The 115,343-nt window shown below is 39.3% G+C and carries 83 protein-coding genes, 1 tRNA gene and 1 pseudogene (2 of these 85 running past the window's edge); 49 read left to right on the top strand and 36 right to left on the bottom strand.

Annotated elements, in window-relative coordinates:
- A pseudogene (gene purL / locus RYH73_RS21425) lies at nucleotides 1–1,475 on the top strand (phosphoribosylformylglycinamidine synthase); it begins 2,185 nt to the left of the window's first position.
- A gap of 393 nt (nucleotides 1,476–1,868) precedes the next feature.
- Complete coding sequence (locus tag RYH73_RS21420; RefSeq protein WP_335315530.1) at nucleotides 1,869–4,367, top strand: TonB-dependent receptor; 2,499 nt, start codon at nucleotides 1,869–1,871, stop codon at nucleotides 4,365–4,367.
- 87 nt (nucleotides 4,368–4,454) lie between these two features.
- Here RYH73_RS21420 and RYH73_RS21415 read toward each other — a convergent pair whose 3' ends face one another.
- Nucleotides 4,455–4,628: a DUF6496 domain-containing protein gene (locus RYH73_RS21415; protein WP_335315529.1), complete on the bottom strand. Its 174-nt coding sequence runs from the start codon at nucleotides 4,626–4,628 to the stop codon at nucleotides 4,455–4,457.
- Nucleotides 4,629–4,877: 249 nt separating this feature from the next.
- Here RYH73_RS21415 and RYH73_RS21410 point away from each other — a divergent pair, with 249 nt between their 5' ends.
- The 3 genes from RYH73_RS21410 to RYH73_RS21400 all read left to right on the top strand — a co-directional run bounded on the left by RYH73_RS21410 (nucleotide 4,878) and on the right by RYH73_RS21400 (nucleotide 6,717).
- A complete protein-coding gene (locus RYH73_RS21410; protein WP_335315528.1) occupies nucleotides 4,878–6,062 on the top strand; it encodes a sensor histidine kinase in 1,185 nt (394 codons plus the stop codon).
- A 37-nt stretch (nucleotides 6,063–6,099) separates the two neighbouring features.
- The gene (locus RYH73_RS21405) at nucleotides 6,100–6,543 is read left to right on the top strand and encodes a hypothetical protein (RefSeq protein ID WP_335315527.1); all 444 of its coding nucleotides are present in this window, start codon (nucleotides 6,100–6,102) and stop codon (nucleotides 6,541–6,543) included.
- 98 nt (nucleotides 6,544–6,641) lie between these two features.
- Nucleotides 6,642–6,717: transfer RNA gene (locus RYH73_RS21400), tRNA-Gly, on the top strand.
- A gap of 33 nt (nucleotides 6,718–6,750) precedes the next feature.
- Here the strand turns inward: RYH73_RS21400 and RYH73_RS21395 are convergent.
- Both RYH73_RS21395 and RYH73_RS21390 read right to left on the bottom strand, forming a co-directional pair.
- The gene (locus tag RYH73_RS21395; RefSeq protein WP_335315526.1) at nucleotides 6,751–9,816 is read right to left on the bottom strand and encodes an SMC family ATPase; all 3,066 of its coding nucleotides are present in this window, start codon (nucleotides 9,814–9,816) and stop codon (nucleotides 6,751–6,753) included.
- Nucleotides 9,813–11,036 carry a metallophosphoesterase family protein gene (locus RYH73_RS21390; RefSeq protein ID WP_335315525.1) on the bottom strand — a complete coding sequence of 408 codons (1,224 nt, stop codon included), beginning with the start codon at nucleotides 11,034–11,036 and terminating at the stop codon, nucleotides 9,813–9,815. Before RYH73_RS21390 ends, RYH73_RS21395 begins: the two co-directional genes overlap by 4 nt.
- A 244-nt stretch (nucleotides 11,037–11,280) precedes the next feature.
- Between RYH73_RS21390 and RYH73_RS21385 the strand changes: the two genes are divergently transcribed.
- The 4 genes from RYH73_RS21385 to RYH73_RS21370 all read left to right on the top strand — a co-directional run bounded on the left by RYH73_RS21385 (nucleotide 11,281) and on the right by RYH73_RS21370 (nucleotide 15,511).
- Nucleotides 11,281–12,114 (top strand): sulfite exporter TauE/SafE family protein, encoded by an 834-nt coding sequence (locus tag RYH73_RS21385; protein WP_335315524.1) that lies wholly within the window; start codon nucleotides 11,281–11,283, stop codon nucleotides 12,112–12,114.
- A gap of 32 nt (nucleotides 12,115–12,146) precedes the next feature.
- Nucleotides 12,147–12,536 (top strand): DUF1634 domain-containing protein, encoded by a 390-nt coding sequence (locus RYH73_RS21380; protein ID WP_335315523.1) that lies wholly within the window; start codon nucleotides 12,147–12,149, stop codon nucleotides 12,534–12,536.
- Nucleotides 12,537–12,654: 118 nt separating this feature from the next.
- Nucleotides 12,655–13,635: a 2-hydroxyacid dehydrogenase gene (locus tag RYH73_RS21375; protein WP_335315522.1), complete on the top strand. Its 981-nt coding sequence runs from the start codon at nucleotides 12,655–12,657 to the stop codon at nucleotides 13,633–13,635.
- Between the two features lie 133 nt (nucleotides 13,636–13,768).
- Nucleotides 13,769–15,511, top strand: a complete 1,743-nt coding sequence (locus tag RYH73_RS21370; RefSeq protein WP_335315521.1) for an aromatic amino acid hydroxylase — start codon at nucleotides 13,769–13,771, stop codon at nucleotides 15,509–15,511.
- 31 nt (nucleotides 15,512–15,542) lie between these two features.
- On the opposite strand, the gene RYH73_RS21365 is transcribed toward RYH73_RS21370, so the two are convergent.
- Both RYH73_RS21365 and RYH73_RS21360 read right to left on the bottom strand, forming a co-directional pair.
- Nucleotides 15,543–16,421 carry a flavin reductase family protein gene (locus RYH73_RS21365; RefSeq protein ID WP_335315520.1) on the bottom strand — a complete coding sequence of 293 codons (879 nt, stop codon included), beginning with the start codon at nucleotides 16,419–16,421 and terminating at the stop codon, nucleotides 15,543–15,545.
- Between the two features lie 15 nt (nucleotides 16,422–16,436).
- Nucleotides 16,437–17,414, bottom strand: a complete 978-nt coding sequence (locus RYH73_RS21360; RefSeq protein WP_335315519.1) for a fumarylacetoacetate hydrolase family protein — start codon at nucleotides 17,412–17,414, stop codon at nucleotides 16,437–16,439.
- Nucleotides 17,415–17,734: 320 nt separating this feature from the next.
- Between RYH73_RS21360 and RYH73_RS21355 the strand changes: the two genes are divergently transcribed.
- The gene (locus RYH73_RS21355) at nucleotides 17,735–18,892 is read left to right on the top strand and encodes a homogentisate 1,2-dioxygenase (RefSeq protein WP_335315518.1); all 1,158 of its coding nucleotides are present in this window, start codon (nucleotides 17,735–17,737) and stop codon (nucleotides 18,890–18,892) included.
- 81 nt (nucleotides 18,893–18,973) lie between these two features.
- Nucleotides 18,974–20,098 carry a 4-hydroxyphenylpyruvate dioxygenase gene (gene hppD, locus RYH73_RS21350; RefSeq protein ID WP_335315517.1) on the top strand — a complete coding sequence of 375 codons (1,125 nt, stop codon included), beginning with the start codon at nucleotides 18,974–18,976 and terminating at the stop codon, nucleotides 20,096–20,098.
- An 81-nt stretch (nucleotides 20,099–20,179) separates the two neighbouring features.
- Here the strand turns inward: hppD and RYH73_RS21345 are convergent, their stop codons facing one another.
- Both RYH73_RS21345 and RYH73_RS21340 read right to left on the bottom strand, forming a co-directional pair.
- Complete coding sequence (locus RYH73_RS21345) at nucleotides 20,180–20,377, bottom strand: cold-shock protein (protein ID WP_013667121.1); 198 nt, start codon at nucleotides 20,375–20,377, stop codon at nucleotides 20,180–20,182.
- A 297-nt stretch (nucleotides 20,378–20,674) separates the two neighbouring features.
- Nucleotides 20,675–21,310: a peroxiredoxin gene (locus tag RYH73_RS21340; protein ID WP_335315516.1), complete on the bottom strand. Its 636-nt coding sequence runs from the start codon at nucleotides 21,308–21,310 to the stop codon at nucleotides 20,675–20,677.
- Nucleotides 21,311–21,549: 239 nt separating this feature from the next.
- On the opposite strand from RYH73_RS21340, the gene RYH73_RS21335 reads away from it, so the two are divergent.
- The gene (locus tag RYH73_RS21335) at nucleotides 21,550–22,362 is read left to right on the top strand and encodes a DUF3050 domain-containing protein (protein ID WP_335315515.1); all 813 of its coding nucleotides are present in this window, start codon (nucleotides 21,550–21,552) and stop codon (nucleotides 22,360–22,362) included.
- Here the strand turns inward: RYH73_RS21335 and RYH73_RS21330 are convergent.
- The 4 genes from RYH73_RS21330 to RYH73_RS21315 form a co-directional block, all read right to left on the bottom strand.
- Nucleotides 22,329–23,096 (bottom strand): MBL fold metallo-hydrolase, encoded by a 768-nt coding sequence (locus tag RYH73_RS21330; RefSeq protein WP_335315514.1) that lies wholly within the window; start codon nucleotides 23,094–23,096, stop codon nucleotides 22,329–22,331. The genes RYH73_RS21335 and RYH73_RS21330 overlap by 34 nt on opposite strands.
- Nucleotides 23,093–23,365: a hypothetical protein gene (locus tag RYH73_RS21325; protein WP_335315513.1), complete on the bottom strand. Its 273-nt coding sequence runs from the start codon at nucleotides 23,363–23,365 to the stop codon at nucleotides 23,093–23,095. Before RYH73_RS21325 ends, RYH73_RS21330 begins: the two co-directional genes overlap by 4 nt.
- A gap of 37 nt (nucleotides 23,366–23,402) precedes the next feature.
- Complete coding sequence (locus RYH73_RS21320; RefSeq protein ID WP_335315512.1) at nucleotides 23,403–24,053, bottom strand: LolA family protein; 651 nt, start codon at nucleotides 24,051–24,053, stop codon at nucleotides 23,403–23,405.
- A 108-nt stretch (nucleotides 24,054–24,161) separates the two neighbouring features.
- Nucleotides 24,162–26,768, bottom strand: a complete 2,607-nt coding sequence (locus RYH73_RS21315) for an FtsK/SpoIIIE family DNA translocase (protein WP_335315511.1) — start codon at nucleotides 26,766–26,768, stop codon at nucleotides 24,162–24,164.
- 150 nt (nucleotides 26,769–26,918) lie between these two features.
- On the opposite strand from RYH73_RS21315, the gene RYH73_RS21310 reads away from it, so the two are divergent.
- On the top strand, nucleotides 26,919–27,653 hold the full coding sequence (locus RYH73_RS21310; protein ID WP_335315510.1) for a DUF4397 domain-containing protein: 735 nt from the start codon (nucleotides 26,919–26,921) through the stop codon (nucleotides 27,651–27,653).
- A gap of 187 nt (nucleotides 27,654–27,840) precedes the next feature.
- Complete coding sequence (locus tag RYH73_RS21305; RefSeq protein WP_335315509.1) at nucleotides 27,841–29,625, top strand: DEAD/DEAH box helicase; 1,785 nt, start codon at nucleotides 27,841–27,843, stop codon at nucleotides 29,623–29,625.
- Between the two features lie 58 nt (nucleotides 29,626–29,683).
- Here RYH73_RS21305 and ggt read toward each other — a convergent pair whose 3' ends face one another.
- The 7 genes from ggt to RYH73_RS21270 form a co-directional block, all read right to left on the bottom strand.
- Nucleotides 29,684–31,390, bottom strand: a complete 1,707-nt coding sequence (ggt, locus tag RYH73_RS21300) for a gamma-glutamyltransferase (protein ID WP_335315508.1) — start codon at nucleotides 31,388–31,390, stop codon at nucleotides 29,684–29,686.
- 28 nt (nucleotides 31,391–31,418) lie between these two features.
- Entirely contained in the window at nucleotides 31,419–32,423 is a 1,005-nt protein-coding gene (locus tag RYH73_RS21295) for an NAD(P)H-dependent glycerol-3-phosphate dehydrogenase (protein WP_335315507.1), read from the bottom strand.
- Nucleotides 32,424–32,626: 203 nt separating this feature from the next.
- Entirely contained in the window at nucleotides 32,627–34,102 is a 1,476-nt protein-coding gene (locus tag RYH73_RS21290) for a RagB/SusD family nutrient uptake outer membrane protein (RefSeq protein ID WP_335315506.1), read from the bottom strand.
- A gap of 23 nt (nucleotides 34,103–34,125) precedes the next feature.
- Entirely contained in the window at nucleotides 34,126–37,212 is a 3,087-nt protein-coding gene (locus RYH73_RS21285; RefSeq protein ID WP_335315505.1) for a SusC/RagA family TonB-linked outer membrane protein, read from the bottom strand.
- Between the two features lie 307 nt (nucleotides 37,213–37,519).
- A complete protein-coding gene (gene gldC, locus RYH73_RS21280) occupies nucleotides 37,520–37,870 on the bottom strand; it encodes a gliding motility protein GldC (protein ID WP_335315504.1) in 351 nt (116 codons plus the stop codon).
- 51 nt (nucleotides 37,871–37,921) lie between these two features.
- Complete coding sequence (locus tag RYH73_RS21275; RefSeq protein ID WP_335315503.1) at nucleotides 37,922–38,167, bottom strand: hypothetical protein; 246 nt, start codon at nucleotides 38,165–38,167, stop codon at nucleotides 37,922–37,924.
- Nucleotides 38,164–39,492, bottom strand: a complete 1,329-nt coding sequence (locus RYH73_RS21270; RefSeq protein ID WP_335315502.1) for a DEAD/DEAH box helicase — start codon at nucleotides 39,490–39,492, stop codon at nucleotides 38,164–38,166. Before RYH73_RS21270 ends, RYH73_RS21275 begins: the two co-directional genes overlap by 4 nt.
- Before the next feature lie 92 nt (nucleotides 39,493–39,584).
- On the opposite strand from RYH73_RS21270, the gene RYH73_RS21265 reads away from it, so the two are divergent.
- Nucleotides 39,585–40,922 carry a dihydroorotase gene (locus RYH73_RS21265; protein WP_335315501.1) on the top strand — a complete coding sequence of 446 codons (1,338 nt, stop codon included), beginning with the start codon at nucleotides 39,585–39,587 and terminating at the stop codon, nucleotides 40,920–40,922.
- A gap of 173 nt (nucleotides 40,923–41,095) precedes the next feature.
- Nucleotides 41,096–42,583, top strand: coding sequence for a M14 family zinc carboxypeptidase (locus RYH73_RS21260; RefSeq protein WP_335315500.1), 1,488 nt, complete (start codon nucleotides 41,096–41,098; stop codon nucleotides 42,581–42,583).
- 173 nt (nucleotides 42,584–42,756) lie between these two features.
- Here RYH73_RS21260 and RYH73_RS21255 read toward each other — a convergent pair whose 3' ends face one another.
- A complete protein-coding gene (locus RYH73_RS21255) occupies nucleotides 42,757–43,947 on the bottom strand; it encodes a C40 family peptidase (RefSeq protein WP_335315499.1) in 1,191 nt (396 codons plus the stop codon).
- A gap of 183 nt (nucleotides 43,948–44,130) precedes the next feature.
- Between RYH73_RS21255 and RYH73_RS21250 the strand changes: the two genes are divergently transcribed.
- Entirely contained in the window at nucleotides 44,131–45,156 is a 1,026-nt protein-coding gene (locus RYH73_RS21250; protein ID WP_335315498.1) for a N(4)-(beta-N-acetylglucosaminyl)-L-asparaginase, read from the top strand.
- Nucleotides 45,157–45,248: 92 nt separating this feature from the next.
- Nucleotides 45,249–45,968: a copper homeostasis protein CutC gene (locus RYH73_RS21245; protein WP_335315497.1), complete on the top strand. Its 720-nt coding sequence runs from the start codon at nucleotides 45,249–45,251 to the stop codon at nucleotides 45,966–45,968.
- A 40-nt stretch (nucleotides 45,969–46,008) separates the two neighbouring features.
- Here the strand turns inward: RYH73_RS21245 and gap are convergent, their stop codons facing one another.
- Genes gap through pfkA form a run of 3 tightly spaced genes read right to left on the bottom strand, consistent with a single transcriptional unit; the run spans nucleotide 46,009 to nucleotide 48,854 of the window.
- A complete protein-coding gene (gene gap / locus RYH73_RS21240) occupies nucleotides 46,009–47,004 on the bottom strand; it encodes a type I glyceraldehyde-3-phosphate dehydrogenase (protein ID WP_335315496.1) in 996 nt (331 codons plus the stop codon).
- A 5-nt stretch (nucleotides 47,005–47,009) separates the two neighbouring features.
- Nucleotides 47,010–47,858 (bottom strand): hypothetical protein, encoded by an 849-nt coding sequence (locus RYH73_RS21235; protein ID WP_335315495.1) that lies wholly within the window; start codon nucleotides 47,856–47,858, stop codon nucleotides 47,010–47,012.
- A 9-nt stretch (nucleotides 47,859–47,867) separates the two neighbouring features.
- Nucleotides 47,868–48,854, bottom strand: a complete 987-nt coding sequence (gene pfkA, locus RYH73_RS21230) for a 6-phosphofructokinase (RefSeq protein WP_335315494.1) — start codon at nucleotides 48,852–48,854, stop codon at nucleotides 47,868–47,870.
- Between the two features lie 406 nt (nucleotides 48,855–49,260).
- Between pfkA and RYH73_RS21225 the strand changes: the two genes are divergently transcribed.
- The gene (locus RYH73_RS21225) at nucleotides 49,261–49,956 is read left to right on the top strand and encodes an NUDIX hydrolase (protein WP_335315493.1); all 696 of its coding nucleotides are present in this window, start codon (nucleotides 49,261–49,263) and stop codon (nucleotides 49,954–49,956) included.
- A 51-nt stretch (nucleotides 49,957–50,007) separates the two neighbouring features.
- Here the strand turns inward: RYH73_RS21225 and RYH73_RS21220 are convergent, their stop codons facing one another.
- A complete protein-coding gene (locus tag RYH73_RS21220) occupies nucleotides 50,008–50,862 on the bottom strand; it encodes an N-acetylglucosamine kinase (RefSeq protein ID WP_335315492.1) in 855 nt (284 codons plus the stop codon).
- A gap of 345 nt (nucleotides 50,863–51,207) precedes the next feature.
- On the opposite strand from RYH73_RS21220, the gene RYH73_RS21215 reads away from it, so the two are divergent.
- Nucleotides 51,208–51,801 (top strand): riboflavin synthase, encoded by a 594-nt coding sequence (locus tag RYH73_RS21215; RefSeq protein ID WP_335315491.1) that lies wholly within the window; start codon nucleotides 51,208–51,210, stop codon nucleotides 51,799–51,801.
- 95 nt (nucleotides 51,802–51,896) lie between these two features.
- Here RYH73_RS21215 and RYH73_RS21210 read toward each other — a convergent pair whose 3' ends face one another.
- Nucleotides 51,897–53,240 carry an MFS transporter gene (locus tag RYH73_RS21210; protein ID WP_335315490.1) on the bottom strand — a complete coding sequence of 448 codons (1,344 nt, stop codon included), beginning with the start codon at nucleotides 53,238–53,240 and terminating at the stop codon, nucleotides 51,897–51,899.
- 24 nt (nucleotides 53,241–53,264) lie between these two features.
- Complete coding sequence (locus tag RYH73_RS21205) at nucleotides 53,265–54,302, bottom strand: LacI family DNA-binding transcriptional regulator (protein ID WP_335315489.1); 1,038 nt, start codon at nucleotides 54,300–54,302, stop codon at nucleotides 53,265–53,267.
- Nucleotides 54,303–54,462: 160 nt separating this feature from the next.
- Between RYH73_RS21205 and RYH73_RS21200 the strand changes: the two genes are divergently transcribed.
- Nucleotides 54,463–54,756: a hypothetical protein gene (locus RYH73_RS21200; protein WP_335315488.1), complete on the top strand. Its 294-nt coding sequence runs from the start codon at nucleotides 54,463–54,465 to the stop codon at nucleotides 54,754–54,756.
- A gap of 43 nt (nucleotides 54,757–54,799) precedes the next feature.
- On the opposite strand, the gene RYH73_RS21195 is transcribed toward RYH73_RS21200, so the two are convergent.
- Together RYH73_RS21195 and RYH73_RS21190 are read right to left on the bottom strand one after the other, a co-directional pair.
- A complete protein-coding gene (locus tag RYH73_RS21195) occupies nucleotides 54,800–56,314 on the bottom strand; it encodes a RagB/SusD family nutrient uptake outer membrane protein (protein ID WP_335315487.1) in 1,515 nt (504 codons plus the stop codon).
- A gap of 16 nt (nucleotides 56,315–56,330) precedes the next feature.
- A complete protein-coding gene (locus RYH73_RS21190) occupies nucleotides 56,331–59,330 on the bottom strand; it encodes a SusC/RagA family TonB-linked outer membrane protein (protein WP_335315486.1) in 3,000 nt (999 codons plus the stop codon).
- 507 nt (nucleotides 59,331–59,837) lie between these two features.
- Between RYH73_RS21190 and RYH73_RS21185 the strand changes: the two genes are divergently transcribed.
- The 3 genes from RYH73_RS21185 (at nucleotide 59,838) to RYH73_RS21175 (ending at nucleotide 63,860) form a co-directional block, all read left to right on the top strand.
- Nucleotides 59,838–62,327 (top strand): penicillin acylase family protein, encoded by a 2,490-nt coding sequence (locus RYH73_RS21185; RefSeq protein ID WP_335315485.1) that lies wholly within the window; start codon nucleotides 59,838–59,840, stop codon nucleotides 62,325–62,327.
- Between the two features lie 174 nt (nucleotides 62,328–62,501).
- A complete protein-coding gene (locus tag RYH73_RS21180) occupies nucleotides 62,502–62,846 on the top strand; it encodes a hypothetical protein (protein WP_335315484.1) in 345 nt (114 codons plus the stop codon).
- A gap of 30 nt (nucleotides 62,847–62,876) precedes the next feature.
- Nucleotides 62,877–63,860, top strand: a complete 984-nt coding sequence (locus tag RYH73_RS21175) for a LuxE/PaaK family acyltransferase (protein ID WP_335315483.1) — start codon at nucleotides 62,877–62,879, stop codon at nucleotides 63,858–63,860.
- Nucleotides 63,861–63,931: 71 nt separating this feature from the next.
- Here RYH73_RS21175 and tyrS read toward each other — a convergent pair whose 3' ends face one another.
- Entirely contained in the window at nucleotides 63,932–65,224 is a 1,293-nt protein-coding gene (gene tyrS, locus RYH73_RS21170; protein WP_335315482.1) for a tyrosine--tRNA ligase, read from the bottom strand.
- 266 nt (nucleotides 65,225–65,490) lie between these two features.
- Here tyrS and RYH73_RS21165 point away from each other — a divergent pair, with 266 nt between their 5' ends.
- Together RYH73_RS21165 and RYH73_RS21160 are read left to right on the top strand one after the other, a co-directional pair.
- On the top strand, nucleotides 65,491–66,177 hold the full coding sequence (locus RYH73_RS21165) for a hypothetical protein (protein WP_335315481.1): 687 nt from the start codon (nucleotides 65,491–65,493) through the stop codon (nucleotides 66,175–66,177).
- A gap of 112 nt (nucleotides 66,178–66,289) precedes the next feature.
- On the top strand, nucleotides 66,290–67,984 hold the full coding sequence (locus RYH73_RS21160) for an amino acid permease (protein WP_335315480.1): 1,695 nt from the start codon (nucleotides 66,290–66,292) through the stop codon (nucleotides 67,982–67,984).
- An 87-nt stretch (nucleotides 67,985–68,071) separates the two neighbouring features.
- On the opposite strand, the gene RYH73_RS21155 is transcribed toward RYH73_RS21160, so the two are convergent.
- Nucleotides 68,072–70,018: a KUP/HAK/KT family potassium transporter gene (locus RYH73_RS21155; protein ID WP_335315479.1), complete on the bottom strand. Its 1,947-nt coding sequence runs from the start codon at nucleotides 70,016–70,018 to the stop codon at nucleotides 68,072–68,074.
- A 317-nt stretch (nucleotides 70,019–70,335) separates the two neighbouring features.
- Here RYH73_RS21155 and RYH73_RS21150 point away from each other — a divergent pair, with 317 nt between their 5' ends.
- The 10 genes from RYH73_RS21150 to RYH73_RS21105 all read left to right on the top strand — a co-directional run bounded on the left by RYH73_RS21150 (nucleotide 70,336) and on the right by RYH73_RS21105 (nucleotide 79,059).
- Nucleotides 70,336–70,791, top strand: coding sequence for a T9SS type A sorting domain-containing protein (locus RYH73_RS21150; RefSeq protein WP_335315478.1), 456 nt, complete (start codon nucleotides 70,336–70,338; stop codon nucleotides 70,789–70,791).
- A 300-nt stretch (nucleotides 70,792–71,091) separates the two neighbouring features.
- Nucleotides 71,092–71,703, top strand: a complete 612-nt coding sequence (locus RYH73_RS21145; RefSeq protein WP_335315477.1) for a fumarylacetoacetate hydrolase family protein — start codon at nucleotides 71,092–71,094, stop codon at nucleotides 71,701–71,703.
- Between the two features lie 8 nt (nucleotides 71,704–71,711).
- Nucleotides 71,712–73,427 (top strand): M23 family metallopeptidase, encoded by a 1,716-nt coding sequence (locus RYH73_RS21140; protein ID WP_335315476.1) that lies wholly within the window; start codon nucleotides 71,712–71,714, stop codon nucleotides 73,425–73,427.
- Between the two features lie 37 nt (nucleotides 73,428–73,464).
- Entirely contained in the window at nucleotides 73,465–73,932 is a 468-nt protein-coding gene (gene bcp, locus RYH73_RS21135) for a thioredoxin-dependent thiol peroxidase (RefSeq protein WP_335315475.1), read from the top strand.
- A gap of 164 nt (nucleotides 73,933–74,096) precedes the next feature.
- Nucleotides 74,097–74,942: a transketolase gene (locus RYH73_RS21130; protein WP_335315474.1), complete on the top strand. Its 846-nt coding sequence runs from the start codon at nucleotides 74,097–74,099 to the stop codon at nucleotides 74,940–74,942.
- 40 nt (nucleotides 74,943–74,982) lie between these two features.
- Nucleotides 74,983–75,936, top strand: a complete 954-nt coding sequence (locus tag RYH73_RS21125) for a transketolase family protein (RefSeq protein WP_335315473.1) — start codon at nucleotides 74,983–74,985, stop codon at nucleotides 75,934–75,936.
- Between the two features lie 66 nt (nucleotides 75,937–76,002).
- Complete coding sequence (locus RYH73_RS21120) at nucleotides 76,003–76,548, top strand: RNA polymerase sigma factor (protein WP_335315472.1); 546 nt, start codon at nucleotides 76,003–76,005, stop codon at nucleotides 76,546–76,548.
- A 42-nt stretch (nucleotides 76,549–76,590) separates the two neighbouring features.
- The gene (locus RYH73_RS21115; RefSeq protein WP_335315471.1) at nucleotides 76,591–77,283 is read left to right on the top strand and encodes a hypothetical protein; all 693 of its coding nucleotides are present in this window, start codon (nucleotides 76,591–76,593) and stop codon (nucleotides 77,281–77,283) included.
- 6 nt (nucleotides 77,284–77,289) lie between these two features.
- A complete protein-coding gene (locus tag RYH73_RS21110; protein WP_335315470.1) occupies nucleotides 77,290–77,691 on the top strand; it encodes a hypothetical protein in 402 nt (133 codons plus the stop codon).
- A gap of 183 nt (nucleotides 77,692–77,874) precedes the next feature.
- On the top strand, nucleotides 77,875–79,059 hold the full coding sequence (locus tag RYH73_RS21105; RefSeq protein WP_335315469.1) for an aspartate aminotransferase family protein: 1,185 nt from the start codon (nucleotides 77,875–77,877) through the stop codon (nucleotides 79,057–79,059).
- A 102-nt stretch (nucleotides 79,060–79,161) separates the two neighbouring features.
- Here RYH73_RS21105 and trxA read toward each other — a convergent pair whose 3' ends face one another.
- Together trxA and dnaE are read right to left on the bottom strand one after the other, a co-directional pair.
- A complete protein-coding gene (gene trxA, locus RYH73_RS21100) occupies nucleotides 79,162–79,482 on the bottom strand; it encodes a thioredoxin (RefSeq protein ID WP_335315468.1) in 321 nt (106 codons plus the stop codon).
- 104 nt (nucleotides 79,483–79,586) lie between these two features.
- Nucleotides 79,587–84,062: a DNA polymerase III subunit alpha gene (dnaE, locus tag RYH73_RS21095; protein ID WP_335315467.1), complete on the bottom strand. Its 4,476-nt coding sequence runs from the start codon at nucleotides 84,060–84,062 to the stop codon at nucleotides 79,587–79,589.
- 510 nt (nucleotides 84,063–84,572) lie between these two features.
- Between dnaE and RYH73_RS21090 the strand changes: the two genes are divergently transcribed.
- The 5 genes from RYH73_RS21090 to RYH73_RS21070 all read left to right on the top strand — a co-directional run bounded on the left by RYH73_RS21090 (nucleotide 84,573) and on the right by RYH73_RS21070 (nucleotide 97,267).
- Nucleotides 84,573–88,574 (top strand): hybrid sensor histidine kinase/response regulator transcription factor, encoded by a 4,002-nt coding sequence (locus RYH73_RS21090; RefSeq protein ID WP_335315466.1) that lies wholly within the window; start codon nucleotides 84,573–84,575, stop codon nucleotides 88,572–88,574.
- Nucleotides 88,575–88,776: 202 nt separating this feature from the next.
- Nucleotides 88,777–91,635 (top strand): TIM-barrel domain-containing protein, encoded by a 2,859-nt coding sequence (locus RYH73_RS21085; protein WP_335315465.1) that lies wholly within the window; start codon nucleotides 88,777–88,779, stop codon nucleotides 91,633–91,635.
- A 39-nt stretch (nucleotides 91,636–91,674) separates the two neighbouring features.
- A complete protein-coding gene (locus RYH73_RS21080) occupies nucleotides 91,675–94,770 on the top strand; it encodes a SusC/RagA family TonB-linked outer membrane protein (RefSeq protein WP_335315464.1) in 3,096 nt (1,031 codons plus the stop codon).
- Between the two features lie 18 nt (nucleotides 94,771–94,788).
- Entirely contained in the window at nucleotides 94,789–96,378 is a 1,590-nt protein-coding gene (locus RYH73_RS21075) for a RagB/SusD family nutrient uptake outer membrane protein (protein ID WP_335315463.1), read from the top strand.
- A 22-nt stretch (nucleotides 96,379–96,400) separates the two neighbouring features.
- Nucleotides 96,401–97,267: a hypothetical protein gene (locus RYH73_RS21070; protein WP_335315462.1), complete on the top strand. Its 867-nt coding sequence runs from the start codon at nucleotides 96,401–96,403 to the stop codon at nucleotides 97,265–97,267.
- Nucleotides 97,268–97,314: 47 nt separating this feature from the next.
- Here RYH73_RS21070 and RYH73_RS21065 read toward each other — a convergent pair whose 3' ends face one another.
- Both RYH73_RS21065 and RYH73_RS21060 read right to left on the bottom strand, forming a co-directional pair.
- Nucleotides 97,315–98,394, bottom strand: coding sequence for a Gfo/Idh/MocA family protein (locus tag RYH73_RS21065; RefSeq protein WP_335315461.1), 1,080 nt, complete (start codon nucleotides 98,392–98,394; stop codon nucleotides 97,315–97,317).
- Nucleotides 98,395–98,463: 69 nt separating this feature from the next.
- Nucleotides 98,464–98,685 carry a hypothetical protein gene (locus tag RYH73_RS21060; protein WP_335315460.1) on the bottom strand — a complete coding sequence of 74 codons (222 nt, stop codon included), beginning with the start codon at nucleotides 98,683–98,685 and terminating at the stop codon, nucleotides 98,464–98,466.
- A 158-nt stretch (nucleotides 98,686–98,843) separates the two neighbouring features.
- Here RYH73_RS21060 and RYH73_RS21055 point away from each other — a divergent pair, with 158 nt between their 5' ends.
- The 8 genes from RYH73_RS21055 (at nucleotide 98,844) to RYH73_RS21020 (ending at nucleotide 111,939) form a co-directional block, all read left to right on the top strand.
- Nucleotides 98,844–99,035 (top strand): hypothetical protein, encoded by a 192-nt coding sequence (locus tag RYH73_RS21055; RefSeq protein ID WP_335315459.1) that lies wholly within the window; start codon nucleotides 98,844–98,846, stop codon nucleotides 99,033–99,035.
- Between the two features lie 231 nt (nucleotides 99,036–99,266).
- Nucleotides 99,267–104,561: a translocation/assembly module TamB domain-containing protein gene (locus RYH73_RS21050; protein ID WP_335315458.1), complete on the top strand. Its 5,295-nt coding sequence runs from the start codon at nucleotides 99,267–99,269 to the stop codon at nucleotides 104,559–104,561.
- The gene (gene tamL, locus RYH73_RS21045; RefSeq protein ID WP_335315457.1) at nucleotides 104,551–106,851 is read left to right on the top strand and encodes a translocation and assembly module lipoprotein TamL; all 2,301 of its coding nucleotides are present in this window, start codon (nucleotides 104,551–104,553) and stop codon (nucleotides 106,849–106,851) included. Before RYH73_RS21050 ends, tamL begins: the two co-directional genes overlap by 11 nt.
- A gap of 103 nt (nucleotides 106,852–106,954) precedes the next feature.
- Nucleotides 106,955–107,893 carry a malate dehydrogenase gene (locus RYH73_RS21040; RefSeq protein ID WP_335315456.1) on the top strand — a complete coding sequence of 313 codons (939 nt, stop codon included), beginning with the start codon at nucleotides 106,955–106,957 and terminating at the stop codon, nucleotides 107,891–107,893.
- 13 nt (nucleotides 107,894–107,906) lie between these two features.
- Nucleotides 107,907–108,347, top strand: coding sequence for an aspartyl protease family protein (locus tag RYH73_RS21035; protein WP_335315455.1), 441 nt, complete (start codon nucleotides 107,907–107,909; stop codon nucleotides 108,345–108,347).
- Nucleotides 108,348–108,596: 249 nt separating this feature from the next.
- Nucleotides 108,597–109,772 carry a glycosyltransferase family 4 protein gene (locus RYH73_RS21030; RefSeq protein ID WP_335315454.1) on the top strand — a complete coding sequence of 392 codons (1,176 nt, stop codon included), beginning with the start codon at nucleotides 108,597–108,599 and terminating at the stop codon, nucleotides 109,770–109,772.
- Nucleotides 109,773–109,778: 6 nt separating this feature from the next.
- Nucleotides 109,779–110,765, top strand: coding sequence for a lysylphosphatidylglycerol synthase transmembrane domain-containing protein (locus RYH73_RS21025; RefSeq protein WP_335315453.1), 987 nt, complete (start codon nucleotides 109,779–109,781; stop codon nucleotides 110,763–110,765).
- A 7-nt stretch (nucleotides 110,766–110,772) separates the two neighbouring features.
- Nucleotides 110,773–111,939, top strand: a complete 1,167-nt coding sequence (locus RYH73_RS21020) for a glycosyltransferase family 4 protein (RefSeq protein ID WP_335315452.1) — start codon at nucleotides 110,773–110,775, stop codon at nucleotides 111,937–111,939.
- Nucleotides 111,940–112,067: 128 nt separating this feature from the next.
- Here the strand turns inward: RYH73_RS21020 and RYH73_RS21015 are convergent, their stop codons facing one another.
- The 3 genes from RYH73_RS21015 to RYH73_RS21005 all read right to left on the bottom strand — a co-directional run.
- Entirely contained in the window at nucleotides 112,068–113,051 is a 984-nt protein-coding gene (locus tag RYH73_RS21015; protein WP_335315451.1) for an endonuclease/exonuclease/phosphatase family protein, read from the bottom strand.
- A 298-nt stretch (nucleotides 113,052–113,349) separates the two neighbouring features.
- Complete coding sequence (locus RYH73_RS21010) at nucleotides 113,350–114,501, bottom strand: hypothetical protein (RefSeq protein ID WP_335315450.1); 1,152 nt, start codon at nucleotides 114,499–114,501, stop codon at nucleotides 113,350–113,352.
- Nucleotides 114,502–114,551: 50 nt separating this feature from the next.
- A protein-coding gene (locus tag RYH73_RS21005; protein ID WP_335315449.1) for a TonB-dependent receptor domain-containing protein crosses the window boundary here: on the bottom strand, nucleotides 114,552–115,343 show its 3' end. The gene runs 1,947 nt beyond the window's last position; the window shows 792 of its 2,739 coding nt (coding positions 1,948–2,739); the start codon falls outside the window, past its right edge; it ends in the stop codon at nucleotides 114,552–114,554.

Genomic DNA, 115,343 nt, shown 5'->3' with positions numbered 1-115,343 from the left:
AAAAGTATCCAGATGGCGAAGTCATCGCACCCGGAACAGTTATTATTTCTGCGGCTGCACATTGTACTGACATTACTGCCGTGGTAGAACCTGTACTGCAAAAAAAACGGGGTGAAATTTACTATATAAACCTCTCTGGTGATAAACCTAAATTGGGAGGATCATCCTTTGCACAGATTTTAAATTGCATAGGTACTGATACACCGGATATCATCGATCCAAAAGCCTTTAAAGCAACCTTTAATGCTATACAAGAGCTTATAAAGTCAGGAAAGATAATCGCCGGGCATGACATCGGTAGCGGGGGGTTAATTACTACTTTACTGGAAATGTGTTTTGCTGACCGTGATTTGGGAGCCAATATTGATTTATCTGCTTTGAAAGAACAAGACAGTATTAAGCTTTTGTTTGCGGAGAATATCGGTATCGTTTTTCAAGCAGATGAGTCTATTGAACAAGATTTAGAGGAAAAAGGAATTATCTTTTATAAAATCGGCCAGGTAAGTGAAAAAGCCACTTTGGAAATAACAAATAATGCTTCACAATGGTCATTCGACATAGATGAATTACGAGATATTTGGTTTAAAACCTCTTATTTGCTTGATCAAAAGCAAAGCGGTCAAGAAAAAGCAACAGAACGTTTCAGGAATTATAAAAACCATGTGCTCAACTATTCTTTTCCTGCACATTTTGACGGCAAAAAACCCCAGATTGACAATACAAAATATAGACCAAAGGCTGCGGTAATACGCGAGAAGGGAAGCAATTCTGTACGCGAATTGGCCAATGCCATGTATTTAGCAGGTTTCGATGTGTAGGATGTTCATATGACTGATTTAATTTCGGGAAGGGAGAATTTAGAAGATATTCAATTTATAGGAGCTGTGGGCGGGTTCTCTAATTCCGATGTTTTGGGTTCAGCAAAAGGCTGGGCAGGGGCGTTCATGTATAATGAAAAAGCTCGGATAGCGCTTGAAAACTTCTTTAACCGCCCCGACACATTGTCGGTTGGTATCTGTAATGGTTGTCAGCTATTTATTGAGCTAGGGCTTATCAATCCGGATCATAAAGATAAACCGAAAATGTTACATAACGACAGTCATAAACACGAAAGTGGTTTCACGGCTCTGACCATACAAAAAAATAATTCGATCATGCTTTCAAATCTCGCTGGATCCACCTTGGGCGTATGGATTTCACACGGTGAAGGTAAGTTTCAATTGCCCTACAATGAAGACCAATACCACATAGTGGCGAAATATCATTATGATAGCTACCCTGCTAATCCAAATGGTTCCGATTACAATACCGCTATGCTCTGTGATAAATCCGGCAGGCACCTAGTAATGATGCCTCATATAGAACGTTCTTTATTTCAATGGCATTGGGCCCATTATCCGAGTGAAAGAAACGATGAGGTTTCTCCATGGATAGAAGCATTTGTCAATGCAAGGAAATGGATAGAAAAACATTAGAAAAAGCCCGGTACATGTAACCGGGCTTTTTTTTGATATTGAGACTTCCCCTCCTCCCCTTTCTTCATTTTACATCATTTTTATATTTAATTCTTAGCTATTTACCCATGGTCAATCGCAAGTAAAAGCAATTTTATTATTAAAGTCTTGCCTTCCCTTGCAACGTTTTAAGATTTTTAGCGTCTAGGTAAATAAGAATGCGAAGTAATAACAAAAAATAAACCTTTCTGTCAATGAAACATACAAAACAGTCCTTCGTTAAGAACCAAATCAATCCTTTTCAGACATTATGATTATCAGCCCTCTATTATCTCTAAAAATTTCACCTAACAAAACAGGCTATTTACCGAGATTTTGAATGCTTTTACCTAATTCATCTTCAAGAACACATACATGATAGATACTTTTGGCAAAAAGAATAAAGCCATGAATATTCCCGACACACACAAAAAAACACACAAACCAATGCCTTTATTGAAAACTTCTTTATTATCGATATTTCTTTTCTTTTCTTTTATCATTTATACGCAAGCACAGGAAAAAGCAACCATTCAAGGGCTAGTAAAGGATGAAACAGGAGCACCTGTCGATTTAGCCACCGTGATTTTGTTAAACGCTGCTGATTCGTCTTATATACGTTCTGTATTCAGCGATGCGGAAGGCAAGTATAAGGTCCCCACTGTCAATAAAGGGTCATATATTCTATCAGCGTCTATGATAGGTTTTCGCAAAGCTTACTTGCCGATCAATGTAAAATCGCCGCAAATAATACAGGCCACACCTCTTATTTTAATGCCAGAAGCAAATGCTTTAAAAGAGGTAACGGTTACCGCTACCACGCCTACTGTTGAACGAAAAGACGGTGCTTTAGTCGTGAATGTTGCTAATACCGCTTTAGCCGCGGGTAACAGCGCAATGGATATATTAGAACGTTCGCCTGGCGTAAGTGTAGACAAAGATGGAAATATTAGCCTTATGGGCAGGCAGGGTGTAACAGTAATGATTGATGGTAAACAAACCTATCTTTCTGCTGAACAATTGGCTAATATGTTAAAATCGATGGACGGCAATAATGTTCAATCCATTGAACTGAATACCAATCCATCGGCAAAATATGACGCAGCAGGTACTGCCGGGATTATCAACATTAAGTTGAAGAAAAATAACATGGAAGGCACGAATGGAACATTAAGCCTGAGTGGAGGATATGGGCGTACCCACAAATCGAACAATTCTTTGCAAATTAATCATAAGGCAGGTAAAGTGAATCTTTTTGGAAACTATAGCTATGTTAACAGCAATTATAACAATACACTGGAGCTCTATCGTGTTGTGGGACAAAATACATCGGCAAAGGTATTCGATCAATTTGCAGACTTCCGAAACAGAAGAGCAAGTAACAGCGTAAGAGGGGGTATAGACTACAAAACATCTGAAAGAAATACTTTAAGTCTTTTATTTTCGGGCTTTTTCATGCAAGGGAACGATCATTCTACCAGTAATAACAGGATTTCGGATTTAAATGCCCCTTTGGATTCTACACTTACCACATTAAATCGAGGCAAAAATCGCTATAATAATATTTCTTTTAATGTTAACAATACATTTAATATCGATACGAATGGACGTAAGCTAGTTATTGAAGCAGATATTTCCAGATTCAGTGATAAGACGCTTAACTATTATGACAACTATTTTTATATGTCAAGTGGAGCGTATTTACGAGATCCTGAGTTCATTTTAAATGATATGCCATCCATAATAAACATACAAACTGCTAAAATTGATTATACACATCCTTTAAATGCTAAAAGTAAGATCGAATTAGGCATAAAATATAGTGGTGTCAAAAGTGATAACAATATGGGGTTTTATAACCAGGTGAATGATGAGTGGCAAAATAATGAAAATCGTTCCAATTACTTTATCTATAAGGAACGAGTCAGTGCCGCCTATGCAATTTACAGTCAAACCATCAACAAAACGGAGATCAAGGCAGGGTTACGGGCTGAACATACCTATTCGGATGGCAATTCAGTAACTATGAATGTGAGAAATAAACGAGATTACTTAAGTCTCTTCCCCAATGTTAGTCTGAATCAACAGTTATCAGATAAGCAGAGCGTAGGCTTATCGTACAGCAGAAGAATAAACCGACCAAATTATGGCAACCTTAATCCTTTTTTGTTTTACGTTGATCCTTACAGCTATCAGCAAGGAAATCCATTTCTAAATCCATCTTACACAAACTCCTATGAACTAAGCTATACGTTGTTAAAGAAATACACCTTAACAACCGGGTATCAAAAAACCAAAGATATGGTAGGTGAAATGATGTACCAAGATGATGAAACAAATATTGTATATGTAACGAATGAGAATATTGCAAGTGAGCATGTATACTTTGCTAATCTAAATATCCCCCTGGAAATCGGCAAAATATGGAGTAGCAATACGAATATAAATGCGATGCATCTTGGATATAAAGCAGATATTCCTGCTGCACCTATTGATTTTGGTCAGTTTGCCGTACAAGCAAATAGCAATCATACCTTTAATCTAACGCAAAGTTTGCGCTTTGAAACTACCTTACAGTACCGATCTCCTCTACGTTGGAGTATCTATCAGATTGGTACATCATGGGGTTTGGATTTGGGTGTGAACAAATCTTTTTGGAATAAAAAAGCGCAAATAAAATTTGCAGTTACTGATATATTTAATACAAAACCAAATACTGTTAAAACAGATTATTCTAACCTAAACGTCCGTATTTTCAACACCTGGGAAAGTCGTGTTGCCAGATTAACGTTCACCTATAACTTTGGTAATCAAAAATTAAAAATATCCGAACGAAGTCTAGATAGTTCAGAAAAAAACCGTGTTGGTAAATAAAAGAATATTTCATGTGTGTTTGTGCCGCTGCCGTCGTGAGATGACAGCGGCTTTTTGCTTACCATAAAATTATTCGAAAGATGAAGTTTAATTTTTCTTTGGTACTTTAGCACCTTCTTTTCTTGCCTCAGATAATCCAATAGCAATTGCCTGCTTTTTTGAAGTAACCTTTTTACCGCTTCCACTTTTTAATTTTCCCTCCTTCATTTCATGCATAGTTTCTTCCACTTTCTCGCTTGCCTTTTTTGAATACTTTGCCATAACATTCTATTTTTTATGCATTTAAAGAACAAAAGAAAGTCCAGGATGTTTCCTATTTGCAGGAAAGATTTTAATGTAAGCACGTATGTATTTAACAACGCATAGTGCGAAAATCCGAAAGTAGCATGATGAGAATGAAAATTCTGTCCTCAGAAAACACGGTTTCGTGTAATTTTTTTTATTGATAGCGTACATTTATCGATATTAGAAATGTCAGATCAGGCTACCTAACATTGTAAATCAGATTGTATGATACTGGTTTTTGATAACGTACCCGAGCATAGCAATTCTTTAATGAAATTTTTGAAGGCAAATAACCTGCTCAATCAGCATGTTACATCGCCAAATGAAATCATCAAGCATATTGTCAATTTCAAATATAAACTTCTGATACTGCGAACAGAATCCCTAGAAATTGAAACGAATGAAATCTTAGATGCAATAAATAATATTCCTGAAGGGAAAGAACTCCCAGTTCTATTAATTAGCTCGCGATCCAAGCCCCTCTGGCCTGAATTCGAAAAATATACAGGATTATACTTAGATTATTTGATCGGCAATTATAGTACGACTTCTCTCCTTTTCAAGATTAAATCCATTATTGATAAACAACGTCATTTTACACGGTTACAAATTGAGAACAATGCGTTGAAAGAAGAGCTCGAAAAAAGAAAAATGACAGGGGCTGCAAAAGATGAATTCATTAGTATTGCAGGGCATGAGCTTAGCACACCGATTACTTCTATAAACGCTTATCTGCAATTAGCGCTTCGCAGCGCTAACAATAAAGATATTGAACAAACGATACAGCTATTATCTAAAGGTCTGAATCAAACAAATAAATTGAATCGACTTGCAAAAGATCTTTTAGATTCTTCTAGATTGCAAACTGGAAAAATGGAATACAATTTCGTTGTTTTTAACTGTCGAGACTACCTAAAGCAAACCATCGAAAGTGTAAAACATAGTTATCCAGATAGGCAAATCAACGTCTATGATCATACCAAAGTGTGGCTAGAAGGCGACCATGAAAGGTTGGAGCAAGTTCTCAGCAATTATTTAACCAATGCACTCAAATATTCTCCTGAAGATACAGAAGTGCTCGTCTACACAGAAATAATAGATAACAAATGGTTAAAAGTTTGTGTAAAAGATCAAGGACAGGGTATTCCTAGAGAAAAGCAACCATATATTTTTCATAAATATTACCGCGTGAACAACAAAAAAAACAGACATCAAGGCCTGGGAATGGGCTTATTTATCTGTGCACAAATCATCACGCATCATAATGGTAAATTCGGACTGGAAAGCGAGCCTGGAAAAGGTTCGGTCTTCTATTTTATTCTACCGATCAAAACCACTAAAGAAAAATTGGCACAACCTACTGTAAGCTTTCTAAAGAGAAATGCTTTTTCTCCTTCCAGTTTAAAATAAAACCTTCCTTCTGTTTTCCTGTTTGATCATAAAAACCATGGTAGATAGAGTACTTCGTTATCATTCATTTACTGTACGCGTAGGCTATGAACCTGGAATTATACGTATTTCGAATGATATTGATCTATGGCATTTTTTTGACCACGATATAACACAAAAAACAGCCTGGTTAATTAACGCGATACAACAGGACCACGAGTCGCTATACGGCGCACCGCTAAAGATAAGGTCTAATTCTTTGGCTGTTGAGATCTGGGGTCACTTATATTTCGAATATTATCTACTAAGATTCGCTCGCTTTTTGGGCATTCATCATCAATCACAGAAGCTTCAATGTTTACTGGGCCGCACTGCAATTATTGATTGCGGAGAAAAAAACAAAGACAGCAATCGATTTTTATGGGATTGCTTCGCGTTATTTTCTAGCATATTACCGTATATACTTCCCAAAAATATTTCCTTAAAAGATCTAAAAAAATAATAGACTCGTAGGAGCTATTTGATGGGTTAAAAGATATCGGCTATTTTCAATTAGTGCTTGCAAAAAATATTTATCTCGCTTATATTTGTTATCCTAATGCGAAAATAGCTCAGTTGGTAGAGCGCAACCTTGCCAAGGTTGAGGTCGCGAGTTCGAACCTCGTTTTTCGCTCCAAAACACCATACTTCCCGTATGGTGTTTTTTTATTTAGTCGACTTCCCAACTTCCGCTTACCTGTGTACCTAAAAAAGGATCATTTTTAATCTTTAAATAGACATCTATTTCCTGTTGCAGCTCTTCTACATGAGAAATGACACCCACTATCCTATGCTCATTTCGCAATGTTTTTAGCGTATCAAAGGCGACAGCTAACGATTCCTTATCTAAAGACCCAAAACCTTCGTCTAAAAAGAAAAAGTTCTGTTTTGACTTATTTTGCTGCTGCACGGATTCAGCCAATGCTAACGCTAAGGATAATGATGCCTGAAATGTTTGTCCTCCCGATAGCGTTTTGGCCAATCTTGTTTTGCCATCGTTTAAATAATCTCTCACCTGAAATTCATTTTTATCTGTCACCTCCAGTTGTAATCGCTGTTGTGTAAGCTTATAAAAACGTTTGTTTGCGGCATCACATAATTGCTGTAAATAAACTGTTGATATATAACTAACAAAGCCACTTCCTTTGAATAAATTCTTTAACAAGCTTAGGTCATCGGCTCGTTGTTGTAATAATTGCAAATCGTTTTGTAATTGCTGTTTTTCTTGCAGTTGCTTTAAAAGTCTATTATAATTTGCCTTAGCTGCCGCATGCTTTTCTTGTTGCTCATTGAATTGATTCTTGAGTAATTCATAGGCGTCTACTGATTTTAAAAACAGCTTTTCATCGTACGTCTTATCTTTTGCATCCGAGGCTAAGGCGGCATACTGTTCTTTCACATTATATAATTGCTGGAAGAATAGGTCTATATTGCCTCGAACCTCTTCCACAGCAATTGCTAAATTTAAAAGACTTTTAACTTGTGTCAAGTTCGAATATTTTGACTTACTCAGTGAAGTTTGTAATTGATCATTTATAAAATCTAAACGCTCCTCTTCCGCAACCATACTTTCACTAATTGCCTGAGCTCTGGTCTCCAAAGATACTTTTAGCTGTTGTTGTTCATGTACTAGGCTTTGAAGTTGTTCATATTTGTCAACAATTATTTTATATTCGGAATCAATATTTAAAATACTATCTTCTAAATACTTGTAATCATAAGTATAAACTTCTTCTTTAGATATGTGACGAAGCTGATTTATGAGCATATCTAGTGACCCAACCTTTTCTCGTTCTTCTCCTACGATTTTTTTTATAGCTTCTTCATATTGATCTCTATCTGCCTCTGCTTTTTTCAATAACGCATCGTTTTCATTAATTGCAATATCAAGCTGTTCCAACTCCTTCTCTATAACCTTATGTTTCGCAAGCAATTGATCAATAACTTCGGCATCGTCCTTACTGCAGATCGACTCCCAAATAAATTTACGCAAATGTGCTTGTAATGCGTGCTCATCCGTATCGCTCTTTGAAGTCATAACTTCCTGACTCCTCACAACCGTAGCTTTTTTCACTTCCAATATCTCCAATTGACGCGAAAGTTTGCCAAGCCTGTCTTTTTCTTCTTTAATATACGCGAGTCGCTTTGTTAATTGTTGGAGCTGTTTTTCCACATCTGCCAATACTATAATCTGAGGGTGCTCTAATGCTCCACAAAGCGGACATGCTTCCCCCCTATGCAAGGCGGCTACAAAATCACCTAATTTAGCTTGCATCTGAATATGCGCAATTTCATTCAACAAGGTATCCAGTTCCGCTTCAATCGATTTGATACGAATGTCTAATGATTCTTTATAATTTTGCAATGGAATTTCTTCCTCATTAAGTAAGCTATTTATCGATTTTTCTATTTCCTTGAAAGTCGTTGTAATTTCATGGATGGCTCGTTCGGTTTCTTTTTTATTTTTCTCCAGATGCTCATGCGAGGTAAACCAATTCTTTATTTCCGATAAAACATTCAGGTCAGGTTTTTCATTCTTTTTTCTTTTTAATTTCTCCTTAAGCTCTATACTTATTTTATCCCGATGTATTTTCTCCTGCTGTGCTTTATGTACAAAGTCTTTCCCTCTGACAATCCGTTCACCTAAATGATTGATATCGTTTTTCAGCTTTAACATTTGCAAAGCCGTATGATAATCACTTCGTTTCTGATCCAGGAGTTCGAGTGATTGATATTTCAAGGTGATATTAGCAAACTCCTGCTGCTGTTCCATCAGCAGAGTCTCGCAATTTTTTAACTTATATTGATATTCTTTTAAATTTTCTTTTCGTTTTTCAATACCAGCAATCAGTTCTTCTGCGCGTTGTATATTCGCTTTAAAGTTCCGTTCGCAATATTCGTAGTCGCTTAATTGCTGTTTCAGTTGCTGATATTCTGTAGCCTTGGTCTGCAATTGGTTGTAAGCATCTTCAGCAACTTTTAAATTGTCAAATAATCGTTTTAGCTCTTCCTGTTGCTTCAGGCTATCTTCTCTATCTTGGAGTTCTGTTTTCAGCGTTGAATTCGCTGCCGCCATCGTTTCCAATTCTTGCAACGCAAGGTTAAGGTGCATTTCACTTAAATGTTCAAAAACAGATAGTCTTCCCTTCAAGCGTTGCATAACCTCATTATTCTTTCGCTCCAAAGAAGTAGTCTGTTGAAAAAACTCATATTTATCTAACTGAAAAATATCCTTGAGCATATCAGTACGAGCCTTGTCTGTTAATTGTAGAAACTCCTGAAATTTACCTTGTGGAATAATAATGGTGCGTCTAAAATTCTCATAGCTAAGCCCTAACAGAGATTCGGCTGTTGTTTCTTTCAAAGGCTCCCAGGCACCGCTTTTTAAAATATAAGCAGTCCGATCAAAGGTGTTTACTTTTTCGAATTTCTTCCCGTGACGTTTTCCTCTAACGACAAATCGATACTGCATTTCATCAAAGTTGCTAAAAACAAAGTCAATTAGTAATTCGTCAGATTTTAGGTTCATCATATTGTAATTTCGATCATCCCGCGTGCTTAGTCGTTCCGTTTCTCCGTAGAGTGAAAAAGCAATTGCCTCTAAAATGGAAGATTTACCCGATCCCACGGAACCAAATATGCCAAATAATTGTCCGTCAGTTAATCGATCGAAATTGATAATTTGCTCCTTTTGATAGGAAAAAAGTCCCTTTATAGTTAATGAAACTGGAATCATTCGTCTATTTGTTCTGCTCTTACTTCTTTAAACAATGTTATTAAATCCGCATTAGGTTGTTGTCCATTTCTAAAACTAAAATACTGGATAAACAGCTCTTCAACGGATTGGCTCAAATCAATAGTCCGACCTTCATCAGGCAAAGAACCTCTATTCTTTACTTCAGGAATGATGGTAACAATCCCCTCATGGGCCAGCAAAAGCCTCTTTCTGTCTTCGGCATTCATGAAATCTTCACTTACCATTGTGAGTTCAATCCAGGCAGGGCCGCAATTATTTAACCATTCAAGGGCCCCTGATATACCTTCAAAGCGCTTTCTATATAGCGGTTTTCCTGTTTTCAATGTCAGCTTCTGAAAATGTACTGCTTTAGCGGGTTCGGCTTCTATCAATACTACATTCTTACGCTGTTCGGCTTCAGCAAAGCTATAACTCAATAAGCTGCTACTATAAACAATCGGCATGCGGGCCTTATCTATTTCTTGATATCGATGTAAATGTCCCAATGCTACATATTGTAAGGTTTTAGGGATATTATCGCTGTAGATCGCTTGTGCACCACCTATATGTAGTATCGGTTTTTCATCGACCGGCTCTTCGGGGGGAACCTCTCCCCTTTTCATTACAAAAAGATGCGCCATTAATATATTTACCCCCAAATCATCACAATATTTTGTTGCCAATCGTTGCCAAAATGCGCCTAACATATTTCTCAATTCTTCTTCTCCGTTATCGACACCGAGAAATGTTTTCAAACGGTACTCGTTAGCATAAGGCGTCAACAACAAACGAAGGGGGTAATCGTATTTCGGAACTTGTAACTCGAGAAAGCCAGGTTCACTTCGGGTAATACGAAAACCACCACATAACTCACCTTCTATTATTTCAGCTTGTGGATAGCCAATAAACACAATTCCGCATTCACGAGCCAGTACATCCGGTGCGTCAATCCTATCTGGTGAATCGTGATTACCGGCAATAGCGATAATGGCTCTTTCACCGTTGTTTGCTAACCGTTTCAAGCTTTTGTACAACAGCTCTACCGCCTCAGCCGCCGGATTAAAAGCATCGAATAGGTCACCGGCGACCAATACTACATCGACTTCATTTTCATCAGCCAATACAATTAGTTCATCAAGTACGGCACGTTGCTCTTCCAATCGTGAATATCTATCTAATCTCTTACCTAAATGCCAATCAGCTGTATGAAGTATTTTCATAAGTTCATTTATAGTTAACATTAACAAAAAACGGAATTTTTTTATTAATAGCCTTAAAAAATAACGTTCATAAAAAGCCGATCTTATTTTTCCATTTAAAAATCGCCCATAACCAGTAAATATAACAAGGCAATCGTAACAAATTCTTGTCGTCGAATAGAGGTCACAAACGATCATCAGGTACCGGCAACTAATTGTATAATCCCTACAATTTAGCTAAGTTTGGGGCCAAACTCCACTTGAAATGACAGTTTTAGCTTTTACACTCATCTTATTGTTCGGAGCGTTCTGTGCAGGATTTATCGGATCGTTATCAGGACTCGGCGGTGGCGTTGTCATCATTCCATTGTTAACGGTAGTTTTGGGTGTTGATATACATTATGCTATTGGTGCAGCACTTGTTTCTGTTATTGCGACGTCATCTGGATCAGCAGCTGCGTATGTAAGAGAAGGAATCACGAATATGCGTTTGGGAATGTTTTTGGAAATCGCTACAACTGCCGGGGCAGTAGGTGGTGCCTTACTGGCCTCGATTGCCCCTACCAGCTTTATCGCTATTCTATTTGGTTGTACCCTTATATTTTCAGCGCTTAATTCTTTGCGCAAAAAAGAAGAGCATAATGTAAAATCCTCGAGTTCCTTAGCCTTAGCATTAAAGCTACCTTCAACCTATCCTACAGCCTCCGGAACCGTTTCTTATGGTACTAAAAATGTAATAGGTGGGTTTAGTATGATGGGACTTGCAGGTATGTTATCCGGCTTACTTGGAATCGGATCAGGTGCATTTAAAGTAATTGCTATGGACAATATAATGCGCATCCCATTCAAGGTATCAACAACTACCAGTAATTTTATGATGGGAGTTACCGCTACCGCCAGTGCCGTTATTTATCTGCAGAAAGGTTATATCGAGCCGGATATTTGCATGCCCGTAGTAATAGGTGTTTTGCTCGGCGCTATGACTGGTGCGAAAGTGCTCTTGAAGGCCAATCCTAAAAAATTAAGAAGGTTCTTTGCTGTTATTATCATTGCTTTGGCATTAAACATGATTTATAATGGTATTAAAGGAAATATATAAGTTGATGTTATTTGAGCTAAATTTAAGAAAGAATGCAAAATGAAAAAATAGGCGATCGAGATATTCAGCTTGTTATAGGAAATTTACTACGATATGGCGTTTGGACAGCGCTCGGTGTAGCTGCTTTAGGCGGATTGATTTACTTATTCAACCACGAACAGGAAATAGTGCATTACAGTATATTCGTAGAAAAAGATGTTAATATATTAACATTAACGAAAGAGACACTTGGGGGTGTCATACGTGGACGAGGTGACGATGTCATCTTATTAGGAATTCTGCTTTTATTTTTAACACCTATTTTGCGTATTGTATTCTCGTTAGTTGCCTTCTTTTTAGAGAAGGACTACCTTTATGTAGCAATTACACTACTTGTTATTGCTATCATTTGTTTTAGTGTTTTTTTTGGTTTTGCTCATTAGTATACGATTGGTTTTATGAAAGGACGCTATACACTGATAAGTCTTTTCGCTTCTTAATAAGTAGAATCAGATGCTATAACTATTTAGGGCCATTTATAATTTAAATAATATTTTACGTATGACTGTATTTATTGACCGTATAATTCCTCAAGTTGGTCTTGATCTTTTAAATGAGGCAGGTATTACTTATGAGCAACATATTGAAAGAAGAGAGTTAAGCACACGAGAGTTAATCAATCGTTGTAGTAAACACAATGCTTTGTTGACAGCCGGTTGGGGCCCACTGAATGACGACTTTATTGAGGCTTGTAAACATTTAAAGGTCATCTCCTTGCATTCGGTTGGTTACGACCGCGTGGATATAAAAGCCGCTACGAAATGGGGCATTCCTGTGGGTAATACCCCTGACGTTTTAAGTGAAGCCACAGCCGATACAGCTTTTCTTTTAATGTTAGCTGTATCTCGGAAGGCATTGTATCTTCATAAGAAAATCATTCAAGGTGAATGGGGCTTTAGTCAACCGATAGACGACCTCGGTTTTTCTATTCAAGGTAAAACATTGGGTATATTTGGCTTGGGAAATATTGGTTATGAGCTTGCAAAAAAGGCGTCGGCAGCTTTTAATATGCCGATCATATACCACAATCGTTCGCACAATGAAGAGGCAGAAAGAAGTCTTGGTGCTATCCGCGTATCTTTTGATGAACTGATACAGCAAAGCGACGTATTAGTAGCTTTCTCCGCACTTACACCAGATACAAAAAACAAGTTCAATAAAGAAGTATTCCGTAAGATGAAACCGTCTGCTATTTTCATAAATCCTTCACGGGGAGGAGTACATAATGAAACGGATCTTATTGAAGCGTTGCAAGAAGGCTTAATATGGGGAGCTGGATTGGATGTAACCAATCCGGAACCTATGCAAGCAGATAATCCCCTTCTTCATATGCCGAATGTTGCAGTTTTTCCTCATATAGGGTCCAATACCGTAGAAGCGAGGGATGGTATGGCGAGCATTGCGGCTAAAAATGTTATTGCTGCTTTCCATGGGCAACCTTTACCTCATATCGTTAACCCGGAGGTTTATGCACAACGGTAATCATCGCGAGGTGTAGAATATAAAGCTGAATTGATCTTAATTTTCAAAATTTAAATACAAAATAAAATATACCGACCGAATTAAATAAAAAATATAAAAGATTAGCTAACTTAGGCCGATAAACCTACCGGCTATGAATACGTATGGAAACCCTGTATTGGCAAAGCTACCAAATCATTTAAGGCAGTATATTATTGATCAACATTATGCACATTATACACCAATTGATCAGGCGGTTTGGCGGTACGTTATGCGCCAGAATTATAACTATCTCAAGGATATAGCCTATTATCCTTATATTCCAGGTTTAAAGAAAGCGGGGATTAGTATTGAGCATATTCCTGACCTCACGGAAATGAATGAGCATCTTCAAAAGATAGGATGGGGTGCAGTTACCGTTGACGGTTTTATTCCACTTGTGGCCTTTATGGAATTTCAAGCCTATCATGTATTGGTTATTGCCGCTGATATCCGTCAAATAGATCATATTGAATATACTCCGGCACCTGATATTATACACGAATCATCTGGACATGCCCCCATTATTGCTGAACCTGATTACGCTGCTTACCTAAGCTATTTTGGAGAAATCGGTTCAAAAGCGATGTTTTCATTTCAAGATTTTCAATTGTATGAGGTAATTCGCGAATTATCAATTTTAAAAGAAGATGGCACTGCTTCTGAAGAAAGAGTTCAACAAGTGGAGGATAAACTAATTTATGTTCAAAACAATATGGGAAAACCTTCCGAAATGGCACTTCTAAGCCGTCTCCATTGGTGGACCGTAGAGTATGGCTTGATTGGTACTCCCGACAACCCAAAAATTTACGGAGCCGGCTTACTATCATCCATTGGCGAAAGTGTCAGTTGCATGCGAACGAACGTAAAAAAAATTCCTTACACGATTGATGCTATTAATTATAATTACGATATCACAAAACCTCAACCGCAACTTTTTGTAACTCCCGATTTTGGTCAACTCTTAAAGGTTTTAAACCAATTTGCTGATGGTATGGCTTTCAGAGTTGGTGGCAAAGAGAGTGTTGAAAAAGCGATTGCCTGTAAAAACGTATGTACAGCAGTTTACAGTTCCGGCTTGCAGATCTCGGGAGTGTTTGTAGAAAGTGAACCATTTCAATCGTTAGCGTACCTTCAAACAGAAGGTCCATCCGCTCTTTCTTATAGTAATAAGGAACTTGTCGGACACAGTAAAGAGCACCATGCCGTGGGTTATGGTTCTCCAGTAGGACGCATAACAAATTGTAGCCTCCCCTTGGAAGATTGCGATGATATGCGATTGGCGTCTTTAGGTATTATTGAGGGTGATTCAACATCGCTTCTCTTCGAGTCGAATATAGAAGTAAAGGGCACCATAGAGCATATTACCCGTATCCGAAAAAAAGTGATCATGATTACTTGGTCAAATTGTGAAGTAAAAAATAGGAGTACGGGATATATATACTTTAAACCTACATGGGGGCCGTATAACATGGGTATAGGCGAGCGGGTTGTTTCTGTTTACTGTGGGGCAGCTGATAAAAATGCCTATGAACAAATCACTTTACACGCTAACAGCAAAAAAATTGCGCCACATTACGGAAAGAACATGCAACGTCTACATCGGTTGTATCAAGAAATCCGAAATATTCGCGAAGGTACTGGTTCCGTAAAAAACCTTGTTGATATATGGCTAAATATTCGCGCTAATTATCCGGAGGACTGGCTTTGCTCCTTGGAAATTCTTGAAATTTTATTAAACGTGAAATCCAACACAAAAACAGCTAATGAAATAAGACGTTATTTGCTGGATAAAGCAAAAAAAGAATCCAAATTATCGAAATTAATAGCAGATGGTTTAGCACTTCTTCCACATTGAACAGAGGGTATTATCTTCTTTTTTGCTTGTTCTAAAGCAAAAGTAATTTCCAAGCTTGGATAACCTCTCCCCTATCCAATAGCGCAGCGGCTCTTTGATGAAGATGAGTTTCCAAAGTTGTTCGATCACCAATAAATGTGTTCAATAACTCCTGTATCTCTGGCTCACACCTGAGCGCATCTATCGCCCTCTCATCGGGCAAGTGTTCCACATTGCCTAATAACCCTAAGTGATTACCCGTTAATATGTTCGAATACCTTATATGCCTGGGTAGCTGATCGACACCAATTCCCCGTCTCTTTAAAGGTTTTGGCACCTCAAATAAATTGACTCCCGTAACCCGACAATACCAATCACCACCGAGGCGGGCTACCAAATCGAGTTTTGCTTGATTAATCTGTCCATCAGTATCAAAAACATCATCCTTGATGTGCATCAGCAGAATCTCGGCCAAGACCATGTTTCCTGCACCGGGAGTATCACCCAATGATATAATTTCTTGCACTTTACACTCTAACTGTACTGGCGACTCTCTCACGCGTGGTGGTCTTACGACTAACGACGGTATAGCGGTAAAACCAGCTTTTACGAACTCGTTTATTCCTTTTTCATACTCTGTACTTGCCAGAGACTGTTGTTGCACCATATTATAATTCACAATATTTATAACAAGCTCCTTTACCTCTTCAAGATTCTGGAGCGTATGTTTCGTGGTACCATCCCGCATACGGCGCAGTGGCGAAAAAACACAGATTGCAGGATGTTGACTAACGATGTTGAAATAACTAAAAGGGCTTAAGTTCACATTCCCTTTCTGGTCAACGGTGCTCGCAAAACAAATGGGACGTGGCGCTATTGCATATTTTAAAATAGTGTCAAAATCGATCATCTCGGGCTTTAGTATTTTCATATTCGTTTATGCTATCTACTGTTCATCAACATCATTCCTTCTGATTCTATTTTTCAATACACCTAATCCGCTGACCTCCAATTCTACCACATCGCCAGACATTAGCCAGCGCTCCCGGAAATTTGGATTCTCCCTACGTGCCGTACCATTAAGTTCAAGTAAGCAACCTGTGCCTACCGTCCCGGAACCTATCACGTCTCCTGGAAACATATTCACACCATATGAGCAACGTTCAATAATTTCAGCGAAGGTCCAATGCATATCGGATAACATACCCTTTGAAAAAGCTTTGTTATTAACTGCAGCCGACATACGCAGGGCATAGACATTACCAACATGGCCACTGGGAGTTTCACAACGATAAGTCTCGAGTTCGTCGGGTGTCACCAGCCATGGTCCCAATGCGGTTGCAAAATCTTTACCTTTAGCGGGGCCCAAACTGAGCTGCATTTCGTCCATTTGTAAGGTACGCGCACTAAAGTCATTCATGATCATATAACCTGCAATATATTCGTCCGCTTTATGAGCCGCAATATTCTTTCCCTGCTTATTCAATACAACAGCCACTTCCAATTCGAAATCCAATCTATTGAAATGATCCCGTTCGCAAATAATATCACCCTCACCGAAAATTGCCTGATGATTGGAAAAATAAAACACCGGAAACTTATAAAAGGCGGGAATCATATCCAATCCTCTATTTTTACGAGCAGTCTCTACATGCTGAGGAAAAGCATAGGCATCGCGTAAGGACGTGGGGTTTGGTATAGGCGACTCAAGTGAAAAGTCAATGATTGGGTTTATGAAGTCAGCGCGGTTATTGATATAATTTTCAGCATCAAAAGCCAGCTCCATCGATCTCGCTCCCCCTTCAAGGAACGAACGCATCGTGCTCGGTAAACGCTTATCTAAATGCTGCAAATCGTAAAGGCCCGCTCTAGCAAGCAAACCCAGTCGAGCACTTTCTTCGTTACGGTAGGTTACAAGTTTCATTATTTTGACTAACGCTCTTCAAAGCTATGATTTTTATAATAGATTACCTTTTTTATCTTCATTTTTTAGTAAATTAGCAAAAAAAGCGAGCTAGGAAATGTTAACGGCAAGACAAATAGTTGCTATATACCTCCATCCGTGCACTGCCATCTTCTTATTGAGCCATGGTTTAATAAGAGCCATTATATTTGCACAACACTAGCTGTCATCCCATTACTTGCCTCGATCTACGTAATTCCGTCAACTATTTAAATGATATGAAGGATGAACCGGCATCGATAATTTAAAACTAGCGCATTAAGAAAAACAAACTAACTATTATGCCACTATATCATCAATTAGGTCAACTTCCACCTAAAAAACACACGATTTACCGGAAAAGCAACGGGGATCTATATGCGGAAGAACTCGTTTCCACCCATGGATTCTCCAGTATGTATTCATTGGTTTATCATTGCTACCCTCCTACGATTGTTCAGCAAATTGGTGAACCAATAGCGATGGCACCTAACATCGGCAAAAAAAAACATCTTAAACATACCAGTTTAAAAGGATTCGAAATCCAACCGGTCGATGATTACCTGAAAAGCAGGAAATATGTACTGGTAAATCAAGACCTCTATATAGCACTTGCGTCACCCAAAAAATCCATGCATGATTACTTTTATAAGAATAGTCAAGCAGATGAAATTATCTTCGTTCATAAGGGCTCAGGTGTACTCAGAACCGGATATGGAGAGATTCCCTTTTCATATGGTGATTACCTTGTTATTCCCCGGGGTATCATTTACCAGTTAACTTTTAACGATACAAAGAATCGTCTCTTTATTGTTGAATCATTTAGTCCTGTTCGTATACCAAAACGATATAGAAATGAATTTGGTCAATTAATGGAGCATGCCCCCTTTTGTGAGCGGGACATTCGACGGCCACAGAATCTCCAAACGATCGACCAGCGCGGAACCTTTGATATTTATATCAAAAAACAAGATAACCTATATCCTTATACTTACGGCTCACACCCCTTTGATTTTATAGGTTGGGATGGATTTCATTATCCATGGGCATTTTCGATTCACGATTTTCAGCCCATTACAGGACGCCTCCATCAACCCCCTCCGGTACATCAAACTTTTGAAACTGACCATTTCGTTCTGTGTAGTTTTTGTCCGCGTTTATACGACTATCATCCACAGTCCATTCCTGCCCCATATAATCATAGCAATATAGATTCAGACGAGGTATTGTATTATGTGGATGGTGATTTTATGAGTAGAAAAAATGTAGAACAAGGTCAGATAACGTTGCATCCTGCCGGTATTCCGCATGGTCCGCATCCAGGAACAGTAGAAAAAAGTATCGGACAAAAAGAAACAAACGAGCTAGCTGTAATGATCGATCCGTTTAATCCGCTCATGTTGACCGAGGAAGCTCTAGCAATAGAAGATAGTAACTACTATCGATCATGGACTGAATAGATAGGTTCGTCTACATTTTGGCCGAAAAATTAATTTTAAAAAAGTGATTTAAGCAGCAAGGTTTTGTAAATAAATAGAACAATGGAAACATTTGCAGAAAAAATAGCCAGAGCACAGGATTTTTTACCGATTAATGGTACCGATTTTATCGAATTTTACGTGGGCAATGCCAAGCAGGCGGCTCATTTTTATAAAACAGCTTTTGGTTTTCAGTCAGAAGCTTATGCAGGTCCTGAAACGGGTGTTAAAGATCGCGCTTCTTATGTGCTTCGTCAAAATAAGATACGAATTGTTTTAACCTCTGCGCTCCATTCCGACCATCCTATATCTACACATGTCAAAAAACACGGAGACGGCATTAAAATATTAGCCCTGTGGGTAGAAGATGTAGAAAAAGCCTATCATGAGACAACACAACGAGGTGCGCGGTCCTATCAAGCAGTCAGTATTCTTTCTGACAAAGATGGTGAAATAAAAACGGCCGGTATCTATACCTATGGAGAAACCGTGCATCTCTTTGTAGAACGAAGAAACTATACCGGTCCTTTCATGCCAGGCTATGTCACTTGGAAGAGTGATTATCAACCTACGGAGAGCGGTTTGTTATATATAGATCATTGCGTGGGCAATGTGGGTTGGAATCGTATGAATGAAACCGTTCAATGGTATGAGAAAGTGATGGGTTTTGTTAACATCCTTTCCTTTGATGACAAACAAATCAATACAGCCTATTCTGCGTTGATGAGCAAAGTAATGAGTAATGGAAATGGTTATGTAAAGTTTCCTATTAACGAACCTGCGGAAGGAAAGAAAAAATCGCAAATAGAAGAATATCTTGAATATTACGAAGGTGAAGGAGTACAACATGCAGCATTGGCAACGAATGATATTTTGCTTACCGTACGAAGATTAAAAGAAAACGGGGTCGAGTTCCTAACAGCACCTCCAGCCAGTTATTATGAAATGCTTTCGAAAAGAGTTGGAAAAATTGACGAAGACATCCAAATTTTACAAACATTAGGCATTTTAGTCGACCGTGATGAAGAGGGGTATCTCTTGCAGATCTTTACCAAGCCCTTACAAGATCGTCCAACGCTTTTTTTCGAAATAATTCAAAGAAAGGGAGCCCAAAGCTTTGGTGCCGGAAATTTTAAAGCGCTTTTTGAGGCCATTGAAAGAGAACAGGAAAAAAGAGGTAACCTTTGATATAAATAATTTACACATGGAACAGCCCGTAAATACGGGCTGTTAGAATTTCTTAATACAAACTTAAAAACTTATAGCGAATTAGATCTTTTTTACATTAACGGCTTGTTGACCTTTTCTTCCATCTGCTACTTCAAACTCTACACGATCATTATCTTTGATTGCATCTATTCCGCCCTTTACATCTTTAAAGTGAACAAAAATGTCGGTTCCATCTTCTTGAATAATAAATCCAAATCCTTTTTGCGCGTTGAACCATTTTACTTTTCCGGTTTTCATTAATAAAAAATTTGTTGTTGTACGATTGTTGTGACCCTACATCGAAATACTGACGTATCATAATTTAGGAAACACAGGGTTAATTCTCAGTAATTTCGCTTAAAAAAATAGTCCACATTACTACCGGCAGCGGTCAGAACTCGAACAGATTTAATTAAACTATATCAAACCTACTATAAAATTTTCAATTTTTCAATGATCACAAGAAAAAATTGAACAGTAATTATGATACACTCAGTTGACACAAACCAAACCGATTTGCGAATCCTTACAGGTCCCTCATGTGTTTATTCATGGTTATTTGTTCGGCTGCGGAGTTGTTCGCAGGTAAGGCTTGATCTCTGTATAGCCTTTCGGAAACTTCGAAGGTATATCTTCGGTTTTCACCGCAGGGACCACGATAACATCCTCTCCATCTTTCCAATCAGCAGGCGTTGCAACACTATAATTTTCGGTAAGCTGTAGGGAATCAATAACACGCAAAATCTCTTGAAAGTTTCTACCGGTAGAAGCAGGATAAGTTATTGTTAACCGTACCTTCTTATTCGGGTCTATGACATAAACTGAACGCACTGTAGCCGTAGCAGAAGCATTGGGATGAATCATTCCATATGCTTCGGCAACTTTCCGATCCTTATCTGCAATGATCGGAAAGTTTACTTCAACATTTTGCGTCTCGTTAATATCCTTCACCCAGCCATGATGATCCTCTACGCTATCCACGCTGAGAGCCAACACTTTTACGTTACGTTTATCAAACTCCTGTTTCAACGAAGCAGTACGTCCCAATTCTGTAGTACACACTGGCGTATAATCTGAGGGATGTGAGTAAAGAACTACCCAGCTATCACCGACATAATCATAAAAATTAATATTTCCTTCAGTTGTAATGGCATCAAAATTTGGTGCTACATCTCCTAGTTGTAAACTCATTGTTTTTTTCCTCCTTTAAATTTAACACAAAGTATATCAAATTAATCGACTTTTTTTGACAATAGCAAGCTTACCAATAAGAAATCCGATCAATAATCACCGCAAAAGTTCACTATTACATTTACATTACATATCAAAGTTTAAATAGTTTTTCAAGGTTTCTACGCTTACTAATTTTTGACATCAAAGTTATGCTACTTAACACATACATAACTATTTTTGCATAAAATTCATCAATAATGCAATTAGCCCATATTCAACAACTAGAACAAGCAGTCGCTCAACATAAAGCGGAAATCATTCATCATCCACTTTATAGGAATATTACAAATATTGATGATCTAAAAGTGTTCATGGAACATCATGTTTTTGCGGTATGGGACTTTATGTCCTTATTAAAAATACTACAGAAGAATTTAACTTGCGTTGAAATACCATGGTTTCCAACAGGTGACGCAAATACACGTTATTTAATAAACGAGATTGTTACTGGAGAAGAATCCGATGTCGACCATTTAGGTAACCGAAAAAGCCATTATGAGTTATACCTAGAAGCTATGGAGCAATGTGGAGCCAACACAACGGCGATACTCCAATTGACGAAAGCGCTTAAAGAAGGTAAGTCAATACAGGACGCGCTTGTTATAGCAAACGCACCCGAGGCAGCAAAACACTTTGTGAGTGATACATTTAACGTAATAAACCACGCAACTCCAGCGGTTCAGTCTGCCGTTTTTACTTTTAGTAGAGAAGGATTGATTCCAGATATGTTTATTTCCATCATAAAAGATTTAGACACTCAATTCCCGGAAAACATTTCCATTTTTAGATATTATTTAGAAAGGCATATTGAAGTAGACGGGGGACATCATAACAACTTGGCGCTCGAAATGACAAGTACTTTATGCGGAGACAGATTTGCTATTTGGCAAGAGGCAACACAAGCAGTAAACCGATCATTACAACTCCGGGTGAAATTATGGGATAGTGCACTAAAAACAATTATCCAACAGAAAAATCAATCACCTAAAGAGATTTCTAAACCGTCGTAAGCCAGATAGATCCCTTTGGGTAATTCTTTAGATACTTCTTCATGCAACCCTAAGCGATGACTAATATGAGTTAAATAGGTGCGTTCAGCACCTATTTCTCTTGCAAAATGAATAGCCTCTTCCAATGTAAAATGCGAAATATGAGCCTCTCGTTGTAGGGCGTTGACAACTAAAATTTTTGTGCCTTTTATTTTTGCCCTGGAACTTTGCGAAACAGATTTCACATCGGTAAGGTACGTAAAATCACCAAATCGATATCCTTTTATCGGCAACTTAAAATGCATAATTTCAATAGGCTGAACGTCAATATCACCTACTAAAAAGGATTGATCTGTTACATCTCTTAGATTAATCTTAGGAATACCCGGGTATTTGTGTTCGGCAAATATATAATAGAATTCGCGTTTCAGTGCATCTTGAACCAAATAATCGGCAAAAACATCAATTGCTGTACCCTGAAAATAGTTAAAGGCCCTTACATCATCTAATCCGGCGATGTGATCTTTATGTGCATGTGTGAAAAGTATAGCGTCCAAATGTTTTACTTCAGCTCGAAGCATTTGGTAGCGGAAATCGGGTCCCGTATCAACGACAAGATTTTTGCCCTTCGCAGTAAGCATAATGGATGAACGGAGACGTTTATCGCGATAATCTGAAGAGGTACAAACGCTGCAATTGCATGCAATAACGGGCACGCCCTGGGATGTTCCAGTACCTAAAAACTTAATCGTCAAAGCGTTAATTTGGTTTGTTTAATATTAAATAAGAATTGTTTTTGTTTATCGTCTAAGTGAGAAATATCGGGTTCAAGCTCCCGCAGAAGCTCCATCAGGGAATTGATCTTTACTTCGATATTAGAAAAACGGTTAACAACTATAACTTTGCTATTTTGTAAAAGACATGAACCCGTTTTAAAGTTTCCTTTCTCATAACGAACCTTATACCCCATCCCCTTAAAAAGGGCCTCTAACTTATCCAGACTATGTTGTGTGAACGGTAACATTTTTTATATATTCGAGAAATCAACCTGATCACAGAAATTACCGCAAATCTACAAGTTCCATTCCCGGGTAATCTGCTTTGTCAAATATAAAAGTTTTGGGAGTAACTTTAACGTTGGGTGTGAAATTTTGGATAGTGTAAGTATAAAGACTTCCACTTTTATCGAAAACAGTAACATCATAAATCTGATTTAGCGATTTATCTAAACGTAATCGCACTTTAAAATACGACTTGTTATTGTCCGTAGGGGTCAAGTCAATAACGCTTAACGATTTGCCCGCCACCTGTTCGCTTTTAGCAGCGGGATATTTGAAGCCTTGGTTGTAAAATGAAAAAATAGTAGCAGGTGTAATCGAACCTGACTGTGCTTCCTCTACGTGGTTAATCTGAACCTCTTGTTCATCTTTAAGTACGTTCCACTGTTGTTTACCATCGGAAATCATCACCTGATTCTCAAGAAGAATACGATACTTACTCGTACGAGGCTCGATTGTTAACTCCCCTTTTTCATTGATCGTTGTCTGATTTTGTTGATTAACTGCCTTTAGACCAAAATTAATCTTCGCGGTCCTATAAGATTGATATTTTTTACTAATATCGCTCAACAGCTTTTTTGTTGTAGGATCACTTTGGCCTAAAGCTGCCAGACCATAAGCAATAAAAATTATTAAAGAGAATATCTTTTTCATACTATAAACTTGTTTATAACCATTGTATACCAAAGGCAACATGATTACTTACAAGAACCATAGACACATCTTTTTGCTAAATGTTTAATTTGACAACAGATTTTTCTATCAGTCCTTTTTATCTAAGCTTTCCAAAAACTGTTCCAATGAGTATTCGTCGGGATATAGTACTTCCCTGGCTTTGCTTCCTTCAAATGGTCCAACAATACCGGCAGCCTCTAATTGATCGATAATACGTCCTGCGCGGTTGTATCCCAATTTAAGCTTTCGCTGAATCAGTGAAGTAGACCCTTGTTGATGTAAAACAATTAGTCTTGCTGCATCCTCAAATAATGCATCACGGTCATTTATTAAATCAATATCACCTAAACCGCTACCTTCTCCATTTTCATCTACATATTCAGGTAACAGAAAAGCCGAAGGATAGGCTCTTTGTGCACCAATAAATTCCGAAATTTCCTCGACCTCCGGGGTGTCCACAAAAGCACACTGAATCCGGATTAAATCACTTCCTGTTGCAAGCAACATATCACCTCGTCCAATAAGTTGGTCTGCACCCCCTGTGTCCAAAATCGTGCGCGAATCAACTTTGGAAAGAACCCGAAAGGCAAGGCGCGCCGGAAAGTTCGCTTTAATGGTTCCGGTAATGATGTTAACAGAAGGCCGTTGTGTAGCAATTACTAAATGGATACCCACTGCTCGAGCCAGTTGAGCTAAACGAGCAATAGGTGTTTCTACTTCCTTACCTGCTGTCATCATGAGATCAGCAAATTCATCAACAATAAGAACAATGAACGGCATGAACCGGTGCCCATCTTCCGGATTGAGTTTTCTATTAATAAATTTGTTATTGTACTCTCTTAGGTTCCTTACTTGCGCATTTTTCAGTAGATCGTAACGTTGATCCATTTCTATACACAATGAATTAAGTGTATTGATAACTTTCTTCGTATCGGTTATAATGGCCTCTTCCTCTCCTGGAAGTTTTGCCAAAAAATGACGTTCAATCGTTTTAAATAAAGACAGCTCAACCTTCTTAGGGTCCACCATGACAAACTTTAATTCGGCAGGGTGCTTCTTATATAATAAGGAGGTAATAATGGCGTTAATCCCGACAGATTTACCTTGACCAGTGGCTCCTGCAACTAAGAGGTGTGGCATTTTTGCTAGATCGGCTATGTATACCTCATTTGAAATGGTCTTACCTAAAGCGATTGGTAGATCCATTTCTGTATGTTGAAATTTCTCGGTTGCGATAACAGCTTTCATGGCTACCATTTCCGGTTTCTTATTCGGAACCTCGATCCCGATAGTCCCTTTTCCTGGCATGGGTGCAATAATCCGTATTCCGAGGGCGGCTAAGCTAAGTGCGATATCATCTTCTAAATTCTTAATCTTTGAAATACGCACACCTGGCTTCGGAATAATCTCATAAAGCGTAACCGTAGGACCAATAGTAGCCTTAATCTTGTCAATCTCTATATTATAATTACTAAGGGTTTCAACGATCTTATCTTTATTAGCTTCCAGTTCTTCATTGTTTACGACAATCTTTCCTGAGCCATAGTCCTTTAATAATTCCAGATGAGGATATTGATAACCAGACAAATCAAGTTTGGGATCATACTGACCAAACTGTTCTACCAAGGTATCAGCAGTTGTTAAAGGCTTCTCTTCCTTCACACGCTCGACCATTAAATCAGGACTCTCTTTAATTTCATTAAGCGGGACATTTTTTGTCGTCTCCGGCTCATTAACGATCAAAGGTTCCAACTCAAATGAAGGGCTATCTGAACGTACCTCAGTATCTAAATCTATTCTTTTAGGCTTGACTTCTAAGTTTTGTGACAAGCGGTTTTCCTTTTCACCAATTTCATTTTCACCCCGCTCATCCTTTATATGGTTGCGTTGAAAGGCGGGCGTTGTATACTCTTCCGGTGTTTCTTCTTCATCTTCTTCTACCTCATCGGACAATGAACCTTCATGATCGTCTAACCTTATTTTTTTCTTTTTCTCCGGCAACTTAAAATCAAGATTAAAAGCCACAATCAATGCCGTTAAACCTATAAATAGCAAAAAAGCACCAACCCCAGCTGTTCCGACTTGTGCTTCTAAAATTTTATTCGTCCAAAAGCCGAATTCTCCCTCCAGATAATGTGGATATTCCAAAATAAAGCCGTGAAAATAGGCGATAGTTATCGATATAAACAACAGGAGAAAAAAACCGTAGCCGAAAAGTTTGTCGAGTGCTATTAATCTAATTTTAAATAAAAGCCTATAGCCCATTACAAAAAAAGCGATCACAAATAAAAAGGACGCAATACCGAACCATTCATACATAAACTGATTGGCCAATAAGGCTCCCAACTTACCCAACCAATTTTCAACAAGCACCTCCTTAAAGCCTAAAGTCTCCAGTTCTTCCCTGGTTTTAAAAAGTGTGTTCCATCCGCCGTTAGCTGCGGATATATAACTCTGATCATTTTGCCAGGTAAAGAGGTAGGAGGTGAATGCGATAAAGAAATAAAGGGATAGCACCAAAAAGAACAAACCTGTAATCTTTACTACCTTACTATGTTGGAAATTTATTTTCTTGGAAAATTGAGTACCAATTACGGATCCCTCTTTGCGTGACGTTTTAGAGGTGCTGCCATTCCTTATCTTCCCCTCTCCTTTTACGGTATTAGACCTAAACTGATTTCCTTTTAAAGACATTAATTTCTACGATTCTTTGGTACAAACTTATGGATTTTTTTGGACGAAGACTTCGCCATAAATAAATTTTATAAATACTGTAGCGCTTGCATCTCCTAACCCGTTAAAGACAGCAGAAGACAAGCTATCAGTATACGTTTATTATTTTACATGAACTTACATACTTTATTGTTAAATAACAAGAAGAGATTAATCTATGGCTTTTTGGGCCTTTGGTTGCTGTTACCCTTAGGCGCATGCCTTAAAGATGATGACGGCGGGCGAGACGGAACAGTACCCGCAGCACTTGTTTCATTTATTCACACGTCACCGGATGCCGGTGATTTAATAGTAGGCATAAATGGGTATAGAGTTAACACACAACAATTCAAATATTTAGACCGAACAGTTTATCAATTGGTGTATCCAGGAGGCAACCAATTTCAGGTAAACACTTCCGTTGACAACAATAAATTAGATGTAAAAAACTGGAGTCTAGAAGGCGGAGTATGTTACTCCATTTTCGCAGTGGATCGCCTTGACTCATTGGAACTTTTGGGAATTCGGGATTTCTATGCCAGCGATGTTCCAGCCAACGGTATGGCAAGAGTTCGTTTTATTAATCTTTGTCCGGATTCAGTTAAGTTTGATTTAAAAACCAATAGTGTGGATACATTATTGGCATCTGATAAGAAATTTAAACAAAATAGTGCTTTTGGTGATATTAAAGCTACCGACAATATAGCTTATACGTTGGAACTCATCGACCATGACAGTCGAACGCCGATGGCCAGTACTACTTTTACACCGAAGCAAGGACAATATTACACTATACTAGCCACTGGCTTTATAGACACTGAAGAGGAAGCTGAAAAGTTGCGTGTTTCCATCTTCAAGCACGAATAGGTTGATTGATGTCCATCATTCCCATTTCGATGGACTGCCGCCCGATCCCCTTGGGCGGCTTTTTTAACGGTTAGCGGCTTTACAAAAAAATACTTTACAAAAAATAATCAAAAACTTGCACATATAACCAATTAGTCTTACCTTTGCACCTTCTTTAGACAATAAAGTCTAACGTTTTTTGAATTTCATGAACCCATTTAGTCAATTGGGAATCCGTCATGATATTGTTAATGCCGTATCGGCGCTAGGTTTTGAAAAACCTACACCAATCCAGGAACAGGCTATTCCAGCCCTCCTCACAGGCAGCAGCGATTTTGTCGGATTAGCCCAAACAGGAACCGGTAAAACCGCAGCATTTGGCCTGCCGTTATTAGAATTATTAGACTTCTCGCAAAACACACCTCAAGCATTAGTGTTATGTCCTACGCGTGAATTGTGTTTACAGATTACTAATGATCTAAAAAATTTCTCAAAGAATCTCAACAATGTACACGTTGTAGCTGTGTACGGTGGAGCGAGTATCAGTGATCAACTACGTCAGATACGACGTGGTGTTCAGATCGTTGTCGCTACACCTGGCCGTATGCTTGATATCATCGGCAGAAAGGCTATTGATTTTTCGGGAGTACGGTATGTAGTTTTGGATGAAGCAGATGAAATGCTCAACATGGGCTTTCAAGAGGACATTAACGATATTCTTTCAACTACTCCCGACGAGAAAAAAACCTGGCTATTTTCAGCCACTATGCCGGCTGAGGTCCGCCGGATTGCAAAAAATTACATGACTGATCCGTTTGAACTTACCGTAGGAACGAAAAATACCGGTAATGCAAATATCGATCATGAATATTACATTGTGAGACCTCGCGATAAATACGCGGCGTTCAAACGCATTGTAGATTTTAACCCTGAAATTTTCGGCATCGTTTTTTGTCGCACGAAAATTGAAACGCAGGAAATTGCTGAAGCATTGATAAAGGACGGTTATAATGCTGATTCTTTACACGGAGATCTTTCGCAACAACAGCGCGACAAGGTAATGAAACGCTATCGTGAACGCAGCTTGCAATTACTTATTGCAACAGATGTTGCTGCACGTGGTATTGATGTTAATGATGTAACACATGTTATTAACTTTTCTTTACCAGATGAGATTGAAAATTATACACACCGCAGTGGTCGTACTGCCCGTGCAGGTAAAACAGGGGTTTCTATTTCTCTGATTACCGCCAAGGAGCTGGGAAAAATACGTCAAATCGAGCGTGTAATTGGTAAACAATTTGTAAAAGCTGAAATCCCCAATGGCTTTGATGTTTGTGAAAAGCAACTATTTGCGCTTGTTCATAAAGTAAAAGCAGTGGAAGTTAACGACGATCAAATCGGTCAATATCTGCCACGCATTATGGATGAATTCAGCGAATTTTCTAAAGAAGATGTTATTAAGCATTTTGCTAGCTTAGAGTTCAATCGCTTCTTGGATTATTACGAGAATGCACCTGATCTAAATGTATCAGCAACCGACTCCCGATCAGAAAGAGGTGCGAAAGGAGATCGTTTCGGTCGAACCGGCTACAAATCTGATTTCACTAGGCTCTTTATTAACCTGGGATCGGTTGATGATTTTACCAGAGGTGATATGTTGGGTTATATCTGTAATAACGCGCAAATAAGTGGTAAAAGTATCGGTAAGATCGACTTGAAGGGTGTATATACTTTCTTCGAAGTGGAAAATGAGGTGGTTGATAAAATAATGAGTGGGTTTCAACGTGCTGATTTTAATGGACGTTCCGTACGTATTGAATTAGCAGGCGACCGCGATGCTGGATCTTCACGAGGTGGAAGCAGAGGTAATCGCTCTTCATCAAGAAGTGGTAGCGGACGTGGCCGCGATCGAGAAAGAGGAGATAGCCAAGGTTTCCGTGATTTTTCAGGGAAACGACGCGAGCGAAAAGGTGAACGAAGAAAATGGTAATAAATAGTAAAAGGCCCCTGTTTAAGGGGCCTTTTACTATTTATTACCTTAAAAATCTTTAATATCCAACGGCTTTATCATCTCCCCTCGAATCGGCACCTCCTGACAGCGAACCATCGGAGCTAACTAAAATAGCATCTACTCTACCAATACTACTTCGTGAAGTAAATTTATATTCTTTCTGCTCCAGTCTCGTGCGAACAGCATCTGGTATCGCATTTTCCTCTACAAAAACTTCATCTGGCAACCATTGATGATGAAAACGTGGGGCATCTACGGCCTGTTGCATTGTTTTATTAAATTCAATCACGTTTAAGATTGTCTGAAATACGGAAGTTATAATAGTTGATCCACCGGGCGTACCAACAACCATAAAGAGTTTATTATCTTTCGTTAGAATTGTTGGGCTCATCGCACTTAACATTCGCTTCCCCGGCTCAATTGCATTTGCCTTTCCACCTAGAAGGCCATATAAATTAGGTACACCGGGTTTAATCGAGAAATCGTCCATTTCGTCATTCAATAAAAAACCTGCATTCTGTACTACAACTTGTGAACCGTAGGAATTATTCAAGGTAGTGGTTATAGATACAGCGTTCCCATCCTTATCAACGATCGAAAAATGGGTAGTTTGTTCACTCTCATGGCCTGGAGGCGTTCCTGCTTTTACTTCGTTGCTAGGTGTTGCCTTATTAAAATTCATATCTTTCATCCTTTCTAACTGATAACCGGAATCCAATAATCCTTTAACCGGTACAGGATAGAAATCAATATCACCTAAGTGCTCAGCTCGATCCGCATACACCCTTCGCTCAGCCTCTACCATAACCTGAATGGTCGAATCCTGTTGAAATCCCCATCTGGATAAAGGATAAGGCTCGACAGATTTTAACAACGATACCAAAGCAATACCACCACTGGACGAAGGAGGCATTGATACAACCTGATAGCCTTTATAATTCCCCACAATTGGTTCGCGCCACTTCGCCTGATAGCGCTTTAAATCCTCATAGCTGATAATTCCGTTTCCACGCTTCATTTCTTCCAAAATCAAAAATGCCGTACGGCCTTCATAGAAACCTGCGCGACCTTTATCCTTTATTGCCGTAAGCGTTCGGGCCAGATCCTTTTGTATTAAGATATCTCCAGCTTTCCATTCACTTTTTTTATTAATAAGTGCGGTTCCCATTGGGTTAAATCGCTGAAATGTTTCTTTACGACTATTCAACTCTTCTGCTTGCATGTCCGTTAATGGGAAACCCTTCTTTGCCAAGTTTATAGCAGGTTGGAGTAGATCCTTCCAAGGTAATTTAGCATATTTTTCATGGGCTTTTACCATTCCATCGACAGTTCCGGGAACACCTACCGACAACTGTCCATCTAAACTTAAACGCTCAATTGGGTTACCTTCAGTATCCAGATACATATCCCTTGTTGCTTTCCCAGGTGCTGTTTCCCTGAAATCCAATGCGGCAAATTCGTTTTTGGCTGAACGATATACCATAAAACCGCCCCCTCCAATATTTCCTGCATTTGGATACACGACTGCTAAGGCAAATTGAACAGCAATGGCTGCATCAACAGCATTCCCGCCTTTCTTCAAAATATTTACACCAACTTCTGAGGCTATTGGATGCGCGGACACTACCATGCCATTTCGATATTTTGAAACCGTGTCCTGTGCAAAAACGAGACTATGAGTTGAAAGCAAAAGGCATAACAACAAACATTTAAATCCGCTGGTAAGTCGTAAATAGGTATTCATATAATAAGTTTTACATGTTGGTTAATAACTAGGTTAATTGGTCCGATAAAAGCTTCATTTCTATGTGTGGCGAATGCTTCTCATATAAAATAGCATATACTGCCCTACAAATCGGCATATCAACTTGGTATGTTTTATTGATTTGGTGAATACATTTCGATGCATAATACCCTTCAGCCACCATGTTCATTTCGAGCTGAGCGGATTTAACAGTATACCCTTTTCCGATCATATTCCCGAAAGTACGGTTTCGACTAAATTGTGAGTAGGCTGTCACCAATAGGTCCCCTAAATAGGCAGATTCATTAATATCTCGATGAATCGGATGAACTTTGGCCAAAAAGCGGGCCATTTCCCGTATGGCGTTAGAAATAAGAACTGCCTGAAAATTATCGCCATAGCCAACGCCATGACATATACCACTAGCAACTGCGTAGATATTCTTTAAAACCGCCCCGTATTCCGTCCCATATATATCATCGGATAGAATAGTTTTGATATAGCGAGTGGTTAATAGCGAAGAAAAAATAGAGGCTGTTTCCGGTGATGCAGAGGCAATGGTGAGGTAAGACAGCTTCTCTAATGACACTTCTTCTGCGTGACAAGGTCCGCTAATAACAGCGATCTGGCTTAGTGGAATACCGAAAGCAGTTTGTAAATAGTCGCCTACAATCTGATTTTCTTCCGGAATAATGCCTTTAATCGCACTTATAATATATTTATTCTGTAATAATGTTGCAGGTATTGTCGAAAGCGCTTTCTGCAAAAATGCGGCGGGTACACTTAAGACCAGCAGATCACATGATTCAACAACTGTCGACAATTTAGTTGTTATTTGGTCAGAAGGTATTTTTATTTCTACAGCACTGAGATAATTTGGATTATGATGGTATTCTTGGATGTATGCTGCAGCATCCTTATTCCGCATCCACCAGAAAATGTCTTTCTCTTGATCATTATCACTTAACATTTTAATGATGGCTGTCGCCCAGCTGCCCCCTCCTATTACGGCTACTTTATTTTTTCTTTCCATGCTTTATACCAACTCTACGAAAGTAGGCCAAATTAAGGATTTTTTTACATTACTACTACAAAGATTCTTTTTTAACCTCCTCCTTATATTATGAACGAACAGCCTAAGACTATCCTAGGCTGTTCGTTCCTATCGTAAATAGGTAATTTATTTTTTAAAGCAAAGATAGGCAGGTATATATAATATGCGTCTTCGCGTAGCTATCAGTATCCTGGATTGTTCTCTGTTATGCCTTGATTGTAATTTAATTCAGCCAAAGGAATAGGCCATAAATAGTGCTTTTCTGTTATAGTGACACCTTTATTTTTTTGCAGTAATTCAGCTGCTTCGCCAGTACGTTTCAAATCAAACCAACGCTTTCCCTCAAACTGAAACTCATATGCTCTCTCTTGTAAAATGGTATCTACCAATGATTCAGGCGAAAATGAAGTAGGTTGATAATCTATATCCGAAGCAGCACCAATATCTTTTCCATAAGCACGTCGCCTAATTTGATTCAATGCGTTGAGTCCTTCTGTTGTTACACCGTTTGTCCGAGCTTCGGCTTCAGCAAATAACAGTAAAACTTCCGCATAACGATAAAGCGGAAAATCATTGATGGCGCCATACTCGTTTGCTGCTGCAGGATCTATAAATTTCTTCTGAAGGACCGTGCCCTCTCCTAAGCCAATGTCCATCGGATACCACAAATGCTTGCGCAAATCTCCATCGCTCCATTCTTTATAAAAATTATTATTAACATTGGAATACTGTGCATAAGCACCCTTTCCACCGCCTTTCATAAAGTAACCGGTCTCTGGATGATTGATGATAAACGGATAATAATTTCCCTGGCCCTCGCGTGTGTACTTGAAATGAAAAACTTCTTCACTGGTTACACCAACTCCTACTCCAAAAATACGCTCAAAGTCATCCACGCGTTGTATTGGAACAAGTGAAAAAAGACCGGACTGTATGATCTCTAAAGATTTGTCTCTTGCCTCCTGATATTTGTTGGTAGTCAAAAGATAATCACTCAGCACCGTTTTGGCCATCCATGTAGTGGGTCTTCCCGGTTGCGCAGCATTATCTTCAGGAAGATAGCTTTCGGCAAAGCGAAGATCACTGTCAATCAATGCATAAACCTCCTCTACAGAATTTCGTGCTAGATCTTTTTCCTCCATATTACTTTCAATCCTTAACGGGACAGCGCCCCAATTGCGAACCAGATGAAAATAACACCAAGCACGCATAAACTTCGCTTCGGCAACATATCTGTTCTTTTCTTCATCACTCATGGCATCTCCTTCGGGAACATGTTTAATTACGAGGTTTGCATTTCGTATCGCCAAATAAAACGAATTCCAAAAATCACCTACACGATTCGTGTTGGTAGCGTCCAATCCATTGAAGTCATTAAATTGAGCCCAACTACCCCTACCATAGGCATAGTCCGTATGGCATTCTAAAGTAGCATTGTATGGCGCAATACCTTGCGCACCTAAACGAAGTGGAGGAAAGATAGCGTTTACAGCTGCCTCTGCTTCAGCAGCCGTATTATAAAATGTTTCTTCTAAAATTGAGCGTGGTTCCTGATCCAATTCTTTACTGCAACTCGATAGCATGAAGAATACGACCACAAACCATATACTGAGTCTGTGATGTTTCACCTTATATATTAATTGAGCTTTGTGTATCATGTTCTTAAAGTCTTAATTTAGTGTTAGAAACCAGCTTTCACGCCAAATGTGTAAGTTTTAGCTATTGGATAACTTAAATAATCAGAGCCACTGGAAGGCATTTCCGGATCGTACCAGGAATAATTGGTTACCGTAAGTAAATTCTGTCCGCTAACATAAACCTGTAAACGTTTAAGCCAGCCTAGATTAAATTTTTCTACCGGCAAATTATAAGCTAATTGAATGTTCCTTAACCGCAAAAAAGAACCATCTTCGATCCATCGATCGGATACCCGCGCATTAACTGTATTACTGATAACAGGGTACTTCGCATTCGGATTCTCCGGTGTCCAATGATTATTTAGTACATCACGTGTCATATTCAACCCGGAGACATAATCTACCGTACTGCCAATCGAACTGGCATTGAATATATCGTTACCGACGGTTCCTTGTAGGAAAAAGGTGAAATCAAAGTTTTTGTAAGACATCGAAGAATTCAGACCATAAATAAAATCCGGATTTGGATTTCCTATTACTGCTCGATCAGCATTGCTAATCGTTCCATCACCATTTAAATCCTTATATTTTATCTGCCCATTTTCATCATATCCGTCTTCCAAATAGCCAAAAAACAAGCCTCTCTGCAAACCTTCACGTAGTATGGTCCGCGAATCACTTACAACGTTCATTTTCAGTTCGTCCCCAAATATGTCGCCTCCGCCGTACAGCTTCAAAACTTTACTTCTGTTAAAAGCGACATTGGCTGTCACGTCCCACTTAAAATCACCCTTAAAAATATTGGCATTCAGACCTAATTCAACACCACTGTTACGTATCTGCCCCACATTCTGAAAAGTGGTTGCATAACCCATTGAAGTGGGCAAGGGAACTGCATTCAGTAAATCCTTTGTTGTTTTACGATAATAATCTGCTGTAAAAATCAAACGGTTATCTAAAACACCAAAATCAAGCCCCGCATCGATTTGCTCTGTCGTTTCCCATTTAAGATCTCGATTTGGAAGATCGGTTTCGGGTGCAAAGCTTAAGTGCAGATCTTGTCCGAAAACGGTATATCCACCGGCTAAAGGATTAAAGGTTGGATAAAAATCTTCGATCTGTGTTCCGGTTTTCCCCCAGCTAACACGAAATTTAAGATCGGAGATCCAATTATGGTCTTTTAGGAAATCCTCCTGTGAAACTCGCCAAGCAAAAGCACCGGAGGGAAAATATCCCCAGCGATTAGCTGTACGATACCGTGAAGATCCGTCTGCCCGAAAGCTCACAGTAAAGAGATATTTATCGTCGAGCGTATAATTCACCCTCGTCAGATAAGATAGTAGCGTTGATTTGTTATAGCCCGATGCCGGCACCAATGGGACTAATGCCCCACCTAAATTATCCCAACCACTTACGTTACTAATGAAGCCCTGTCCACTTCCCATAACATAGCTGTTTATAAAATCTTGATAAGTAATACCTCCTAATACATTGAAATTGTGCCGTTCGTTCCAAAGCTTAGTGTAATTGGCCGTTAGTTCAACCAGTCTACTTTGCTCATTATTGGCTGTAATTCTGGCTTCTCCCGTTGATCCTTGATACCGATTAGTACGATACATATTCTCACGATCGTCCCGATTCTCGATACCGGTTAAGAGCTTAATGTTGATGTCGGATATAGGTTTATAGGTAATCGCTGCATTTGCAAGCACTAGATTGGCTTCTGTTTTGTTTACTTCCTCATTTATCCAATTTAGCGGATTTATAATATCTGGTGCAGCTATGTTAAAGGCATTTGAAAGTAGTCTATAACCACCGTTATCATCATAAGGCGTTAAAGCGGGTGGAGCACCTAAAATAGCCGATATTAGCGAATTACCGCGAGCTCCTCCGTTGCTGTCCTTTCTTCCCGTTATTAACCTACTCATCGTTGCATTAGCATCTACGGTTAACTTGTCACTAAGCTGGTGTTGAATACTTCCACGTATGGAATATCGGTCATAATCACTCCCTTTAATAATCCCATCCTGCGCAAGTACGCTACCGCCAATTGAAAATTGGGTACGTTCATTCCCTCCTCCAATGTTAAGTGATGTACTTTTTATAGGAGCTGAACGGAAAATAAAGTCTTGCCAGTCAAAGGATGGCAGATTATTTATTTGTTCTTGTGTAAAATAGGGATTAACACCATCATTTGCTGCACGCAAGTTATAAAATGTTGCATATTCGGGACCAGTCATTAAATCCAGCTTCTTCCTGATCTGCTGTATACCGTAATTTGCTTCAAAATCTACCTGTGTTGCGTTTCCAGTACCTTCCACACCTCCTTGTTTGGTCGTGATGATCACCACACCATTCGCTCCTCTAGATCCATATATTGCCGTGGCAGACGCGTCTTTAAGTATCTCCATACTTTCTATATCAGCATTATTTAGGATTGTGGGGTTACTTCCCGATAGCGGAAAGCCATCTACAACATATAAAGGCTCATTACTTCCTAAGATAGAATTTGATCCCCTAATACGAACGGACATGCTCGGTCCTGGCGCACCCGAACCTTGGTAAACCTGCACACCTGGTGCACGGCCAGATAATGATTGTAGGGCATTACTTGTAGGAAAGGCATTGATTTCAGTAGCCTTTACCTGTGCTACCGAACCTGTTAAGTCTTTCTTCTTTACCGAGCCATAACCGATAACGACTACTTCTTCTAAAGCTTCCTGTTCCGCTTGGAGAACAACATTTACTTCCTTTCTTGTACCTACACGTTCTTCTTTACTTCCATAACCGGTATAAGAGAACACCAGTATTGTATTCCCATCAACGGTGGCTTTATAACGGCCATTCGGATCAGTTGTTGTACCGGTGTTGGGTCTGCCCTTTACCATTACAGACACCCCCGGAAGCGCATTTCCTTGTTCATCCTGAACAATTCCAGATATTGTATCCTGCGCTTTTGCTTTTGTAGTGTCGCTAGGCGTTTTTACAGTATCGTTAGCGATCGTAGGTGTTGGAATCTCTTGAGCATAAGACAGCTTTACAAATAATACATCAGCAATTAAAAAAACAGCAATCAGTATACTTATGTATTTAAACGATTGCATTAGATAAAATAAGGGTCTAACCACCATAACAGAAGGCTTAATAAATAACGATTAATAATGCAAGTATGTAACAATTGTCTGTCCATTTTTAAAGGAAAGTGGTGTCGAATCGATTATCGATCCCTAACTTTTCCATGGAATCAAGATCAAAAAACGCTATTTATCAAAACTAGCCCGTCAAATTGCTTAATTTGATTAATTAATCAAATTAAGCAATTTGACGGGACATCGATCCCATAAATAATTATGGATATGTGGAAAAGGTAGGATAGTTTGTAGAGAAAGGGAAACAACTAGTTCAATAAAATGGACTGGTTGTTTTCCTTTGAACGTATTATTTTTCGGCTTGTACTACTTCCATTTTTTCAGCGAAATGGGCGCAATAATCACGCAAATCTCCGATGACAGCCTCTGCTAAAGGATCGCTACCGGCAGCTCTTAGAAAAGAGTCCCCCATGGTCTGTAGGGTTTCATAAAAAAAACGCTTCATTTCATCGAGCGGCATTTCTTTCGTCCATAAATCAATCCTTAAAGCATTTTTGTAATGATGATCCCAGAGTGCTAAAAACATCGCCTTGGTGGGCAACGCATCTTTACTCTCTCCCTCTGTCGACTCCCAGGTTATATTTTCAGGAATGTTTGCGTCATCTAATTCAATTGTTAATTTTATTTCTGCTTTTCTCACTTTATATTATTTTAGTTATTTCCTTAATCTACTGAATGATTTCAATCTACATCACCTCCCTATTAACCAGATCAATAGGATCGTAACAGCTACAAAGCCTATTTCTACAAACCAAACTCGTCTAATCCGTTGAAAAAAAAGACGGAAGAACTGATCGGCAATGATCAATATAATAATTAACAGCAGGGCAAGCGCAGCTCTTTTCCAAGTTAATTGATGAATGGATACGCTCCATAATACCCAAACGGAAAATACGGCACATACAATATTAAGCGGGGTCAGGCGTAGGTTCTTCATCTCTTGTGTTTCATATTGCGACCTGCTGACTTTTTACTTGCCGTTTTGCTCTTGCTATTTTTATCTGTCTTCTTATTCGCTGTTTTCTTTTCGTGAAAGGCACCTTTGAATTCGGGATTCTCTTTCCGCTTTTGCATATCGATCTCTCTCGCCTGCTTTTGATGCTCTTCAAAAGAAGTCTTTTCTATAAGCACATCACCAGGTAAGTCAAAAACTGGAATTTGTTGGCGAATAAGCTTTTCTACCTTTTGGACGTAGTATTCTTCTGCTGGTGTACACATACTAATGGCAACGCCCGATTTAGTGGCTCTACCTGTACGACCTATACGATGTACATAATCTTCTATTACAATAGGAACATCGAAATTAATAACATGACTTACATCACTCACATCCAACCCCCGAGCTGCCACATCTGTTGCGACTAGCATTCGCACCGTTCCTTCTTTGAACGCATTAATAGAATTAATACGCGTATTTTGTCCTTTATTGGCATGAATCACGCGAACTTCTTCTTCGCCATACTTCCTGGATAAAAAGTGATAGACATTATCCGCTGTCGTTTTCGTTTTACAGAAAATAATCAGTCGATGAAAGTCTTTATCATTTTTTAGCAAATATTGCAAAAGATTAATTTTTGTTTTTGTATTTGGAACCAGATACAGCTGCTGACTTACGGTATTGGCTGGCGTAGCTTGTGGTGATACTTCAACAATCGTTGGAAAGGCTAAAAAATCACCAGCTATCTTATGAACAAGTTCACTCATCGTCGCGGAAAAGAGTAAATTTTGTCTCTTCCTAGGTACAACTTCCAGAATTCTATGGATTTTCCCAATAAAACCCATATCCATCATTTTGTCCGCTTCGTCCATTACCAAAAACTTGATTTGCTTCGTAGTAATATGTTGCGCCAAATACAGATCTAAAAATCTCCCTGGAGTAGCCACTAGAATATCCACCCCCTTCGTAAGTGCTTCTATCTGTGGTTTGGGGCCCAAACCTCCATAAAGTACAACGGTACGTAAATCTGTATATTTTGCAAAAAGCTGAATATTCGCCTCAATTTGCATCGCCAGTTCTCTGGTGGGTGATAAAATCAATGCTCTTGGATCAGATCCTTGTGCATATTTGAGTTTCATGATCATCGGTAGGACATAAGCGGCTGTTTTTCCCGTACCTGTTTGCGCAATCCCCATAACGTCCTGTCCTGCAAGTATAGGCGTAATTGCTTTTTGCTGAATGGGTGTAGGTTCCCTATATTCCGCTTCTGCTATTGCGTTCAGTATTTGCCTGTTAAACTTAAAGTCCTCAAATGATTTATGCATAGCCTACAAAGATAGAGAATTGATCGGATTGGATAAAATTGTTTATGAAGTCAATTTTGTCTAAGTTTGACTCTTCATACTGAACAATATATATGTCATCCATTTTAATCAAAGCCGCAACTATCGTAAATGAAGGAACGACTCAGGTAGCCGATCTGTATATAAACCATGGAATAATTGAAATGATTTCTTCCGAAATCAACCATCCTGCCGATCATGTCATTCGTGCGGAAGGGCTCTATCTTTTCCCCGGCCTCATCGACGACCAAGTTCATTTTCGAGAGCCTGGTTTAACGCATAAGGCGGACATATGGCATGAAAGCAGGGCCGCGGTGGCTGGCGGTACGACTAGTTTTATGGAAATGCCCAATACAGTCCCCAACACCTTAACACAAGAATTATTAGAGGATAAATACCGTATTGCCTCAAGGACTTCCTTAGCGAATTATTCCTTTTTTATGGGGGCCGCCAATAACAATCTGGAGGAGGTTTTGAAAACAAGCCCCAGAGATGTCTGTGGTATCAAAGTCTTCATGGGATCGTCAACCGGGAATATGCTGGTTGATAATGAGAAAACGTTAGAAGCTATCTTTAAAAATGCCCCGATTCTTATTGCGACGCATTGTGAAGATGAAGCAACAATTAGGCAAAATTTGGCCTATTTCAAGGATCGTTATGGCAACGAATTGAATCCCGACATGCATCCTTTAATCAGATCTGCTGAAGCTTGTTATTTATCCTCGTCAAGTGCGGTTGCCTTGGCCAAGAGATTTGGTACACGCTTGCATATTTTACATATTTCAACAGCAAAGGAAACGCTGCTATTTAACAACGACATACCACTTAAAGACAAAAAAATAACCGCTGAAGCCTGTATTCATCACCTGTGGTTTAATGACCAGGATTATAAAAATAAGGGAAATTTAATCAAATGGAATCCTGCTGTAAAAACCAAAGAGGATCAAAAAGAAATTCTAAAGGCTGTATTAGATGGGAGATTGGATGTAATAGCTACTGACCACGCACCTCATACATTGGAGGAAAAATCTAAACCCTATCTTGAAGCGCCTTCAGGAGGACCTTTGGTTCAACATGCTTTACAGGCACTACTTGATCTGTATCATGAAGGAAAGTTAACCTTGGCGGATATTGCTCAAAAAACTGCGCATAATACCGCGATTTGCTTTCAGGTTGAAAATAGGGGTTTTATTCGTGAAGGGTATTTCGCCGATCTTGTATTGGTTGATCTGAACAAACCTTATACGGTAAGTCCCGCTAATATTTTATCAAAGTGCGGCTGGTCGCCATTTGATGGACATACTTTTAAATCGTCCATTACACATACCATCGTGTCAGGGAATCTGGCTTTTAATGATAATAAGATTGTAAGTGACGCTCCGGGAAAACGTTTGCTATTTGAGCGGAACTAGTGATTAACGGTAAATTGAAATTACCAATTGTACGAAATGGAAAAACAAGCATTATTGTGTCATGTCAGGAACTGGAGAGAAATAGGAATGAAGGCACCTTTTTTGTTTAAGGAAAATACAGGTTAAGATGATTTCTTTACATGGCGGTTTACAGGTAACAATCCCCTACTGATATGAAGTACATAACAATCATTTTCTTTACTTTACTCGCTATAAGCTCCTGTCAACAAGAGAAATCCAACCTTAATAACAAAAACACCTATAACCCCGATACTACCATGTTAACCAGTGCTTTTGAAGCTTTTAAGGAAAAAAGTCTTACCCACCGTCGATTTAAACATACCGATATAGAGCCACTCATCTTAAAACGAGAAGAAGGCAAATTATTTGAAGTAACCAAGTTGGGTCAGTCAGTACAGAAAAGAACACTCTATCAATTAAAATATGGCACGGGCGATAAGCGTGTGATGTTGTGGTCACAAATGCATGGGAATGAAAGTACAGCGACCATGGCTTTATTTGATCTTTTTAATTTTTTAGAAGGTGCAAATGATCAATTTGACACTATTCGCTCCTTATTAAGTGAAAATACGACCTTATACTTCCTTCCCATGATTAATCCCGACGGGGCTGAAATTTTCAACCGAAGAAATGCGTTGGATATTGATTTAAATCGGGACGCCCGCGAAACAGCTACTCCTGAAGCACGCATTCTGAAAGAGGCTGCAGAAACCAATAAACCCGCATTTGGCTTTAATTTACATGATCAGCATATTTACTATAATGTACCTGGTACAGGAAACCCTGCTACCATATCGTTCTTGGCACCCGCCTACAACCACGAGAAAGACATTAACGATGTTCGAGGCAAAGCGATGCAACTTATTGTTGGCATGAACAAACTCCTGCAACAATATATCCCTCATGGGGTAGCCAAATATGACGACACGCACGAACCACGCGGTTTCGGTGACAATTTTCAAAAATGGGGGGCTAGTACCGTGCTCATCGAGTCAGGAGGTTACAAAAATGACCCTGAAAAGCAATATATTCGAAAACTAAACTTTTTGATTATCTTGAATGCCTTAATTGAAATTGCGCAGGAAAGTTATGTCCAATACGAACAAGACGCCTATAAAGATATTCCCGAAAATGCTACTAAATTGAGTGACTTATTAATAAAGAATATCCGGGCTGAACGGGATTCGATAAGTTATTCCGTTGATTTAGCGATTAAAAGAGATGAGTTAAATGCACCGGATAGCACCTTTTATATCAGGGGAAGAATTGATGATGTAGGTGATTTGAAAGATAGCTACGGCTATGAGGAGTTGGATGCAAAAGGGTTACATTTTATGAAGGGAAAAATATATCCGAGTGCTATAAATCATCCTAAAGAACTTACAAAAGAAAAGGTAATGGATTTGTTAAGAGCTGGCTATCTTGCTGTACAAGTTAGAAATGTGGCAATCAACAAACATCACAAATGGCCCCTTCTTCTAACTGGTAACGGAACAATTTATGGCAATAGTCCAAATCTAGGAAGTCAGGCAAACTTCTTTTTGGCGAAGGATGGGAAACCGGTATACGCCATCGTTAATGGTTATTTGATCGACCTGTCGAAAGAACTGGAGCTAGATTTCAAAAACTATATTCAGTAGTTAAATAAAAAGAGTACTTACAACCATACCGAAATACACAAATCGGTTAGTATAATAGGTATTGTACTTCTAGAACCTGCAGCAATTGTGAACACATGCCTAAGTTACCTGATCTTTTTTCAAGAGCGGTGTTTGCTGCTAAATGCCATAAAAGTTGATGTTAATTTTTCCAATTATTCTATCTTCTTTATTCCCTTTAGTTCCTGATTTACCAAATAACGGCGAGCGGCCACCACTGTCCTGCTTTCGAAATCGTCATAATTGAAATTCCCGGGCACCATACTGTTGATTCTTACCTTACCAGCGGCATGAATGAATGTGCCGTTCCCCATGTATAGTGCTACATGCGTCACTTTGGCATTGGGATGTCCATTTCTTCCGCTGGCAAAAAATAAAAGATCTCCGGCGTTTAAGTTTTTCAACGATTTGGACAAGTCAAATTTTTCATTGGTTAAAATATCAACTGGTTTGCCGACTAAAACCTGCTGTGAAGCATCTCTAGGTATAATAAAACCATTCATGAGATAAGCCGTTTTTGTAAATCCACTGCAATCGACTCCTTTAACGGATGTTCCGCCCCATAGATAAGGTACCCCCATCATTGTTTTAGCAATTTCCAAAACGGTTTCTGCCGTTGGATGAAGCCCATGCTTCCAATCATTGTAACTCATTGCTGCAGTTCTATCGACGTAGCCTCGTCTACCATCGGGGAAAACTACTTTAAAAAAATCTTTATACTCCTCCTCCGCGATCAATATATTTCCCATTACTATATCTGAAACCCGCAACGACTTTTTATCTTGCTCACTATAAACATGTCCATAATCGGACGTAACTATTATTTTTTTCTGTCTATTCCATTTTTCTATTTCATTTTTTGTTTTTAAAGCAATAGCTGCCGCATCTAACCAACTGATATAGCCGTCAATTGTCCGAACTAAGTAATAGCCTTTCTCTTCTTTCAACACATCAATAGGCCATCCTAATAAAGCCTGGCTTGCCATTTCCGCAGTATTTTTGGGTTCGGTACGCATATTGCCAACAGAAACATTAATTAAACCGAAAACGGTATCTCGTAAAGCTGTATCAGGCAAATAGCTGATAAACAGTGCTTGATTAATATTGGCTTTCTTGTACTGTTGACTGAAATAGGCAGCGGCTGTACGATCACTTGTTTCGAGTATATGTCGTCCCAGTGAGTCACGATGAAGTTCGAACACAACTGTTCTTTTGTCAAGTGTATATTTACCACGAGTGACCTCCAGGAGATGGGCAATTTTTGTTTCCAGGAGCGAATCGGATTGTGCCTTTGCCACTGAATAAAATCCTAAAGCAAACAGAACAAGCATATTTATTCTTCTCATGATGATTAGATGGGATATTTTCACACTAAATTAAGTTATATGTTAAAGAGAGCAAATATTTTGCATATTTTTATTTAAAAACCGCAAGACAATGCAGTTCGTAAAGATTATTTAATAAGTAGATAGCGCGCGTATTTTTCTAAAGACTTTTTTTATGTTTGCATCCGTATAAACAGCACAAGCATGATTAATCGGAGAAAATTCATTCATCAAGGCATTATTGGAACAGTTGCTTTGGGCATCGCAAATGAAACATATGGTAGTCAGCGTTCTAAGATCCTCACGGCGAAATTGGCTCGACCTATTGTTGTCTCTACCTGGGATTTCGGAGTTGCTGCAAATCAAGCAGCATGGAAAATATTAAAAAAGGGTGGCCGTGCTCTAGACGCGGTAGAGGCCGGTGTGAAGGTACCAGAAGCTGATCTCAAGAATGTTACCGTTGGTAAAGGAGGTTATCCGGATCGCGACGGACATGTCACTTTAGATGCGTGTATTATGGATGAGCAGGGAAACTGCGGGGCAGTACTCGCGATGGAGCATATTACACACGCCATTTCAGTAGCCCGATTGGTGATGGAAAAAACACCCCACGTAATGCTTGCGGGTGACGGTGCCCTTCAATTCGCATTGGAAAATGGATTTCAAAAGGAAAACCTGTTAACAAAAGAATCAGAAAACGCGTGGAAGGAATGGTTGAAAAAAGCCGAATATAAACCGATCATGAATATAGAAAATCAGCACTTCTCACCTAACAAACTACCCGGAAATCAATACAATCACGACACAATAGGTATGCTAGCTTTGGATAGTCAAGGCAATTTTAGTGGTGCCTGTACCACCAGTGGAATGGCTTTTAAAATGCATGGTCGAGTGGGTGACAGTCCCATTATTGGGGCTGGATTGTATGTAGATAATGAAATTGGAGCCGCCACTTCCACAGGTGTTGGTGAAGAAGTAGTTAGAACAGTGGGAAGTTTTTTGGTTGTTGAATTAATGCGTCAGGGCTATTCACCTGAAGAAGCTTGTAAAGAAGCTGTACAGCGAATAGTTAAGAAAAAACCAGAAAAGGCAAAGGAAATCCAAGTCGGATTTTTGGCTATGAATAAACAAGGTGAATATGGAGCTTACGCACTACAACAAGGCTTCTCCTTCGCTGTATGTAATGAAGAGCGGCAAGATCTGCTGATTAAAGGGAAAAGTATATATTAAATACATGTGTTGAAAGTTAAGAACTGCAATCACGTTTCTTACAAAGAACCGACAAGAAGTAACCAGTAACGAATAACTAAGAGCAAATACCGATGATACTCGAAATATGTGCAAATTCACTTGCGTCAGCTTTAGCCGCTCAAAACGGGGGCGCGCAACGTATAGAGCTTTGCGAGAATTTAAACGAGGGTGGAACGACACCTTCTTATGGGACAATAATAAGCGTTCGTAAACAACTTGACATAAAAGTATATGTACTAATCCGACCACGATCGGGAGATTTTTTTTATTCTGATGACGAGTTCTCCGTTATGAAAGAAGATATCAAAATCTGCAAAAAACTTGGTTGTGACGGTGTGGTCATTGGCTTATTGGATCAATATGGAAATGTCGATACTAAACGAACAAAGGAACTTGTCAATCTAGCGAACCCGATGGGAGTCACATTCCATAGAGCTTTCGATTGCAGCAACGATGGTTTGAAAGCATTAGAGGACATTATCAATTGTGGTTGCGAGCGTATACTTACGTCAGGCATGCATAATACAGCGATAGAAGGCAGTTCTTTTCTAAAGGTTTTGGTTGACAGATCGGCAGGTAGAATAAATATTATGCCTGGTTCAGGCATCAACGAGCAGAATATTCTTATATTGAAGGAAACAACCAGCGCCAAAGAATATCATCTATCTGCAAAAACACCCATTGAAAGCAAGATGATTTACCACAATCCGGCCATAGCTAATATGGGTAATGTGGTTGAAGTAAGCAACGAAAATAAAATCCGTCGAATTGTTGACTTACTGAATCGTTAAGATTAGCTAATTAGCCAATTGGCTAATTAGCTAATTAACCTTACAGTTTACCAATTTCTTGAACCAAGTCAATCAATTTATTTGAGTAACCCCATTCGTTATCATACCAAGAAACTACTTTCACGAAATTATCATTCAAAGCAATACCTGCTTTCGCATCGAAAATAGACGTTCTGGCATCGCCTTTAAAATCTTCTGAAACTACGTCTTCTTCTGTGTATCCTAGAATACCTTTCAACTCACCCTCCGAAGCGTCTTTGAATGCCTGTTTAATTTCTTCGTATGTAGCAGGTTTTTCTAAGCGAGCTGTCAAATCCACAACAGATACATCAGGAACCGGAACACGGAAAGACATACCTGTTAATTTACCTTTAATAGATGGGATAACCAAGCCTACCGCTTTAGCAGCACCGGTAGAAGAGGGGATAATATTCTGATAAGCACCGCGACCGCCTCTCCAATCTTTTACAGAAGGACCATCAACTGTCTTTTGCGTAGCAGTAACAGCATGAACTGTACTCATTAAGCCTTCAGCAATACCCCATTTATCATGCAACACTTTAACAAGCGGAGCTAAACAGTTAGTGGTACAGGACGCATTTGAAACGATATGCTGATCTGCTTTTAATTCTTTATGATTTACACCCATTACAAAAGTAGGCGTATCGTCTTTAGCTGGTGCTGACATCACTACTTTCTTTGCTCCCGCATCAATATGCTTTTGAGCACTTTCCTGAGTAAGAAACAAACCGGTTGATTCAACAATGACTTCAGCACCAACATCGCCCCATTTCAAGTTTGCAGGATCTTTTTCAGCTGTTACACGAATGGTCTTTCCATTAACGATCAAATTTCCGTCTTTCGCTTCTACAGTTCCATCAAAACGACCATGTGTAGAATCGTATTTTAACATATAAGCCATGTATTCCGGATCAACCAGATCATTGATACCAACAACTTCGATACCTTCACGATTGATAGCAGCCCTAAATGCAAGACGTCCTATACGTCCAAATCCATTAATTCCAATTTTCATTTTAACTAATTTTTATTTAAATAATAATTTAAAAGATTGTGAATTGGCTCTTTGATAACAACCCCAACCTCCATATCATGGTCATTGGCGGCTTGCCTTAACCAAGGCTCATAACCGGCAGCCACACTTCCGGTAAAATTTATTTTCGGATAATGATACTTTTCCTTTAATGGGACAAAATAGGTTTCAAACAACAAGCTGAAACCTTCCATTACCATATTATGAACGAACTCATGATCTTTTTGTTCTGCAACAAAGTCTGCAAAAGAACTTAAAAACAATGCGGCATTTGGATTTCTATATACCTTGTCCATAATTTGCTTCCGATCCAACGGATAGTAGCTGGTAAATTTGTTCTCAAGATCAATAGGTAGTGTTTCCGACAAATAATTTCGCAGCAGATATCTTCCCATCCAATTGGCCGAACCTTCATCCGCCAAGATATACCCTAAGCCATAATTAGTGTCATAAATTCTTTTGCCATCGTAATAGGCTGCGTTTGAGCCACTGCCCAGAATACCGACAAGCGCTTGCTCATTGCCTCCAGTCGCAAGTGCAGCTGCCAGCATGTCGTGCTCAACAAGAATTTTGCTGTAGCGGAAAAACTCCTTAAAAGCATTATAAACAGTCTCCTTTCGTTCATCAGAAGAAGCGCCCGCGCCAAAGAAATAAATCTTCTTAATTTTCTCGGCATAGTTTATTAAACTGTTGTTTTTGTTCAAAACCTGACCGATGTACCGCTCATCATTATGATAAGGATTGATTCCCATAGTTTTAAATCCGGCAATTACTTTCCCCTTTTCAGCTAACCGCCAATCTGCAAACCTTGAGCCACTATAAACAACAGCAATCATTTCAATCGATTAAATGGCTAAAACATTCATCATTTCAATCATATCGTCCGCCAATTTAAATTCCTTACTTCGGAGCGCCACTTCTAACGGAGTCGTTACAATATCGTTTCCACGCAAGCCTACCATGATTCTTGTTTCACCTCGCAACAATCGTTTTACTGCTCCAAAACCCAATCTGCTCGCCAATACTCTGTCAAAGCTGCTAGGTGACCCTCCTCTTTGCAAATGACCTAAAATCGTCACTTTAGCATCATAAAAATCAAATTTTTCCTGAACCCTTTTAGCTACATTATATGCACCACCATTTTTATCACCCTCTGCAACAATAACGATAGTAGACGTCTTCTTGTCTTTTGCGGCATTTTCCAATTTTTGGATAAGTTCGTCAATACCCGTTTCCTTTTCGGGTAGTAGAATTGCTTCAGCACCTCCTGCTATACCACAATTCAATGCAATACAACCGGAATCCCGCCCCATAACTTCAATAAAAAACAGACGATCATGAGAAGCCGCCGTATCACGAATCTTATCAATCGCATCAATTACCGTATTGTTAGCCGTATCGTATCCCAATGTAAAATCTGATCCATATAAATCGTTATCTATTGTACCCGGAACCCCCACTACCGGAATATCGTATTCTCTTGAAAATACCTCGGCCCCTGTAAAAGTCCCATCACCTCCAATAGCAACCAAAGCGTCTATTCCCTGTGCTGTTATATTGTCATAGGCTTTCTTACGTCCTTCAGGTGTTCTGAAATCCAAGCAACGAGCCGTCTTTAATATAGTTCCGCCCAATTGAAGAATATTACTGACTGAACGACTATTCATATCGATGATATTACCATCGATCATTCCCTGATATCCATGTAATATACCACTTACCTTCTTACCTTCATAAATGGCGGTACGAACTACCGCCCGAATACATGCGTTCATCCCTGGAGCATCTCCCCCTGAAGTAAATACGCCTATACGTTTGATTGAATTGTTCACTGTAAAATATCTATATAGGTTTCACTTGAATTTAACTTTCATTATGAACTGAAGAAACACCTCAGCAGTGCTTAGTAAAATATAGCGTCAGCTTGCATATTAGGTTGCTCCACTTCACATCTAAAGCACGAATATAAGGTGTATTTCTTACACTATTGCTATTTATTTGTATTTTTTTTTACTTTTTTTGAACCTCTTTACATTCCCTTATACAAACGTTCTAAAAATACAAAAAAACGAACTAGATCGGGACAAGTTTTTTGCTTTTGTAGTTTTCTTCCATAACTTTGACTTTATTTGCCTAAAGTAAGTAGCGTTTTGAAATTAGCAAACTATTGCTGAATTTTATAAGCGACTATCGAAACTGATAATTGAATATTTTAATTGAACCTTAAAAAACAAAATTTTGCAATCAAACTTACCACATCTACAATCTATATTTACGGCTGACTGTGTTATTTTTGGTTTTAACGAAGGTGAGCTGAAGGTCCTTTTAATTGAAAGAAATGAGTATCCTTTCAAAGATTGGTGGGGACTGCCCGGTTTTTTTGTTGAACACAATGAAACCATCGATGATGCTGTGAAACGTATTTTACTTGAACATACCGGGTTAAAGGGAATTTATATGGAGCAGCTCTATACCTTTGGTGACCTAAAAAGGCATCCTCAAGGAAGAATTATTACGGTGGCCTATTATGCAATGTTGCGGCTGGAGGCTGTTAATATCAATCCGAAACCGTCTACCAATTATGTAAGAAAAGCACAATGGCATCCGTTAAATAACTTACCGGAACTTGCTTTTGATCACCGAAATATTATAGAAAAAAGTATCGAAAAAATACGGCGTAAAGTAAGCCACAGCCCGATAGCTTTTGAGTTGCTTCCAGAGAAATTTACACTCACCCAACTGCAGCAGCTTTATGAGGCTATCTGGGATAAAAAGTTGGATAAAAGAAACTTTAGAAAGAAAATGCTTAAATACAACGTCCTGAAAGAATTGGATGAGAAACAAAAAGGAGTATCTTATCGCGCTGCAAAATTGTACAAGTTTGATAAGCGCAAATACAATAAGATCTTTAAGAATGAGCTAAATTTCTCTTAAATAAAAAGGGGTGATTAGCAACCACCCCTTTTTTGTAATTAGTCAATATTTTTAAGCATTGATTTTTTCTTGATGAAATTTCACCAGGTCATCGATAGGTGAACGTACAATCCTACCGAATTCCATACCATATTCATGTGCCGTTTCCTCTAGTACATTTCTGAAATTATAAGCTACGGAACCAATACAGTTGAATGAATAGTTCTGATATTCTGGATAATGAACCACCAAGTTCTTAAAGAAATCTTCAAAGGAGCTTTTAACCAAGCCTCTTGAATATTCGATATTAATCATAATATCATAAACGAATTTACTAAAACTCGCGCAAAACCGGTTCGCTAAAGGTTTCGTGTAAACAGCGTCCATAACATCATCAGGTGTGAGTTTGAATGTTTCCCAGAAAACCTCTCTTACGTCAGCAGGCATATAACCTCGCACATAATCTGTCAGTAGTTTTTTTCCAATGTAGCAACCACTACCCTCGTCGCCTAAGATATATGCCGCCGAATCAATATTCTGAATAATGTCTTTCCCGTCGTAGATACAGGTATTGGTACCTGTCCCTAAAATGGCTGCAAAACCGGCTTTATCTTTTAACAAAGCTCTGGCGGCTGCCAACAAATCGTGTCCTACAAATACCTCCGATTGACTAAATACTTGTTTGATAGCCATTGCAACAATAGCTGCTTTTTCTTCATTGTGAACCCCCGCACCGTAATAGTTGACCTCCTTTACCTCACCAAATGGCAAATCTTTTGGAAGTCCTTTTTTCAAAGAACTTACAATGTAATCGCTCGATACAAAATAAGGATTGTACCCTTCAGTGTTGAAATAGATTTTTTTACCGGAGTCATTGATCAGGCACCAATTCGTTTTGGTTGAACCGCCATCTGCAATAATGATCATGTTATTGGTTTTAGTTAATATTGATTTATATCATTTTCTAATTTAAAAAATTCCCTTTTTAGCTAGCGTTCAAAACCATTCTACGCCGCAAAACCTGAAAATCGTGGCACAAAATACACCTTTCAGGATATTATTACAAATAAATACAAAAAAATTAATACACAATTTTACTATACCATATTTAAAAATAGTTTAAAAACACAACTTAATACACCAATAAGTAAGTTTTTAGTTTTCAATATTTTATCCAATATATAGTGTACTTTTTACAATTAGTCATCTCTTTAGGTGCAATAGTTTTAGGATTTCGAACGGAAACGTACCTTTGTTAAAAAAATCGAAGACATGTTTACAGGTATAATCGAAACGCTGGGAATTATAAAAAATATAAAACGGGAAAATACAAACTTACATTTAACGATAGCCTCCAATATTTCCGATGATTTAAAAATTGATCAAAGTGTTTCTCATAACGGAGTTTGCCTAACTGTAGTAGCCTTAAATCCCGGTCAGCATACGGTAACCGCAATTCAGGAAACTTTAATGAAAAGTAACCTCGATAAGCTAGAAGTGGGAGACAAATTAAATTTAGAACGGTGTACGATGGTTGGAAGTCGCTTAGACGGCCATATTGTTCAGGGTCATGTTGATCAAACCGCTGTCTGTACCGAAATTAAGGATGAAAACGGTAGTTGGTTATACACCTTCCAATACGATTCGTCGATCGGAAATATCACGGTAGAAAAAGGCTCTATAGCTGTAAATGGTATCAGTTTAACGGTAGTAGATTCAAGAAAAGATACCTTCTCGGTAGCGATCATACCCTATACTTTCGATCACACCGCTATGCATACACTAAAAGTAGGAAATCAGGTAAATCTGGAATTTGACATCGTTGGGAAGTATGTAACAAAACTGGTCGCATTAGGAAGGCTTTAAGGTTCCTATCTAAAGCATTTAATTGAAAACGATCCTATTTTCTAAAAACGATTGACCTTTGGGAAGTCTATATCACGAGTTGCTGGTCACTCGTATTAACCTGTTTGCCTATTTTTAACTTTTAAGGTCAAAATAGCCGCTAAGAGCATAAAAAACCCCGCCATTAGGAGCGCGTATATGGCTTGCCCATTAAATAAATATTTTACGATGTAGCCGCTGAATAGTCCACTTATGATCTGGGGAAAGGTGATAAAGAAATTAAAGATTCCCATATATAGGCCCATTCTTCCAGCTGGCAGATCTACGGATAAAATAGCATAGGGCATCGATAGTATGCTGGCCCATGCGATGCCAACGCCTATCATAGGCAAAATCAAAAGATAGGGACTGTGGATAAAGAATACGGACAAAAGTGCCAATCCGCCTAAAGCAAGAGATATCGCATGTGCTGCATGTTGTCCAATTCGTTGTACTATTTTCGGTAAAAGTAATGCATAGAGTGCGGAAATAGCATTGTAGACGCCAAACAGCACACCTACCCAGTTACCAGCATCTGCAAAAGTTGACGATGATGAATCTTCGGGTGTTACACCATATACATGTTCTGCTACAGCTGGTGTCGTGTAAACCCACATGGAAAACAGCGCAAACCATGAAAAGAATTGTACGATACCTAATTGCTTCATCGTATCGGGCATCTCCTTTAAAACATCCCTAAAAGTAGATCTACGGCTAGTCTCTAATTCGATGACCTTACGCTCAGCTTCATCAAAGGCGTCCAGTTCCTTTGGGGTATATTCTTTTGTCGTCACAATCGTCCATAATATACTAATTACGAGAACGAATGCCCCAATATAAAACGAGTAAATCACGTTATCGGGAACATGCCCCTTATTTGCTTGTTTAGAAATATCGAAAAACTCGGCCAATGTATAAGGCAACCAAGAACCAACGACGGCTCCTATTCCTATTAAAAAGGTTTGTATAGAGAACCCTTTACTTCGCTGCCTATGCGGTAAATTATCTGCTATTAGTGCTCTAAAAGGCTCCATAGTCACATTAATCGATGCGTCCATCATCATCAGTATGCCCGCTCCGATCGCCAATGGTGGCAAAATCGACGTCAAAAGTCCAGCATTTGGCATCAGACATAAAGCGATGGCTGTCAAGATGGCGCCGGTGAGAAAATAGGGCCGCCTTCTTCCCAATCTATTCCAGGTTCGATCACTATAATAACCAATAAGCGGTTGTATAATCATACCCGTTATAGGAGCCGCCAGCCAAAATAAAGAAAGATGTTCTATATTCGCTCCAAAAGTCTCGAGGATTCTGGAAGCATTTCCGTTTTGCAGTGCAAATCCTATTTGGATTCCCAAAAAGCCCAAACTCATGTTAAGAATTTGCGAGGTACGCAGGTTCGGTTTCGTCAGTTGATTCATGCCAGGCTTGGACTAATTAAATAGTCAAGTTTCCGTATTGTCATCAAATATCCTTTTTTCTGTTGATATTCTGGGTATAATACTCGAAGAAAGCTGGATTTGCTGTTTTTTTGTAATTGTCTGTTTGTTATGCAATGCTTCAAATAAAATTTCAGCCGCGCGTGCCCCCATCTCAAAAGCGGGTTGATTCACGGTGCTTAAGGGAGGATTTAATACATCAGCAATTTCTAAACATGAAAAACAGATAAGCTTAATATCCATCGGAATATCGAGCTTTGCATCTACGCAATATCGCAGCATAGCCATAGCTAAGCGCTCGACGGAAGCAAATACCCCATCGGGTTTCGTCTTTTCGAACAACCTTTTAATGGCTTTGTATATTTCATCTCTGTCATTGGTACATTCAACAATCAAGTTATCGTCTAAAGTTAAGTCAGCATCCTTTAATGCGTCTAAATAACCCTGCATTCTGGTTTTTCCAATAGATATGCTTTTATTTACGACTAAATAAGCGATACGTTTACAGCCATTCGCTACCAAATGTTGTGTTGCCTCATAACTACTATCATAATCATTCCCTGTAACGCAGGTCGCCTCCACATCTTCATAGCAACGGTCAAAGAAAACCAGTGGAATTCCTTTTTCCCTTAACAGGTTCAAGTGGCTGTGTTTTAACCCCTCGCCCGAAGCTGACATGACAACCCCTTCTACCCTGCCATTACATAAAGACCGAATGAAGCTTGCTTCCTGCTCAACATCATCTTCCGTAACGTAAATTAAAGTATGATAACCATTATACCTTGCCTGCTTTTCAATACCTTTGATTGCCTGAGAGAAAAAATTATTTCCAAACTCAGGAATAATAATAGCAATCGTTTTACTTTTCGAATCTCTCAAATTGCTCGCATATAAGTTAGGGGAATAACCTAGCTCATCGGCCATACGTAAAATTCTTTCTTTAGTAAGTGGATTTATATCACTGTTATTTCGAAAAGCCCTCGAAATAGTTGATGTAGATAAACCTAAAGCAGCCGCTAGTTTTTTAATATTTATTTGGCTCATAATTTCATTAACAATAGTGCAAATAAAGTTGTTCGCTATTCCAAAATCACCTATTATTCCAACATATTAACCATAATTTAAATTTAGCTCACAACAAATTCCACAAACAATCAATTTTGTCTCTTGTTAATATTTCAGGTAAAACAAGAGAATAAGAAATATGGATAAACTAAAAAAGTTCGAATTGATGGAAAAGATTATCCGTCAATTGGAAGATTTGCGAAATAGTCAACAAGCTATTCTAGAAAAAATCAGCAACATTGAAGTGGAAAATATTGAAGTGGACGACAAAAGCCTTGAAAAAGTTCTTCCGGAAGTTCATCAACGTACAGCAGAAAACCTGGATACGCTAACGAGTTTAACAGAAGAATTCATTTCAAGAACCAGTGATTTCGGTGAAAAAAATAATGTGGCCAAATTAAAGGAACAGCAAGAAATCAACAATACCAAATAGATAAATTAAATTCATGCCGGGCAAAGGTTGCCCGGCATGAATGTTAATATCCTGGATTCTGCGTATAATTTGGATTTCCCAATTGATTCAAAGGAATTGGGAACAGCAGGTTCTTAGCGTCTGAAGCAGGTTTCTCTTGCCATTCTTCTAAGAATTTCCCAAAACGAATTAAATCAGTTCTTCTATGTCCTTCCCAGAAAAATTCCCGCCCTAGTTCATCGAGCAATGACTGTTCGTTAAGTTCTGAAAGGCTGCTGGCACCTCTTTTCACTCTTACTTGGTTCACCAAATTCAAAGCCTCGCCAGCTTGTCCCAGCCTTAAGAGCGCCTCTGCCTTCATTAATAAAACATCAGAATAGCGATAAAAGACCCAATCATTGTTAAGTAAGCTTGTGGAACCGTTCGCATAATCAATAGGATATTTAATAACACGTATACCCGCTACTTCCAAGTGGTTTTGATCTCTTTCGATGATACTCACTTCTGGGGTAAAGGCTAAAGGATTTCCTCTACGATCTGTCAAATTTTCACCATTTTGATTTACCTGTTGTCCTACCAAAAAACCTACACGCACCCCACTGACGTTGGTCACGCCTGGATATTCACCACCTCTACGAACATCATTTTCTTCAAATTTATTATAAAAATCAGATAGTGTACAGAAACCATTATTACCTCGAGGATTTTGATTGTAATGCAGGGTTGCAACCCACATATTGGTCATACCTGTTGCAGCATCTTCACCACCTCTGTTTTCACCCGTAAAGATATTCTCTGTTGTCGATTGCCCATTATTCGGTGCGAAATTTAGATAATAATCATCTATAAGGCTGTATTTTCCGCTATTAATGATTTCATCCGCTAGCCTAACCACTTCCTGCATATCTTCATTCGCAAAGGTGGGCGACTGTCGGTTTAAAAAAGCACCTTTATTTAGATGAATGTTCATCAGAAGCATTCTAGCTGCGTCTGGAGTAGCGCGATCAGCACGACTTGTTGGTAAATTTTCCATCACTTCACTAACCTCCGAAATCAAATAATCAATTTCTTCTTGTGCATTTCTAACTTTCGGAGGTTGAGTTACGTCTTCACCCGCTTCCCGATAAGGAACTTGTCCCCAACCATCTAGCACAGAGTATTCAGCAAACGCTCTAAGAAATCTAGCCTGCGCTTCCTGTTCAGCATTTGGACTATATTGGAGTACATCGGTGGACACATAGCTTACACTTAATAAGTCTCTAAAAACAGTATGTATACGCGTATGATCAGATTCCCAACGGTGTAAATGCAAAGCGCGCCAGGCGCCGTTATCATCCCAGTCCCCCCCTCGGGTTGGAACTATTGCTTCGTCTGTCGGAAACTCCTGAAGAGCCCACCAACCGTAAGGGCCATAATATGGATTACGCATGGCGATATATGCTGCATTTAATAGCGCTGGAACGTTTTCGCTTCCAACACCGCCCGATCCAACCTGCCCGTTTAGATCCTCATCTAATTTCGTACATCCAGTAAATGCCATTAATGCAATTAAAAGGATTCCTATATATTTATTGCTCATGATACTTCTTCTAATTTTATAATGAAAAGTTGACACCCAAATTGAAAGTTCTTGCAGGAGGATAAGTTACATTGTCAATTCCTGCAGAAGGCACATTACTCACCGCTTTACTAACATTCACTTCAGGATCGAATCCTTTGTATTTGGTGATCACGAATAAATTTTGTCCATTTACAAATACGCTTAAGTTTTTAATTGAATTGCCAATATCACCTACTCGATAATTAAGTGTCGCATTGGCTAATTTTAAGTAACTTCCATTTTCGATATATCGAGACGAAGCGGCAATTGGGTTAGCAGGTGATTCTAAAATTGAAGAAGCAACAAGTTCGGTAGCTATATTTCTAGTCCCTAAATTGGAGATAGGCAACACCGCATTAGCGGTATTATTGTAGATATCCTGCCCGAATGCGCCGTTCAAATTAGCTGTAAATGAAAACTTCTTATAATCGATGGCTGTACTAATCCCTAATAATACTTTTGGATTCGGATTACCCACACGATAAAATACAAAACCATCATCTGTATATTTCGAAAATCCATTTTCATCCAACCCAAGATACTCTCGGGTTACCATCGCAAACAGTGGGTAATTGTCCTGAATTACCTCTACCGTAACGTCACTTAACCCTTGACCGCTTAAACTACCTGTACGGATAATCGTATTGTCTAAGTCCTGCACTTTATTATTGACGAATGTTGCGTTAGCCCCTAAATCCCAGCGAAAGTCGTCGTTTTCAACAATAATACCGTTTAAATTTAACTCAAGGCCTTTATTTACTACCTGTCCAGGTAAGTTTATCCATGTTACCGAGGCATCGGCAGCAGCAGGATAGAAAGGTATTTGAGGGAATAATAAATCGGTAGTCTTTTTATAAAAATAGTCAACAGAACCACTTAACCTTCCATTAAACAGGCCGAAGTCTGTACCCACATTAATTTGCTCGTCAGATTGCCAACGTAAATTAGGGTTTTCATTATTGACTGCGATTATCTTTTGCTCACCTCCTTGGAAACCATAAGAATATCTACGCTGTGAAGATCCGGAAGGGAATTCTTGATTACCTGTTTTTCCCCATCCTGCTCTCAGCTTCAATTGACTTAACCAGGTTGTATTTGCGAGAAAATCTTCATTTTTTAGGTTCCAGGCACCCGCAAATGAAGGAAATGTACCATATTTATTATTCTCACCGAATCGAGTCGATCCATCAACACGAACCGTGGCTGTTAGCAAGTAACGATCTTTAAAATTAAAGGTAGCTCGACCGAAATACGATTGAAGCTGTGTAGTCGGATCATTAAAGGAATTAAGTACTCTATTAGCAGGAGCAGTAGCCTGCATAACGTCTGTATAATCCACGGGTAAATCGCCAAATCCTTTTGCATTCATATCCGTTCCGCGATTGATGAAATCCATATATTCATAACCGATAACGGCATTTAGATTCAAATCACTTGCTATTTCCTTGTTAAAGGATAGCGTATGTGTGATTTGTTTCGTAATCAATTCATTATTTGCTACACTTGCGTAACCTCCTAGAAAATCATTCGCTGGATCTTCCAAAATACCAGGTATATTAATAAAACTTCTCGTAGACGAACGCCGTTCTCCTCTGCTATAGTTAACGCTTAACAACATTCGATACTCCAACCAGTCATTGAACTTATAGGAAGGAGATAAACTTGCTAGCACAGTTGTTACATTTGCTCGATCATTGTATGCCTCCGACATAGCCAAGGGATTGATAATATTTCCCTGCTCTATGACCAGACTACCGTCCGGGTTACGTAACGGACGAGTTGGATTCCAAGCTAAGGCATGCGTTAGCAAGCTGCCAGTAGCGCCTGCATCGGTTACAATAGGTGCAATATTTTCATTGTTTTGGCTAGCAATTAAATTGACGTCTAACCCCAACTTTTTACTTTTAAGCATTTTAAAGTTGCCATTAAAGGATCCCGTATAACGCTTAAACCCTGTTTTACGAACAATGCCTTGTTGATCCTGATAACCGAAAGACGCCCGATACTTATTGTCCGAATTCCCTCCGCTCAATGAAAGGCTATGGTTCTGGTTATAGGCGGTTCGTAATATGGCATCCAAGGCATCCACATTATCTCCAAAGTCTCCGGTTGTTAATCCATATTTGTTTAATGCATCCCGATACTGATTGCCATCAAGAATATCGATTTTTCTCATCAGATTGCTAATACCGCCCGACGAATTAACATCGACTTTCAAGCCTCCTTCCTGGCCTCGCTTTGTAGTAATTAAAACGACTCCATACGCAGCTCTTGAACCATATATGGCCGTTGCCGACGCATCTTTTAAAATTTCCATGGAAGCAATATCTGCCGGATTAATAAAGCTCAGAGGGTTCCCGGCAGGACTGGTACCGATACCGCCACTTTGACTTGGTCTGGCTGAACGTCCGTCTAAGGCTACACCATCTACAACATATAAGGGTTGACCTGTACCTGTAACAGCTGAATTACCACGAATGCGTACCGTAGTGGCACCACCTGGTTGACCACTATTATTAATCATTTGGACACCGGAAACCTTGCCCTGAATTAATTGGTCGGCAGCAACCAGCGGACCCTTGTTGAAATCCTTGGCGCCCACGGACGCAACAGCACCGGTCAAATCGCTTTTTCGCTGGGTACCATATCCCACAACAACAACCTCATCCAAGCCTTGCGCATCTGGCTGCATGGTAAAACTTACGGTAACCGCTTGCCCTGAAACAGTTACTGCTTTTTCTTGTGCTATATAACCCACAAAGGAGGCGACCAGCGTGTACCGGCCATTTGGAATATTAGCTATGCTAAAATTTCCATCAACGTTTGTACCAACTGATTTGTTCAGTTCTTTTATTTGTATAGAAGCACTAGGTAAAGGTTGATTGTTTTCATCTAAAACTTTTCCCGCTATACTACCGCTTTGTGCCATAGAAACGAGAGAGCTTAACATAAAAATGAAATACGCCAGACAACTGACAACATGATTCTTTTTCATTCGATTGGTTTTAATGGTTATAATGAAGCTCGTTTGGCCATATTTAAGGCCATTTAAATACATACATTGCTAAATAACTTTACGGGACGGATGTCGGAAAGGAAGTCATAATCTACTTTAATTTTATTGGTAAAACTTTTTTATCAAGATTCAGCAACATCTCTTCTTAGCGAAACAATACCAAATCTGTTTATATTGGCCTCTGGAAACAGTATCTATACGTACGAAAACGTTCCCGAAGAGTGCGGTAAAAATAAAGCTATTCTTAAGAATTACAAAGTAATTTTTAAAATCCGATCATTCGTTCTCCAAGGCGAGTTCAGCTTTCGAAGCAAAACGGATTTTAACAAGAGTTTTAGCTAGAATTAACGGGGCAAAATCCTATTATCACGCCTTCTCACCAGTCTTACTTTTTTCTTTCTCTTAAAAGCCTTTGTATAAAGCCGTGTTTTTATTATTTTTATAACGTAACCTATTTACAGCTGTTCATTATATATCCAGTATACTATGAAGTTAAAAGCAGTTCTAACTATTTTCCTTTGTGTCGGTTTAGCTATTGCATTAAATAAGAAAATTGGAGATATACCACCCCTTGGAAAATTCTTAAACCCTTTTAATGGCTTTTGGCAAAATGCAGATCCCATTTCTTCCGAAACAGATCATTCCCTTACCGTAAAAGGAATTAAAAGCACGGTCGAGATTTTTTATGATGATCAACATATTCCTCATATCATTGCCAAGGATGATTATGACTTATATTTTGCACAAGGGTATATCACTGCGAAAGATCGACTTTGGCAAATGGATTTTCAAACGCGATATGCGAGTGGCAGACTTGCAGAGGTTGTTGGTTCCAAAGCAATTCCCTTAGATCGATACCAAAGAAGAATGGGAATGATGTTCGGCGCAGAAAAAATGCTTGCGGAAAGCATGAAGGATCCTATTAGCAAACTGATTCTCGAAGCATATGCAGATGGTGTAAATGCTTATATAGCTAGCCTTTCTCCAACAGATTATCCCTTGGAATTCAAATTATTAGATTATGAACCCGAACTTTGGCGGCCAATAAACTCTGCGTTGCTATTAAAATTAATGTCAGCTACACTCGCTGGCAGTACGGATGAGCTCTATATGACCAATATTCTTAAAACCCATGGAAAGGAAATAACGGCTAATTTATTTCCGAACTATCCATTTAGAGAGGATCCCATTATTCCTACGGGAACGCCTTGGTCTTTTGAAACCATAACAGGAGCAAAAAGGGAGAAGACAGGTTCATTACACCCGAAAAAATCCGAGTCATCTTTGTCTTCAATACCCTTAGTTGACCAAAACAGTTTGTTAACAGGGAACAAAGAAGAAGGTCTGGGAAGTAATAACTGGGCCATATCTTCGACAAGAAGTAATACGGGGCATCCCATACTGGCAAACGATCCGCATCTTAGTCTTACCTTGCCCAGTATCTGGTATCAAGTGCAGCTTCAAGGTCCCAACAGCAACAGCTGCGGTGTTTCCATTCCTGGCGCTCCTTGTGTAATTATCGGCTTTAATCAGCATATTGCATGGGGTGTGACCAACGTGGGCTCGGATGTATTAGATTGGTATCAGATTACATTTAAGGATGAAAAAAAGGATCTTTACTTGGTTGACAACCAATGGAAAAAGACGATCAAAAGAATAGAAAAAATAAATGTGAGATCCGGTTCCGCTGTATTTGATACCGTTTACTATACGCATCATGGTCCTATCAGTGTAATGGAAAAATCCGGAGATGGCCAACGTAGTTTAACAAATAATATACCGATAGATGCGGCCTTAAAATGGGTGGCTCATTTACCATCCAATGATTTACGGACTTTTTACGAGCTGAATAGCGCGAAAAATTATGAGGAGTATAGGAAAGCATTAACGTTTTTCACAGCTCCTGCTCAGAATTTTATTTTCGCTGATAATCAGGATAACATTGCTATTACTCCAAACGGTTATTTCCCCTTAAAAGCGCCGGAACATGGTAAATTTATACTCGATGGAAAATACAGCAAAAACGACTGGTCGAATCGGATTCCTGCAGAACAGAATCCAAGTGTCAAAAATCCTTCGCGCGGTTTTGTCAGCTCAGCCAATCAATCGCCTGTTGATCAAAGTTATCCTTACTATTTAAATTGGGAGTATGCACCTTACGACCGTGGACATCGAATAAATGAGCGTTTAGCTAAGCTGGAACATGCGACAGTAGACTCCCTCCGACTGATTCAACTTGATAATAGAAGTATTTTGGCGGACGATATTTTAGATACCATAATATCCGCCACGGATGGTGCTAAGAATTTAAATGACACTGATCGAAAAGCGCTTACTTTATTGAGAAAATGGAATCATCACTACGATGCAAATTCGATAGAAGCAACTATTTTTGAACAGTGGTATCAGTGCATCGAAAACGAATTATGGGGTGAGCAGTTTACTAAAAATAAAACATCGGAAAAAATGCGTTACCCTAATCGCGATCGTACTGTTGCACTCTTGCTCGATGAGCCGAACTCAATTTGGTATGGCGAGAAAAAACCAGGCGAACTAAATCCACGGAGTAGGCTGTTAGCTCGGGCGCTTCATAAAACCATACAGCAGTTAACAAAAAAAAATGGCCCCTTTGGTGAAAATTGGAAATGGGGCATGGTAAATGAACGTCGCGTTCTTCATTTAGCAAGTATAAATGGATTGGGATCATTTAAATTCCCTGTAAACGGTTCGGGTAGAACAATCAATGCGATCAGAGAAAAAAGTGGTCCATCCTGGAGAATGGTTGTGGCGCTAGGAAATCCTCCTAAAGCTTATGGTATATTACCGGGAGGTTCATCCGGTAATCCAGGTAGCATTTATTACGACAATCAACTAAAGGGTTGGCTTAAAGGAGAGCTCAAAGAACTTCTGTTTCTAATGGATAAAAAAAGTGACGTGCAAAATAGAATTGTAAGCAAAATAACGCTTACTAAGTAGCGTTTTTAGGGTGATGTCGACACAGATGTCCTTATTGATTTACTAGAAACCTGTATGAGTAGGGTAAAAACCATAAATAAATAGGCTATGATGGAACCATCATGCTGTATTCAAACCAGACAGGATATGAATAAAGCTGATCGCCTCATCGCCTTTAAAGAATAATTTATTAAGATGAAAATGTTTATTGTACTTTCCATAACCATCTTTATGGTTCAGCTATTATCACCCTGGTGGATTATTATCCCCATTTCCATTATAATATCGTACCTTTTTAATAAAAAACCTGGAAGGGCCTTCTTTATTTGCTTTACTGCGGCTTTTTGCGTTTGGACTTTATACAGTCTATACCTGAGTCATTTAAATGAACATTTATTAGCTAATCGTATCGGTATATTATTGGGATTACCTGAAAGCCCGCTTAATTGGATTTGGATGGTCCTAATAAGTGGAGTGCCGGGCGGACTTGTGGCGGGTTTGGCAGGTCTCTCCGGGCAATACATAAAGAAAGCATTTTAATATTTTCGCGTATCTTTGTGCCAATTAGATATGTTGAACATCGAAAAAAGCGCAATTTTTGACATCAGCTCATCGGAACAGTTTGAGCAACTCGCCTTGCAAGTTTTTAAAAAGCAAGCAAGTGAAAATCCTATATATAAGGACTACTTGCTTTATCTTCATTGTGACGTCACCGCCATTTCTTCTATAATAGAAATTCCTTTTTTACCCATTGAGTTCTTTAAAACGAGAGAAGTAATACTCGAAGGGCAAGTGAGTGAGCTTGTTTTTTCAAGCTCCGGAACAACCGGCATGCAGCAAAGCAGACATTTGGTAAGCGACTTAGCTTTCTATGAAGCGAGCTTCAGAAAGGCTTTTAATCATTTCTATGGCGATACAAGAAATACGGCTTTATTGGCTCTTCTTCCCTCCTATTTAGAACGTGAAGGATCTTCGCTGATCTATATGGTTGACGATCTTATTAAGAATGCCAATCCACAGTATAGCGGTTATTTCTTGTATGATCATTTAGCATTGTACAAACGCCTGAATGAGTTGCAGAAGGCTGGAATTCCCACTATACTCATTGGCGTCACCTATGCTTTACTCGATTTTGTTGAAAACTACAAAATATCTTTTAAAGAACTCGTCGTTATGGAGACAGGTGGGATGAAGGGTAAACGAAAGGAGATGATAAGAAATGAACTGCATAACATTCTGTGTACTGGTTTTGGTGTAGATGCAATACATTCAGAATATGGAATGACAGAACTGCTGTCACAGGCCTACTCCAAAGGAAACGGTGTTTTCTCCTGTCCCCCTTGGATGAAAGTATTTGTTAGAGACGTAAATGATCCGCTTACTATATTACCGCACGGATTGACAGGTGGTGTAAATATAATTGATTTAGCGAATCTTAATAGTTGTTCTTTTATTGCTACCCAGGATCTTGGAAGAGTATCGAACGATCATTTTGAGATATTGGGACGCTTCGATCAAAGCGATATTCGTGGTTGTAATTTATTAGTGCAGTAATCTTTTCTTTACTTATGATTCGTTATTGGTTGTCAGTTGACTGACAACCAATAACGAATAACCAATAATAATTACTGCGCAATTAACAAAAAGTAGTTCTTTTTACCTTTTTGTGCAATTATATACCTATTGTTAACCAAGTCTGTAAGACTCACCTGTTGATCAACTGTTCCTACCTTCACCCTGTTGATCGAGACTCCACCCCCTTGTATCATTTTGCGTGCTTCACCTTTGGATGAGAACACAGAAGCATAAGTAGACAATAGATCAACAACATTAATTCCCCCTCTCAGTTCATCCTTTCGAATCACTGATTGCGGTACACCGTCGAAAACATCTAAGACATCCGAGTCGTCCATGTCATTCAAAAATTCTAACGAGCCACTTCCAAATAAAAATTCAGAGGTTTTAAGTGCTGTCTGATAAGCAGCTTCTGAGTGAGTTCGTATAGTAATCTCTTCTGCCAAGGCTTTCTGGACAATTCGTAAATGCGGCGCCGTATCATGTTCAGCAAGGATCGAATCAATTTCAGCTTTGTCTTTAAGTGTAAAAATTTTGATCCAATTCTTTGCATCCTCATCACTCGCATTGAGCCAAAACTGATAATATTTGTAAGGTGATGTCTTTTTGGGATCCAGCCATACCGCACCACTTTCAGTTTTACCGAATTTCGTACCGTCCGTCTTTTTTATTAACTGCGTCGTTAAACCAAAAGCCGTTCCCCCCTCTTGCCTTCTGATAAACTCTGAACCTGTTACGATATTGCCCCATTGATCCGATCCACCCATTTGGATCAAACAATTTTTATGTTTCCATAAATAATAAAAGTCGTATCCTTGAATAAGTTGATAGGAAAATTCGGTAAATGACAGCCCATTTTCACCTTCCAGACGCTTTTTTACTGAATCTTTTGCCATCATGTAGTTAACAGTAATCAGCTTTCCTACATCGCGGATAAAATCCAAAAATTTGAAATCTTTGAACCAATCATAGTTGTTCACCATGAGGGCCCCATTACCTTTATTCCCCTGATTGTCAAAATTTAGGAACTTCCTTAACTGTTTCTCTAAACAGGAAACATTATAACGAAGCGTTTCCTCGTCCAAGAGATTCCTTTCTGCAGATTTAAAGGACGGATCACCGATCATACCGGTTGCGCCACCAACCAACGCGATCGGTCTATGTCCGGCTCGCTGGAAATGGATAAGTGTCATGATTTGTGTCAAGTGACCTACATGTAGCGAATCACCTGTTGGATCAAAACCAATATAACCAGAGGTTGCCCCTTTTTCCAATTGTTCTTCCGTTCCAGGCATCATATCCTGTAACATACCTCGCCAACGCAGCTCGTCAACAAAATTCATCTTTTCGTATCTATTTGTTTAAATGTCTATTTACCCAATGAAAATGTGCAAACTTAGCATTATTTTTTTATGGATGTAACTTTTTCTCCATTTCCTAAAGGATAAATATCTAAAAAATTGTAGCACCATCTTTATTAAATGAAAGTTTTTAAAGACATTGGATACGTAGAAACGAAGGATTTGAAAACCGGCATAAAAAATGTATCTTCACAAGAGATTGCACAACAACTGAATTGGAGGAAGATGAGGACTTTAAATTGCGTAATATGAATTTCCTATCTCATTTTTATTTTGAAAGAAAAGCAAATGACCCTTATCGCACACTTGGATCGGTGCTGCCTGATCTTTTGCGAAATATGGATAGGGATATCCGAATCTTTCCTGAAAAGAACGTCTCGTTATTTATTGATGATCAACATACTTCGCGAATATTAAAAGGTTGGTGTCGACACTTAGCCACCGATCAGTTCTTTCATAATAATGTATTCTTTCTGGAAAAAACCAGGCAATTAAAAGCTTATCTGTCTCCAGTTGTCATAAATACCCCCATTCGCGCTTCCTTTCTTTCGCACATTGCGCTCGAACTCCTTCTAGATCGCCTACTTTTAAAAGACAGTTGGCTGCATGAGAATGATTTCTACGGACAATTACAAGACGTAGATCCCCAAAGTTTAGCTACCTTTTTAAAACTCGCAGGATTACAGGATACAGCGCGCTTTCTTACTTACTTTGCAGCTTTTGTTAGCGACCGATACCTAGGAACTTACCGCGAAATGGCGAAAGTAACCTATGCTTTAGATCAAATTTGCAAAAGATTTTGGCCGCAGGGTTTAAGTCAAGATAAAAAACTTAAATTAACAGACGCTTTAAACGTATATGAAGCTGAGTTAGCCTACAATTACAAAGTAATTTTCAATGAAATTGCTGATTATCTAGGAAAATACTACAACTAAATAAGTAGTGGGACTGAAAGCTCCTTTATTTAGTATCTATAACAGAGGAGTAAAATATTTTTTTTATGTTTGGGCCTTAATTTCAACAGCTATTTAATCAAGCAAGCATCATATGGCTCATAAACTCTTCCGCAAAAAAACCGTTGAGCAAATTCAAAAAGACACTTATCACCAAGGAGGCGGAGGCTTAGCGAAAGTTTTAGGTGTTAAAGATTTAGTTTCGCTTGGTATTGCAGCTATTGTCGGTGCAGGTATTTTCAGTACAATTGGGCTAGCAAGTTATAATGGAGGCCCGGCAGTGTCACTCCTATTTGTTTTTACAGCAATCGCATGTGTATTTACCGCTCTTTCCTATGCGCAATTTGCAAGCACCGTTCCTGTATCGGGAAGCGCTTATACCTATGCTTATGTTGCGTTCGGTGAAATCTTTGCTTGGGTAATCGGATGGGCACTTATTTTAGAATATGCAGTCTCTAATATGGTTGTGGCAATATCGTGGTCCGAATACTTTGTAAGCATGCTAAAAGGCTTTGGAATTCAACTTCCCCCGTGGCTAACCACCTCTTCGGAAGGCGCTTATGAAGCATTCACAAAGCTACAACATGTCGGACCGGAAGCCCTCAGTTCATCTGAACGGATAGCGGCAACGGCATATGAACAAGCTCCACATCTAGGAGATTTTGCGTTTGTCTGTAACCTCCCCGCCGGCCTGATTACTATTTTAGTAACCTGGTTGGTTTATGTTGGCATTAAAGAATCAAGAACGGCAAGCAACATCATGGTAATTCTTAAGGTAAGTGTTGTACTTTTTGTCATTATTGGAGGTGCTTTTTATGTTAAACCAGCAAACTGGAGCCCTTTTGCACCCAACGGTATTCAGGGTATTTTAAGTGGCGTTGCAGCTGTGTTCTTCGCTTTTATCGGTTTTGATTCCATTTCAACGACAGCGGAGGAGTGTAAGAATCCACAACGAGACCTCCCTAGAGCGATGATCTATTGTCTTTTGATCTGCACTGTTTTATACGTTTTAATAACCCTCGTATTAACAGGTATGGTCAATTATAAAGAATTAAATGTTAACGACCCCTTAGCGTTCGTGTTTCAATCAACGGGATTGGACTTTATGGCTGGTGTCATTTCTATAAGTTCCGTTATCGCTATTACCAGTGCCTTATTGGTTTTTCAGTTAGGTCAACCGCGTATTTGGATGACCATGAGTAGAGATGGCCTATTGTGGAAAAAATTTGCCAGTATTCACCCGAAGTATAAAACGCCCGGATTTGCTACCATTATTGCCGGTGTGGTTGTGACCGTTCCGGCGCTATTCTTTAGGATGGATTTCTTTGTCGATTTAACAAGCGTAGGAACCTTTTTTGCTTTTATTTTGGTATGTGGCGGCGTATTATACCTGGATCATAAAGGAATATCAGCGCAATCAAAATTCCGCGTCCCGTATATCAACGGAAAATATATAGTCGGTCTTGCGCTGTTATTGACAGTCATGGGGCTCTCAATTTATGGCAAAACAATTATAAGAGAGTGGCTTGATCTTTCTACGCTGGAGATTGTCGAACATAAATCCCTTACGATCATCTTCTGGTTCACGTGGATCTTACTTGCTTTTCTTAGTTACAAACACAGCTTTTCTACTTTTCCGGTAGCTGGAATTTTGGTAAATCTTTACCTCATGACCGAGCTTGGTGCAAGCAATTGGATTATATTTGCAGCTTGGCTTGTTATTGGCTTGATCATCTATTTCGCGTATGGCTATAGAAAGTCAAAATTGAACGTTAGCCCTAAATTGTAAGCGATAAGCATTGAGTTCGCACCGCATCATGGCCCCCATTACCACGTTGGTTCTTCTTTAGTTAATGGACTCATTAATTTAATTAACCTACTGTTTCCAATAGCTTCTTTTGATATTGATCTCTTTCGTACCGGAAATGACAAGTGGTACGCGTTCGATGGTTACAAAACTAGAATCCAAACCGAAGCCTCGTTCTTCTGATAGACTAAAATGTTTCAGGAGGTTATAAGCATCCATAACAATGCGTTCCATAAAACCCAGATTATTGGATCTCGAAACCACTTTTTCGAGCACAACGAACCGAAAGTCACCAACCATGTTATATTTTTTTAGGGTCTTATACCTACTGGTTATTTCTACTTCCTGATTTTTCACCAATTCTTCCACGACCTTACGGAACAATAGACTGATCCGCTGTTCAACCCTAAAACCTAAGCGAAAATCAATTCGTATCAGTTTTCCTTTAACAAGATGATCTACTTTATATTCATTGGTATACGGTTCATCCGTAACGTCAACATGAACGAGCCAGTATACGTCAGCACGTTTTGGTTTTTTCTGAAGAATGGAATAAACAATCTTCGATTCTATTTCTGACCTAAAATTAGCGCTGGTCAAGTATACGAGCTGAGAAGCATAACGAGGTACCGTTTCGTCTTCGGTTAACTCACTCAATACCGGGTAATAATCCTCTATATCAACGTAACGAACAAAATTATTCTTTATCTTTCGGGCCCACCACCAACAGATCATGACCGCAAAAAGTACACTTGCCAAAAGTAGCGTTAGCCAACCTCCATGAACTATTTTAGCACCATTTGCTGCTAAAAAAGACAACTCGATTCCCATATAAAGTATAAAGAAAAGTCCGATCAAATACCGTGGTGTATGCTTTTTGAAAAGATAAGCCACCACTAAAATCGTCGTTGCCAAGAAGGTAGTATTAATGGCCAATCCATAGGCAGCTTCCATATTGCGCGACTCCTTAAAGATTAGAATTACGATCATACAACCTATCCACAAAAGCAAATTTACAGAAGGCACATATAGCTGGCCTTTTTGATTACTTGGATAGTTGATTTTCACCTTTGGCCAAATATTAAGTCGCACTGCCTCTGCTATCAATGTAAATGAACCGGAGATCATAGCTTGTGAGGCGATGATGGCAGCAATGGTCGCAATCGTAATACCTGCTGTTAAAAACCACTCAGGCATCAATAAATAGAAAGGATTTTGATCATTTAAATAGGCTCCCTGATGTTGTGCAAGCCAAATACCCTGACCAAAATAGTTCATTAAGAGGCAGGATTTCACGTAGATCCAACTAATCCTAACATTTGCCCTTCCACAATGTCCAAGGTCTGAATAAAGTGCCTCAGCCCCTGTAGTACAAAGGAATACAGCTCCTAAAATTAACCAAGCATTGGGATAATTGATCAACAGTTTTATAGCATAGTAAGGATTAATAGCGGCTATAATTTCTGGCATATCCACCAAATATTGTAAGCCTAAAACTCCCATCATCGTGAACCAAATAAACATCAAAGGACCAAAAACTCGCCCTACTACAGATGTCCCAAAGCGCTGGATAATAAATAAAATGGAAATAATGCCAATCACAATCGGCACCGTCGGTAAATCTTTATTGTAAATTTTTAGCCCTTCGATCGCTGAAGATACGGTAATAGGCGGTGTAATCATTCCATCGGCAAGCATGGCTGCGGCACCGATCATCGCTGGAAATATTAACCACTTAGCGCGTCTTTTCACCAAAGAAAACAGCGACAAAATCCCACCTTCCCCCTTATTATCGGCCTTTAAAGTGATAATGACATATTTTATAGTAGTTTGTAAAGTTAACGTCCAAAAAATACAGGATAAACCACCGTAAATCAATTCAGAGGTGATGACATCGTCGCCAATAATCGCTTTGAATACATATAAGGGAGAGGTTCCGATATCACCATATATCACTCCCAAACTAACCAATAATCCCGCGGTGCTTAATTTGTGTAAATCTTTTGATTTTTCCACTGATTAATTTTTCTAATTTACGAGGCAAATGTAGCCATTATATTGATAATTGAAAGCATATGTCATTTCAATCACATCAAAACAGCCTGAACGAAAAAAGTTGTTAAAAATTGTTAAAAACTATCTTTTTTTTGCTTTGTTCTAAAAATTGAAATATATTTATTATATTTTTGTAGTCGAGCTAACTGGTGAAGTGTTTTTTCGTTATTTATGATACACTTCTATCTTTTTGCAACAACTTATCCAAGTTAATACATATGGCATATAAATACTTTTCTATTATATATCTTTTCATTTTAACTGTAATCTTTACGCTAGTGAAGGTAGACACGCATGCAGCGGCTTACCACAATTTAGAAATGGATTCCGCATCAAGGAAGCAACAAACGCCGATGCAAAAGAGTCGGATTTCTGACCATAAAACTTATAAAACAAGTGACTTGCACTTTGGTTTCAAGCCTTTTTCGCCACTGATGGGGGCGCAAAAAGTTGAAGGGACAGAAAATGAAAAAGTGCTTAGCAATGTGAAGGTTTTCCCAAACCAGATCTCAGATCAGTTGAGCTTATCCTTTAAATTGAATAAAGACAGTAACGTATCCATCAAAGTGATGGATGCATTGGGAAATGAAGTAACAACATTACTTTCACAGAGGCTTTCTGCCGGTGAGCAGAATAACACCTTTAATTTAGGCAACAAACTTAATCAGGGTTTTTACTTTATACGTGTTGTTGCCGGTGCGGAGACAATCGTTAAACGAATTGAAGTGCTCTAGGTAAAAAATTACTTTTCTGATTCGAGACCATCCGCTCCCACTGGAAACGGATGGTTTTTTTATTGAAATTAATCGTCAAAAAATTCGTTCCAAAACTTTTTTGTAGTAGGTTTGGAGCTATATTTAGATAAAGAATAAAATGACTAATTGAGTTGTCGAAAGGTCTCCGGAGAATGCTTTTGGGACAAGCTGGCTTCATTGTCGTTTTGAAATAAATTAGTTGATGAAACCTGCATGAGCAATCATATGAGAATTATGCAGCTCATGCAAGCTTCATCTAGTTTTGAAATAAATTAATTGATGAAAATCATTGCAATCGGCAGAAATTATGTAGCGCACGCGCACGAACTGAACAATCCCGTACCTGAAAAACCTGTGATTTTTTTAAAACCGGATACGGCAATACTTAAGGACAATAAGGACTTCTACCTTCCGGACTTTTCCAAAGAAGTCCATCATGAAATTGAAATAGTGATTAGAATCTGCAAGGAAGGAAAGCACGTTCAACGGAAGTTTGCCGACACCTACTATGATTCCATTGGCTTGGGAATCGATTTTACCGCTCGCGACCTTCAGGCAGAGCATAAAAAAAAGGGATTACCTTGGGAGCTTGCCAAAGCTTTTGACCAATCAGCGCCCATTAGTACTTTGATTCCAAAAAATACATTTCCGGATATATATAACCTTAATTTTTGCTTAAAGAAAAACGGAAAGGAAGTTCAGGTAGGCAATACCAATAATCTAATTTTTTCCTTTGAGAGCATTATATCTTTCGTAAGCGAATACATCACACTACGCAAAGGCGATTTAATTTACACAGGAACACCCGCCGGCGTTGGCCCTGTCGCCATAGGAGACCATTTAGTGGGTTATATCGAAGACCAAAAACTACTTGATTTTTATGTAAAGTAAATTTGCAGATGAAACTTCTTTATTTCTCAATTCTATTTCTATATTTCACATTTCCGGCGAAAGCTCAGGAACCACGCGTGCAGCAAAAGCAATATCCGCAAAACTATTTTCGTCCACCGCTCGACCTAGCGCCTCAAGCAGCCGGTAGTTTCGGAGAGCTAAGAGCTAACCATTTCCATTCGGGAACCGATTATAGAACCAATCAACGAGAAGGTTATCCTGTTTATGCGGTTGCCGACGGTTTTATTTCCCGAGCGCGTGTTCAAATTGGCGGTGGTGGAAATGCACTCTATATTGATCATCCAAATGGATACACAAGCGTCTATATGCATTTACAACGCTTTAATTTAAAGATTACAGCATCAGTAAAGGAAAAGCAGTACAGCGAAAGAAAATTTGATGTTGATTTTCCTTTGGATGCCAAAGTTATTCCCGTCAAGAAGGGAGATGTTATTGCCTTCTCAGGAAACACCGGTGGCTCTGCGGGACCCCATTTACATTTTGAACTGAGAGATACCAAAACTGAACATACCATCAATGCCCAACTTTTTGGATTAACAATTCCCGATAAAGTCCCTCCTACCATCAGCGCTTTAACGGTTTATCGATTTGGAACTGATACATACGACGAAAATACCGAAAGAGAGCACATTTCAGTTTCGGGGGCAAGCGGCAACTATAAAACAACACCTGCAAAAACGATCCTTATCAACGGTCCAACGGCTTTCGGAATTGTCACTTCCGACCTTAACTCTGCATCGGCCAATAGAAATGGTGTATATTCCATTGAGCTTTTTCTGGATGGAAAAAATATTTACACAGCTGCATGGGAACACTTTTCTTTTGATAATAGTCGGGCGATTAATGCCCACATCGATTACGCATATTACATACTACATAAAAGAAGGGTACAAAAGAGTTTCGTAGAACAGGGAAACAAATTGGAGCTTTATCACCATCTAATCAATCGGGGTATTATTCATATTAAAGACAAAGAAATCCATCAACTGGTTTATAAAGTTAAAGATATCATGGGCAATGTCAGTACCCTATCCTTCGATGTAAAAAATGATCCTCAATATACGATAATTAAAAAAAATCATTCAGGAACCACTTACTTTTATTATGGACAAGAGAATCTATTTGAAAACGATCAGGTAAAGATCAACATGCCAAAAGGTTGTCTATACAGCGATTTATATTTTAAGTATGATCAAGGGCAGCGTCCAAAGGGTGCTTATTCGAACTTACAGCATATTCATAATCGAATGGTTCCAGTACATCAAGGATATAACTTGGCTATTAATGCACAGGATGTGCCGCCCCATTTACAGGCAAAGGCACTGATTGTGAATGCGCAGGGCGACTCACAGGGGGGGATTTACAAAGATGGATTTGTTAGAACGACGGCTAGAGTCTTGGGAAGTTTTTATATTACTGTAGATACTATTGCTCCTATCATTCGTTCCCTTAATCTTTCGTCCAATAAGAATATGAGCGCGTACAATAGGGTCAATTTCAAAATATCAGACAATTTATCTGGAATTCAATCTTTTGAAGGTTACATCGATAATCAATGGGTATTAATGGAATACGATTCTAAAAGCGCCTCACTCTGGCATACTTTTGAACGCAATCTTTCGAAAGGAAAGCATCGGTTCAAATTACGCGTTAAAGATTGGAAAGACAACGAAAAGGTATTTGAAGCAGATTTTGTAAAATAAGCTTCTACTATTAATCATTAACGAATAACCATAAAAAATGAAGGAACTAACGGAAGGCGATAAAGCGCCTGCTATCAAAGCCAAAAACCAAAAGGGTGAAATGGTACAATTGAAAGACTATTTGGGTAAAAAGGTGATTTTATATTTTTATCCCAAAGATAACACACCGGGCTGCACAACGGAAGCCTGTAATTTCAGAGATAATTACCAATCCCTTCTTCAAGATGGATTTGAAGTATTGGGTGTCAGCACGGACAGCGAACAATCGCATCAAAAATTTATCAGTAAGTTTGAACTCCCGTTTAATCTATTAGCTGATGAAGACAAAAAAATCGTCGAAGACTACGGGGTTTGGGTAGAAAAAAACATGTACGGAAAAAAATATATGGGAACGGCAAGAACGACATTCGTAATTGACGAAAAAGGCATTATCAAACATATTATCAAAAAAGTAGATAATAGCAATGCGTCTCAGCAGATACGTGATTTGATCGATAAAGGATGATTGGCGGATCAATTCGTATGATGGGTTCCGAAAGGTATGTCCAGGAGAAAAATCGCATAAGACCGTTTCAAAAAATATAAGTGTCAAATTAACATCTATTAAATAACCGCTAATAACTAAAATTATTTATCTTAGCATCTTAATATCGTTTAACACAAATCATAATGAGTGCAGACATAGCAAAACTTGAGAACATTGCAAAACAAGTACGTCGAGATATCGTACGCATGGTACATGGTTGCCAATCAGGTCACCCGGGAGGATCATTAGGGTGTGCCGACTTTTTTGTAGCCCTTTACTTCCATCAAATGGAACATAATCCTAGCTTCAGTTTAGATGGTATTGGAGAAGACATCTTCTTTTTGTCCAATGGACATATATCCCCTGTATTTTACAGTACCCTTGCACGTGCCGGCTATTTCGATAAAAGCGAACTGGCAACCTTCAGGAAAATTGATTCCAGGTTACAGGGACATCCAACGACACATGAGCATTTACCGGGAATACGAGTTGCTTCAGGCTCACTTGGCCAAGGACTTTCGGTGGCCATTGGTGCTTCCCGCGCTAAAAAGCTAAATGGTGATGATAAGCTTGTTTATGTACTGATGGGTGATGGAGAATTACAGGAAGGTCAAGTATGGGAAGCAGCTATGTATGCACCTCATAACAAAGTAGATAATCTCATTGCAACGATTGATTTCAATGGCCAACAAATTGACGGCCCAACCGAACGAGTGTTATCTTTAGGTAATCTAAAAGCCAAGTGGGAGGCATTCGGATGGGATGTTCTGGAAACAAAAGGTAACAATATGGCTCAACTAATCGAAACGTTATCGGAAGCTAAAAATCGTACAGGAAAAGGAAAACCAATTATGATTCTCATGCATACGGAAATGGGTTACGGTGTTGATTTCATGATGGGATCTCATAAATGGCATGGTGTTGCACCGAATGATGAACAACTTGCAGCGGCACTTGCGCAGCTTGAAGAAACTTTAGGAGATTATTAATTGACGTGACATTTGGTCATCTATTATTCAATATTACGAAATGAAGAAATATACCTATACGGACAAAAAGGATACGCGTTCAGGCTTCGGCGCAGGCTTACATGAAGTAGGCAAGAAAAACAACAATGTGGTTGCACTGTGCGCCGATTTAGTCGGTTCACTCAAAATGGATGCATTTATTAAGGACTTTCCGGAAAGATTCTTCCAAATAGGAATTGCGGAAGCAAATATGATGGGAATCGCTGCCGGTTTAACCATTGGTGGGAAGGTCCCTTATACGGGTACTTTCGCCAATTTCTCAACAGGACGAGTTTACGATCAGATTCGTCAATCGATCGCTTATTCGGGTAAAAATGTTAAAATATGTGCCTCACATGCTGGTTTAACATTGGGAGAAGATGGTGCCACCCATCAAATTTTGGAGGATATCGGTTTAATGAAAATGTTGCCCGGCATGACAGTGATCAATCCTTGCGACTATAATCAAACAAAAGCTGCAACAATAGCGATTGCTGATTATGATGGTCCTGTCTATCTGCGTTTCGGCCGCCCTGTTGTTCCCATCTTTACCGATCCTGATCAAAAATTTGAAATCGGTAAGGCTTGGATGGTAAATGAGGGGACCGACGTCACTATCATTGCAACAGGTCACTTAGTATGGGAGGCTATTCAGGCAGGGGAACAACTTGCCAGCTTAGGTATTGACGCTGAAATTATAAATATCCATACGATTAAACCTTTAGATGAAGAAGCGATCCTAAAGTCTGTGGCTAAAACCGGTTGCGTGGTAACAGCAGAAGAGCACAATCGTCTTGGGGGTTTAGGTGATAGTGTATCGCAAGTATTGGTTAAAAATAATCCGGCACCCCAGGAATACGTGGCTGTCAATGACAGTTTCGGCGAAAGCGGCACGCCTGCACAATTGATGGAAAAATATGGCCTAAATGCAGCCAATATTGTTAGTGCCGCACAAAAAGTTATCAAAAGAAAATAAATGGTTTACTTTAACAACGGAAGATCATGAGATTGCTTCCGTTGTTATTGACCATCAAAACCTCTAATGGAAGATTCAATAATAATTGAAAAATTCTCTAATGAAAGGACTCGAAATGAGGCCTTTAATTTATTGCTCAAGAAATATCAGCAGCGGATATACTGGCATGTCCGAAGGTTGGTAGTAGATCATGATGACGCCGATGATCTGGTGCAGGATATTTTTGTAAAGGTTTGGAAAAATTTGGAGAACTTTAGAGCAGATTCTCAGTTATACACATGGCTTTACCGTATTGCTACAAACGAATGTATCACTTTCTTAAATAAAAAGAAGCAATACCAAAGTGTATCTCTGGATGATGATTCTGCCTCTTATCTAGCTGACACTCTTACAACGTCAAGTTATTTTAACGGTAATCAGGCACAGTTGAAATTGCAACAAGCGTTATTGACCTTACCGGAAAAACAACGGTTGGTTTTTAATATGAAATATTTCGACGATCTAAAATATGATGAAATTTCTGAAATTCTGGGAACAAGTGTCGGTGCCTTAAAAGCATCCTACCATTTGGCCGTAAAAAAAATCGAACAATTTTTTACGGATAACGATTAAACCTTTTAGCCTAATTTTTATCTAAGAGTTACTATGAGCACTATGGACAATAAAAGTAATTATCAAGATGATTTAGCGAGTATAAAAGGAATGCTTGCTAATCCAAAGGATACACCATTTATTGTACCTAACGGTTACTTTAATACGTTAGAAACCAACATCATGAAACGTATCTCCGTTATTTCGGACACGGAGAAAAGTTTCGGAGTACCGGAGGGGTATTTTGAATCACTTAGTGAGCATATTTTTGCAAAGATAAAGAAAGAAAACTACGCGACACCGATCAATTCGTTCGATAAGACGGAACATCATCCTTTCATTAAAGTACTTAAAGAAAAAGTTTCTACACCGGGATTTACTACGCCACAAAATTATTTTGATGAATTAAGTCAAAAAATAAACCGGGAAATTGCTCCTTCCGTTGAGAAAGAGAAATCAAAAGAAATCATTTTTCCGATAAGAAGAAAGAATCGAATTTTGTCGTGGATTGGTTACGCCGCTGCTGCCTGTATTGCGATAAGTTTAGGTATTTACGGCTTTCTTCAGTATCAATCCAACACCTTTGAGCGTACATTGAAAAGCATACCGGACAGTGAAATTGTAAACTATTTGCAATACTACAGTGAGCCTGGGGATGCTGCTTTTCTTGAAGCTCAATTTGATGATGTTATTCAAATGGATAAACCCCAATTTTCAGAAGAAGATATAGAAGCCTATTTGGATTACAGTATCTAACCCGAAATGAAGAAATTATTTTTTACATACATCCTGTTGCTCGCTTCCTTCTTTTCGATAAAGGCTCAAGATCGAGACCAACAGAACCGATTTAAAGAGATTGAAGCTGCAAAAATAGCTTACGTCACGAAAGAACTTTCGTTAAGCCCAACGGACGCCGAACGCTTTTTTCCTTTATACAATCAATATCAGAAAGAAATGCGGACATTGATTCATCAACGAAGAACTAAAACGGGCAAAAAGAGAAGTGAACTAGATTACGACTCGGAGGTTCTGGCATTAAAAATGCGTTATCGGGACGCCTTTATTCCCATAATAAATGCGCAACGGACAGCGAAATTCTTCGAGGCAGAACGAGAGTTCCGCGAGCAGCTCTTACAGGAATTAAAAACAAGACGAAACGATTAAAAGATAGCTTATCACCTATACTTTTATAATATACCTACGATGCGAGTCATAGGTATATTTGTTCTATAAAAAAAAGAAATTCATTTTATATACCCATGCTGTTATATTACCATAAAATGAATTTATTTAAGTTTTGTTTTAATTCTGTACCTTCGGCTCACGGAGTGATTTGAAAGAATTTCTATGCTAAGTAATCGTCAACTTTTTTTATTGAATACAGCCCAAACTTCTACGAGCCCACGCTTAATAGAAATTGAAAAAGCAGAAGGACTTTACCTATATGGGCCCGAAGGACAAAAATATATGGACTTGGTTTCGGGTTTTGCTGTCAGTAACATTGGCCATCGACATCCGCGAGTGCTTGCTGCTATTCAGGATCAATTGGAAAGATATCTCCATGTAACTGTCTATGGAGAATTTATTCAAGCGCCACAAGTGGCTTTGGCCACTAAACTATTGGCGCAGCTTCCTTCAACATTAAACAACGTCTACTTTGTAAATTCGGGTGCCGAAGCAACCGAAGGAGCTATGAAGATCGCAAAAAAATATACGGGGCGGTCTGCATTTATTGCCGCTAGAAAAGCATATCATGGAAGCACTCAAGGCGCACTAAGCTTAATGGGAGATGAAAAATATAGGGCACCTTATGCCCCCTTGTTGCCCAATGTAACTTATATCGATTATAATGATCCCGAACAACTCGCTAAGATTACAACAGAAACGGCCGCAATAGTACTCGAAGCCGTCCAAGGTGAAGCAGGTATTCGTGTACCTGATATAGGCTATATGCAGCAACTACGAAAACGCTGTGATGAAACGGGAACGCTTCTTATATTGGACGAAATACAGACCGGTTTAGGGCGTACGGGTAAACTCTTTGCTTTTGAGCATTATTCCATCGTTCCCGATATATTATTAACAGCGAAAGGATTAGGTGGTGGTATGCCCATCGGCGCTTTTATTGCGAGACGAGAAATAATGGCCGTTATAAAAGAAAATCCAATTTTAGGACATATTACTACTTTCGGGGGGCATCCTGTTTCCTGTGCTGCGGCACTTGCATCCTTAGAAGTGATTCTGGATGAAAAACTGATGGATACCGTTGCCGAAAAACATGAAATATTCAAAACACACTTAAAACACCCAATTATAAAAGAAGTAAGAGGCATCGGCCTTATGATGTGTATTCAGCTGGCTTCTTTTAAACAGGTCGAATCGGTGTGCAAATACTGCGCACAAAATGGCCTGATGATCGATTGGTTCTTACATCATGAAACAGCCTTACGCATTTCTCCACCATTAATAATTGAAGAAAAAGAAATTATAGAGGCTTGTCGGATTATTAAGCAGGGTTTGGATAACCTATAAGGGAGTAGAATATAGCGCGGAAGGTATGTGTCGTTGCCGAATAAATTGGTTGCTGATTATTCTGTAACAATTTATGAATAATCAACAACCAACAATTAACAATTAAACCAATTGAGCTTCCAACTTACTAGCCAAAACAGACTTTGGAACTGCACCAATTTGTTTATCTACAATTTCACCGTTTTTAAAGAATAATAGGGCAGGAATATTTCTAATTCCATATTTAGTAGAAACATCAGAATTATGATCTACATTTACTTTTCCTACAACAACCTTACCATCATATTCTTTTGCTAATTCCTCAACAACGGGTCCTACCATACGGCACGGTCCGCACCATTCTGCCCAAAAATCCACCAACACAGGTTTGTCTGATTTCAAAACAACTTCATCGAAGTTGCTATCTGTGATTTCTAATGCCATTATCTTTTTATTTTATGTACTTACTAATTATTAATATGCTCGATTTGCATTACAAAGATAACTTTCAAAAGCTTTGCCAAAGTATAGTATCTGACAATCTGACACTAATTTAACTTATAACCTCTTTCACCGGTTAAAGCGCGTAAATCTTGCAAAAATTCGTTACTCAAATAAACTTTCATACCTTTCGCAGGCATTTCCAGACTTACTTTATCTTCGTAATCTAATAGTACAAACTTCAGTTGACAGTTCCTAACCTCTTGCTCCTGTTGGTTCTTTTGAATGATAAGCTGTAAATTATCTACAAATTTACTATTCAATTCGTGAAGCGGTACTTGGATACTAATTGATTTTGCCATCTTATCACGGAGCTCCGATAATAGTTGAATAGAAGTGATTTTAAACTCCCAATTATCTTGCTGCCTGAAACGCTCACTAACCGTACCCCTTATCTGAAGGAAGTAATTTTCATTCATAAATCCCTTGAACTTAACGTAATCTTCACCGAAAAGTGCCATTTCGTAAGAATCACTATAATCTTCAAAGGTCATACGCCCGTAGGGTTTACCCGTCTTGGTCATACCATGATAAACAGCCGTAACCATCCCCCCTACTACCAAATCTTTATTTTTGATTTTAGCGAATTCGGTTTTAATATCATCTACTCCATTTTCGGGGGACTCCAATCCATCTCCGTTATCAAGATCTTTACCCGCTCCGGCCTTCATTCTATCAATCAAATGAAGTTGGCTTACCTTATGTTGACAAAAATATTCCAGTTCCAAGCGATAGTCATCCATTGGATGTCCGGTGATATACATACTTACTACATTTTTCTCATGACGCAGTTTCTCCATCAAGCCCCATTCAGGACATGTTTGCAAACTAGGCTCTGGAATATCAGCATCACTGGTTCCGCCGAATAACGACATTGCCGCATTATTTTTATTATACTGATAGTCATTGGTGTATTTTATCAAACGTTCAATTCCATTTTGCGTGAAACCTTCTGGTACATGGAAAAATTGCGCCCTATTTAAACCAAAACAATCAAAAGCACCACTGTACACTAAGCTTTCATATACTTTCTTATTAATCGTACGTGGGTTACTTCGTCTTGCAAAATCGGAAATGGACAGATACTTACCCTCATCCCTATTACTGACAATCGTGTCTACCGCACCCGCTCCTACACCTTTAACCGCACCAATACCAAAGCGTATGGCTCCCTGATCGTTCACGGTGAACTTGTAGAATGACTCATTTACGTCAGGACCCAATACGGTTAAGCCCATTCGTTTACACTCCTCCATAAAGAAAGAAATCTGTTTGATATCATTCATGTTATTAGACAATACCGCCGCCATATATTCTGCTGGATAATGGGCTTTCAAATAGGCCGTCTGGTAAGCTACCCAAGCATAACACGTAGAGTGTGATTTGTTAAAAGCATAACTTGCAAAAGCCTCCCAATCTTTCCATATTTTTTCCAGTATCTTCTCGTCATGTCCTTTTTCCGCGGCCTGTTGTACAAACTTTGGCTTCATTTTATCCAATACATCACGCTGCTTTTTCCCCATAGCTTTACGCAAGACGTCTGCTTCACCTTTGGTAAAGCCGGCAAGCTTTTGTGAGAGAAGCATCACCTGCTCTTGATAAACAGTGATGCCATAGGTTTCTTTTAAATATTCTTCACAGGCTTCTAAATCGTAAGCGATTGGTTCTTCTCCATTCTTCCGTCTAACAAAGCTGGGAATATATTCTAAGGGGCCTGGTCTGTAAAGAGCGTTCATAGCAATCAGATCTCCAAAAACGGTCGGCTTCAACTCCTTCATATACTTCTGCATACCGGGTGATTCGTATTGGAAGATACCTACCGTTTCACCACGTTGGAAAAGCTCGTAAGTCTTCACATCATCGATTGGGAAAAAGTCGGGGTTTAATTCAATACCTTTGGTATGTTTAACCAGACTCACCGTATCCTTAATCAAGGTCAAGGTCTTAAGGCCAAGAAAGTCCATTTTTAACAAGCCCGCGCTTTCTACCACCGAGTTGTCAAACTGGGTTACATAAAGTTCGGAATCCTTTGCTGTTGAAACCGGTACGAAATTCGTGATATCGTCAGGGGTAATAATCACACCACAAGCATGTATCCCTGTATTTCTCACCGATCCTTCCAATGCTTTTGCCTGCCGAATCGTTTCAGCACCAAGATCATTACCATTTGCCAAATTGATCAATTCTCGAACACTTTCCAGTTCTTCTGTTCTCAGCGCACTTTTAAGTGCCTGTGCATCCATATTAAACAGCTTGTTAAGCTTTAAGTTAGGCACCAATTTAGCAATTTTATCCGCCTCAAAAAGGGGAAGATCTAATACGCGTGCCGTATCCCGGATCGAAGATTTTGCGGCCATGGTTCCATAAGTAATGATCTGTGCCACCTGATTGGCTCCATACTTATTTATCACATAATCCATAACACGACCTCTGCCTTCATCATCAAAGTCAATATCAATATCCGGCATCGAAACACGGTCGGGATTCAGAAAACGCTCAAAAAGCAAATCATATGCAATGGGATCAATATTGGTAATCCCTAAACAATAGGCTACAGCTGATCCAGCAGCCGAGCCACGGCCCGGCCCTACTGACACCCCAATGTCTCGAGCTGCCGCAATAAAATCCTGCACAATAAGGAAGTACCCTGGATAACCGGTTTTTTCAATCGTTTGCAATTCAAAATCAAGTCGCTCCCTGATTTCCGACGTAATCTCCGTGTAGCGCTTAGCAGCACCTACGTAAGTTAGGTGGCGGAGGTATTTATTTTCACCTCGCTTGCCGCCATCTTGTTTATCTTCTTCTACCTGAAACTCTTCCGGAATATCAAATTTCGGCAGCAATACATTACGGTAAAGCGAATAAACCTCGATCTTGTCGACAATCTCTTGTATGTTCGCAATCGCTTCCGGGATGTCAGTGAAAAGTTTTTTCATTTCTTCACCCGACTTGAAGTAGTAATCTTCATTGGGCAATCCATAACGGAATCCTCTTCCACGACCTTTTGGAGTAGCTAATTTTTCAGCATCACGCACACATAAAAGAATGTCATGTGAATGTGCATCTTCTTTGTTTATATAATACGTATTATTGGTTGCAATAAGTTTAACCTCATGCTTTCTCGCCAGCTCAATTAAGCTCGTATTTACCCGATTCTCATCCTCTTGATCATGTCGCATTAATTCAACGTAAAAGTCTTCACCAAACGCTTCCTTCCACCATAGTAAGGCCTCCTCTGCTTGATTTTCACCCATATTAAGCAACTTATTTGGTATTTCACCATATAAGTTACCTGATAAGACAATAATATTTTCTTTGTATTGTTCAATGATTTTTCGATCAATACGAGGCACATAGTAAAAACCATCCGTGTAAGCTAAGGATGACATCTTTGCCAGATTATGATAGCCCGCTTTGTTTTTTGCCAACATAACCACCTGATAACCGTTATCTTTTCTGGTTTTATCTTTATGATCTTCACAAACGAAAAACTCACAACCGACGATCGGCTTAATGATAGTCTCTGTAGGTTCTTCTCCGTTTTCGATCGCTGCCTTGTTCTTCGCTTCAGCGGCCTTATTATGGTTCAGCACATTGCTGACAAAATGAAAAGCACCCATCATATTCGCATGATCGGTAATAGCTACAGCGGGCATTTTATGCTTGGCTGCTGCTTTTACTAAATCGGAAACGGAAATGGTCGATTGTAAAATAGAAAATTGGGTATGGTTATGCAAATGTACATAATCAACTTCCTTGAGCTCCTCCCTGTTTGCATCCAGATCTTTTTGAGAAATACTATCCTGCTCCGTTTTTAATTGTTGCCTAATCGCATCAGAAGCAGCTTTCAGATTAACATGCTGCAAACCGACTGCAGCAATTGGATCTGGATTATTCGTTCGAAAAACCTCAAAATAGTCTTCTTGAACCTGTAGTTCGGCCGCCGTAAAGATATTTTTCTTGATAAGCTCTAAAAAACAACGTGTCGTTGCTTCAACATCGGCAGTTGCATTATGCGCCTCTGCAAAAGGTACACCAAATAGATAGGCATGTAATTCGGTAAGATTGGGGAGTTTAAATTTTCCACCCCTACCGCCTGGTAATTGCAATAAATTTGCCGTAACTTCTGTACAGGTATCCAACACCGCCTTCTCTCCCATGGTTGTGGCTATTCCCATACGGTGAAACTCGCAGCCCATAATATTGACATCGAAACCAATATTCTGCCCGACAATAAACTTAGCTTTGCTCAAAGCGATATTGAATTTTTCCAATACCTCTACCAAAGCAATCCCCTGTTCCGCTGCTAACTCCGTTGAAATCCCGTGAATTCGTTCCGCATCATAAGGAATATTGAAACCATCCGGCTTGACAAGGTAGTCTTGGTGCTCAATCAAACGTCCCATATCATCATGCAATTGCCAAGCTATTTGTATACAGCGCGGCCAATTATCGGTGTCCGTGATAGGCGCATCCCAACGTTTTGGTAAACCTGTTGTTTCAGTATCAAAAATTAAGTACATAGCTATTATATGGATTGAGCAATAAGATAGGCAAAACTACAGAATTTTGGACGGATCCCCTCACCCCACTTCATAAAAGTATCCACATATGTCAGAAATTATGTCACGGAGAAAGCAAGTTTGTTCCGTTATCACTGGTTCTGTTCAGACGCTAAGAAATTAAAAAAGAATGAAGCAGTATCTCATACGACTACATGCTTTAAAAGTTGTTTTGCCTTTATTCCTTACGCTCATTCTGCTCACTTTTTTATACTAAGATAAACATAGGAGTCTTTGGTTACTTTCTGCAGAGACTAAATATAAATATTCCTTTTTTTAAAAAGCAAAATCACCGTTAAGCTTATTAGTAATTGGAAATCATGCCGATTTTACATAAGTTTGATGAATTAAAAAGCTAACGATAACCAAACAGTTTTGATATCTTAATCTGCTATCGATTTCACTGAATAAATTGCTTTAACCGTGCTACGAATTACCTTATATACCTTAGTTCTGACACTGTGCTATACAATGACAACGTTGGCACTACCGTTGGATAACATACGATTCTATCAACTCAATGAACAGCACGGCTTGTCTAATAACCATATCAGTACCATTATCAAGGACTCGCTGGGCTTTCTATGGTTCGGTACCTCTGCAGGATTAAATCGATATGACGGACAGCAGATTAAAATATATCGACATTCGAACACGAATCCTAATAGCATAAACGACAATAATGTCAACAACTTATTTATTGGACCAGATCACAAACTGTGGGTAAAAACAAAAAAAGGCATTAACATTTATGAGGATAGACAGGAGCGTTTTATCCGGAACATTGATAGTGCATTACATACCTATGGATTGCCGGTAGATGATATGCTACAAATAACGGAAGATAAACAAGGCTTTTTTTGGTTCTTAACCGCTGAAAATGGACTATTCCGTTACGACCCGGTAAAAAGGCAAAGCGTCCGTTTCGCTGCCAAACAGATGAAGCGTATAACAGGCATGGCACTTTCTAAAGAAAATGGGGTCATACATTTGATATACGCCAATGGCTTAATAGAAACGATTGATACTCGATCTTTGCAATGCCTACGGCGTTATACATCCGTTCTAAAAGCAATTAAAAACCAAGGGGATGCTGATTTTAGGTTATTTTGCGATAGGGATAATGACCTGTGGATTTTCGCTGCAGACGTGCCGCTGGGTATTTATTACATAAAAAAAGGGACAGTTGACGCATTGCATATACACCATGCAAGCAAACCCACATCCCTCAACACAGATGTAGTTACCCATATTACCGAAGACGAAAATAATAATATTTGGCTGGCAACCGACCATGGGGGGATTAACCTGCTGCACAAGAAGGATTTTACAGTTTCTTACATATTGCATCACGATGCTAATAGTTCAACCATCGCGCAAAATAGCACTATTTCACTCTATAAAGACAATCAACAAATTATATGGATCGGCACATACAAACAAGGGCTTAGTTATTACCACAAACAGCTGTTTATGTTTCCCCTGGTAAATAAACAAAACGGCTTGCCATTTGAGGACGTCAACCGGTTTGTGGAGGATCGTCATGGCAATTTGTGGATTGGCACAAATGGCGGGGGACTCTTGTACTTTGATCGTGCAAAAAATCGTTTTGAATCTTATAAGCAAAGTAGTTCACCCAATAGCCTAAGCAGTAACATCATCGTAAGTATGTTGCTCGATACAAATCATAAGCTTTGGTTAGGCACCTATTATGGAGGTTTAAATATTTTTGATGGCAAAAGTTTTAAGCGATACCCCATAGGATCGGCTAAGGGCCGACGCCCCCAGGATAACAGCATATGGGAGCTGTACCAAGATAGCAGGAAGCGAATCTGGGTTGGCACACTTTCCGATGGCCTGTATTATTATGAAGCTAGCGAAGATCGGTTCGTTGCCCTAAATGATGAGCGCATACCGAAATATATATCTGCCATCACCGAAGACAGGAATGGCAATCTCTGGATTGGAAGTGCTCAAGGTATTGTTGTGCTAAATCAGTCTAATAAAATAATCCACACGTTCATCGCCGAAACTAAAAAAAATAGCCTCAGTAATAATTACATCTCCGATTTATTAGAAGATAAACAAGGAAGAATGTGGGTGGCTACACAGGATGGACTAAACTTATATAAACCAAGTATAAAGGGTTTTCAAACATTTCGGGATACAGATGGTCTACCCGATAATTTCACCTTGAATTTATTAGAAGACAAACAGGGCGAACTCTGGATAAGCACGTTAAAAGGCTTATCATGCATAAACTACAGCGGTACCGATCACGAGTTGCTGGATATTAAAAACTACCATACACAAGATGGTTTACAAGGTCTTTCTTTCAATGAAAATGCCGCATTTAAAACCAAAGCAAATGAGCTTATCTTTGGTGGTGCCGCCGGCTTTAATATCATTGTGCCCGAAAATATTCCAAGCTTACAAGAAGCCTTTAATCCTGTAATCACTGAGTTTTCACTATTTAATAAAGCCTTAGAGATTGATAAGGAATATCAGGGCCGCTCCATTTTAACTAACTCTCCTACCTACACCAAAAGTATTTCATTAAATTATGATCAAAATATTTTTACGATTACCTTCTCACCTCTCGATTATATCGCGAAAGAACATCGACGCTTCATCTATCAGTTAGAGGGATTTAACGACAATTGGCTGCCCGACCCAGGCGATCACAAAATAACCTTCACCAACTTGGACCCCGGTGTATACGAGTTTAAGGTAAAAGCATCGCTTGACAATGGACAGTGGAGCACGCCTTACACATTGTTACATATTGAGATAGCGCCACCCTTTTGGAAGACACCACTAGCTTACTTAACTTATGTTGTATTGACCGTTACCACGCTCCTCTTAATCAGACATATCGAGAAGCAACGTCAAAAGAGTAGATTTAAATTGCAACAAGAGCGTGAAGAATATAAACAAGCCATCGAAATAGATCGTTCTAAAACCCAGTTTTTCACCAATATAAGCCATGAATTTCGCACTCCTTTAAGCTTGGTAATAGCGCCGATTGACAAGCTACTGGAGGAAAACCCGAGCAATAGCCAAAGAATTCACTTGCAAACCATGAGACGCAATGCGAAACGCTTACTAAATCTGATCAATCAACTCCTTGACTTAAAAAAAGTTGATAGCAATAAATTAAAACTAGACTTAAGTTTAGGTGACATGGTTTCCCTCATTAGAGAACATGTTGACTCTTTCACAGATTTGGCCGCTACAAAACAAATTGAGCTTGTATTCCATGCTAATAAAAGCAGTTTATACACCTATTTTGATTATGAAAAACTAGAACGTATCACCTTCAATTTGCTGAGTAATGCGCTAAAATTCACCGACAAAAATGGTAAAGTGCACGTATCGCTGATGGTGAGCGATACCGAACCGCCTCATGAGTTGCAGATAGAAGTAAAGGATACCGGAATAGGTATACCGACTTTTCAACAAGAAAAGATATTTGAACGCTATTTCCAACATATACCGAGTCACAGGCTGTATAATCAAGGCAATGGGATTGGGTTATCCATAACGCATGATTATGTACAATTATTAGGCGGCACCATAACACTCCAAAGCCAAGAACATATTGGTAGCACCTTTACCATAACCTTACCCTTATCTTCTTCTACAGAGAACATCTTTGCCCTATCGGAAGATTCACAGGAACCTATACCTCAAGAGCGCGCAAAAGAAAACAATGGAAAGCTTTCCTCTATACTTCTAGTTGATAATGATGAAGATTTGATCTTTTATCTATATGAAAACTTAAAGTATAAATTTCATTTGGATTATTCTTTCGATGCACAAACAGCTTGGACAAAAGCCTTGGCCCTGCATCCCGATCTGATTATTTCAGATATACAAATGCCAGGAGGTTCCGGCATTGATTTATGCCGAAAGATAAAAGGTGACGCCCGCACCCGCCATATTCCGGTGATTTTGTTAACAGCCTACAGCGATGCCGACATTCAAATCAGTGCTACGAGGGCAGGCGCATCCGATTATATTATCAAGCCGTTCCATTTTCAGCTTTTGATTTCAAAAATAGACAATCACTTAAAGCAAAAATCAATGTTAGAGAAGACCTACAGGAAACAACTTGAAGTAATACCTTCTGTAACTGCCATTGAATCTGCCGATGAAAAGTTTCTACGGCGCGCGGCTAAAATTACGGAAGACAATATCTCTAATGGGTCATTTTCCGTCGAAGAACTGGCTTCGGCTTTAAACATCAGTCGTGTAGGTTTGTATAAGCGTTTATTAGCACTAAATGGCCATACGCCTACCGAATTTATCCGTAACATCCGATTGCGCAAAGCGGCTCAACTCCTAGCAAAATCTAATTTAAGTGTGGCGGAAATAGCTTACCAAGTAGGCTTCAACAATCCAAAACAATTCAGTAGATATTTCAAAGCGATGTATTCTGTGTTGCCCTCTGTTTACAAGCTTAATCAATAAAACGAGCGCTGTTCCATTGTAAACCCTTCTCGTTTATATTTACGGATGGATTGGTTAACGAAAACACCCCCATTTATAAACATTTACATCCCCTCATGTATTGCAGGTACACGTAGTTTTGCCTCATCAGTTTTACCAGACTAACCGAAACTAACCGATGCTCGTAAAACAGAACAAAAATTTTGTAATAAGCCATAAAAGCATGCCAAAACTACGTACTCTTTTTACCCTATTTTGCTGTAGCATACCTTTTGCCCTAAGTGCACAAAAAGCCAACTACAAAAAAACAGAACACGGTATTTCCCTTACATTCAGTAAAGCATTAGGGGCAATTGATCAACAGATAACCATCGACTTTATACGTGATGGTATTGTACATGTTCGATCTACCCCCTTGCTTCATTCCGTAAAAGCCTCCGAACAACTGGCTATCACCGATACGCTTAGAAGTAAACCGGGTGAACTGCTAGTAAAAGAAACCAATGATTATGTTTATATAAAAAGCAAGGCTATCAACTTAGCCGTTTCACTGTATACGGGTCAAATAAATTTTTTAAACCTTAACGGCGACACGATCTTATGTGAAGCACCTAGAAATACACAAACATTTGCCTCTTCCGCTGCAAATGGTGATGCATTTTACCGTATTAAACAGGCTTTTCAGATATCTGAACAGGAAGGTCTCTATGGTTTAGGGCAGCACCAAAATGGTATTATGAATTACCGGGGCAAACAAGTTACCCTGTTGCAATACAATACAGATGTAGCCGTTCCGATGTTGTTATCCACAAAAAATTATGGTCTTTTATGGAATAATTATTCGATTACGAAAGTAGGTGACACACGTGCGTTGTTACCACTGTCAGGCCTTACCTTATATGCTAAAGACGGCCAAGAAGGTTGGCTAAGCGCGAGCTATTTGAATAAAGCCGACGAAAAAGAAGTCTTCGCAATTCAGGCCGAATCAGATATTGCCTACAACGATTTAACGGACATACCTAAATTTCCACAAGGAGTTGATTTATCCAAAAGTTTAGTTCGCTATGAAGGTCGTTTTAGCTCGCCTTTCTCGGGCCTACACCGCTTGCATTTTAAATATGCGGGTTATATAAAAGTCTGGATAGATGGCAAATTGCTGCAAGATAGGTGGCGCGAATCGTGGAATGCAGGAAGCTTTGAGCTCGAATTAGCCACTGAAGCACACAGAAAACATGATATCCGCATCGATTGGAAACCTGAAGGGGCGCAATCATACTTGGGAATAAATTGGCAACGCCCTATTCCACCATCAGATCAACGGAATTTTAGTTTCGATTCAGAAGCTGGTGATGGAGTTGACTATTATTTTATACAGGGAAGCAACATGGATCAGGTCATCAGCGGCTATCGTACCCTAACAGGCAAAGCGCCTATCATGCCTAAATGGGTATTTGGTTACTGGCAAAGCCGCGAACGCTATAAAACGCAGGCAGAAATTTTAGATGTAGCGGAAGAATTCCGTAAACGCCGCATCCCTATAGACAACCTTGTCCTCGATTGGTCGTACTGGCCTGAGAAGGATTGGGGCGGACAAAATTTTGATACTGCACGCTTTCCGGATGCAGCAGGAATGATTTCACAATTGCATCAAGATCATTTTAAGCTCATGATATCGACTTGGCCAAAGGTGAACGAAGAGTCGACCGTATTTAATCAATTCATGAAAAATGGATGGTTGTATCGCCGAAATATTACTGATGGTAGAAAAGATTGGATCGGTAAAGGATATACATCTACTTTTTACGACCCTTTCAATGCCGATGCAAGGCGCGGATTCTGGGATTTACTCAATGAACGACTTTATAAAAAAGGTGTTGATGCCTTTTGGATGGATGCCAGCGAGCCTGATATCCATTCCAATATCAGTGTTCAGGAAAGAAAAGATGTATTTCAACCCGCTATCGGATCCTCAACCCGCTACTATAACGCCTTTCCATTGCAAAATGCCAAAGGCATTTACGAAGGTCAACGAGCGGAAGACCCTAATAAACGGATCTTCATGCTTACGCGTTCGGGTTTTGCCGGTCAACAACGCTATGCAGCAGCAACTTGGAGTGGCGACATCTCCTCTAGTTGGAATGACATGAAAGACCAAATAAGCGCTGGCCTAAATTTTTCCATGTCTGGACTACCATACTGGACGATGGACGTCGGTGGCTTCTTGGTAGAAAAAAGGTTTTATACCCCCAATACGGCCGATCAAGAAGAATGGCGCGAATTGAATAGCAGATGGTATCAATTCGGAGCCTTCGTACCTATATTTCGAGCGCATGGACAATTCCCATTTCGCGAGCCTTTTAATATTGCACCCGAAGGGCATCCAGCCTATAATAGCATGGTATACTATATTCAACTCCGTTATCGTCTTCTCCCCTATTTATATAGCTTGGCTTGCAAAAGCTATCATGACGATTATAGTATGTTGAGGGGCTTAGCAATGGACTTTACCAATGACGCCAAAACTTATGAAATAGGCGATCAATTTATGTTAGGTTCCGCTCTGTTAGTAAACCCTGTCACTAAAAAAGGTGCTACCAGTCGCCCGGTGTATTTACCCAGTGGCTTCACCTGGTATGACCTTTATACAGGAAAACCTTACAAGGGAGGGCAGCAGATCGACGCCGAAGCACCTTTCGAGCGCATCCCCGTATTTGTAAAGAGTGGGTCTATTTTACCTATTGACCCTGTAAGGCAATATACCGATGAGAAAATTGAGGGGCTTACCACGCTCTATATTTTTGAAGGAAAAAATGCCGATTTAACCCTATATGAAGACGACGGGCTGAGTTATGACTATGAAAAAGGAATCTTTAACCGCATTCAAATCAAATACGATAATCAGACAAAAAGTCTCACGATATCAGAAAGGAAAGGAAAATACCAGGCAACACCTAAAACTCGGAAATTCAATATCGTGCTAGTCGATCAACAGCGACCAAGGGGTATAGACCATCAGGTTAAACCGAACACAAGTATTACCTATACAGGTAAAAATATAAAGCTAAAACTAACGAACAATTAAATCAATAAACCAACAGCTATAAGACCTAAAAACATGAGTATGCTAACAATAAAAAAAACCGTTCAACAACTTGGGACATGGCTATTACTGCTACTGTTTTCGCTACAAGCAGCCCTTGCCCAGCAAGCGATTAAGGGAAAGGTGGTCTCCTCTGAAGACCAACTGGCGATCCCTGGCGTAAGTGTAAAAGTAAAAGGAACCACGCAAGGGGTTTCAACAGATGGGAATGGCAACTTCTCTATTAATGCCAACGTTGGTCAATCTTTAATTTTCTCTTACGTTGGAATGGAAGAAAAAGAAGTAAAATTGACTTCTGCCAATTCCATTAACGTAACATTAACCCCCACCACCGGAAACCTAGACGAGGTGGTGGTAGTAGGTTATGGTGTGCAGCAAAAGAAACTAATTACCGGCGCATCGGTTCAGGTAAAAGGTGATGATATTCAAAAGCAAAGTACTACCAATGCTTTACAAGCATTACAAGGACAAACACCGGGTGTTCAGATCAGCTCTAGCTCGGGCCAGCCCGGGGAAAGCATGCGTGTCATTATCCGAGGCGTAGGAACGATCGCCAATGCCAGTCCGCTTTACGTGGTAGACGGTGTTCTAACAAACGACATCACCTATTTGAATCCCAACGATATCGCTTCGATTGATGTATTAAAAGATGCCGCATCGGCAGCTATTTATGGTTCACAGGCCGCCAATGGGGTGATACTCGTTACCACTAAAACCGGCAAATCAGACCAACCTGCCCAAATTTCTGTAGATACTTATACCGGCTTACAAAAATTGGCCAGAAAGATTGACATGCTCGATGCCGAATCGTACGCCATTATTATGAACGAAGGAGCGGTTAATGCCGGGAAAGCGCCATATTTTACCAATGAACAGATAACCAACCTCGGAAAAGGCACGCTATGGATGGACGAAATGTTTAAAGATAACGCCTTAACCCAGAATTATTCCTTAAGTGCACAAGGAGGGGGTACAAAATCTACCTATTCTACTTCTTTCGGCTATACTTCACAAGAAGGAATTGTCGGAGGTAAGAGTTTATCTAATTATGAACGTTTCAATTATCGCATTAATTCAGAACACAATTTATATAACGACATTATCCGCTTAGGTGAACATCTCACATTTACCTATTTGAACAGTAACGGGATTGGCGTAGGCAATCAATACAACAATTCGTTAAGAGGCGCCTTTAATACCAGTCCGTTGGTACCAATGTACGATGAAAATGGAAATTTTTATGATAATACGAATTCCTCCTGGAATACAGGTGAAGCGAATCCTTACGCCACCATGTATTATAGTAATCAAAATGATCGTAATAGTCAGCGTTTATTTGGTGATGTTTATTTAATAGTAGAACCTATTAAGGGCCTGCGTTTTCGAACCAGTTTGGGGCTGGACTACAATGTAAATGAAAGCAGATCTTATACACCCATATATAGGCTTTCCGCTTATTCTTTCAATGATTTTTCCCGAATCAATCAAAATATGGGAAAGAATAAGTCCCTCCTATGGGATAATTTACTCAGTTATACTTTCGATGTAAAAGACGATCACCACTTTGAGGCCATGATTGGATCTTCGGCCTTTCAATACGACGGATCGAGTATTTGGGGAGCGAATATAAACGCCGTGTTCAATGATTTAGAGCATGCCTGGCTATCCAACGCCACCAATGCAAACGATGCTACGCAAATGACTTTAAGAGGTGCGCCGGACGATCCGGATAAACGCATGTCATATTTTGGACGGCTCAATTATAACTATAAAGGCACCTATTTGTTGAACGCTACCTTCCGAGCAGATGGATCATCCAGGTTTGCAAGTGGTAATCGCTGGGGTTATTTCCCTTCTATTTCAGCTGGTTGGGTTATCTCCAATGAGGCTTTTGCAGAAAGCACCAAAAGCTGGTTGGATTTCTTTAAACTAAGGGCAAGCTGGGGGCAGGTTGGAAATCAAAGAATAGACGCTTTTCAATTTATGTCGCCCGTAACCTTTCTGAATACCAATTATATTTTCGGAAATCAAGAGGGGCTACTTACACCCGGAGCCTACCCAAGTCGCTTAAGCAATGTTAACTTAAAATGGGAAACCTCACAACAGACAAATATCGGTTTTGACGCCCGATTGTTACAAAATCGTTTGGACGTTGCCTTCGATTGGTATGATAAAATTACAAAAGATTGGTTAATCCAAGTACCCGTATTGGCAACGGCCGGAGCAGAAGCACCATTTATAAACGGTGGTGATGTAAAAAATACGGGCGTAGAATTAGCCTTAAATTACCATGATCATATTGGAGAGTTTAATTACAGTGTAGGTGTTAATGGTACCTACAATAGAAATAAAGTAGGAAGTATACCCACTTCCGATGGAATTATCCATGGCGAAAATAACCTATTATTTGCTAATTCCGGTGAATTTTACCGCGCTCAAAATGGCTTTCCCATTGGATATTTTTGGGGATATAAAACCAATGGAATTTTTCAAACGGAAGAAGAGGTTAACAGCTACCAAAATGCCAATGGCGCTTTGATACAACCTACTGCACAGCCAGGAGACGTTCGTTATGTTGATGTAAATGGTGACGGACAGATCGCTGAGACGGATAAAACCATCATTGGCAACCCAAATCCCGACTTCACCTATGGTTTCAATATAATGGCTAATTATAAGGGTTTTGATTTAGCGATTCAGGCTACAGGCGTAGCAGGTAATCAATTGGTGCAGTCGTACCGCAATCATACCGATCCCTACGCTAATTATACAACAGCTATATTCGATCGTTGGCATGGTCCGGGATCATCGAATACAACACCGCGCATTACCGAAGACGCACGTAACTGGACCAATTTTTCGGATCTATACATTCATGATGGCGATTTTCTACGTATTAGCACCATCACATTGGGTTATGATTTTGGTAAAATTATTAAGAAGAATTATTTAAGAAAAGTACGTTTGTACGCCTCTGTACTAAATGCCTTTACTTTCACGAAATACGATGGTATGGATCCGGAAATAGGTTATACCGAAGGCTTTGCCAGTGGTGTCGACCTGGGTTATTACCCTAGGCCTCGGACTTTTATGATTGGAACCAATATTACTTTTTAACCAATTATCTATTGAAAAATGAAAAATTTCATTCTTTATACGCTTTTAGCGAGCACATTAACAATAGGATCTTGTACGAAAGGATTTTTAGATACAGAACCAATAACGGAATTAACGGACGAAAATTTTTACCGTACGGCTGATGATGCCTATAAGGCCTTAGTTGGTTGTTACGATGGTTTACAGATAGTTTGGGCCGGAGGCGTTAGTTTACCTGTTGCCACAGAAATATTGTCTGACAACTGCTTTGGTGGTACGGGTAATTCCGATGGCTTTGGCTATCAAATGCTAGACGAATTTGATCGTTTACGTTCGCCCGCCGATCAAAATTTGTTTGTTGATAACTGGATCGCCTACTACAAGGCGATTTACCGATGCAATATGCTTTTAGGAAAACTAGACGATATAAACTGGGGAGATCAAGCTAACTTACGCCCTGTATATGAGGCGGAAGCACGCTTTATACGTGCCTATTTATATTTTGACATGATCAGGTTGTGGGGGCATATTCCTTTGTTAACGGAACCAAGTAGTGATAATATCCCGCAATCGGATCCAATAGAAGTTTATAAGGTTATTACCGGCGATCTTCAATTTGCTATTACCAGTCTGCCAAATACTTCTTATGCAAATCAAGCTACCGCTACTTACGGACGTGTTACGAAATGGGCTGCTGAGAGTTTATTAGGGCGTGTATTTCTATATTATACCGGTTACTACAAGCAATCAGATTTAGTAGGTATGGTAGATCGGAACACGGCACTTAGCTACCTTGAGGACGTTATTAATAATGGCGGTTTTTCGCTCGTAGAAAATTTCGCCCATCTATGGCCGGCCTCCTTAGAAAATTATGTGGGTGAGGATAATAAAGAAACTGTGTTTGCTATCAAGTATACTTTCACGAGCGACTATGATGGAAATACCGATGGTAATCACTGGATGGTTATGTATGGTATGCGCGAGCAATGGAGTTTTCCTTATGGCAACGGATGGGGTGGCGCAACGGTCAATCCAAGGTTATGGAACGTTTATAATAGAAATGATAGTCGCAGGGCCGCCTCCATCATTGCTATTAATGAAGAAGGAATAAACTTTACGAACCAAGCTCGACAAAGAGAATATACCGGCTATTACAATAAAAAATACACGCCCTTAGTAGATGAAAACGGGAACAGTATTGCAGTTAGTAAAGGAGGAGTCAACTTTCAAATCGGTCAATTCCAAGATTATGTATCCATCCGCTATGCGGATGTACTCTTAATGGCGGCAGAACTGGGAAGTGCCAACGCCCAAACTTATTTCGACGCCGTACGCAGGCGGGCTTTCGGTACTAATTTTTCCGCTCAACCGGTGAGTCAGTCAGCCATTATGAACGAACGCAGACTCGAATTTGCCCTAGAAGGGATTCGCTACTGGGATTTACTCCGCCAAGGTGTTGACGTGGCCGCCTCCACAATCGCTGAAAGTACAACGGTATTAAATGGCGGCCAAGAAGCTCGCAAAACTATTAGTGCCAGCAAAATCAACGAAACAAACGGATTACAACAAATTCCGAATAATCAAATAACACTGTCAAACGGTGTGCTGACACAAAATAGTGGTTGGTAAGGAAATCTTAACATACAAAACGATGAACCTAAAAAGAATAAATATAGGATTAGTTATTAGCACAATGATGCTGATAATTTCATGCCAGAAAAACGACTACAAGTTAGCCGAACCCTTGGATAAATCCCAATTCCAGTTTGAAATTGTTCAAGATTTCAATGCTGATGCCGGCGGTAATACGGTTATATTGAAAAACAATACGCCTGAAACCATATCCATGTGGGATTATCAAACGGGAAAATCCACTCGGCAACAAGATACTGTACGCTACGCGTTTAAAGGAGATTATACGATAAAGTTTTCGGCGGTAACCGGTGGCGGTATAGTTGAAGTAGATTCTGTAAAAGTTTCTGTAACAGAAAATAACCTAAATTATGTGTCGGACCCTATGTGGACTAATATCGCTGGTGGCGCAGGCCATGAAAAAACTTGGGTACTTGATACCGATGGTCTCTTTTTTGAAGGCCCATTAACCTTTGTTGATCCGAACAATTTTGCTAACGTTTGGTGGGACGCAGGCCAAGGAATCTATCCAGATAATATGGCCAAAGGGGATTATGGCGAAATGACCTTCTCTTTGATCGCTGGTCCCGACTTTAGTAATATCAAGAAAATGGAAAATAATGTTCAGGAGAAAGGCACCTATATGCTCAACTTGGTTGATAAAACGCTAACATTAAATGGGGGTACTATACTCCGCGGTTACAAACCATCCAAAAACGGAATTACCGGCGTGTCCGATTGGACCACCTATGAAATTTTAGCGCTCGATGAAAACACCCTTCGTCTTGGTGTTTACCGGGATCGAGATGTAGATGGCGAGGGTTTAGCTCTTTTAGTATATAATTTTATATCCAAAGACTTTGCTCAAAGTCAAAATAACGAATAAAACATAGCGGCAGGTTTCATGTAAAAAATCGAAACCTGCCACTCATTTTACAAAAGAACGCGCCTGCCTTCCTTAGCTGATTGTTTGGCGGCTTCTAAAATTTCTACCACGATCACATTATTGCTTAAAGAAGATAAATCATCCTCGGCCTTTACTTCTCCTTTTAGAAGCGCCTCCAAATATGCCAAATGATTTTCATAGTATTCATTTGTAAGCGGAATCGTTTCGGATTTTTCAGGTGACGTATATTTTAAAAGGGTTGTACCATTTACTGCATGCCACTGCTCTTGCGTACTAAATACTTGTAAATCCTTAACACTATAAGGCCAACACCATGACGCTTGGATAATTCCCGTGCTTCCATCTTGATATTCCAACATAATCGTAGCATCGTCATCCACTTTTGGATAAACTGAAGGTTTGAACTGTTTCGTAACAGCCGTAACGGCTACCGGTTGTTCCCCTTTTTTAAGCCAAGTCATTAAATTTGCCCCATAACACCCGAAATCCATTAGTGCCCCTCCTCCATTTTTGACAGGGTCCGTTAGCCATCTGAGAAAATCTTCACTACACCCGATTTCTTTAGGGCCCTCGTGACCGTCTTTCACTAACATTTTTGTAATAGTTCCAGCAGCCTGTTCATCCACTAAAGACTTAAGAAGTTGATTACTTTTATACCAAGTAGTTTCATAGTTAGTTAAAAACAGCGTCCCATTTTCCTTCGCTAATTGAGCAATCCGATTAGCTTCCGCCTTAGTACTTGCTAAAGGTTTTTCTACCATTACAGGTATTTTTAACGGCATGCATAATTCGGCGACCTGCACGTGCTCGTTAGTTGGGTTATAGGCGAGTACAGCTGTCGGTTTTACATGCTGTAGTAAGGTGGCAAGATCTTTATAAAATAAATTACCGGGAATTTTATACCTTTTTTGCATTCTTTGCACTAACTGGCCGTCCGATTCGGCTATTCCCACGATCTCGACCTTCTTTTGTTCATATAGATTTAATAAGAGATGAACGTGATCATGATTTAGACCCGCCACGGCCACTTTTAGCGTTTCTTTACCAAATAAATGGCTCGATGTAAGCAAAACAATCGCAAGTGTTACTTTAAATACTAGATTCATAAATATGCATGGCTGTTTAACGACGCTAAAGGTAGCTATTCGTTCAAACAAAAAAACAATGTATCCTAATTATTGCAATTGCTCAGGTCGAACGATATTACGCACAATCCATTCTTCCTCCTCCTCGCTCCCGCTTCTTTCCAAAAATATAGTATAGGTATGTACGGTTCCGTCTGTACCTTCAATATCGACATTCGCGTTAAATTCCTTTTGTTCTGAGGCTTCGTTTTCTTGAATAAGTTGGTGAATATGATTGCAAACCCAGTCCTTGATCTCTTTATCTGTATGCATATTTAAATACCCTTTTGCTTATTAATACAATCGAGCCAACACTTTGTTGGCATGTTAGCTCCAAGAGAAAGGATAGATAAGGTTAAACCTTTTTCTGAAAAGCGTGTTTAGATTAAGGGCACAAGAAAAAAGTGCGATAGGGAAAAAGATAGCCAGTGATGAGTAAGATGATAGATAGTGATAAAAATAGCAGTAAGACGGAAGTGGAAGACGATTACACCGCGCATAAGGATAATCCCGGACCAGCACCTGAAGCATTTGAAAAAACAGACAAGGGTTCGGGAAAATTCCTCTTTCTACTACTGGCATTGATTCTCTTCGTGTTAATTATTGTTTGGCTGCTCAGCTAATAAATACGCTTAACATGTAACAATGATCGCAAAAAAAAATCAAAAAGAAACGGATTTAAGGCTCCACCGGAGCGGTCTTTCACCAAAGTTTGATACCTTTGCTTTTTTCTTTTAGTAGTGCATGTTATGTCTTCGGTCATTTAAACCGCAATGGTCAAAAGAAAAAGTGATGCATTTGTTAGAAGCATCAAAAATAGATTAATTTGAGAACACTTTTAAGTATATATTATTTTGAATAAGGTTGGAAGAATTGCACTTAAAACTATTTTATGGATCGTCGGCAGTATCATTGGCTTAATACTCCTTATTTTTATTTTAATCCGCATTCCATCTGTTCAAAATTTTCTCGTACAGCAGGTTGTATCCTATTTAGAGAAAAAGATTGAAACGCCTGTTAAAATCGAAAGGGTTTCACTTGATTTGCCAAAGTTATTGGTACTGGAAGGTGTTTATTTCGAAGACCAAAAGAAGGACACATTGCTTGCCGGAGATCAACTGAAAGTTGATATTAGTCTATTGAAACTACTGAAAAACAAAGTTGAAATAAACGAGATAGATTTAAGAGGAATCACGGCAAAGATTGATCGCACCTTACCGGATAGTAGCTTTAATTTCGATTACATTATACGCGCCTTTGTCAGTGAGGAAGAAACGCCTCCGAAGCCTGAGGACACGACATCGACCATGGAATTCTCCATTGATAAAATAAATCTCGATCGTATTCGTCTGGTTTACAAAGATGAAGTTATCGGTACAGACGCCGATTTTAATTTGGGACACCTTGATACCCGAATTAAAATTTTTGACTTAAATAAAATGCAATTTGAGATTCCTAAAATTAACGTAAAAGGAATCAACACAAAGGTCAAACAATGGGCTGTCGCTGATTCTTCGGATGTCCCCAATACGAAAGATTTTGGTGTGGAAGAAGTGACCGGAAGTGATGCTCCCCTACCCGATATTCAACTTGGAAGCGTCAATTTTGAGAACATAAAGGCGCAATATACAGATGAGACCAGTGCCTTAAATGCAAATATTTTATTGAATCGCCTTCTCGTGGACTTCAACCGCATCGATCTCAATAAAGAGCAAATTGATATAAAACAGGTTTTACTAAACGACCATACGGCAAAAATTTCATTTGGAAAGACCCTAAATCGAGAAGTGAAGCAAGCAGGAACTGATACAAGCGAAAAATCCACTCCAATGAACTGGCAGGTGAAAATCGCTGATTTAGTCATTGATCAAAATAAGCTAGCTTATTTTGATGCCAATCAACCACGCGTTGCAAAGGGTATGGACTACGGAAATCTCGATATGATCAATGTAGATGCCAAAATGGCTGATTTCTTTTTCTCAATCGATTCCATTAGTGGTATACTGAAACAATTAAATTTTAAGGATAGAAGTGGCTTTACTATCAATAAAGCGGAGGCTGATTTTGTTTACACGGAAAAAGGAGCCAGCGCCCAAAATCTGTATATCGAAACACCAAATACATTGATTCGAAATTATGCAAAAGTAAGTTACCCTTCACTTGAACAAATTACCGAACATATCGGAGAGATTCAGGTAGATGCCAATATTGAAAAGAGTAAGTTGGGAATGAAAGACGTACTCCTATTGGTTCCCGACCTTGATACGATGGAGGTAATGAAACCCCTGCTTGCGCATACTTTTTTTATAGACGGACAGGTAAAAGGTCGTGTGGATGATCTCCAACTATCCAACATCGTGTTCAGCACTTTAGACCAGACCCGCCTACAAGCTAGCGCTCATCTAAAAGGACTTCCTGATATTGATAAATTTTATATGGATCTACAGTTAAAAAATTTAGAAACAGGAAAGCGAGATCTCGATCGTTTGATAGCAAAGAGCATGCTTCCCGATAGCATCGAACTTCCTAAACAGCTGAAGTTAAACGGGCTATTTAAAGGGGGGCTCAATCAGTTTACCACCAATATGCATCTGCAGTCTTCTATGGGAAGCGCCAACCTACGTGCAAATTACGCCGCAGGACGAGACACCACCTACGATACCGATATTGCGATACGAGATATAAATGTGGGGCATCTCATGAAAATGGATTCGACCCTGGGGAAGATATCCTTTACCGCACAAATCAAAGGAAAGGGACTTGATCCTTCGAAATTAATAGCTGATGCAAAAGCCGAATTAATTAGCGCTGAAGCAATGGGTTATACCTATACCAACATCACCTTAGCGGCGAAAGCCAATAGTGGTGATGTAGAAGCCTCGCTAACTAGCGATGATCCAAATATAAGTCTGAACGGAAAAATTGCTGCCAAGCTCAACGAACGATACCCAAAATTTACACTGAATTTATTGGTTGACAGTATTAATACAAAGAATCTCAAACTTACAGACGATAATATACGTTTCCACGGTAATTTCGTTGCAGATTTTGATTCCGCTGATCCTGACTACCTAAATGGAAAACTCGATCTAACGAAAGCCATTATTGCGTACAATAATGATCGCTATGTCTTAGATACCATCAGTGTCATTGCCCAAGCGGACAGCACTCAGAACCTCATACAGTTACGCTCTGAGTTTCTCACGGCTCATATGATAGGCAACTATAAGTTAAGTACACTCTCTTATGCTTTTCAGGATGTGTTGAACACCTATTATAATCCCAATCCTACAATCGATAAAAAAACGGGGTTACAGGACACCATCCCAGCCTATAGCCCGGCCGAAATCGAATTTGGAGCAACATTTCGACGATCACCACTGATTATCCGTGTTATGCCGGAATTAACAGAAATGCAACCTATAACTTTGGACGGTAATTTTAATAGCGAAACGAAATCGATTAATGTCAAAGGTGTGGCTCCAAAAGCAGTATATGCAGGAACTGATATACAAAATGTAAGTTTTGACATCAACACGTTGGATAGTACGCTCTATTACGCCTTACTCGTGAATAGCATCAAGGTATCGAGCATAGAAATTATAAATACACTTTTAAGTGGTACCGTAAAGAATAGTTCAATTGATGCCGGTTTGTGGATTAAAGATAAAAAGGGTAAGGAGCAATATCATTTAGGTGCTAATTTATTGGCACGTGCTGAAGATTTTCTCTTCTCCTTAAAAGAGGACGGGCTCATGTTAAATTATGATAAATGGGCCGTAAATCCACAAAATGTTATCAGCTTTGGTTCAAAAGGTTTGTTGGCATCTCATTTCGACCTCAGCCAAAGTGGACAGGAAATGAGCATTGCCTCGCAAGATTCTGTACCGAATTCACCTTTAGCCGTTGATTTTAAAAATTTTCGCATCGAAACCTTTGCCAATATGGTAGAAAGCGCCAGTTTAGATGTCGGTGGTGGGATTAATGGTAACGCCTTGGTTGATCGCCTCGATGGTTATCCGGTTTTCACCTCTGATATAACGATCAACGACTTCTACTTTGGTCAAGACACTATTGGAGATATTGGTCTTCAGGTCAATAACGCAAAAGAAAATACTTACAATGCCAACATTACCGTACAAGGTAAAGGAAATGACATCCAACTAAGTGGTGATTATATTACCCCCTTGGACGCTGAATCAACAATGGACTTTGATTTGCTCGTCAATAATCTTAATATGAGCACGCTAGAGGCCTTTAGTTTCGGAAACCTAAGGCGTACTTCGGGGGGTATTTCCGGAAAACTCGACTTAACCGGAAGTTTGGATGCACCGGTAATCAATGGTGATTTGGTTTTCAATCAAGCCAAAATGAATATTTCCATGCTGAATGCAACATTTAGCATGGATCAGCAACACGTTAATTTTAATAATCGTGGCATTAGTTTTAAACAGTTTACCTTAACCGATAGTATTGGTAATAAGGCGATAGTTAATGGCAATATTCGAACAAAAACTTATACTGAGTTTGTTTTAGGTATGGATATAAAAGCCAATGATTTCCAAGTGCTGAATTCAACGGAGGTTGATAACAATTTATTTTATGGAAAACTGAACATCGATACTGATCTTCGCATCCGTGGCGCTGCTATGAGCCCATCTGTAAATGGTACCTTAAGAGTGAATAAGAGTACAGACATGACCTTAACGATGCCGGAAACAGACCCTGGTTTGGTAGAACGCGAGGGAATTGTAGAATTTACGAGCTTAAGTCCACGAGACAGCGCCGAAATCCTTGCAGTATACGACACAACGGAAACAAAAGCGAATACCATTATGGGGATGAATATATCCCTGAATATTGATGTAGACAAAGTTGCTGCTTTTACAGTGATTGTTGATCCAGGAACGGGCGACAAATTATTTGTCAAAGGACAGGCCTTATTGAACTTTGGCATCAATCCCGGAGGCGATATGACGCTTGCAGGAACTTATGAAGTGGAAGAAGGTAACTATTCGCTTTCTTTTAACATGATCAAAAGGAGATTCGACTTCAAGAAAGGCAGCACGATTACTTGGGGTGGCGATATCATGGATGCTGACCTCAATATGACGGCCATTTATACCTTACAGGCGCAACCAATTGACCTTGTGCAAAATCAGATTGCGGGTGCACAAGCCAATTATTATAGGCAACGTCTTCCCTTCAATGTCAACCTGCATATTGGTGGAAAAATGTTGAAACCGGAAATCTCCTTTGACATTGACTTGGGTACGGGAGGAAACGCAAGTACGGTTTCGCAAGATGTCACGCAAACCGTGCAGTCCAAATTGGCGCAATTAAAGGACAATCCATCTGAAATGAATAAACAAACCTTCGCCTTAATCGTATTAGGTAGGTTCATTGCGGAAAATCCTTTTTCAAGTGCCGGAGGATCAAGTGCTGAAACCATGGTTCGTTCCAGTGTAAGTAGCTTATTGACCAGCCAGTTAAACAAATTAGCTGGCGACCTAATTGCGGGCGTGGAATTGAACTTCGATTTACAGTCTACAGCCGACGATTACAGTACCGGTCAAGCGCAAACACGGACTGACCTGAATGTTGGGGTATCTAAACGAATGTTAGATGATCGATTAAAGGTAACCGTTGGGTCTAATTTTGAACTGGAAGGCGGTGGACAACCCGGGCAAAAGGCCACGAATATTGCCGGCGATATTTCGATCGAATACCAGTTGTCCAGAGATGGGCGATATATTGCGCGCGTTTACCGCAAAAATCAATACCAGGTAACCTTACAAGGACAGTTTATAGAAACAGGTTTAGGTTTTATTATCAATATGAATTACGATGAATTCAAAGAGTTATTCATGAACGCTAAACGGCTTCAACAGCTCAATGATAAACGAGCTGAGGAGATGAAAGAGCATTTGGAACAAAATGATGAGGATGAAGAGGACGAGGAGGGCCTAGATAGTTTAGAACTTCGTAAAGATCAACAAAATAGAGGTAACAAGCAGTTTAAAGAAACACCCCCGGAGAAAAAGCAAAACCCATCTCCTACGGACCAGTCTGAAAATGCAAACAAAGCCTACCGGAATGAAGATGAAGTCACCGAGCAAAAACCAGAAAAGAGCAACGATGAGGGTTAGAATATATACATATATAGCAATTTTAATATTTTTCACTTCCTGCAGTAACATCAAATACCTAAAGGAAGGAGAAAACCTATACGTCAAGGGGGAGGTTGAACTAAATAACGATTCGATTCCCGATCAATATCGGGCACCCCTAACCGAACGGTTGGAAGAAGTGTTACGGCCACGACCGAATAAAAAGTTCTTAGGTTTACGTACGAAATTATATTTCTACAATATTGCTGGCCAGCCAAAGAAAAACAAGGGCTTTAAACATTGGTTAAAAAACAAAGCTGGCGAAGAACCTGTGTTATTGCAAGATGTGAATGTATCCTATAATGAAAATCTGGTCCGAAATAGACTCGAGAACATTGGCTTTTTCAATGCATACGTAAGCACTGATACGACTATTAAAAATCAGAAGGCGACGCTTAATTATGTAGCAACCACAAACAAGATATACCGCATCAATAAAGTCACTTACGAGGTAGATACTACTACTCAAATCGGAAAAGAGATCAAGTTAGCGCAATCGGGCTCCTTACTAATACCCGGCAGACCCTATAATTTGGACCGGATCATCGCCGAGCGCGAGCGAATTGAAAATATGCTCAAAGACAAGGGCTATTATTTTTTCAGTCCAGATCACATTTTGGTCCAGGTGGATAGTATGATTGGCAATCACATGGTTGATATGAATGTCAAACTGAAAGACGAAACGCCTAAAAATGCTAAGCAACCCTACACCATCAATAATATTTTCATTTATCCAGAATACTCGTTGGTACAGGGAAATTACGAAATAGCAACACCTGCCGATGCGGAGGAATATAAAGGTTTCTATTTCATAGACCCGCACCGTACCTTCCGAAAATTTGCGCTTGCACGTACTATGTTTTTTCATAAGGGCGACCTTTACAATCGCGATCGACAAAATCAAACCATCAGTCAGCTTGTTGGTATGGGGACGTTCCGTTTTGTGAAAAATAACTTTATGTTGGTTGATCGAGGAAAGACCAATAAGCTAGATGTTCATTATTATCTAACGCCGCAACAGAAAAAAGCCGTCCGTGTTGAATTGCTCGGTAAAACGGCTGCCGTTTATAACGGATCCGAAGTGAATGTCAGTTGGAGCCATCGAAATGCTTTTAAGGGTGCTGAACTTTTACGTTTAACCGCCTACGGTGGCTACGAAGTACAATCTGGTGGAGGTGTCAATATCAATTCCAATTTTTATCGTTATGGTTTAGAGGCGTCTTTAACCTGGCCGCGCATTATTGCACCTTTCGGGTGGGAACCGACACGTCGTTTTGTGCCGCATACCACCACTTTAGTGGGTTACGAATTTTTAAACAGACGGCAAGCCTATCGCTTAAACTCATTACGTTTTGCTTGGGGATATAATTGGCAGGAATCTGCAAAAAAAACGCACCAACTTAATTTATTGGATATTGCCTACGTACAACCGGTAAATGTCACGCCGTTTTATGATAGTCTTGCGAACGACTTTCCTTATTTACAAAGAGCTATCGACCGGCAATTTACCTTTGGCCCAACTTACAAATTCACCTATACCAATACCATGGAAACCGATAGGAAGCATACTTTCTATTTTTCCGGGGGACTGGATTTATCCGCCAATACGGTAGGTTTGATCTTAGGATCTAATGTAAAAAAAGGCCGACAGGATAGTATCTTCAATGCGGCATTTTCGCAATATATCAAGACCGAAATTGAGTATCGTCATTATATGAAATTAGGGCAAAATCGGACGCTTGCTGCAAGGGCCTTGTTCGGTTATGGTTATTCCTATGGCAACTCAACACGACTTCCCTATGTAAAACAATTCTTTGCCGGCGGTCCAAATAGCTTACGTGCTTTTAGAGCCAGGGCAATCGGGCCGGGTTCCTATAATCCGGAACGTTTCGGTAATGATAATTTTGTACCGGACATGACCGGTGACATCCGTATGGAATTCAACCTGGAATATCGATCAAAGATTGTTAGCATATTAGATTGGGCCGCCTTTGTTGACGTTGGAAACATTTGGTTGCAACATGCAGATACAGTATTTCAAGGCGGAAAATTCTCCAAAGATTTCTTTAAAGAACTGGCCGTAGGAGGGGGTTTGGGGTTACGTTTTGATTTAACATTCCTCATCTTAAGAACAGATCTTGCAATTCCATTCCGGATCCCATATTTACCGGATGGTCAACGTTGGGTATTCAATAAGATCAACTTCAGGGATCCAGATTGGCGACGCGATAACTTAGTCTTTAACTTAGCAATAGGTTATCCTTTTTAGGGCAACTTATCTTGCCATTCCCATTCCTTTTTACTATTTTACCGTCGTGCAGGATTGAGGTAAAAAACAATAATTTTAAAGAATCATTTAATCCTATAAATTTATGAAAATAACCGTTATTGGCGCCGGTGCTGTGGGCGCAACCGCTGCAGACAATATCACGAGGAAGGAACTCGCTGAAGAAGTTATTCTACTCGATATCAAAGAAGGTGTTGCTGAGGGTAAGGCGCAGGATATTTCGCAAACCGCTGCTCTTTTAGGTTTCGATACGAAAATCATCGGCGTAACAAATGATTATGAGAAAACTGCAGGATCCAGCGTTGCAGTCATTACCTCTGGTATACCACGTAAACCCGGTATGACACGTGAAGAATTGATCGGAACTAATGCAAATATTGTAAAAACCGTTGCTGAGAATCTATTGAAATACTCGCCGGAAGTAATTATTCTGGTGGTATCAAATCCAATGGATACGATGACTTACCTTACACTGAAAGCTACAGGTTTGCCCGGAAATAGAGTAATAGGTATGGGCGGTGCTTTGGATTCTTCACGGTTTAAATATCAAATCAGTCAGCATACAGGAGCCTCTCCTTCTGACCTAAATGCGATTGTTATAGGTGGTCATGGTGATACAACAATGATTCCGTTGATAAAACATGCGACGTGGAATAGCCTTCCTGTAACACAATTTTTGTCAGCTCAACAACAAGAGCAAATTATAGCGGATACCATGGTGGGCGGAGCCACGCTTACCAAGCTCATAGGTACCTCGGCTTGGTACGCACCGGGCGCTGCGATAGCATCGATGGTTGAAAGTATTATAAGAAACGAGAAAAGGTTGTTTACAGCTTCTGTATTCTTGGATGGCGAATATGATGAACGGGATATCACGCTGGGCGTCCCGGTTATTATTGGCAAAAACGGGGCAGAAAAAATCGTTATGCTTCAGTTAGATGAAGAGGAAAAGGCTAAATTTAGGCAAAGTGCCGAGGCTGTGAGAAATATGAATCAGGTACTTTCCGAAAGTAAAATTATTTAAAACGAAGAAGTTAATGATTAAAATACCACTTGCATTATTAAATCTTCAAGATGACGGCTTCCACTTATTGGTGGAAGTTGTTGTTTTCAAGCAAATCTTTAAAGCCGTCTTGGACACCGGTGCATCCAAAACCGTATTTGATAAAACCATTTTAGAGCGCCATATAGGTGATAAACAGCTTAAGAACAGTGATCGTGTATCTACCGGTTTAGGCACTACCAATATGGAAAGTTTCACTTGGCTTTTTCCGGATTTTCAAATCGGTACTTTTCATCTTCAAAATTTTGAAGTAGCCGTTCTGGATTTATCTTCTATTAATTTCGCTTACGAGAACCTTTCCGTTGAACCCGTAATCGGCGTTATTGGCGGTGATATATTAACACAATACCAAGGGATCATTGACTACGGAAAAATGACCTTAACCCTTAAAAAGCCGAAAAAAAAGGCAACATAAAAAAAGGCACGCTTCACAGCGAGCCTTTTCCCAATTTTAACCAAACCTAATTTACATGAATCAATTACTATTTAACTCTGGTACAAATCTAAGGCATCAGCGTTAACCCTATTTTAAAAAAGCATTATGCCTTTGTGAAAAAAACAAGGCTCCTTACCTGCTTTTCCGCATTACATGATGAATTCATAACAATTGATTAATGCTAGCATCAATTTAAACTATTAGCTTTATGAATACCAAGTATATGCTATGCAGAAAATTAAAGTAGCGTTCTTTGCTGAGATTCTATATGAGGATAAAGACGGGGCCTCCAGGACAATGTTTCAGCTAATTAAAAGAATTCCATCGGATCGGTTTGATTTTATGTTTATTTACGGAGACGGTCCGGATAAGCTGTTTAATTTCCCGTCTATTAAAGTTCCAACGTTAAAAATTCCATCCAACAAAAATTACACCCTGTCAGTTCCTGCCTTAATAAAAAAAGGGCTAACCCTTAGATTGGATGATTTTGGCCCAGATATCGTACATATTGCTACCCCCTCGTTTTTAGGGCATTTTGCTGTTATTTATGCGCGCAAACGACATATTCCTGTCGTTAGCATCTATCATACCCATTTTATCTCGTATATTGACTATTACCTGAAGCACACCCCCTTTCTTATCGGCCTAGCTAAAAGATATATTTCATCGAAGAAAAAATGGTTTTATAATCAGTGCGACTGTATCTACGTTCCTACAAGAACTATTAAGCAAGAGCTGATGAGTTATGGCATTCAGGCTTCTAAAATGCAGTTATGGGAAAGAGGTATTGATCACGAGTTGTTCAATCCACTGAAGAGAGACCCTGCAAAGCTTCAGGAAATAACGGGTAACAAACTTCCCACCCTTTTATTTGTGAGCCGTCTCGTATGGGAAAAAAATCTGGAAATGCTTTTCAACATTTACCGATTAATTAAATTACGAGGGATTGAATGTAATTTTTTGGTTGCGGGAGATGGATTGGCGCGTAAAGCTTGCGAACATGAAATGCCGGGCGCAATTTTTTTAGGACATGTTAACCACGATGAATTAGCGATACTCTATGCTTCCAGTTCGATCTTTATTTTCCCGTCCATTAGTGAAACCTACGGGAACGTAATACTAGAAGCCCAAGCTTCTGGCCTACCCTGTGTTATCGCAAACGGAGGAGGCTCGAAAGATTTGATAGACAATGGTGTCAACGGTTTTTCGTGCAACCCGAAAAGCGAAGGAGAATTTGTGGATCGTATTGAGACCTTATTGACGAAGAAGACGATTTACCAGCAGTTCAAAATGCTTGGACTACAAGAAAGCGCCAAACGTAATTGGAAACATTTGGCAGACATTTACTTCAATGATATCGAGCAGCTGGGCCAGGTACCTAGTATTTACAAATTAACCTCTTAGTACCGAATGCTTCGATTTGTTAAAATTGTACTATTCTTATCTGTCGCAATTACTTTAGGATTTTATATTGCTCACACCGATCTTACTCAAGTAGCTCAATCGATAACACAAATTGGTTGGAATTTCTGTTGGATCTTACTCCTTACCTGTTGTGCGTATCTATTAGGTACCATTGCCTGGGCATATTGCCTGGGAAACCAATCCAAGCAGATTAGTATTTATCATTTGTTTTGGATCAGACTCATTGGAGAAACCGTAAGTCTTTTTAATCCAAGCAGTATAATTGGCGGTGATTTTTTAAAAGCTGAATTGTTAAAACCTTATATGATCGAACGAAAATCGGCCATTCGATCGGTTGTCGTTTCCCGTTGTCTGATGATTAGCTCTCAACTTATCTTATCAGTACTAGCCCTTATTATTTTATTTATGCGAGATAAAAGTACCAGTTTCGATCACCCCATATCGTCCTTCTTTGGCTATTTAATCATCATTTTTTCAATTCTTGGTTTGATAATTTTCTTGTTTGTTCGCTTGATAAAGTCATTACGATATAAATTTACCTCTTTTTTTTCGAATCGTTTCCATCAGTTCCAATCAAAGTTAACGACCACCCTATCAGAGACAAAACAATATTACCACCAAGAAAAAAAGGCACTCGTCCTATCTTTTTTGTTTTTTTCACTCCATTGGTTCGTCGGCTCCCTGGAGTTTCTACTCATCCTCTATGCGTTGGATATCCATATCGACATGATAGAAAGTTTAGCGATGGACATGGGGGTTATCTTTTTTAAATCAGCAGGCGCATTAATTCCCGGTCAAATCGGCATTGAAGAATATGGCAATCAATTTATGCTAAAATTTATCGGCATTACAGGCAGTATCTGGCTTAGTGTATCTGTTGTTCGAAGAGTGCGACAACTCATATGGCTATTTTTAGGAGGAATCAGTTATATCATGTATTATCGAAAGCCCTTACCACTGCAAGCAGCATAAAACGTTCATGGAAATTTTATTTATCAGTCATAAATACCCCCCTACTACCGGCGGTATGGAAAAGCACAGTTATGAGCTGGTGGCGGGTATGAAAAAATGCGGTCCGGTACATTCGCTAATTTATAAAGGAGTTGGCAGTAGATTCGGCTTTTTTCTCGCACTCCGAAAAAATATAAAACGTATCTTAGATCACCATCCCAATATCACGCTTATCCATTTTAATGATGCATTGATTGCTACCTATTATTTATTGTGCTGTCGATTCCATTCACAGATTAAGCATGCAGTTACTATACATGGTTTGGATGTGGTCTTTCCCAGCTATTTATACAGGAAATTCATGCTTCCCAAATTGAATCGTTTCGATCTTATCCTAGCCGTAAGCTCGGCTACTGCACAAGCGGCGCGTGATTTGGGAATTCGAGCAGAAAAAATAAGGGTTATATCCAATGGTGTTGATGAAAAAATCCCAAAGCATAAATTTTCGTTAAGCTTTTACGATGACTTTCAAACGCGATATCACCTCGATATTCGTGAAAAAAAATTGCTGGTAGCCCTGGGAAGGCCCGTAAAAAGAAAGGGTTTTTCTTGGTTTATAGAAAATGTGATGCCACAATTGGAGCATGATTATTTATTGTTACTGATAGGGCCATTTCATTGGAAGCCCACTAAACAGGAGCGTTTTTTAAAATTTCTCCCACCTTTTATCCGAAATAAATTCTCTCTATTTCTGGGTGCACCAACCGATGAACCGAAACTGCGAGCTTTATTACATAAACCTGAAATCAGAAAAAGGGCTAAACACTTGGGACGCTTACCTTTTGACGAAATTTTAAATATCCTACACCATGCGCGTGCATTTATTATGCCTAATATTGAAGTGAAAGGTGATATGGAGGGCTTTGGTTTAGTGTGCTTAGAAGCCGCTTTATGCGGAACGACAGTATTGGCCTCCTGTACCGGGGGAATCCCGGACGCCATTAAGCACGGCAAAAACGGTTATTTACTAGCCGCTGAACAAGCAGAAGAATGGGTTATCAAACTTAATGAAGTCATGAAGCAACCTATTGACGAAGAGAAAATAAAGATTTCTATTAACTATACTAAAAGACATTATAGTTGGAAAAAAATGGTAAAAACCTATTACCAGGCATTTCTGGACTTGGTTGATTAGTTGAGTCGTCGAGTTGTTGAATAGGAAAATAGTTGACATAAGACGGGCTGTCTTGATACTTACGTCTTGACACTTGATACCTCCTAGGAAATAGGACAGGAAGAAAACGCACAACTAATAACTAACAGCTAATAACTATGTTGCTGCCAACTAAATGATAAACTTACAGGGCAATGATCAGAGAGCGGGACACCTTCTTTATTGTTAAATTTTTCGTTCTCGAAACGATAAGCCATAGGACGTAATTGGAGATCGTCGCTGCTTCGAAAAAGTATTTTGTCGATAGACTCACAATCGTCATTCAGCTTCAAAATATCCTCCTTTACAAAGGCTCTAAAAGCAGGGAAGCTATCCTTTCCCTTCAGTGTTATCCAGGCGTCTTTCAAGTGATTTTGGGCAAGTAGATCGCGAATATTATCATGTTCGTAACAGAAATGTGCATTTAGATCGCCCATAACAATAACCGCCCGGGTACCCGAGTGTTCTTTAATATAATTTGACAGTTGAATCATGTTTTTTCGCCTAGCTGCGGCAGCAGCCGGGTCATCTGCAGCATTGGCATGTACATTATAAAAGTCGATGAAGATATCTTTCCCTACTTCAATCTTACTAAAGGTGAAGCCTTTTGGAGTCAAACAGTCGGCGCCCGTACAGTTATTCCACGGAATCCTTCTTATTTCAGTGATACGGTATTTAGAGAGCGTATTGAGGCCATCACCGAAAGGCACCCCTCCTTTTGTTTTTGTTTTAAAAGGATGTTCATTACCTCCATAATATAAGAAGCTATTGTAATTAAAATCTTCCTGTACATGGACTATATCATAATCGTTCAAACGACGACCAATTTCAGCGATGCTGGAAGAACGTTCCGTAACCGCACTGGAAATTAGTTGCGGTAGCCCTGCGATGTTGTACGTTATAACCGAAAATTCACCTTCATAGTTAACGGGCAATTCATCCAAAGAATGAGCAGTAAAGCTAATAAATGAATGGCTTTGCGTAGGAACACGGCAAACCTGAAAGTATCGCTTCACAATCAAAAACAAAAGACAGGTAATAAAGAAGAAGTTCATCCACTTTCTGCTTAGTTTACGACGAAGAATAAGTTCCATAAAAGTAAGGCTTTCTTAGCATAAAACTAGCATGGAGAATTAAACAGAAAGTCGTTTCAATGTTAAAGGATTGTTATTTTTCATCATTAGCTGTTAAGCTTTGGGGTTTAGCTGCCAGCTGTCGACCTGGATATCCTTCATAATTTGTGAGTTCCTTGATTTCCTCTTTCAAGACAATTCCCACAGAGATCATCAGGGAGGTAAGGAAAATTAATACAAAGCCGCCCAAACACCATTCATAAAAAAGCGGCTATCCGATTGGATAGCCGCTTTAAAGCATTTATGAACAATACAATAATTAATTACCAGTTAAATGCGACTCAGCCCAAGTTGACCAATCAGGACGAGCAGCACCGTTACCAGCGCCTGTAGCATTAGGATCTTCCTCGAACGTTCCAGCAGTACCTTTGTTTGGTACGTTATCAAAACGAACTTGTTTCACTTTATTAGCTTGGAAATGAGCTAGAGATTCTGCACCACTTGCAGTAATACCTTCACCAGCGATAAAATCTTTTAAATAAACATTGGTAATTGAGCCTAAGGTACCACGACGCAACATCATTCCTGCTTCTGAAGTAACAGAAGCACTGTTACGACCTATTAATGTTAAATTTGTTAAAGTTGGACTTGAAACAGGAGCTAAAGTTGGATTATCTTGGTTGCTATCTGCTTCAATACCGCGGCTATCAGAAGAATAAGTTGTAGCTGCAGATTGATCAGCATACAAATTTGTAACGGTTCCGTTCCAACCTTCTGCCCAGTCAAACGAATCATCTTGTGAGCCAATCACTGTTAAATTTTCGGCATTTACAGAACCACCAAACCATTCTACACCATCGTCGGAAACTTGATTGATAAAGATATTATTCACAGTAGTACCAGATCCTACTGCATAAAATGTCAACCCATTAAACTCCGATTCATCATTAATCTTATTACCTGAATATTCTATAATAATATGCGATAAGACACCTGAATTATCAGCATTATTATCGCCTCCATATATCAAACCAGCTACTTCTGCTTGTGCATTTGCACCCTTATTAGTGCCAGCGTTTCCACAAATCACAATACCACCCCATTGTCCAGCTGCGGGTGTTGCAGCGCTGGAAGTAAATACAATTGGATTTTCTGCCGTTCCAGTAGCGTTAATCATTGCGCCACGTTCAACGGCTAAAAAGGCCACATTTGTAACATTTTCTGAATACTCCGCTTCAATACGCACACCTGGTTCAATTGTTAACGTTGCCCCAGACTTAACATAGACAGGGCCACGCAAAGTATATGTTCTGCCAGCGGTTACACGAGCGTTTCTATCAATATTCCCACTGATAATACCGTCCTCAAAAGTAATCTCTCCGCCATCGGGTCCCGGGTTGTTATCATCATCACTACTACAGCTTGCAAACATCGTTGCAATGATCATCATGCTTAAGAATAAATTTTTCATAATTGTCATTTTGAATGAATAATTTTGTTGTTTTTCTGTTTTTATTTTGTCTAAAAGATCTTGTATTTAACTCCCAAACTAAAGTCCAAACCTCTCTTGTAGTTATATACCTCTACGCTTTGATCGGTGTTTTCCTGTTCCATACGCACCTCGTTATTTAATAGATTATTTATTTTTAATCCTACTTCCCATTTTTCATTTATTGCTGTATTTGAAATAAAATTCAACGTGGGATAACCTTTTTCTACTATGTTCCCGCGGCCAAAAGCGCCCAATGAAAAGATTCGATCATAAAAATAATTTCCCACGATAGCAATAGTAGGTCTGACTTTTCCACTATTTAATTTATAAGTCAAATCCGCATTCACAAGCAAAGGTGAAGCTCCCTGTAAGCGATCATGGTCATCGTTAAAATTAACACTCATAGTATAGTCGGTCTCTTTTGCAACTTTCTCTGGGTCCAACTCTTGGCGACTATACATATAGGTTACATTCATTCCGCCTGAAAAACCACTAGTAATGTTCTTTCTCATCTCAATTTCGGCACCAAATACGTAAGCATAATCCCCTGCATTTAGAAATGAAAACAAGTTGGATGCCGCTGATGTGATCAATGTTTGGCTAATCGGATCTTTGATATATTTACCAAAGATACCTGCCGAAAATAATTCGTCAGAACTTGGAAACTGCTCCCATTTAATGTCTAAATTATAATTATCTGCGGGTTTCAATGCTCCATTCCCGAAGGTCAGAGATGTCACATCTTCGTATTGAAAAGGAGCCTTTTCTAAAAATTGGGGAAGAGTATAAGATTTACTAGCTGCTACTCTTAAATTTTGATT

This window comes from Olivibacter sp. CPCC 100613 (assembly GCF_036959255.1).
Lineage (GTDB): Bacteria > Bacteroidota > Bacteroidia > Sphingobacteriales > Sphingobacteriaceae > Olivibacter.
This window is presented reverse-complemented; position numbering and strand designations above follow the sequence as displayed.

What these genes read in the sequence shown, in the direction of transcription:
- RYH73_RS21420 (WP_335315530.1), top strand. Translation starts at nt 1,869, where the DNA reads ATGATAGATACTTTTGGCAAAAAGAATAAAGCCATGAATATTCCCGAC.
- RYH73_RS21415 (WP_335315529.1), bottom strand. Translation starts at nt 4,628, where the DNA reads ATGGCAAAGTATTCAAAAAAGGCAAGCGAGAAAGTGGAAGAAACTATG.
- RYH73_RS21410 (WP_335315528.1), top strand. Translation starts at nt 4,878, where the DNA reads ATGATACTGGTTTTTGATAACGTACCCGAGCATAGCAATTCTTTAATG.
- RYH73_RS21405 (WP_335315527.1), top strand. Translation starts at nt 6,100, where the DNA reads ATGGTAGATAGAGTACTTCGTTATCATTCATTTACTGTACGCGTAGGC.
- RYH73_RS21395 (WP_335315526.1), bottom strand. Translation starts at nt 9,816, where the DNA reads ATGATTCCAGTTTCATTAACTATAAAGGGACTTTTTTCCTATCAAAAG.
- RYH73_RS21390 (WP_335315525.1), bottom strand. Translation starts at nt 11,036, where the DNA reads ATGAAAATACTTCATACAGCTGATTGGCATTTAGGTAAGAGATTAGAT.
- RYH73_RS21385 (WP_335315524.1), top strand. Translation starts at nt 11,281, where the DNA reads ATGACAGTTTTAGCTTTTACACTCATCTTATTGTTCGGAGCGTTCTGT.
- RYH73_RS21380 (WP_335315523.1), top strand. Translation starts at nt 12,147, where the DNA reads ATGCAAAATGAAAAAATAGGCGATCGAGATATTCAGCTTGTTATAGGA.
- RYH73_RS21375 (WP_335315522.1), top strand. Translation starts at nt 12,655, where the DNA reads ATGACTGTATTTATTGACCGTATAATTCCTCAAGTTGGTCTTGATCTT.
- RYH73_RS21370 (WP_335315521.1), top strand. Translation starts at nt 13,769, where the DNA reads ATGAATACGTATGGAAACCCTGTATTGGCAAAGCTACCAAATCATTTA.
- RYH73_RS21365 (WP_335315520.1), bottom strand. Translation starts at nt 16,421, where the DNA reads ATGAAAATACTAAAGCCCGAGATGATCGATTTTGACACTATTTTAAAA.
- RYH73_RS21360 (WP_335315519.1), bottom strand. Translation starts at nt 17,414, where the DNA reads ATGAAACTTGTAACCTACCGTAACGAAGAAAGTGCTCGACTGGGTTTG.
- RYH73_RS21355 (WP_335315518.1), top strand. Translation starts at nt 17,735, where the DNA reads ATGCCACTATATCATCAATTAGGTCAACTTCCACCTAAAAAACACACG.
- hppD (WP_335315517.1), top strand. Translation starts at nt 18,974, where the DNA reads ATGGAAACATTTGCAGAAAAAATAGCCAGAGCACAGGATTTTTTACCG.
- RYH73_RS21345 (WP_013667121.1), bottom strand. Translation starts at nt 20,377, where the DNA reads ATGAAAACCGGAAAAGTAAAATGGTTCAACGCGCAAAAAGGATTTGGA.
- RYH73_RS21340 (WP_335315516.1), bottom strand. Translation starts at nt 21,310, where the DNA reads ATGAGTTTACAACTAGGAGATGTAGCACCAAATTTTGATGCCATTACA.
- RYH73_RS21335 (WP_335315515.1), top strand. Translation starts at nt 21,550, where the DNA reads ATGCAATTAGCCCATATTCAACAACTAGAACAAGCAGTCGCTCAACAT.
- RYH73_RS21325 (WP_335315513.1), bottom strand. Translation starts at nt 23,365, where the DNA reads ATGTTACCGTTCACACAACATAGTCTGGATAAGTTAGAGGCCCTTTTT.
- RYH73_RS21320 (WP_335315512.1), bottom strand. Translation starts at nt 24,053, where the DNA reads ATGAAAAAGATATTCTCTTTAATAATTTTTATTGCTTATGGTCTGGCA.
- RYH73_RS21315 (WP_335315511.1), bottom strand. Translation starts at nt 26,768, where the DNA reads ATGTCTTTAAAAGGAAATCAGTTTAGGTCTAATACCGTAAAAGGAGAG.
- RYH73_RS21310 (WP_335315510.1), top strand. Translation starts at nt 26,919, where the DNA reads ATGAACTTACATACTTTATTGTTAAATAACAAGAAGAGATTAATCTAT.
- RYH73_RS21305 (WP_335315509.1), top strand. Translation starts at nt 27,841, where the DNA reads ATGAACCCATTTAGTCAATTGGGAATCCGTCATGATATTGTTAATGCC.
- ggt (WP_335315508.1), bottom strand. Translation starts at nt 31,390, where the DNA reads ATGAATACCTATTTACGACTTACCAGCGGATTTAAATGTTTGTTGTTA.
- RYH73_RS21295 (WP_335315507.1), bottom strand. Translation starts at nt 32,423, where the DNA reads ATGGAAAGAAAAAATAAAGTAGCCGTAATAGGAGGGGGCAGCTGGGCG.
- RYH73_RS21290 (WP_335315506.1), bottom strand. Translation starts at nt 34,102, where the DNA reads ATGATACACAAAGCTCAATTAATATATAAGGTGAAACATCACAGACTC.
- RYH73_RS21285 (WP_335315505.1), bottom strand. Translation starts at nt 37,212, where the DNA reads ATGGTGGTTAGACCCTTATTTTATCTAATGCAATCGTTTAAATACATA.
- RYH73_RS21275 (WP_335315503.1), bottom strand. Translation starts at nt 38,167, where the DNA reads ATGAAGAACCTACGCCTGACCCCGCTTAATATTGTATGTGCCGTATTT.
- RYH73_RS21270 (WP_335315502.1), bottom strand. Translation starts at nt 39,492, where the DNA reads ATGCATAAATCATTTGAGGACTTTAAGTTTAACAGGCAAATACTGAAC.
- RYH73_RS21265 (WP_335315501.1), top strand. Translation starts at nt 39,585, where the DNA reads ATGTCATCCATTTTAATCAAAGCCGCAACTATCGTAAATGAAGGAACG.
- RYH73_RS21260 (WP_335315500.1), top strand. Translation starts at nt 41,096, where the DNA reads ATGAAGTACATAACAATCATTTTCTTTACTTTACTCGCTATAAGCTCC.
- RYH73_RS21255 (WP_335315499.1), bottom strand. Translation starts at nt 43,947, where the DNA reads ATGAGAAGAATAAATATGCTTGTTCTGTTTGCTTTAGGATTTTATTCA.
- RYH73_RS21250 (WP_335315498.1), top strand. Translation starts at nt 44,131, where the DNA reads ATGATTAATCGGAGAAAATTCATTCATCAAGGCATTATTGGAACAGTT.
- RYH73_RS21245 (WP_335315497.1), top strand. Translation starts at nt 45,249, where the DNA reads ATGATACTCGAAATATGTGCAAATTCACTTGCGTCAGCTTTAGCCGCT.
- gap (WP_335315496.1), bottom strand. Translation starts at nt 47,004, where the DNA reads ATGAAAATTGGAATTAATGGATTTGGACGTATAGGACGTCTTGCATTT.
- RYH73_RS21235 (WP_335315495.1), bottom strand. Translation starts at nt 47,858, where the DNA reads ATGATTGCTGTTGTTTATAGTGGCTCAAGGTTTGCAGATTGGCGGTTA.
- RYH73_RS21220 (WP_335315492.1), bottom strand. Translation starts at nt 50,862, where the DNA reads ATGATCATTATTGCAGATGGCGGTTCAACCAAAACGAATTGGTGCCTG.
- RYH73_RS21215 (WP_335315491.1), top strand. Translation starts at nt 51,208, where the DNA reads ATGTTTACAGGTATAATCGAAACGCTGGGAATTATAAAAAATATAAAA.
- RYH73_RS21210 (WP_335315490.1), bottom strand. Translation starts at nt 53,240, where the DNA reads ATGAATCAACTGACGAAACCGAACCTGCGTACCTCGCAAATTCTTAAC.
- RYH73_RS21205 (WP_335315489.1), bottom strand. Translation starts at nt 54,302, where the DNA reads ATGAGCCAAATAAATATTAAAAAACTAGCGGCTGCTTTAGGTTTATCT.
- RYH73_RS21200 (WP_335315488.1), top strand. Translation starts at nt 54,463, where the DNA reads ATGGATAAACTAAAAAAGTTCGAATTGATGGAAAAGATTATCCGTCAA.
- RYH73_RS21195 (WP_335315487.1), bottom strand. Translation starts at nt 56,314, where the DNA reads ATGAGCAATAAATATATAGGAATCCTTTTAATTGCATTAATGGCATTT.
- RYH73_RS21190 (WP_335315486.1), bottom strand. Translation starts at nt 59,330, where the DNA reads ATGAAAAAGAATCATGTTGTCAGTTGTCTGGCGTATTTCATTTTTATG.
- RYH73_RS21185 (WP_335315485.1), top strand. Translation starts at nt 59,838, where the DNA reads ATGAAGTTAAAAGCAGTTCTAACTATTTTCCTTTGTGTCGGTTTAGCT.
- RYH73_RS21180 (WP_335315484.1), top strand. Translation starts at nt 62,502, where the DNA reads ATGAAAATGTTTATTGTACTTTCCATAACCATCTTTATGGTTCAGCTA.
- RYH73_RS21175 (WP_335315483.1), top strand. Translation starts at nt 62,877, where the DNA reads ATGTTGAACATCGAAAAAAGCGCAATTTTTGACATCAGCTCATCGGAA.
- tyrS (WP_335315482.1), bottom strand. Translation starts at nt 65,224, where the DNA reads ATGAATTTTGTTGACGAGCTGCGTTGGCGAGGTATGTTACAGGATATG.
- RYH73_RS21165 (WP_335315481.1), top strand. Translation starts at nt 65,491, where the DNA reads ATGAATTTCCTATCTCATTTTTATTTTGAAAGAAAAGCAAATGACCCT.
- RYH73_RS21160 (WP_335315480.1), top strand. Translation starts at nt 66,290, where the DNA reads ATGGCTCATAAACTCTTCCGCAAAAAAACCGTTGAGCAAATTCAAAAA.
- RYH73_RS21145 (WP_335315477.1), top strand. Translation starts at nt 71,092, where the DNA reads ATGAAAATCATTGCAATCGGCAGAAATTATGTAGCGCACGCGCACGAA.
- RYH73_RS21140 (WP_335315476.1), top strand. Translation starts at nt 71,712, where the DNA reads ATGAAACTTCTTTATTTCTCAATTCTATTTCTATATTTCACATTTCCG.
- bcp (WP_335315475.1), top strand. Translation starts at nt 73,465, where the DNA reads ATGAAGGAACTAACGGAAGGCGATAAAGCGCCTGCTATCAAAGCCAAA.
- RYH73_RS21130 (WP_335315474.1), top strand. Translation starts at nt 74,097, where the DNA reads ATGAGTGCAGACATAGCAAAACTTGAGAACATTGCAAAACAAGTACGT.
- RYH73_RS21125 (WP_335315473.1), top strand. Translation starts at nt 74,983, where the DNA reads ATGAAGAAATATACCTATACGGACAAAAAGGATACGCGTTCAGGCTTC.
- RYH73_RS21120 (WP_335315472.1), top strand. Translation starts at nt 76,003, where the DNA reads ATGGAAGATTCAATAATAATTGAAAAATTCTCTAATGAAAGGACTCGA.
- RYH73_RS21115 (WP_335315471.1), top strand. Translation starts at nt 76,591, where the DNA reads ATGGACAATAAAAGTAATTATCAAGATGATTTAGCGAGTATAAAAGGA.
- RYH73_RS21110 (WP_335315470.1), top strand. Translation starts at nt 77,290, where the DNA reads ATGAAGAAATTATTTTTTACATACATCCTGTTGCTCGCTTCCTTCTTT.
- RYH73_RS21105 (WP_335315469.1), top strand. Translation starts at nt 77,875, where the DNA reads ATGCTAAGTAATCGTCAACTTTTTTTATTGAATACAGCCCAAACTTCT.
- trxA (WP_335315468.1), bottom strand. Translation starts at nt 79,482, where the DNA reads ATGGCATTAGAAATCACAGATAGCAACTTCGATGAAGTTGTTTTGAAA.
- dnaE (WP_335315467.1), bottom strand. Translation starts at nt 84,062, where the DNA reads ATGTACTTAATTTTTGATACTGAAACAACAGGTTTACCAAAACGTTGG.
- RYH73_RS21090 (WP_335315466.1), top strand. Translation starts at nt 84,573, where the DNA reads ATGACAACGTTGGCACTACCGTTGGATAACATACGATTCTATCAACTC.
- RYH73_RS21085 (WP_335315465.1), top strand. Translation starts at nt 88,777, where the DNA reads ATGCCAAAACTACGTACTCTTTTTACCCTATTTTGCTGTAGCATACCT.
- RYH73_RS21080 (WP_335315464.1), top strand. Translation starts at nt 91,675, where the DNA reads ATGCTAACAATAAAAAAAACCGTTCAACAACTTGGGACATGGCTATTA.
- RYH73_RS21075 (WP_335315463.1), top strand. Translation starts at nt 94,789, where the DNA reads ATGAAAAATTTCATTCTTTATACGCTTTTAGCGAGCACATTAACAATA.
- RYH73_RS21070 (WP_335315462.1), top strand. Translation starts at nt 96,401, where the DNA reads ATGAACCTAAAAAGAATAAATATAGGATTAGTTATTAGCACAATGATG.
- RYH73_RS21065 (WP_335315461.1), bottom strand. Translation starts at nt 98,394, where the DNA reads ATGAATCTAGTATTTAAAGTAACACTTGCGATTGTTTTGCTTACATCG.
- RYH73_RS21060 (WP_335315460.1), bottom strand. Translation starts at nt 98,685, where the DNA reads ATGCATACAGATAAAGAGATCAAGGACTGGGTTTGCAATCATATTCAC.
- RYH73_RS21055 (WP_335315459.1), top strand. Translation starts at nt 98,844, where the DNA reads ATGAGTAAGATGATAGATAGTGATAAAAATAGCAGTAAGACGGAAGTG.
- tamL (WP_335315457.1), top strand. Translation starts at nt 104,551, where the DNA reads ATGAGGGTTAGAATATATACATATATAGCAATTTTAATATTTTTCACT.
- RYH73_RS21040 (WP_335315456.1), top strand. Translation starts at nt 106,955, where the DNA reads ATGAAAATAACCGTTATTGGCGCCGGTGCTGTGGGCGCAACCGCTGCA.
- RYH73_RS21035 (WP_335315455.1), top strand. Translation starts at nt 107,907, where the DNA reads ATGATTAAAATACCACTTGCATTATTAAATCTTCAAGATGACGGCTTC.
- RYH73_RS21030 (WP_335315454.1), top strand. Translation starts at nt 108,597, where the DNA reads ATGCAGAAAATTAAAGTAGCGTTCTTTGCTGAGATTCTATATGAGGAT.
- RYH73_RS21025 (WP_335315453.1), top strand. Translation starts at nt 109,779, where the DNA reads ATGCTTCGATTTGTTAAAATTGTACTATTCTTATCTGTCGCAATTACT.
- RYH73_RS21020 (WP_335315452.1), top strand. Translation starts at nt 110,773, where the DNA reads ATGGAAATTTTATTTATCAGTCATAAATACCCCCCTACTACCGGCGGT.
- RYH73_RS21015 (WP_335315451.1), bottom strand. Translation starts at nt 113,051, where the DNA reads ATGGAACTTATTCTTCGTCGTAAACTAAGCAGAAAGTGGATGAACTTC.
- RYH73_RS21010 (WP_335315450.1), bottom strand. Translation starts at nt 114,501, where the DNA reads ATGAAAAATTTATTCTTAAGCATGATGATCATTGCAACGATGTTTGCA.